This is a genomic window from Clostridium sp. LIBA-8841 (assembly GCF_034439435.1).
Lineage (GTDB): Bacteria > Bacillota > Clostridia > Clostridiales > Clostridiaceae > Sarcina.
In genome coordinates this window covers 346,029-461,371 of the sequence record NZ_JAPCKJ010000004.1, presented here as the reverse complement: position 1 = coordinate 461,371, position 115,343 = coordinate 346,029, and the positions used below count along the sequence as shown (strand labels likewise).

Genomic DNA, 115,343 nt, shown 5'->3' with positions numbered 1-115,343 from the left:
ATTTAAATTCTTTTAAAAGGGTTAAATATGGGATTTTTTATCCTATATCTAACTCTTTTTTTATTGTTTTTATGTGTAGTTAAATCTATAAAGGTTAATACTTAAGAGAGTATATTAAATAATAAGTAGATTTTACTACTTTGTAAGATAAATGTATAAATCTTTTTCAAGTATTTGTGGTATAATTAGGTTTAGTTATTTTACAAAAAAATAGATAATAAGCAGAGGTGAACAACTTGAAGGATTGGCTTGAGATTGAGAAAAGTATTTTTTCTCATTGGAGAATGATATTTAGCATATCCAAGAAAGAATTTAAAAAAGAGTTTGCTGGCTCTAAGTTAGGAATGGCTTGGGCTATAATAAGACCATTAGCTATGATAACTGTTTTCTGGATGATATTTTCAACTGGATTGAAGCAAAGAGTTCAGAATGTAGAAGTAAGCTACTTAGTTTGGCTAGTTTCAGCATACATACCATGGATATTTATTTCTGACGTAATTGTGGCAGGAGCGAGTTCAATAAGGGTTAACTCCTTTTTGGTTAAAAAGGTTAAATTCCCTGTAGAAATATTACCTACTATAAGAATAGCAATTAGTTTTTACACATTTTTAGTTTTATTAGTAATAAGCTTTATAATATTTGCAGCTAATGGTGATTTAGGATTAATAAATATACCTAAATTAATTTATGCTATTGTAATAACAATAATATTCTTAGCAGCGTTATCAAGATTATTATCTGCATGGGTAGTAATGTCAATTGATATACTACATGGAATATCTGTATTTATGCAATTTTTATTCTGGATGTGTCCAGTTATGTGGCAAGCAGGATCATTGCCTGTAGCTAGAAGTATGCCTTGGATTGAAACAATATTAAAATTAAACCCTTTATATTATTTAGCGGTTTTATTTAGAGACGCATATTTAGGAACACATACAGTTGGTATAAAATATGGAGTTTATTTCTGGATAGTAACAATAATATTATTCATATTTGGTTCTAAAGTATTCAATAAATTTAGACCAGAATTTGATGATGTTTTATAAAAAGAGAGGTACAGAATATGTCTGTTGCTATAAGAGTTAGAAACTTAACTAAAAAATATAAATTATATCAAAAGAGAGCTGAAAGATTAGCTAATGCTTTTGGTAAAGAAAAGAATATAAAAGAATTTTATGCTCTAAAAGGAGTTTCTTTTGAAATAGGCAAAGGCGAATGTGTTGGTATTATCGGTCATAATGGGGCCGGTAAATCAACACTTTTAAAATTGCTAACAGGTGTAGCATTTCCTACTTCAGGAGAAATTGAGATAAATGGAAGATTAGCATCCATGCTAGAATTAGGTTCTGGATTCAATCCAGAGCTTACAGGTATGGAAAACATTTATTTTAATGGTAGCTTAAATGGTTTAACAAAGGAAGAGATAGATTCAAGATTAAAGGATATATTAGAATTTGCTGATATAGGTAAATTTATAGATCAACCTGTAAAAAACTATTCAAGTGGTATGTTTGCAAGGTTAGCTTTTGCTGTAGCTATAAACGTAGATCCTGATATATTAATAGTTGACGAAATATTATCAGTTGGTGATGTTGGCTTTCAAGTTAAATGTATGGAAAAGTTTAATGAGTTTAAGAAAAAAGGTAAGACAATACTTTACGTTTCTCATGGACTTGGTACAGTTAAAAAATTCTGTGATAGAGCAATATGGCTTCAAAAAGGTGAAGTTGTGGATGATGGGAATTCCGTAATTGTAGTAGAGAGATACTACAATTTAAATTTCAATCCAGCTAATATAGAACAACTAAAAGAGCACAAAAGTGACATAATAAATAGTATATTAGTTAAATCTAATGTTAAGGAAGTTGAATATCACGAAACTATAAACTTAGAGGTTGAGTATGATCTTATTTCAAATGATTTAAAAGACCCTAATATAGTTTTAGAATTTAGAAAAACTGACTATGAGCCAGGTACGACTAGAGGAAATGATCAGTTTGTCTGTGGTATAAATAGTAAAGATAATATGAAGAGAATTCCTTTTAATTTAGGAGTTAATAAATTAAATGTATCTTTAAACAAAGTTAACTTAGTAGCAGGAGTTTATTATATTGACTTTGTCTTAAGAGATGGTGATGAGGAAGTATATAGAAAAATAAATGCATATAGTTTTACTTTGAATGATAAGTATAGAGGCGAAGGTTTCTTAATACTAGGACATTCTTGGGGTAATTAATCGGAGGAATAGTATGAGTATAGGTAGAATTGCTAAGAGAGCAACGGAAGTACTTAGAGAAGATGGTTTAATAGAAGTTATAAAGAGAATTTTAAGATATATAAAAAGACGTATTAAAGGTAAGATGGATAACAATGCCTTAGTTTATAGAAAAAACTACGAAGAAGCTAATGCTATATTTCATGAAATATTAAATAAAGAGAAGTTTAAAGCCGTTGTTGTTTTTGACTCAAGAGTAGGGTGGAATATTCCATTATTCCAGCGTTCACAGCATATGGCTAATGAACTTACTGATGATGGATATCTTTATTTTTATAGAACTTCTGAACAGTTTGATCCAGATATAAAGACTGTTGAAAAGCTAAAGGATAGACTTTACCTAGTTAATATGGCTAATTTTGCTTTACAAAATGCTATGTTTGATATCTTAAAGGAGTATAAAGGACATAAGTTCTTATCTCTTTACTCAACAGATGTTTATTTAGATGAACAATATATAAAAGAGAAATATACTGATAATGGATTTAAAATAATATATGAGTATATAGATGAACTTTCAGACGAGATATCAGGACATTTACCTGACTTTGTATATGATAGACATAAACATATTATAGAAGATAAGAGTAATATAGCTGTAGGTTCAGCTGATAAGCTTATAGAAGAGATAGAAGAGATAAGAGGCACAGAGAATGTTGCTATGATAACAAATGGAGTACAATATGATCATTGGCAATATAGAAGTGATGAGGTTCCAGAGAAGTTAAAAGATATAGTAAGCAAAGGAAATCCTATAATAGGATATTTTGGAGCTTTAGCAAAATGGTTTGATTATGATTTACTTAAAAAAGTAGCTAAAGAAAGACCTAACTACGAAATAGTATTAATAGGATTTTTATATGATAATAGCTTTAAAGATAGTAAAGTAGATGAATTTGACAATGTACATTATTTAGGTGTTGTTGATTATAAAGAACTAAATAAATATTCTCAATACTTTACAATATCAACTATACCATTCTTATTAAACGATATAACTGAATCAACAAGTCCAGTTAAGCTTTTCGAATACATGGCTATGGGTCATCCTATAGTTACTACTGATATGAGAGAATGTAGAAAATATAAATCAGTATTAATAGGAAAGAGCCATGAAGACTTTATAGAAAAATTAGATTTTGCTTTAACTCTTGATAAAAAAGATAAGTATTATGACTATCTAAAAGAGGAAGCTCTAGCAAATACATGGAGAGAAAAAGCTGCCATATTAGATAGATTAATTGAAAAAAATATTTAATAGTGAGAGGTTAATAGGATGAGTTTAAAAAGAAAAATTAAAAATGTATTAAGACCTATATTGAAACCAATGTTACTTAAGTATAGAGAAAAAGGACATGAAGACCAAAAACAAGTATTCTTTGATGAAATAACTGGAGCAATAAAGAACGGAAACTATGATGCTATAGTTATATTTGATGTTTACTTTGGATTTGAGGTTAAAATGTTCCAAAGACCTCAACATATAGCTTTAAACTTAGCTAAGGAAAATGTTTTATATTTCTATAAAGCATCACCATATGTTGATAAAGATATAGAAACATATAAAAAGATGGCTGATAATCTTTATTTAGTAAATACAGATTTATACTGGCTTCAAGAGTGCTTAATAGACATAGTATCTCAAAGTGGAGTACCTGCTTTTGGACAAATTTATTCAACTTCATTTGTTGAATATGATAGTTGGTTAAAGAAATTTACTGATAGAGATTTTAAAATCATATATGAATATGTTGATGATTTATCAGATGAGATTGCTGGACATAAAATATCAGATGAAGTAAAAGCAAGTCATAAGAGAATGCTTGAAGATACTGAAAAGGTATATGTTGTAACAACAGCTGATAAACTATATCAAGAGGCTAAGGAATTAAGAGGAGAAAATAAATTAGCTCTTGTAACTAATGGAGTTCAATATGAGCATTTTGCAGATATTGATTGCAAAAAAGTTCCTGAAAAGATGAAAAAGATTGTTAAGAGTAAGAAAAAGGTGATTGGTTATTTTGGAGCTTTAGCAAGTTGGTTTGATTATGATTTAATAAAAGAGCTTGCTGAAGAGTTTAAGGATGACTATGAAATAGTTCTTATAGGAATAGATTATGATCAATCATTAGGAAAGAGTGGAATACTAAAATTAGATAATGTTCATTATTTAGGTACTGTTAACTATAATGAACTTCCAACATACTCTAAATTCTTTAATGTTTCTATAATTCCTTTTGTTGTTAATGAGATAACAGAAGCTACTTCACCAGTAAAGTTATTTGAATATATGGCTTTAGGTAAACCAATAGTTACAACAGCTTTACCAGAGTGTAGAAAGTATGAATCACCACTAGTAAGTGATTCTCATGAAGATTTTATAAATAATATTAAAAAAGCTGCTGAATTAGAATATTCTACGGAGTATATAGATTTACTTAGAAAAGAAGGAAATCAAAATACTTGGAGACAAAAGGCAAAAGACATTAAGGAGCTTATATTAAACTCTTAATGGGGGAGAAATCATGGAAAAGGCAATAGAAGTAAAAAATCTTTGTAAAAATTACAGAGTTTACGATTCAAAATCAGGTAGAATAAAAAATATAATAAATCCTTTTGGAAAAAGAGAAGTTAAAGAATTTAAAGCCTTAACGGATGTTTCTTTTCATGTAAATAGAGGTGAAATAGTTGGTATTATTGGTAATAATGGTGCTGGAAAATCAACTTTATTAAAGATATTAACAGGAGTTTCATTTCCATCTTCAGGAGAAGTTAATGTTAATGGAAGAGTATCTTCTCTTTTAGAATTAGGAACTGGCTTTAATCCAGAACTTACTGGAGAAGAAAATATATATTTCAATGGAAGCTTAGTAGGATTGACTAAAGAAGAAATAGATAATGTAAAAGATAATATTATTGAATTTGCTGATATTGGAGAATTTATAAATCAACCAGTTAAAAGTTATTCAAGTGGTATGTATGCTAGATTAGCTTTTGCTGTTGCTATAAATATTAATCCAGATATACTTATTGTAGATGAAATTTTATCCGTCGGAGACGTTGGATTCCAAAAGAAATGTATGGATAAGTTTAATGAATTTAAAGAGGCTGGTAAAACAGTTCTTTATGTATCGCATGGACTTGAAACAGTTCAAACCTTCTGTGAAAGAGCTATATGGCTTGAAAAGGGAAAGGTTATGGATATAGGTCCATCTTTCGATATAGTTGAAAAATACTATGATAAGCTTATGAAAAGTGATTCTAAAGAAGAACTTGAGACAGGAAAATTTGTTGAACTTAATAATGTAGAAATAATAAATAAGAAAAAAGCTTATAGAAAAGGCGAAGATATAGAATTTTTAATTGAATATGATGTATTAAATCCATCAGTTAAAAATGCTGGTATTACTATTGAAATGAGAAGAGCTTATAAAGAGCCTTGCGAGTTCAAAAATGCAGATCAGTTTATATTCTCAGTAAATAGTAATGTTGATGAATTCACTATACCTTGGAAAAAAGGAAAAAATAAGATGACTTTTAAAATAGATTCCCTAGATGTTAAGGAAGGAATTTATTACTTAGATGTTATATTTTCAGAAAGTCAAAATCTTGTTGCTTTAGAAACACAAGAAAATGTTGTTTCATTTGAAGTGCAAAATGAAGCTGAAACTGAAGGTTTTGTATTTTTAGATTCTACATGGTCATAAAAGAGAGAGGATATAACCATAAATTATATGGTTAATATCCTCTTTTGTGTACTAATTATATGAAAAGATGTTAATAATGTAAAAGTATTAAAGTCTTTTAAATAAGGAGAATTTTTATGAAGAATATTTTTGAAGTTATGTTAGAAAAAAATATTGGGGATTTTACATATGAACAGAAGCTAGAATTAAATAGTTGGCTTATAAAAAATTTAAAGTTAAAGGAACTTATATACTCTGATTTAGAGGTTACTACAGATGTTAATGATGAGGGAAATAATGTTTCTCATTATGAAAATAAAATTACTGAAGATGATATATTATCAGGTAAATTAAATGAGGTGTGTTCAAAAACATCTAAATATATAGATGATGCAATAAGCTCTATATTATTTGAAGCGCAGTTTAATTGTTTTTATGAAAAAATAAAAAATATATTAGAAACTGAAGAGTTTGATGAAATTATTGTATTTCATGCTTCATTCGGATGGAACATAGAAATGAAACAAAGACCTCAACATTTAGCGGAGGCTTTAAGTAATAAAAAAATATTATATATATATAGAAGTGATATAAAAAATGATAATATATATTCTATTGAAAAGATAAAAGATAATTTATATGTTCTTAATTTAGATATGTATAGTTTAAATATAGCTTTTTTTGAAGCTATAAAAACAATAAATAAACCTAAATTTGTACATGTTTATGCAACTTGTTTAAATTCAGTTGACTATGAAAAAATAAAAACATATATGGATAAAGGTTTTAAAGTTATATATGATTTCGTAGATGAGCTATCAAGCGAGATAAGTGGATATGAGATAACTCCTAAAATGATAGAGGATCATGAAAGACTTTTAAGAGATAAGGATAATGTATTGGTTGTTTCAACAGCTAGAAAATTAAAAGAAATTGCAAATAGTTTTAGAGGTGAAAATGAAAATAATATTTTAGCTCCAAATGCAGTTAATTTAGAAGATTTTAAAAAGCATGGACGTGAGATAGGAAAAGAAATTCAGCCTATAGTTAAGAAAAGAAGACCTATAATAGGATATTATGGTGCTTTAGCAAAATGGTTTGATTATAAGCTAATTGAAAAATTAGCTAAGGAGAGAGAAGAATATGAGATTATTTTAATAGGAATGGATTATGATGGTTCTTATGGCCAAAGTAATTTAAAAAATTATTCTAATGTATCTTATCTAGGAATGATTGATTATAAGGACTTAATTAATTATTCAAAATGCTTTGATGTTTGTATAGTACCATTCATAAAAAATGACATAACAGATTCTACTTCTCCATTAAAAATCTTTGAATATATGGCTTTAGAAAAACCAATAGTAACTACGGATATAAATGAATGTAAAAATTATAATTCTTGTATGGTTTCAAAGGATTATGATGAATTCATAAGAAATATTGATAGGTCATTAAAATTAGGATTAAGAGATAGAAAATATTTTAAAATCTTAAAGAAGGAAGCGGAAGAAAATACTTGGGACAATAGAGCTGAATTAATAAAGAAGTCAATTAAGGGGCTAGAATAGAAGCAAAAGAGACTGTATCAAATATAACTTAAAAAACTTATAAATAGGTTCCTAGAGATATTCTTTTCATACTATTTATAAGTTTTATTATTAAGTTATGATATAGTCTTTTTTTTATTAATTAACATAATGTTATTTTACAAGTAAATCATTAAAAGATTCTATGTATTCATGTGCATGCTCTTTGATTTGAGCTCTTTCCTCATCAGAAACAGTATGGTCTTCCACAGCGAATACTTTCATTCCAGCACTAAGAGCACCTTTAACTGCAGGTAGGATATCTTCAAAAACTGCACAGTCTTTAGGATCTAAGCCTAATCTCTCAGCTGCTAATAAATAAACATCAGGAAAATTTTTTCCTCTAGAAACTTCTCCTGTTATTGTTATTGAATCAAATAAATCAAATATATCATTTGATTTTAGAGAAACTTCTAATAATGGATAAGAGTTACTAGTAGCTAATCCTATTTTTATATTAGATTGTTTTAACTGATTAAGGAACTCTTTCGCACCAGGTTTAAGTTTTATGTTTTCTTTATATTCTATATAGGCCATGTCATGCCATGTTTTCATTATTTCTTCTTCTGAATCTGCTATATTAAATCTTTCTTTAAAATATTTAGCAACTTCGTTGAAGCCTAAATGAGTGATTTCTTCTTTAAGGTTCTTAGGAACTTCATGGCCGAGACCATTTAGATAATCAACATCTATTTTAGCCCATACTCCCATTGAATCAACTAAAGTTCCATCTAAATCAAAGATTACACCTTTTATATTGTTAAGCATTGTTGCCTCACCCCCAATACAGTTTATCATATAAATTATATTGAAGGTAAGATTAAATATTTATACTTCTTTGAAAAGAAATTTAAGCTTATTGATTCTAAAAAATAAGTTTTAAAATTCTCTTTCGAAGATAGAAATTTTTTCTTTGTTTTCAAAACATTCAAGTGATGTGATTCCTAGTTTAGATAATACTTCATCCATAGTATGGCTATGGGTAGCAACTTTGATTGGAGCGCTATAGGCAACTTCATCAACATGTTTTTTTCCTATACTAGGGTCAACAATTCTTTTAGGACCACCAACGCATCCTCCAACACATCCCATACCTTCAACAAAGCTTGCTTTTAATTCGCCATCTTGCAATTTGTTTAGAAGTTCTTTACATTCCTTAACACCACTTGCTTGAACTGATTTGAAGATTTTAGCTTTATCTGGATATAATTCTTTAACAACATCATTTATAGCTTCAGAAACACCACCAGTTCTAGCGTATAGTCTTCCACCTCTAGATGTATATTCTATTGATGGAACTCCTTTCATATTAGATGGATCTATTTTTAAAGCCTCGAATATCCCTTTAAGTTCTTCAAAAGTTAAAACATAATCTATAGTACCAGCTAAATCTTTTTCTCTTGCTTCAGCTTTTTTAGCTATACATGGACCTACAAAAACAACTTTAGCATCTTTATTTAATTTTTTAATTACTCTTCCAGCTGCAATCATAGGAGAAACAGAAGGAGATACATCTTTTACTAAGTCGTTATAACATTTTCTTAACATACCAACCCACATAGGGCAACAACAAGAGGTTATTAATACATCTCCAGTTTTTTCTACATGGTGATTAAATTCAACAGCTTCCTTTATTGATAACATATCAGCTGCAAAGGCAACTTCAATCATATCAGTAAAGCCTATTTTTATAAAAGCTTCTCTTAGCATATCTAATGTTACATTTTCGCCAAATTGCCCAGCTATGGCAGGAGCAACAGTAGCTATTACTTTTTCATTATTTTTTATTAAATCAATAATTGGAAGAAGCTCTATTCTATCTAAGAAATGACCACTTTCACATACTTGAACACATATACCACAGTTTTCACAAAGGTTAGGATCTATATATTTACTGTTATCTAAAGGATTAGTTAATATTGCATCAAAAGGGCATAGACTTTGACATTTTCCTTTAGTATCTTTAGAACAGTTTTCAGTACATACAGATACCTTTTCAACTATATTTTTCTTTATTTTATGTGATGTGATAGCTTTTTTTATATCATAAGCAATATTATTAGAGTTTTTATCTATATCAACTCCACATAGGGAAGAAAGAACCTCTATTGCTTCTTCTTTACTATTAAAATTATCTTTTATCATATTATTTAATTTTTCATCGAAATTATCTTCTGAATAATATGATGAAATAAGATCTTTGAATAAAGAGTCATATTTTTTATTCATTATAAATCCTCCTAAAATCTATTTAATAAGATTATTATGTGCACAAATTTAAATCGTATTAGTAAAGTGTATAAATTTTTGCAAGTTGGAGAGTATTTTAAACAAACAATAAATCAATAATAGGAAAAGGTGATATGTAATGAAATATATTATTTTAACTGGAGTAGTAGTACTAATTTGGATGTTTTATATGGCTTTATTTAATGCAGCATCAAAAGCGGATAGATATCTAGAAGAGGAACTTGCAAAAAGTATTAAAGAGGAAGTTAATGATAATTTAGAATAAAAAATATGTTTAGGAATATAATTTATTGATAGCATTTTATAATAGGGGATATAAATGATTGATGTACTTCTAGATCCAGGACATGGTGGATATGATGTTGGTGCTACTGGTATAAGTGGAATAAAAGAAAAGGAATGCACTTTGTATGTATGTAAGGCTTGTGAGTCAATTTTAAAAAGTAATAACCTTAGTGTTAAATTAACAAGAAGAGATGATACGTATTTAACTGAGAATGAAAGAAATAAAATAGCCAAAAGTTTGAATCCTAAATGCTTTATTTCAGTTCATTTTAATAGTAGTAATAATTTAATAGAATCTGGGACAGAAGTATTTTATGATGGCAATTCCTTAAGTGGAAAAGAAATAGGTCAGCATATAATAGAATGTATAAATAAAGAAACTGAATTACCTATTAAAGGCATAGAAAGTGATAAATACAAAGAGTTAGAGGAAATTGAAAGTGTAGCTATTCTAATAAAAGTATGTTATTTAAGTAATCCAAAGGAAGAAAAATTACTTAAGGATTATAGTTTTAAAGAAAAAATAGCACAAGGATTAGCTAAAGGGATTTTAAAGTATTTAGAGGAAAATAATATTATAGAAGTTAAAAGTGATGTTATTAGTGGGGGATATAATATGACTGATGTTAAAAGCAATATAATAAATGAACCGTTAGAAGATAAAAATCAAGCTAAGCAATGGGCAAAAAACAAAGGTGCTACTTCAAAGTTTATAGGATTAGCTGATTTATATTGGAAGTTATATAAGGAGTGTGGAGGAGTTAATCCTACAGTGGCATATGCTCAAGCTGCTTTAGAAACAGAATACGGAAAATTCGGAGGAATTGTTAAAGAGGAGTTTAAAAATCCATGTGGTTTAAAAACCTCTATATCAACAGATAATTCACCAGATGCTCATGCAAAATTTGATACATGGATAAAAGGAGTACAAGCTCATTTAGATCACTTAGCTTTATATGCTGGGGCTAGTGGATATCCTAAACTAAATAGCGTAGATCCAAAGCATTTTCAATATTTAATGGGAATATGTAAATATGTTGAGGATTTAGGGGGAAAATGGGTCCCATCATTAGATTATGGCATGAAAATAATAGAACTTATAAATGATATATCATCCACAGAAATAATAGATGCTTTTAAAGAGAGTGATATAGATAAAGAAGATGAGAATAATATAACATCAGATAAAGCCATATTAGAGGTTGATAAAAAATTTGAGAATATAAATGATGTTTTAAAAGGATTGAAGGAAGAATTTATAACAATCAAAGGAAATAGCAATAATGATAAAGAATATATTGATAAGATCTCAAAAGAAAATGATTTATTAAAAGAAGAGAATTTAAATCTTAAAAATAAATTAGAGGAATATAAAAAGATAATAGAATCAATATATGATCTAGTAGATAGTAAATAAAATTTCACTTTGAATTTAAAGAATAATATAAGTTTATTTATTATATATAATTATGATTGTTTCAGAGGGATATTTTATACCCTCTGAATTTTATATTGCTATATTTTATACACTAACTATATCTTAAATATAAGATAGAGAATATTTTAGGTAGAGTATTATATATTTTATATAAAATAAAAAGGAATTGCTTTTGCAATTCCTTTTGGTCGGGGTGACAGGGATCGAACCTGCGACCTCATGGTCCCAAACCACGCGCGCTCCCATCTGCGCCACACCCCGGCGACATCTACTATTATATGAGAAAAAAATAAGGTTGTCAACAAAAAAATAAAAAAATATTATATTTTATTAATATATATGATATTTTCATAAGGATGTTATAATGTTAAGTAGTAATTTAATAATTAAAAAATGAGGTGGAACAAATGAAAATAAGTTCAATTGTTATGCTAGCAGCTAGTTTCTTATTAATAGTTGTTGGTATAGTATTGTTTGCAAACAAAAAAAGATTTGATGGGGAAAATCAAACAGGAAAATATAGTGCTAAATACATACAAATTAATGCTTTAGGAAATATTTTTATTGGATTTTTAGGAACTATTTTAGGAGCGGTAGATAATTTTGTTAGTGGAAATTCAATAAAAATAGCTTTCGTGGTAGTTATAATAGGTGGGTCAATAGTACAAAAAATAATTGCCAATAAAATTATAAAATAGGTAATAAATGTAAATTAAAGTTAATTTTTTGTAAATTAAGTGAAAAAAAACTGTTTATTTAACAAAGAAATGTCAATTTTATGTTGTTACAAAAAGGTTTCAAATGTTATAATGTTAGGTGTAAAACTTTTAACATAGGGGAGGGATGAGTTCCTATTTTCATTAAATGGGAGCAAGTAGATATGAAGAAGAAAATAATTTCAATAGTTCTTGCTGCTTCAATGACATTCGGAGTAGGACAAAGTGTATTCGCAACTCCACTTACGGATAGTCAAAAGCAACAAATGGAACAAAATCAAGATAAATATGCAGATATAAATAGTAAGATAAGAGAGTTAGAAAATAAAATAGATGGATTATCAGCTAAAATAGAGCCTTTATTTTTCCAAGTTGAAAAAAATAAGGATGAAATAGCTAAAACAGAAGAATCAATTTCAACGGTTAAAGTTCAAATTGAAGAATCAAAGAAAAAAATAGAAAAACAGCAAGAAGTTTTAGGACAAAGAATTAGAGCAACTTATAAAAGTGGTGGACAAGCAAACTACTTAGGTGCTTTATTAGAATCTAATGGTATAAGTGATTTCTTATCAAGAGCACAAGCTATTAGTAAAGTAATGGGTATGGATAAGCAAGTTATCGATGAATTAACTTCTGAAAAGGAGAAACTTGATAACCAAGTTAAAGAATTAGAAGATAAAACTGCTGAATTAAATAAGCTTAATACAGAAACTCAAACAAAAATAGATGATTTAAATAAAATGAAAGCTGAACAAGAAGGCATTATTCAAGAAATGAAGTCTGAACAAGAAAAGGTTGTTGGAGAATTAGCACCTTTAGAAAGACAATTAATTGAGCCTTGGGTAAATAAAATTAATTCAAATAGTTCTATAGATGAGTTAAATCAAGCCAAGACAGCTTTACAAGGTTTAAGAAACCAAATAAAAACTTCAGATGTAGATGCTGAAGCAGTCCAAGCTATAGAAAAAGCTAAAGACTTAATCGCTGAAAAGCAAGCGGAAGGAAACTCAGCAAACACTCCAAATAGAGGTGGAAATGTAAATAATGGTGGAAATACTGCTAGTGGAGGAAGCTCATCAGGTAGCGGAAGTTCATCAGGCGGTGGAAATGTAGTAGCACCTCCAAGTCAAGGGGCAGCATCATCATTAATATCATATGCTTATCAATTTATAGGTAGACCTTATGTATTTGGAGCAACAGGTCCAGATTCATTTGACTGTTCAGGATTTACTCAATATGTATATAAAAATGCTTTAGGTATTGGGTTATCAAGAACTACTTATACTCAAGTAAATGAAGGTAAGCAGGTTTCAAGAGATCAATTACAACCGGGTGATTTAGTATTTACTGAAGGACCAGCATCAGCTCCAGGCCATGTTGGAATATATGTAGGAAATGGAAATATGATTCATGCTGCAAGACCAGGTGTTGGTGTAGTAGTAGGACCAATATATAATTTTTCAACTGCAAGAAGAATATTATAATTGTAAGTTATTATGCCAAACAGATAATTTCTGTTTGGCATATTTTATTTTATAGAACTTTATCAAGGTTATAGTTGATTTTTAGTGTAAGAAAGAATTAAAAATTATTATAGAATATAATTTTTAAGAAATTAAATAATCAGTATTAAGAAATTATTTTCCCTGTTTAGAGATAATATTAATGTTATTATTAAAAAATACTTAATTAAAAGACTCATTTTAGTAAAGCATAATAGTAAACAAAATTATTAGTGACAACTACTATATGCTATAATATAAAAGATATAAATATGAGTTGAAATAAGTGTTTATTTATACTTTTAAATATAGTAAAGGTGAGTGTGAAGAATAATGAATGAAAATTTTAGAGAGTTGGATTTAACTTTAGTTAATAATGATGAAACTCTTGATGATTTACAGTTAAATGGATTACATATAATACAGAAAAAAGAAGGATTTAGATTTGGAATAGATGCTGTTTTGTTAGCTAATTTTGCTAATGTAAATAAAAAGCATTCAGTATTAGATTTATGTACAGGAACAGGAATCATTCCTTTTGTTATTTATGGTAAGAAAAATCCTAAAGAAGTAGTTGGTATAGAAATTCAAGAAGAATTTGCAGAAATGGCTAGGAGAAGTGCCACTATAAATAATATACAGGATAAGGTTTCTTTTGTCTGCGGAGATTTAAAAGATAAAAATTTAAGTAATTCATTACCTAAATTTGATGTGGTTACTGTCAATCCGCCATATAAATTAAGTAATGCTGGAATTGTTAATCCAGAAGATAAACTTGCTATAGCTAGGCATGAAATAATGTGTAATTTAGAGGATGTTATAGCGGCAAGTAGAAGATTCTTAAAAGATAATGGTAGACTTTATATGGTACATAGACCAGAAAGATTAGCAGATATATTCTGTTTAATGAGAAAATATAAAATAGAGCCTAAGAGAGTTAGAATGATTCATCCAAATACTAAAAAAGCGGCTAATATTGTATTAGTAGAAGGACAAAGAGATGGAGGAGCCTTCTTAAAATGGGAACCACCTTTATATGTTTATAAAGATGAAGGTGGATATAGTGAAGAGATAGACAGAATATATGGAAGGGAGAGCAAATAAAATGAGTAAGATTTATTTAGTACCAACTCCTATAGGGAATTTAGGAGATATAACTTTAAGAGCTTTAGAAGTTTTAAAAAATGTTGATTTAATAGCAGCTGAAGATACAAGACAAACACTTAAGCTTTTAAATCATTTTGAAATAAAAAAGCCTTTAATGAGCTATCATAAGCATAATGAACAAGGAAAAGGTGATGAGATACTTAGAAGAGTTAAAGAAGGTGTTTCTGTAGCTATAGTAAGTGATGCTGGAACTCCAGGAATATCAGATCCAGGAAGTGTAGTTGTTGAAAAGTGCATAGCTGAGGGGATAGAATTTGAGGTATTACCAGGAGCAACTGCCTTTACCACAGCTTTAATATACTCAGGATTAGACACAACTAAATTTATGTTCAAAGGATTTTTCCCTAGAGAGAATAAAGAGAAAAAGGCTTTCATTGAAGATATAAAGGATAGAACTGAAACAATAATAATATATGAATCACCATACAGAATTTTAGATACAATAGATACTTTAAAAGAAGGATTAGGAAATAGAAATATAGCAGTGTGTAGAGAGTTAACTAAACTTCACGAAGAAATATTTAGAGGAACTATGGAAGAAGCAAAATTTCACTTTGAAGAGAATTCCCCTAAGGGTGAATTTGTTTGTGTAATATCAGGAAAATCAGATGAAGAAATTGAAGAAGAGAATAATGCTAAGTGGAGTAATATGTCAATTGAGGAGCATATAATCCACTACATAGATAATGAGGGAATGAAGAAAAAGGATGCTATAAAGCAAGTAGCAAAAGATAGAGGAGTTGCAAAATCAGAAATCTATAAATTCTCGTTAAATATATAAGTATTATAAAATAAAAAAATAAAGCACTTCATAGGGGATTATGAAGTGCTTTAACACTATAAGGGGATATAGTGTTAAAAAATTATTATTGGTTAGGGTTAAAATGGTTAATTAATTATTTATATAAATAAGTTAATTACTATTTTTTTAATTCATCTAAACATTTTTGGCAGATGTTTTTACCTTTGTAGTTAACAACATCTCTAGCGTCTCCGCAGAATATACATGCTGGCTCATATTTCTTTAATATGATTTGCTCTCCATCTACATAGATTTCTAAAGCATCTTTTTCTGCTATATCTAATGTTCTTCTTAACTCTATAGGAATAACTATTCTTCCTAATTCGTCTACTCTTCTTACTACACCTGTTGATTTCATTATACTTCCTCCTTGCATTTTACAACTTTCGACAAAACGCATTATAATATTAACAAACTTGTCATATTAAGTCAATATGTTTTGTCAAAAAAAATGTTTGTTTACAATTTTTTTTATTCTCAATCAATTATATATTCAATATACTACCATTTTTTTGAAAAGTCAAGGTAAAGATTAATTTATTTTACATAAATAAACTAACTTTGATTTAACAAAAAGTTAAATAAAAGGATAAATTTTGATATATTAATATAAAATTCTATAAAAAAAGTAATAATTAATACAATCAAATTAGCCTATAAAATAAAATTGGAAAAAAATATTAAAAATGTCGTATGACAAATTATTCATTATATATAATATTCTATGATTAAGTGAATACTTTGTTTATTATTATTTAAGAAAATATAAAAAAAACTCACATAAAAAAGAAAAAGTAGAATTAAAATAAAAAAATAGAATATTATAAAAATGAGTTGGATTTGAAAAGTAAAATATATTTAAATTTTTATAAAAAAATTTGAATATATTTTACTTTTATAGGATTAAATATAAAAGTAAAATATGGTTAAAATAGATTATTATATAATTTTTTATGCTTTATCTATAAAATAAGTTAAGAAAGAATGAAATAGAAGGTATTAACTTGTAATGTGATTATAAATACTATATAATACATAATAAGGGTTTACAACGAAATTTGAGGTGTGCTATGGATATTAATAATTTTAATTCTGAACAAATAAAAATTTTAGCGGAAGAAATGTCAAAGAGCAGTATGGTTTCTTATGATGAATTGCCAAAATATGATTTGTTTCTTTCACAAGTTATAGACTATTTAAATGACAAGTTTACGGAAGATAAATTTACTAATAATATAGTTCAAAATTATATTAAAAGTGAGGTAATATCAAAGCCGGAAGATGGAAAAAAACGTGGATATACTAAGGTGCACTTAGCTCAATTGGTTTTATTAAGTTATATGAGACCCTTACTAAAAACCGATGAGATAAAAAAAGTATTTGCTCTAGCATTTAATGATATTAATGATAGAAGCGATGACATAATATCTTGGGAAACGGCTTATAAGATGTTTGGAGAAGTACAAGAAGAGAGTATAAAAAGATTCTTAGAAATGCCATTAGTAGACAATGACAAAATAGAAGAAATAATTAAAATTTCTGATATAAAAGAAGAAGATAGAGACTATATAGTAACTTTCTTAACAGTTATGACATTAATTGCACAAGCAAGCGTTGTAAAGAAAGTAGTACAAAAAATAGTTAATGAATATCATAAGGAAGAAAAGTAAAAAAGTTGAAGGCGAAGCTTCAACTTTTTTTGTTTATTCAAAGAAAGAAATATTATAATTACAAGTAAATTCTTTTCCAGGTAAAAGTGATTCAATTGCAGCCTTATCTTTAAATTCACCAGTGAATCCATCAAAATCTGCATGTCCAAACCAAGGTTCAATACAGATGAAAGGAGCACCAGTATCTTTTGTCCATAGACCTAAATAAGGGAATTGACCAAAGTCAAATTCTAAGTATTTATTATGCTTTTTAGATTTTAATGAAATCTTGTCTGAATTTAAGTTTTTAAAAACTAAAGCATCATTTTTAAATAAATCAAAAGAAAGTGGAATTATGTTTTCGTTTTGTAAGAAAGGTTTTTCTTCTTTAGAAAAATAGCCAGCTCCAACTAATTGCATAATATTAGCAGTTTCTTTTTTGTTAAATTCAAAATAGTAATCATCAAAGTTATCATTTTCAATAGGACACATGAATGCTGGATGAGCTCCAATTGAGAAATACATTTCCTTATCATCTAAATTTTTTACTATATAATCAATACTTAGATTTATGTCATTTAAAGTATATTTTATTATAAGTGAAAATTTAAAAGGATAAACCTTTAATGTATCTTCAGAATAATTTAATTCAAAAGAAATTGAATTATTAGTTTGTTCTATCATTTCAAAATCACGAACTCTAGCTAGTCCATGTTGAGGAAGCTCATAAGTTTTTCCATCCACGATATATTTCCCATTAAATACTTTACCAACTATAGGAAAAAGTATTGGGGCATGATATTTCCAATAAGCTTCATCTCCAGACCATAAAAATTCAGTGTTACCTTTTTTCCCTCTTATGCTATGTAATTCACCACCATGATTACTTAAAGAGATTTTTAAGTGTTCGTTTTCAAGAGTATAAATCATAATCTCATCCTTTCAGAGTAGTATATTTTAAAATAATTATATCACTAATTATGTATAGTAAAAAAGCTAGAAAACAATCATTTAAGATTATTTTCCAGCTAGTTAACATATTATTTTGGATTAACATCCTTGTAGATGTAGTTCTGTATTTGTTCTTTTGTTTTTGTTTCATCAAATGTTAGATACCAAACACCATCAATCATTTCACCTTTACAATATCCATCTAGAGGGAAACGCATATTTTCTACTGGAGGAATACCAGTTGAAGCCACTGATGTAGCTACGCTAAGTATTTTAGATGGAGTTAAGTTTGTTTCAACATAAGGTAAAAGCTTATTAATTGTTTCAGGATATTCAGTGACCTTTAAAGTTGAAAGTTTCTTTATAATTCCGTCAAGAACATTTCTTTGTCTTTCAGTTCTTTCATAATCTCCATCACCGACATAACGAACTCTTGCGTATCCAACAGCTTGAGTACCATTTAATACTTGTTCACCTTCATGAACAGGTTTATATTCTGTGCCAGTTATTTGTGCAACATTTTCAACGTATTTATTAACTTCGTTAACTTCATAAGGTTTTATATTGATTGAAACTCCGCCGATATCATCTATTATCTTAGCTAAGTTATCAAAGTTAACAGTTACATAATCTTTTACATTAAGTCCGAAGTTTTCATTTATTGTTTTTAATGCTAAAGTAGGACCGCCATAAGCATAAGCATGTGTTAATTTAGTTTTTCCATGACCATCAACCTCAACATAACTATCTCTCATAAGAGAAGTAAGTTTTATTTTATTATGTTTAGTATCTATTGTAGCTATCATTATTGCATCAGAACGTCCAACATCATTATGATCTCTACTATCTACTCCAAAAAGAGCGATATTTAATATACCATCTTGGAATAAGTCCTTATTATCTTTATCAATACCTAAAGAATCATCGTCTTGAGCTATTTTTTTTATGTCCATTTTATTTAATGTTGAATATACATATGTAGCACCTAATCCTATACTTACAAGTAATACGAAAAATAGAGTCAATATTATCACTTTAAGTTTATTTTTTTTCTTAGGTGTATTACTGTTATTAGGATTATTGTTTTTTGTATGTTTGCCTTGCGACATTAATTTCACCAACCTTCACCCTTTTTAAAATTTTACATATTTAACTATTTTAATTTTATTCCTATTCATTAACAAAAAAGTTACATTTTTATTAATTATACATATGTATTATAAATATGTATAATTAATATAGTTAGAGTTAATTATACTTATTATCATGAATTATAAGGAGTAGAGTATGAAAAAGAAATCAAAAAGTTTTTTGAGAAAAGCTATAATATTTCTTATTATGTTTATAAAGAAAATAGGAGATGATGATATTTTTGCCTTAGGGGCTCAATTAGCTTATTATATGGTATTATCATTTATTCCTTTTTTAATGTTTTTAATGACTTTGGTAGGATTCAGCCATTTAAATAGTGATTCTGTGCTTAATCTATTAAGTAATGTAATGCCTACAGAGGCTTTTACTTTAATACAAAATACTGTTATTGAAATAGTGGATGTAGAACAAACAGGATTATTATGGATAAGTATTGGATTAGCTATCTGGGTATCTTCTTCAGGATTTAAAGCTGTAATAAAAGGATTAAATAAAGCTTATGGAGTTAAAGAAACAAGGTCATATGTAAAGTTAAAGGCATTCTCAATTATATATACAATTTTATTAGCTTTAGTTATTATAGCTACCTTGTTTTTATTTGTATTTGGAGATGTAATAGGTGATTTTTTAATAAGAGAATTAGAACATCCAGAATTTATATATTCTTTATGGAATATCTTAAGGTATATAGTTGTTATTTTAATAATGATATTATTTTTTATGTTTTTATATAATGCCACTCCTTGTGTAAGACTAGGATGGTTAGAAGTAATTCCAGGAGCAGCTGCTACAACAATAGGGTGGATAGTAGTTTCATATATATTTGCATATTATGTTAATAACTTTAGTAATTATTCTAGGTTGTATGGAAGCTTAGGGGCTGTATTTATGTTTATGACATGGCTGTTTATAACTTCAATGATTTTAATACTAGGTGGAGAAATAAATGCTGTTTTAGCTGAGAAAGGTAAACTAGGTGATTTGTAATATAAAAGAGGCTTTGAACTATAATTCAAAGCCTCTTTTTATATTAATTAAATTTATTATTTTTCATAACCATTTGGATGATCTTTATGCCAGTTCCAAGCTGTTTCAATTATTGTTTCTAATGAATTGAATTTTGGTTTCCAGTTTAATTCTTCAATAGCTTTATCTGATGATGCTATTAATGTTGCTGGATCTCCAGCTCTTCTAGGTGCTACCTCAGCAGGAATTGGATGACCAGTTACTTTTCTAGCAACCTCCACAACCTCTTTTACAGTAAATCCTGTACCATTACCAAGATTATATATTCTACTTTCTCCGCCATTCATTAATCTCTCTAATGCTAGTGAGTGAGCTGATGCTAAATCTGATACATGTATATAGTCTCTTACACAAGTACCATCCTTAGTATTATAATCGTCTCCAAACATCATTATCTTGTCTCTTTTTCCTAAAGCAACTTGTAATATTAAAGGTATTAGGTGAGTTTCAGGTGAGTGATCTTCACCAATCTTTCCGTTTATATGAGCTCCAGCTGCATTAAAATATCTTAAGGCAGTATATTTTATTCCATAGCAAGTATCACACCATTTTAAAATCTTTTCAACAAGAAGCTTAGACTCTCCATAAGCATTTGTTGGAATATTTTTATCAGTTTCTAATATAGGAATATTTTCTGGTTCCCCATAAGTAGCTGCTGTTGAAGAGAATACTATATATTTTACATTATGATCTCTCATGGCTTCTAATAGACTTATAGTTCCTGAAACATTGTTATTAAAGTATTTTAAAGGTTCTGTCATGCTTTCACCAACAAGAGAGTAGGCAGCAAAGTCAATAACAGCTTCTATATTGTTTTCAGTAAAAATCTTATCTAATATTTTTCTATCTCTTAAATCACCTTTATAAAGTTTTCCACCAAGAATAGCATCTTCATGTCCTTTTTCAAAGTTGTCCAAGATAACAACTTCCTTATTATTTTCAAGTAGTTCTGCAACCATATGACTTCCTATATAACCTGCACCACCACAAACTAAAATTGCCATGTTAATACCTCCAATAAATATAATTCTAATATTATTATATACTATTATAAGTAAAAGTTTTACTAAAATAAATAGATTTTCCTATAAAATATGAATATATTTTACTTTTTTGGTTAAAATGGTAGATAACGATTTTTTAGGAGGTAATATTGCATGAATAAAATAGTATTATTAGGACGTTTAGTAAAGAATCCAGAATTAAGATATGTAGAGGGTGGAGAAAAAGTATATACGAAGTTCACAATTGCTGTATCAAGAAATTTTAAGTCTTCTACAGGAGAAAGAAAAAAGGATTTTATTCCAATAATAATGTGGGAGAAAAAGGCCGAAATAGCTTGCAAATATCTAAAAAAAGGTGATTTATTAAGTGTGAGTGGTAGACTTATAACGAGAAATTTTGAGGATAGTGAAGGGAAGAGAAGATATATAGTAGAGGTTTCAGTAGAAGATTTTAAGTGTGTTAATTTCAATCATGACAAAGTAGATAATAATTTTTAATATAAAATAAAAAGTAGTAAGTAAATTTTACTTACTACTTTTTTAGTTTATTGTGATTTAAGTATCATAATTTAAGAATTATTTTAAAGCATTTCCGATTTCAACACCAAAGTTGAAAGCTTCTTGTGACTCTGCTTCTGATGGCTTAAATTTAATTTTTAATCCTTCAACAGGCATTTTCATTTTTAATTCTTTTAATCTTGTTTCAATTCTAGGAACAGCTTCACCGCTCCATCCGTATGAACCAAATGCACCAGCTATTTTTCCACCGTGAACTACAGGGTTAAGTTTTGACATTAAGTCTCTTACTGGCTCAAGAAGTTCATTTACTATTGTTGGAGAACCAAATAATATAGCATCTGATGAACCAACTTCACCAACTAATTCTGCCATATCATGTTCTATTATATTATATAGGCTTATTTCTAAATTTCCAGTTGATTTCATACCTTCAATTATTTCTTCAGCTATTTGTTTAGTATATCCATATGCAGAAACATAGAATATTGAAACTTTTTTAATTTCATTAGCTGGAGCTGGAGTACTCCATTCTTTATAAAGGTTAACTATTTTAAATGGATTAGCTCTTAAAATTGGACCATGACCTGGACATATAATTTCTATGTCTAAATCTTTTATCTTATCAAGTGCTTTTAAAACATATGGTTTAAATGGTCCCATTATGCAATCAAAATAATATCTTAATGATTCCATATATTCTTCTTCATTTGGAATTAAATCGTCAAACATCTCTTCACAAGAGTAGTGACTTCCAAATGAATCACAAGTGATAAGAGTTTTATCTTCTTCTACATAAGTGTAGATTGTGTCAGGCCAATGTAAGAATGGTACTGACATGAATTTTAAAGTTTTATTTCCTAAAGAAATTGAATCACCATCTTTTACAGGCATTGATTCAAAATCCCTGTTTGCTATTTCTTTTAAATAATTAATAGCAACAGGTGATGCTACTACTTTAGCATTAGGAGCTAATTCTAATAATTTATCTATAGAACCAGCATGGTCAGGTTCAGTATGACTTACAACTATGTAGTCAATTTCTGAAGGCTCAACACCTAAGTCTTTTAATCTTGATATATATTGATCAAAGAATTCAGCTTTTACAGTTTCAAAAACTGCTGTTTTTTCACTACCTTTTACAACATATGAATTATAAGTTGTACCATAAGGTGTGTACATTATTATGTCAAATACTCTAAGGTTTGGATCTAATGCTCCTACCCAAAATAAATCGTCTTTAATATTTAAGTGCTTCACTACATACGCTACATATTTTTTGTAGAATAATATGCAGCTACCTCCCTTCAAAATGTAATATATTTTATAAATTAAAAATTATGCATAAACCTAAAAATATTAGTCCTATTAATTAAAAAAGTAAATTCTTATTATATATAGAATTACCAATAATTATTTTACTATGTCAAATAACAGAATATTTTTTTGATAAAATAATATAAAAAGTACATTTATTTTTCTAATTAATTAATAATATCAAGTAATAAATTTTATTACTTGATATTATTAATTATACACTTTTAGTATTAAAAGTAAATAGAAATTGAGCATTATTAACTCAATTTTAAACTAAAAGATAATTAGGAATTTTCAGAAAATTACAAAGAAGATTACATAAAAAATAGCAGACTTTTAATTGAAATTTAGTAAAAAAGAAATCACATCCTAAAATTCTAGGATATGATTTCTCTTTTTTTATTTTTACTAAAATCTTATTTAAAAAAATTATTTTTTCTTTTTCTTTAAAGTTAGATAAGCACCAGCAGCTGATATAGCAACACCAGCAGTAGCTAAAGCACCTGTACTGATTGGAGTACCAGTATTAGGAAGATTGCCGCTATCTTTTTTGTTTGTAGTAACTTCTAAGGTTATCTTATCTGATTCTTTTCCGTTTTTATCAATTGAAGATACTTCGAACTTATACTTAGTATTAGGATTTAAATCCTTAGCTAAGAATTCAAGTGGAGTCTTATCAGTAGGAACTCTGCCTATTTCCTTTCCATCTTGATAAACAACATACTCTTGAATTGGTTCTGCCTTTTCAGGAGCATTCCAGCTTAATAAAGCACTATTGTGAGTAACTTCTTTACTAGCTAAATCGGCTGGTGCAGCAGGCTTTTCTTCTGGATTTTCAGGTTTCTCTGAATCGCCAGGTTTTTCAGGATTTTCAGGTTTCTCTGAATCACCAGGTTGATCAGGATCAACTGGCTTTTCAGGATCAACAGGTTTTTCAGGGTCAACAGGTTGATCAGGATTTTCAGGTTTATCTGGGTTAGTAGGCTGATCTGGATCAACAGGTTTATTTGGTTCATCTGGGTTTAAAACAGGAGGTAATGCTACATCTCCATCTAATCCTTTAACTGCTACTTCGTATATTCTAGCTGCAGAGTCAGCTCCTTGAGTAGGTTGAATAATATTTAATCTAACATATCTAGCTTTAGTAACAGGGAAGGCATCATTACTTACAGCCTTTGTATTATCATTTACATTTAATACAGGAGTGAAGTTTTCACCGTCGTTACTAACTTCAAGAGAGTAAGCTCTAGTATTCATACCGCTACTTTCTCCACCAGCTTCAGCATGGCTTATTTCTAATTCACCTATAGTTTTAACATCCCCTAAATCTATAGTTAATGTATGTGGAGCAGAGCCAACAGCACACCACTTAGTTTTAACATCTCCGTCTAGAGCAAATTTAGGTGACTCGTTTTCATTAACAAAACTTGATGCTGTAGCAGGTTTGTTAAGTGATAGGTTTACTAAACCATCCTTTGCAGCATTTGTAACTGTTATAAGCTCAGTTTTAGTTTCAACATTTTCTCCAGAAGAGTTTTTAGCAGTAAGTATTACTGGATAAACTCCTTCTTCTTCATAAGTTACAGTTGGATTTTGCTCTGTACTAGTCTCAACTGTAGCGCCTGGGAATTTCCATTCAATTTCTTCAGTAACTTCAGAGCTAGTATTAGTAAATGTTACTGATTGACCTGGTGCTATTAGTGTGTTTGAAACTTTAAATGAAGCTGTTGGAGATGGATAAGCAGGCCATTCCATATTTATTGTTTGTCCATTTCCTCTATTATAGTTTTTGTTAACAGCAACAACTTCAAACGTAGTGTTTGCTTCTTTGTCATTTCTTCTTAAATCACTAACATAATAGCTTGTGTTAGGAGTTGCACCTAATAATACTTTAGTGCCATCTTTCATAACTCTATAAACTTCGTAATGATGTACAACGGAAGCATTTCCTTCTGGAGTCCATGAAAGTCTAGCACCTGCATATATTCCATCCTTAAAGTCTACATCGTTTAAATTAGTATTAGATACATTAACAATAGAACTTGAGTTAGGTGTTTCAATTGTTATGTTGCCTAAGTTAGCTGAGAAGTTTTCAACACATACAGGACTTGATACTTTATAAGAAATTGTTTTAATTGATTTTCCTACATATGGTGAAACATCGTAAGTAAGCTTAGTCCAGTCAGTACCAAGTTTTTTATCGGCAGCAATAGTAGCCTCTGTACCATCATGGAATGTAAGAACTAAGTTCATATCTACAGTATTTCCATTAGCCTTAGCGGTAGTTGTAAATTGAACGCCTTCAGGTAAAGCTAAATCAGCACTATAAAGTTTTATTGTAGAAGATTTACCCTCAGCTAGGTATCCAGAAAGCTTAATTGAGTTACCTCCATAGTAAGCAGTAGTATAATCTATATCAGCTTTTACATTGTTATTTTCTTCATTTGAAATAACCCATCTATAAGTTGGCATTATATCGTTTAAACTTCTATTATTCCAATCTTGAGTAGATACCTTAGCACCATCAACATAGAAGTCATATCCATTACCCATATTAAAGTTAGTTGTGAAAGGAAGAGTAGTTACAGCACTCTTTTCAACAGAGTATGTTGAGATTCCTCTCCAATCAAGGTTTTCAGCGTTAGTTCCTTTTGATGGGTCACCATGCTCATTAACCCATAATCTACTTTCATTATATTGGAACTCCTCTGGAGTCTTAGCATCAAAGTAAGTCCAGCTTGGGCAATATAATCCTAATGAAGTAAATGGAGCTTGATCTTCTCTTTGATAATGAGTCCATCTAAGTGGAGTTTTATAACCATTTGCTTGAACATCTATACCAGCATATAAATCATAAGGATTAATTCCTATGTCCTTAGCTTTTTCATTAGATACTCTTAATAAATCTTTATCTTTTAAACTGTTGTATGTCCACCAGAAATTCAAGAACATACTATCAGCAACTTTATTTTTATCTCCATCTAATAGGAAGTATTCATTTTTATCAGTTAAAGCATTTTGCCAATCCATTTCACCATCTTTTGTCATTGAATCATACCACATGATTTCAAGTTTTCCATTGGATTTTGCTTTAAATTGTTTTATTAATTCTTGCATAAGTTGTGCGTGTTCAGGAGTTAAAGGTTCTTGCTCAGTTCCTTCAGTCTCTTGATTTATGAACCATCCATCAAAGCCATATGTTTCAGCAACTTCGATTAATTTATCTACTATAGGGAAGTTACCATTTGCATCCTTTTGAAGGAATTGATCAAGCCATTCCATTTTTCCACCATGAGCAGTCATAGGGAAGAATACAGTACCTAAAACAGGAACTCCATTTCTATGAGCTGAATCAGTAACATCTGGACTTGGAGGAACTATTAATCCTTCACCAGCTGAGCCACCCCAGTAAACTAACTTATCTATGTATTGCCAATAAGAGAATGTGTTAGCACTAAATTTATTCGAACCTTGTGATGGGTTACCACTAGTGTTTGAATTCATTATAGAAATTGCTACAACTTTAACATCTTTGTTTTGAGTGTCATTAATAGTGTCAAGTTTCTCTTTTTCGACTCTTTTTGCTAATGGAACTGTGCTTTTATTGAAGTTTGTATCTTTATCAGTGCTAGCACTCCACTTTAATAAATCTTCTGGATACCAATAAGATGAGATCGGTTGATTCTGAATTGAGTTTGAAGTCTCTTCTTGAGTTTGTACGTAGTTTACAATATTTTTGTCTTGTTTAGGCGTTGCGTAAGTTACCTTTCCTAATGCGTTAAAAGAAAATGCAAATGCTGCAAAAACACAAAGTAAAGCCCTTCTACGCTTACGCATTTTTTGTTTGTTTGCCATAAAAAAATCCCCCTCATATTAACTTTTTATATAACGATTACAGATGAATTATTACATAGTTATAAATTTTCATAAATATAACTAATTATATAAAAAGTGGATAAATTTCAGTTATTACATCGTTTTCATAAAATTTATTAGGAATTTATGAAAAAACACAAAAATATAAATAAAAAAAATAAAATATTCTCAGAAAAATACAAAAAAAATGAATTTTGGGTTTTCATGAAGGGACTTATGTCGTTAAAGAACGATAAAAAATTCTGGAGAGTATGCATGATTTGACATGTTTTTTCAAATAAAGATGATAAGATAAAGGTGATTAATGTGTACATGCATATAACATAGGGAAATGAGGGGGAAATTCGATGAGAGTCATAAAAAATTTGTGTAAAGAAGTAAAATTAGAAGATAAGTGTTACAAATTTTGTTATAGATTAATAGAAACCTGTTTTAAGGGAAACATGGTATATGGCATAGAAGTTGAAAGAAAAGATTTTATGGATGAAGTTTTAACCAATATAGAGAGAGATTCTATTGAAAAAATATCTCCTAACAAGGATAAGGTTGAAAGTTTAATTGATAAGTTACATAAATATGAAGTTTCACCTATACATCTAATAGATGTTATAGGTGAAGATGTAGATAATTATGTGGCTGACTTTGGATGGTAGTAGTATCATAGGAGATAGTAGAATATTAATTAAACAAGGGAGAGGATCTCTATGATAATAGGTATTGGTGTTGACATCATTGAAATAGAAAGAGTTAAAGAAGCTATTCAAAAAAATAAGAATTTTATAAATAAGTTATTTACAGAAAAAGAAATAAATTATTTTAATGATAGAAATATGAATAGCGAGGTTATAGCTGGAAATTTTGCTGCGAAAGAAGCTGTTAGTAAAGCTTTAGGGACTGGTATAAGGGGATTCTCTTTTAAAGATATTGAAATTCTTAGAAATGAATTAGGAAAGCCAGAAGTTACTTTGCATAATGGAGCAATGGTGATAGGAAATGAGCTAGTTGGAAATAATAAATCACTAAAGGTACATTTAAGTATTTCTCATAATAATAGTAGTGCTATTGCGTATGCTGTATTGGAAGGTGAGTATTATGGAAATTTATAGCTCTAATAGTATAAGAAATATGGATAGAGAATATATTGAGGCATTTAATATGCCAAGTATAGTTTTAATGGAAAATGCCATAATTAAATTTTTAGAAAATATAGATTTAACTAAAGAAAGTTTTACTATTATTTCTGGAAGAGGTAATAATGGTGGTGATGCTTTAGGTATTGCAAGACATCTGTTAAATAAGAGTAAAAAAGTTTACGTACATATATTAGAAAAAGAAAAGCATGGATCTGAAGATTATAAAACAAATCTTACTATATTAGAAAAGTTAGGATGTCATATAAATGATATATCTGAATTAAAAAATATAGAAGAGTTAAGAAAGAACATAGTAAATAGTGATGTTGTTATTGATGGTATATTTGGAACTGGACTTAATAAGAACATTTCAGGAATATACCTTGAAACTATAAAATGCATAAATGAAAATAGTAATTTTATTGTTTCAATAGATGTGCCATCAGGTATTAATGCAGATACTGGAGAAGTTTTAGGAATAGCTATTAAGGCTAATGAGACAATAAGCTTTCAGGTTTATAAAAGGGGATTTTTAAATTACAAGAGTTTTGAGTATGTAGGAAATTTAAAAATTGTAGATATAGGAATTCCTAAAGTTATAATTGATAAAAATTCAGATAACATTAGATTTACAGATATAGAATATGTAAGGAGTAAGTTTCCTTATAGAGATAAATTTGGACATAAAGGTACATATGGTAAGTGTTTGATATTTGCTGGGCATAAAGGGTTTGTTGGAGCTGCTTATATGACAGGAAAAGCTACAATAAAAACTGGAGCTGGATTAGTTACAGTATTAACCCATGAAGATGTTCAATGTGAATTATCTATTAAGTTAAACGAAGGAATGACAGGTAAATATAATACTTTAGAAGATTATAATGATTTACTTATTGGCGCTAATGTGGTTGCTATTGGACCGGGTATGGGGAATAATGATACTACCTTCCATAAATTAAAAGAGATATCAGAATTTTATAATGGGAATCTTGTTATAGATGCTGATGGAATAAATGTATTAAGTAGAGAAAAATCACTTTTAAAAAAATATAAAGGAAACATAGTTATAACCCCACATCCAGGTGAAATGGCAAGATTACTAGGAATAGAAATTAAGGATGTCGAGAAAAACAGAATAGATATTGCTAAGAGATGTGCAAAAGAAAATGGAATTATAGTTTTATTAAAGGGATATAACACTGTAATAACAGATGGTGAAAGGGTATTTATAAATCCTACTGGAAATAGTGCTATGTCATCAGGTGGAATGGGGGATACCTTAACAGGAATTATTACTTCCTTAATATCTCAAGGATTGGATGTTTTTGATGCGGCTGTTTTAGGAGCATATATACATGGATACATAGGTGAAGAGTTATCAAAGGAAAATTTCACAGTAAGTGCTATGGAAATTATAAAGAATATTCCTAATAAAATAAAAGAATTAATTAGCTTTTAGAATAAATAAGATTACTAATTAATAGTATGTAAGGTATAAGGTTTCAATAGGAGGATTTTCATGAGAGGCAAATGGAATACCATACTCATAATACTATTAGTTATAATCTTAGGAGTTATAGGTGGACTAGCTATCTATCAAAAAACTTATAATTTAAAACCAGAAGATATACTAGAAGATATGTTTTCTATAGAGTCTTATGAGACAGAAGTAACATATGATGTTAAAAATTCTAGAGGACAGTTCCAAGAAAAAGGTAGAATTTATTATGATGAAGAAGTTGGGACAAAGATTGTTTTAGATGATAGAGAACAATTATTTAAAGAAGATAAAATAATAATAAACTACTTTAAAGATGAAAAGACTTATGAAGTTGGAAAGGATTATGACCAGTTTTATAGATTCATGTTTATAAATGAATTAAAAAATTTATGTAATGAAGAACATAATTTTACTTATAGATGGAATGATGAAAATGAGAAGTCTGAAGTAATATTAGAGCTTAAAGATTTAAATGGAAATGAGAATTTTGCAAGGGAAGTAATTATTATAGATGCTAATAAAAAGGTTCCCAAGGAGGCTATAATTTACGGAAGAGAGGATTCAGAAAGTGTTTCTATAAGGTTTAACAACTTTAGTAAGGTTAAAAATTAAATTTATTTTTGTGGTTGTTTTAAATTTGAACAACCACAGTATTTATTTAATTTATTTATAGAAAATTAGTATTAGGAATTGTTATTTTACATATTTAATATATTTAATGAGGATAAAATAGGAAAAAACAAATTAAAAAGTAAATATTATGTCAAAAAATATCATTTGCTTAGGACGAAATCTTTGACAAGGTGGCATATTTTGTAATATAATTTATACATAATTTTAGAACTCTTTTTATATTTAGGAGTGGTGTTCATGTCAGTATCAAAGATCAATAAACAAAATTTAAAAAAACAAAAAAAAATTGAGAATTTTAGTCAATTAAAAGGACAAAAGCTAATAACATATAGTGAGGACAAAAAAGAAGATGACTTTTATGAAGCAATGAAGGAAGGATATAAAGCTATGGCTTTAATAAATTCACAATATGCTGAGGAAGGAACTTCTGTAGAATACTTTGATCAAATAGAATATGAGACATGGCTTTGCGGAGTGTGATATAAATGGCTAGTTTAAATGTAAAAAGAGGGGATATATTTTATGCTGATCTTAGCCCAGTTGTTGGATCAGAGCAAGGTGGAATAAGACCGGTTATAATAATACAAAATGATATAGGAAATAGATATAGTCCAACTGTAATTGTTGCGGCTATAACTTCTCAAATAAATAAAGCAAAATTACCTACACATGTAGAGATTTCTTCTGAGGAATATGGATTAAATAGAGATTCAGTTGTTCTTTTAGAACAAATAAGAACTCTTGATAAGAAGAGATTAAAAGAAAAAATTGGACATATGACAGAAGATGATATGAAAAAAGTTAATAAATCTCTATTGATAAGTTTAAATTTACAGTAAAAGATAAGTCAGGCTATGATTAAATTTTTAATCATAGCCTTAATTTTTTTTGAAAAAGCTATTAAAAAGAAGATTTTTATTATTTTTTAATGCATAAGAAAAATAATTTAAAAAAATAAATAAATGTAATCGATATAACCTTTTGTATAGTATTAAAGCTATAAATGTGATACTCTATTTAAAACTTTTTCATAAAAAATTTTATCCAGGATATACTATTATGGACTTTAAACTAAGAAAAACAGCTTTAAGCTATTAAAATCAGAGAGTAATAGAGTAGTCTAATTAGGTATTAAGATATACTTAATGGATGTGATTTAGGGAAAAAGATTAGCATAAATAAAAAAATCCTATATGAAAAATTAATTTTTTGTGATAGAATGAACTTGGCAAAAAGGTAAAACAATATTTTAAAAAAAAGTTTACATAAATGTACAGGAGGTCATTATGAGCAACAAGATACAAGAGTTAAAAAGCATGTCTAAGGTTATAAGAAAAGACATAGTAACTATGCTTACTGAGTCAGCATCAGGACATCCAGGTGGATCTTTATCAATCGCAGATATAGTAACAGTTTTATACTTTGATGAAATGAATATTGATCCAAAAAATCCAAAAGACCCAAATAGAGATAGATTCGTTCTATCAAAAGGACATGCAGCACCAGTATTATATAGTGCTTTAGCAAGAAGAGGATATTTTGATCCAGCAGAATTAACAACATTAAGAAAATTTGGTTCAAACCTTCAAGGACATCCAAATATGAACGACTTACCAGGAATCGACATGTCAACTGGTTCTTTAGGTCAAGGTATATCAGCAGCTGTAGGTATGGCTTTAGCTGGTAAATTAGACAACAAAGATTACAGAGTATTCACTATTTTAGGAGATGGCGAGTTAGAAGAAGGTCAAGTTTGGGAAGCAGCTATGTCAGCAGCTCACTACAGACTAGATAATTTAACAGCTTTCGTTGACTTTAATGGATTACAAATAGATGGAGATATTAAAGAAGTAATGAGTCCTTGTCCAATAGACAAGAAATTCGAAGCTTTCGGATGGAATGTAATAGTTATAAATGGACATGACTATGAAGAAATAATAAATGCTATACAAAAAGCTAAGAGTACAAAAGGAGCACCAACTTGCATAGTTTGTAATACCGTAAAAGGTAAAGGTGTTTCATTCATGGAAAATGAGGCAGCTTGGCATGGAACAGCTCCTACTAAAGAGCAATGTGAGCAAGCTATAGAAGAGATCGGAGGGGACAACTAATGGCAAAGAAAATAGCAACTAGAGAAGCATACGGAAAAGCATTAGCTGCTTTAGCTAACGAGAATGAGAACATAGTAGTTTTAGATGCAGACCTTTCAAAATCAACTAAAACAGCTGATTTCAAAAAAGCATGCCCAGAAAGATTTATAAATATGGGTATTGCAGAAGGAAATATGATGTCAGTAGCAGCAGGTTTATCAACTTGTGGAAAAATTCCATTTGCTAGTACATTTGCTATGTTTGCTGCTGGAAGAGCATTTGAGCAAATAAGAAACTCAATATGTTACCCAAGATTAAATGTAAAAATATGTGCTACTCATGCTGGATTAACAGTTGGTGAAGATGGAGCATCACATCAAGCTATAGAAGACTTATCATTAATGAGAAGTATACCAAATATGACAGTAATATGCCCATCAGATGCTGTTGAAACAGAAGCTGTAATAAGAGCAATTGCAGAGTATAACGGACCTTGCTATGTAAGATTAGGAAGAGCTGGAGTTAACGTAATAAATGATAGACCTGATTACAAATTTGAAATTGGAAAAGGTATAGAATTAAAAGAAGGTAATGATGTAACATTATTTGCTACAGGTATAATGGTTGATGTAGCTATAGAAGCTGTTGAAGCTTTAGCTAAAGAAGGCATAAATGCTAGATTAATAAACATACATACTATTAAACCAATAGATTCAGAGCTTATATTAAAAGCTGCTAAGGAAACTGGAGCACTAGTTACATTAGAAGAGCATAATATAATTGGTGGATTAGGATCAGCTGTAGCTGAGGTTGTTGGAGGAGAATATCCAGTACCAGTAGTTAGAGTTGGTGTTAAAGATACATTCGGAGAAAGTGGTAAACCAGACGAATTATTAAAAGCTTACGGATTAACTTCAGAGGAAGCAGTTAAAGCTGCTAAAAAAGCAATAAGCTTAAAAAGATAATCTTAAATAGTAAGTATGCAGCATGAGTAATTTTTCTCATGCTGTTTTTTATTTTATATAAGAATATAAAATAGCATTGAATTGAAATTAATTGCCATAATATGAATATTAATGGTAATATTAGAGATTGAGAGTAATAAGTTAATGCTTAATTTAAAATGGGGAGAACAAATTAAATATAAATTTATTTAAAAAGGGGGTCTTTAAAATGAAGATTAGTATGAAGACATTAAAGGAGTATGGAATAATTACTGTAGGGGTAATTCTTTTAGCTGTATCATTAGAATACTTTTATTATCCTAATGATATTGCCGCTGGTGGAGTATCAGGATTAGCATTAGTTATAAATAAAGTGACTGGAATGTCACAAGGTATGTTCATGAATATTGCCAACGTAATACTTTTTGCATTAGCATTTTGGCTTATTGGTGGAAACTTTGGAGGACGTAGTATATATGCCGCTTTTGGATTATCAATAACAATAAGTTTAATAGAAAGTTTTTTACCAACTTTTGCGGTAACAGAGAATATGCTTTTAGCTACTATATTTGGTAGTGTGGTAGCAGCTTTTGGAATAGCATTAGTTTTTAGCCAAAACTCATCAACTGGTGGAACTGCTATTGTGGCTAAAATATTAAATAAGTATTTACACATTGATATTGGTAAATCACTTCTATGTGCTGACTGTGTTGTAGTTGTATGTGCTCTTTTAGTATTTGGAGTTGATAAAGCTTTATTTGGGTTAATTGGTGTTTTCATAATGGGAACATTAATCGACAAAATAATAGAAGGTTTTAATTCTTGCAAACAACTTTTAATAATAAGTGAAAAAAGTGAAGAAATTTCCCAGGTAATAATGAAGGAAATTGATAGAGGATGTACTAAAATAGAGGGAACAGGAGCATATTCAAAAAAAACTGTAACTATACTTTATGCAGTTGTAAATAGAAGACAATTTATAAGTTTAAAGAAAAAGATAAAAGAAATAGACCCAAAAGCATTTATAACAGTAAATGATGCTAAAGAGGTATTCGGGGAAGGTTTCCTTGAGTTAGTAGAAATATAGATGTTTGTTATGATATAATTAAGCTGTTTTACATTAACACATAAAATTTTAACAAAAATTAAGTAGATTAATGTAGAAAAATAGAGTAAAATAGTAAAATAGATTAGTGTTGATAGCAATCGGGTAAATTTATATATATATTTTGTCTAAACTTAAGTTTAGAAAATTGTTTTGTTGAGTTAGAAAAAGTTATTAAGGAGTGTTAACAATGATAGAATTTAAGAATGTTAGCAAGGTCTATAATAAGAATGTAAAAGCGTTGGCAAATGTTAATATAAACATAGACAAGGGTGATTTTGTATTCTTAGTAGGGCCTAGTGGTGCTGGTAAATCAACTTTTATTAAAATGTTGTTAAAGGAAGTTGAGCCGACAACAGGAAACATAGTTATGGGGGACGAGGATTTATCTCAAATAAAGAGAAGACAAATACCTTATCACAGAAGAAAAATAGGGATGGTATTCCAAGATTTCAGATTAATACCAACTCTTAACGTTTATGAAAATGTTGCTTTCGCAATGAGAGTAGTAGGGGCTACACCAAAAGAAATAAGAAAAAGAGTTCCAATGGTATTATCACTAGTTGGATTATCTAATAAATATAAAATGTTCCCAAATGAGTTATCAGGAGGAGAGCAACAAAGGGTTTCAATAGCAAGAGCTATAGTTAATAATCCTAAGGTTTTAATAGCTGACGAACCAACAGGAAACTTAGACCCAGATACAGCTAAAGAGATTATGGAATTAATAGATGACATAAACAAGGCCGGCACAACAGTAGTTATGGCTACTCATGCTAAAGAAATAGTTAACTCAATGAAAAAGAGGGTTATAGCTATAGATAAAGGTGAAGTAGTTAGTGATGTTCAGAAAGGAGGATATGAATATGAAGTTTAGTACTATAGGATATTTCATATCAGATGCTTTCAAAAGTTTAAAAAGAAATAGAACAATAAGTATAGCATCTATAGCAACTGTTCTTACTACATTATTTATATTTGGAGCATTTTTATTAACTGCTTTAAATGTTAAAAATGGTGTAACAAATGTTCAAGATAAGGTTGAGATTAATGTTTTCCTTAAAGATGATGTAACTCAAGACCAAAAGGCAGCTATAGAGGCAAAAATCAAAACTGTCCAAGGTGTTAAAGAAGTAGTATTTGAATCTAAAGATCAAGCATTTGCTAAGATGGAAGGTTCAAGTGATTACAATAAAGAAATATTAGCTGGATATAGCAAAGAAAACAACCCATTACCAGCTTCATACATAGTAAGATTAGAAAATACAGATGTAGCTAGTAGCGTTGAAAGCGCTATGAAAACTAATGATAAATATATGGATGGGGTTGAAGATGTAGGTAACGATGAAGAGCTTATAGGAACTATAAACTCATTTGTAAAAGTTATTAATACAGTTGGATTAGTTTTAGGTATAGTATTCGTAGGTGTATCACTATTCTTAATAGTAAATACAATAAAGATAACTGTTTACTCAAGAAGAAGAGAAGTTGGAATAATGAAGTTTGTTGGTGCAACTGACTGGTTCATAAGATGGCCTTTCGTAATTGAAGGGGTTATAATAGGACTTGTTGGTGGTATTTTATCAACGCTTTTATTATTTGCTGGATATAACTTATTGTACGGAAAAGTTGTCTCAGCATCATCATTATATATGCCTCAATTTGTACCACCAATGTATGTATTAACAACAATGTCATGGCAGTTCATACTAGCTGGTATTGTTATCGGTGCAGTAGGTAGTATAATAGCTTTAAGAAAATTCTTAGACGTTTAATATTTAATATAGAATATAAAAAGCTTAAAATACGTAAACTATTTAAATATAGTGTATTTTAAGCTTTTTTTTTGAAAGGGTGGGTTTTATGAGTCATAAAGACGATGAAAAAAAGGAAAATGAGAATAATAAAAATCATAAGATGAAAAAAAGATTGAGAGTTGTGGCCATGGGTGTAGCTTTAGCTCTTATAGTTGGAATTTCTGTTTATGCTGGTAATCGGCTTACTGCCTTTGGAGTTTTACCAATAACTAATGTTAATACTGTTCAGGCATCATTAGAAAATGTGAATGATACAGAAAATTTCAAAAAGGTATTAGAGATAAGAGAAATGCTTTATAGATGGTATGATGGTCAAATAGATGATAGCAAATTAGCCGAAGGTGCCATAAAAGGTATGGTTGCATCTTTAGGAGATCAATATACTTACTATATGAATGAAAAAGAGTTTTCAGATTTTAAAGAAAAAAGTCAAGGAAACTATATGGGAGTTGGAATTCAAGTAAGAGTTAAGGATAATAAAATAGTAGTTGCTTCACCTATTGAAGGCGGTCCAGCTGAAAAGGCAGGAGTAAAAACAGGAGATGTTATACTAAAGATTAATGGAGAAGCAGTCTCAGGAGAAGAATTAGATAAAGCTGTATCAATGATGAAAGGAACTACAAAAGAAAATATAAAATTAACATTATATAGAGAAGGTAAAGGCGAATTTGATGTTGATGTCATGAGAGATGTAGTCAAGACAGTTAACGTAAAAAGTGAAATGATTGATGGAGATATTGGGTATATTCAAGTATTAGCTTTTGATGAAGGAACAGCAAAAGATTTTGAGAATCATTTAAAAGCTTTAGAAGATAAAGGAATGAAGGGATTAATACTTGATTTAAGAGGAAATCCAGGAGGGTTTATGAAGGAATGTGTAGATCTAGTATCAAACTTTGTTCCAAAGGATAAGGTTATAGTGTCTACAATAGATAAGTATGGCAATAAAGAAGAAAGCGTATCTAAAGGTGGAATAGCACAAGGTATGCCATTAGTTGTTTTAATTGATGGAGGAACTGCCTCTGCATCAGAGATTGTTGCAGGAGCTATTAGAGATTATGATTTAGGTACTTTAGTTGGAACAACAACATTTGGAAAAGGAATAGTTCAAGTTGTTTTAGATAAGATTGGGCAAGAAAAGGATGGAACTGCTTTAAAGGTAACTATCTCAAAATATTATACTCCAAATGGAGAGAATATCCACAAAAAAGGTATAGCACCTGATGTTACAGTAGAGTATCCAGCAGAGCTTAAGGAAAGTCCATATTCAAGAAGTACCGATCCACAGTTTGAAAAGGCTTTAGAAATCATACAAGGAAAAGTAAAATAATAAAATTTTGGAGGACTTAAAATGAATTTACTTATAGAAAATATAAGGGCAATATCATACGCATTAATAAGTCCTACCTTATCTTTAATGTTAATAGTAATAGCTATCTTATTCTATTTTAAAAATAGGAAAATAGCATTTATGCAAAAGTTAATGCTTGGGAGGAGCGTACAGTCTCCTCTTGAGATGACTTTATTACAAAGCTTAATGGGAATACTAGGTGGTGTAATAGCAAGTTTATTACTAAGTTTTTTAGGAGTAACTTTTGAAGATAGATCTTTAATAGACATTATTTTAACAGTATCAGTATTTTCTATTGTGTATAAAAATAGATTTATTAAAATACCATATATAGCCCCGGTATTAGGAGTAATAGGTGTCTTACTGAATAGTAATGCTGAATATTTGGGGAATGGCTTTAGTTTCTCTATTAATTTAACATCAATAATTGCATTGATAGGAGTATTTTCAATTGTTGAAGGAATCCTAACAATGATTGATGGAGATAAAGGATACTTGCCTATATTTACTCAAAAGGATGGAGAGCTTGTTGGTGGATTTAGTTTTAGACGATTTTGGGCATTACCTGTATGTCTTTTAGTTGTATTAGGAACTAATAGTGGGCTTTCAATAATCAATGAAGTTAAAGATTTTCCACAATGGTTACCATTTTTTTATGGAGAAAAAGCTCTTACTATAATGAGTATAACAGCCTTAGGAACTATAGCAGCGTATGGAGTAACTTCATATGAGTCATCTACATTTACTCAAAGTAAGAGAAGAAAGACTTTGAGTTCTGGATTATTTAACATTGTATATGGTATATTAGTTATAATATTAGCTTATTTATTAAGAGAAAATCTTGTTTTTACCATTATATTAATTGTTTTAGTTCCTTTACTATATGAATTAAGACTTAATATAGAAAGAAAACTAGAAGTTATGAGAGAACCATTATATTTTTCAAATAGTGAAGAGATATGTATTTTAGATGTACTTCCAAATTCTATTGCATATACAAAAGGATTGAGAAGTGGAGATAAAATAATCAAGGTTAATGGTGAAACTCCTAAAAATGAAAAAGAAGTCTTTATGGCAATAAAAAAGAATTTTTATGGAGTTGATCTTGAGATAAGAAAAAATAATGGAACTATTGAGAAGCATATTATTACAGGCGAAGATAGAGGTAAGTTATTTGGAGTAGTATTAGTTCCAAAAGGAGTATCTTTTGATAGGGAAATTGATGAGTTGTTAGAAAAACTTAGAAAAGCTAATAATGATGAAGAGGCAAAAAAATAAATAATGGTTTAATGTGGCTGTATCAAATATTTACATAATTAATTAAAAGTAAATTTGATACAGCCCTTTTATAGCAAGGAGGGAAAGTTATGGGAGAATTTAAAATACAATCAAAGTTTAAGCCTACTGGTGATCAACCTAAGGCAATAGATACTTTAGTAAAATCTATAGAAAGTGATAATAGAGGACAGACTCTTTTAGGAGTCACAGGATCAGGAAAGACTTTTACTATGGCAAATATCATAGAAAGAACTCAAAAGCCAACACTTATATTGGCACACAATAAGACTTTAGCAGCTCAACTTTGTGCTGAGTTTAAAGAATTTTTTCCAGATAATATAGTTGAATATTTTGTTTCATATTATGATTATTATCAACCAGAAGCATATGTGCCTCAAACAGATACTTTTATAGAGAAAGATGCATCTATTAATGATGAAATTGATAAGTTGCGTCACTCAGCTACATCAGCACTTTTAGAGAGAAGAGATGTAATAATAGTTGCCTCAGTATCATGTATATATGGACTAGGTAACCCAGAAGAATATAAGAAACTTACTCTTTCATTAAGACCCGGAATGGTTAAGGATAGAGATGAAGTTATTAAAAAACTTATAGAAATACAATACGAAAGAAACGATATAGACTTTGCCAGAGGAACCTTTAGAGTAAGAGGAGATAATTTAGATGTAATTCCTTCCTCTTCATCATCAAAGGGGATTAGGGTTGAGTTCTTTGGAGATGAAATAGATAGAATAAGAGAGTTTGATGTTTTAACAGGAAATATAATTGGAGAAAGACAACATGTGCTTATAACTCCAGCATCTCACTTTGCTGCTTCTCATGAAACACTAGAAAAATCAATAAGTATAATAGAAGATGAACTTGAAGACAGATTAAAGGTTCTTACAGCTGAGGATAAAATACTAGAGGCACAAAGACTTAAACAGAGAACAAACTATGATATAGAAATGATTAGAGAGATGGGATATTGTCAAGGAATAGAGAATTACTCAAGAATTTTAGATGGTAGAGCACCTGGAACTCCACCTCAAACCTTACTTGATTATTTCCCTGAAGATTTCTTAATGTTTATAGATGAAAGCCATGTTACATTACCTCAAGTTAGAGCTATGTACGCAGGGGATAGGTCAAGAAAAACATCTTTAGTTGATTTTGGTTTTAGATTACCTTGTGCTTTTGATAATAGACCTCTTAAATTTACTGAGTTTGAGAGTAAGATAAACCAAGTAGTTTTCGTAAGTGCAACTCCAGGAGACTATGAAATAGATCATTCTAAGACTGTGGCAGAACAAATAATAAGACCTACAGGACTTTTAGATCCTGTAATAGAGATAAGACCTATTCAAGGACAGATTGATGATCTTTATGGAGAAATCCAAAGAACTGTACAAAGAGGTTTTAGAGTTCTTATAACAACTCTTACAAAGAGAATGGCTGAGGATTTAACTAAGTATTTAAAAGACTTAAATGTTAAGGCTACATATATGCATTCAGATATAGATACATTAGAAAGAATGAAGATAATAAGAGAACTTAGGCTTGGAGAAGTTGATGTATTAATAGGAATTAACCTTTTAAGAGAGGGGTTAGATATACCAGAGGTTGCTTTAGTTGCTATATTAGATGCTGATAAGGAAGGATTCTTAAGATCTGAAACATCTTTAATACAGACTATAGGAAGAGCGGCTAGAAACTCTGAAAGTAAAGTAATAATGTATGCTGATAACATTACTAAGTCTATGAATAAGTCTATTAAAGAAACAGAAAGAAGAAGAGTTATTCAAATGGAATATAATGAAGAACATGGAATTACTCCAACTACTGTAATTAAGGGAGTAAGGGATATAATAGAGGCTACTAAGGTTTCAGAAGAAAAAGAAAGCTATGAAACTGAGGTTAAAAAAGCCGGTAAGAAAGATATTCCGATAGAAAAACTTATAGAACAATATGAAGAAGAAATGAAAGAAGCAGCTAAAAATCTTCAATTTGAAAGAGCCGCTGAGCTTAGAGATATAATAAAGGACTTAAAGAAAAATACTAAGTAAAATAAATTTTACTGCATGTAAAGTAAATCATAGGTCTATTTAGGTGGTAATTTTGATATTAGATCTATAAAAGTGAGTATTGAAATTGCTAACAATTAGTTAATTAGTATATTTCACGAAGGAATTACGTTGAATTTATCTAATAAAATAATTAGTATAGTGAAAAACGTTTTACAAATTTAAATTAAATGTTAAAATGAATAATAGATTGTTAGAACCAAGAAGTTAGTTCCTATGACATTTTATAGGAACTAGCTTATGGACTAGTATAAGAGTTGATAATTAAGAGAGGTAAGATTCTTCTCTTGATTAAATTTATCTAAGTGATTTATATAAACTTATAAGCTATATAATTAATAAACTAAGATAAAATATAATATAAAGAAAAAGCATAAATATATAAGTAATAGCACTATGTATAGTGATTAGTAATAGGATTTAATTTTGATATTATGGTTAAATCTAAAGAACTAAAAGAATGTGTTTAAGTTTTAGGAGGAATATATGGCTGTTAAAGTAATTACAGATAGTACTAGCTGCATACCAAAAGATTTAGCAGAAAAGTACGGAGTAGAGATAGTATCTTTAAGCGTTATAATGAATGGAAAAAGTTATAAGGAGGTAGACATAGATAGTGAAGCTTTTTATGACGAGCTAGCGAAATGTGATAAACTTCCAACTTCATCTCAACCATCAATAGATGAATTCTATAATGCTTTTGAGAAATTTGCTAAGGATGGTCATGATATAGTTGCAGCGTTTATATCATCTAAATTAAGTGGAACATATACAACATCACATATAATAAAAGATATGATTTTAGAAAAATATCCTGATGTTAAGATTGATCTTATAGATTCTCAAACTTCAGTAATGGCACTTGGAATCGGTGTATTAGAAGGAGCAAAGGCTGCTCAAGAAGGAAAAGATTTTGATGAAGTTTCAAAAATAGTTAGAAATACTATAAAAGAATCAGAGATTATATTTATTCCAGGTACTTTAGATAATCTTAAAAAAGGTGGAAGAATAGGTGGAGCTGCCGCATTATTTGGAAAAGTTCTAAAAATAAATCCAATATTAACAGTTAAAGAAGGTGCTGTTGTAGTAATGGATAAAGTTAGAACGAAGAAGAGAGCTATAGATAAGATTATAGACGTAGCTAGACATGATTTAAAAGAAAAAGGAATAAAGAAAGCAGTTGTATGTCATATATTAGCTGAAGACGAGGCTAAGGATTTAGCTAAGAGACTTAAAGATGAATTAGATTTAGATTCAATGATAGGTGAAATTAGTGCAGTTATAGGTGTACATGTTGGTGTTAAAAGTGTAGGAATAGCTTACGCTAGAGAATCTTAATATATAAGTAAAAGTAACTTTAGAAGCATATAAAAAAAAGATTTAGTTTGATAATAGAAAAACTCTGGTTAAAAGTCCAGAGTTTTTCTATTTCTATTTTTATTAATTTATGTTATTTTAAATATTAAAACTTCTCTTTGTATGGGGAGTAAATTTATAAAATCTTCTCAAAATAAAGAAATATCTTATTAAAACGTAACTTTTTTATAAAATTTAACAGTGAAACTTTTGATATGATTTTGAGTAATAAATAAATTAAAATTTATAGATTAATAGGTATTGGGGGAATAAGATGAAAAAATTTTTAAAGGTGATAGGAGTATTGTTTTTAAGTTTAATAATAGTAGTTGGAGCCTTAGCTTATTATTTTAGAGGACAAATAGGATTTTATATAAACATAGGAAAAGAATATGTAGCTTTAAAAGAAAATCCACCAAGTATAGATGAGTTAAAAAATATGAAAATGAGTGAAGATATGGATTTTAAAGATGTGGTTTATAAAGATACTAATGGAAAACCACAGGCTTTAGATATTTATGGGCCAGAAAAGAAGTTAAAGCATGGTTCACCAGTAATTCTATATGTTCATGGTGGGAGCTGGGTTTATGGAGATAAGGTAATTCCTGATGTTATAGCACCTCTTTTAGATTCTTTTAGAAAAGAAGGATATACTATAATAAGCGTAGGATATGAACTTGCTAGTAATAAGGTTGATTTCGATAAACAGGCATCAGATGTTAAGGATGCTATAAGATGGGTTTATAAAAACAAGGATACTTATGGATTTAATACAAATGAAATAGGAGTCATAGGGGCTTCTGCTGGAGCTCATTTATCTCTATTAGCAACATATAGTGAGGAGGATGAATTTGTTGATGACAAAGAACTTGCTAATTATCCATCAAAGGTTAAATATGTAGTAGATTTCTTTGGCCCAACAGAACTAGATACTTTAGATATGGGGATGGCATCATGGGATTTAAATAATTCTATAGCAAAAACAGAAAGTCAATTAAGAGGAAATCAAAGTATAGAAGAATACATGAATAAATATAGTCCAATAAATTATATTAAACCTAATTTACCTAGGACATTAATAGTTCATGGACGCCAAGATAAGTTAGTTCCTTACAGCAATTCTATTGACTTATATAATAAGAGTAAAGCTGAAGGAAATAACGTTCAAATCTTAACTTTAGAAAATAGTGGACATGACTTTTCACAAGTAGATGTAAATGAAGTGTTTGAATTAGGCTTTAAAGTTTTGAATTTCATACTTTTTAATACGAAGTTCTAAGTTTCTAAAAAAATAATAGAGAATAAGGCTTAGGGTAAGCAACTCTAGGCTTTATTTAATTATGTCTATAATAAAAGCAAATTTTAAATTGCAAGTAATTTCCCTTTTATTAGAAAAAACTATATAATTAAGACAATAAATTTTTTATGTTAATGAGGAGCTTTAAGATGAGTTATGAAAATGATAAAACCTTACTAATGTCTTTAAAAGAGCAGATTTTTCCAAGAGAAAGAATGTTAAGGTTAATAAGATATGATTATGCAGAGCCAATGGATAAAAAAAGAAATTTTAAGAACATAAGAAAATTATATGATATGAGCGAAAAAGGAGAATATCATATAGATGAACAAACTTGGCATGATTTAGATTTGGATAAGGTTTATTCAAAGTTAGATAGAAACTACAGCAGTGTAGGAGAAGCTGCACTTTATTCAATGCTTAGACATCCTTTGAATGATGAAAAAAAGTTGAATGATAGAAATAATACCATAGAGTATTTTAAAGAAAATGAAAAAGTAAGAACTAAGATTTTAGGAATATTTTTTGATTTAGGAATGGATAAGAAAAATAGTCTACTAGATATGATAGATGAGAAATTAATAGAATCTAATCAATTTAAGTACTATGCATATACAATACTAGGTAAGGTGTTACCAGCAATACTAATACTTACTGCTATATTCGTAGATATAAGAGCAATGCTTATATTTATGTTTTTAAGTTTTTTTAATATGTATTTAAATAGTAAAGAAAGAGAACATATTAAATCTAATGGATTAATTTATTTAAGAAAAGTAATTAAATCAGCTAAAAAAATAATGGCCATTAAAGATAAAGGCTTAGATAGCTTTAAAGAAGAAATAAATGAAAATTTAAATAAGTTAAAATCCATAGATAGAAATACTCAAATAATAGGCTTCGCTAATATGTGGGGGGGAGTATTTGAATTTATATCTTTATTATTTTTATTAGAAGAGGCAGCTTATTATAAAACTGCTGATGCTATAGAGAATAATAAAGTTTCAATTTTAAATCTCTATAGAGATTTAGGCAATATTGAGGCTATAATATCTGTTGGAAGCTATGAAGTAGAAGAAAAAGATAGAATTAATAAACCTAAATTTATAAAAGAGACTACATTAAGAATTAAAAATGGAATACATCCAATTATAGAAAATCCAGTAGCTAACTCAATAGGTATGAATAAGAGAGGAATTGTTCTTACAGGAACTAATATGTCAGGTAAATCTACTTTCTTAAGAATGTTAGGAGTAAATATGATCTTGGCTCAAACCTTTGATTTTGTTTTGGCAGAAAAATATGAAGCACCTATATTAAATATAGTAACTTCAATAAGTCCAAATGATGATTTAAGTAGTGGTAAGAGTTTTTACATGGCAGAGGCAGAGTCAATTTTAAGAATAATAAAGGCATTAGATAATGACTTACCAGTATTCTGTCCAATTGACGAAATATTTAGAGGAACAAATCCTATAGAGAGAATATCAGCTTCAGCTGAAATACTTACTTATATAAATAAGAAAAATAGTATATCTATAGTGGCTACTCATGATAGAGAATTAGTTGATATATTAAAGAATAATTATGAATTTTATTATTTTAGTGAAAGTGTTAATAGTAAAGAAGGTTTAAGCTTTGATTATAAGCTTAAAAAAGGAGTTTCTAAAACTAGAAATGCTATAAAATTATTAGATTATATAGGATATCCAAAGGATATAATAAAGAAAGCATATGAAAGATCAGAAAAGTTAGAAGGTTTTATTTAGAAAGGATTGTTAGGATGTTTAAACCAGTTAAAAACACGAAAGTTTATGAACAGGTTGTTGATCAAATAAAAGAAATGGTAAGAGTAGGACAAATAAAAAAAGGGGATAAACTTCCTACAGAGAGAGTTATGGCAGAGGAACTACAAGTAAGTAGAACTTCTATAAGAGAAGCTATGAGAGCACTAGAGGTTGTTGGATTAATAGAAAGTAGACAGGGTGCAGGAAATTATATAAGAGAAGAATTTGATGATGTATTATTAGAGCCGCTTTCTATAGTATTTATGCTTCAAAATGGAACTAATAAAGATATATTTGAACTAAGAGAAGTTCTAGAGTTATCAACTATATTTTTATCTGTAATGAGAATATCAGAAGAAGATTTGAAAAAACTTGGTGAACTTGTTGAGAGATTTAAAACATCTACTAATGAAGAAGAGAATGTTAGAATTGATAGCGAATTTCATAGCATTATTGTTAAGGGAGCAAATAATGTGCTTATAACAAATCTATTAGAAGGCGTTTCTGAATTAGTAGACAAATTTATAAGTGAAGGAAGAAGAGCTATTTTAAGCAATGAAAATAATAAGGGAAAATTATTAGATTTTCATGAAAAGATATATTTAGCTATAAAAAATAGAGATGCCTATTCTGCATATAAACATATGCAGGAGCATTTTGAATTAATAAAGGAAAATATTTAGTTATACAAACTTCATTTAAAATTAAAGTATTTTTTAATCTATTATAAGCTTATATAATAACTTGATAAATTGACTAAAATATCTAAAAGGTATATGGTTAATTTAGGGTATAAAAGAGAGGTTTGGTATACAAATTTTAATATGGCATATTATTTTAATATGCTATATTTTATAAAATAAAATTGGTCATACCAAATTGCTTGAATGGTATAAAGGTTATATGAGAGGTGAAAAAATTGAATACGTATCTTATGTTTTTCCTTGCTCTTATACCTATAATAATTCTAATTATAGGTCTTGGAGCTCTTAAAATCCCAGCTCATAAAATATGTCCAATAGCATTAATAATTACCATAATACTTTCCATACTTTTTTGGAAAATGCCAATACAAGATTCTTTAACGGCGGCTTTAGAAGGCATTGCCTTGGGAACTTGGCCAATAATGATAGTTATTATAGCTGCAGTATTTACTTATAACTTAGTTGTCCATACAAAAGCTATGGATGTTATAAAGTCAATGCTAACAGATGTTAGTGATGATAAAAGGATACTGGTTCTTATATTAGCATGGGGATTTGGTGGATTTTTAGAAGCTGTAGCTGGCTTTGGAACAGCTGTTGCAATTCCAGTTGGAATAATGGCTGCCCTTGGATTTAATCCTTTTTTTGCATGTGTTATTTGCCTAGTAGCTAATACAACTCCTACTGCCTTTGGAGCGATTGGCCTTCCGGTGATAACGTTATCTAATGTATCAGGAATTCCTATAAAGCCACTAAGTTATTATGTAGTAATACAATTATTTCTCTTTGTGGTGTTAATTCCTTTTGTATTGGTTGCTTTAACTGAGAAAAGTTTGAAAGGCATAAAAGGGGTATTTGGAATAACCTTAGCTTCTGGTCTTTCTTTTGGTATTGTACAAGTTATTGTAGCAAAATTTTTAGGACCTGAATTGCCAGCAGTTTTGGGATCAATAGTTTCTTTATTAGTCACAATTTTCATAGCAAAAAAATTCTATAAAAAAAGTGAAAATTTGAAGAATGAAGAAAAAATTGAGTTAAAAAAAGTGCTAATAGCATTTTCACCATTTATATTAATATTGGTAATAATAATTGGAGTTAGCCCATTATTTCCAAGCTTATATGACAAATTAAATGAAATAAAGACCTCAGTCAATATTTATACAGGAGTAGGGGCTAAACCATATACCTTTGTATGGATAACAACACCAGGGGTATTAATATTGATAGCCGCATTTATTGGAGGGTTTATACAAAGAGCTCCTTTTAAAGAAATGATTGAAATCTTGGGAAAGACAATGAAACAGATGGGTAAGTCCACCATAACAATACTTTCAATAATAGCCTTAGCAAAAGTAATGGGATATAGTGGCATGGTTGCATCCATAGCAACTGTTCTCGTCATGGTAACTGGTTCATTTTATGCTTTCATAGCACCTTTTATTGGAGCTTTAGGAACCTTTGTTACAGGAAGTGATACTTCTGCCAATGTTTTATTTGGTGAACTTCAAGCACAGGCTGCAAATTCTTTAGGAATAAGTCCAGCATGGTTAACAGCTGCTAATACTTGTGGAGCCACCGCTGGTAAGATGATATCTCCTCAAAGCATAGCTGTAGCAACAGCTGCCACAGGATTAGCTGGAAAAGAAGGAAAGATATTAAACTCTACATTAAAGGTATGTATAGTATATGTGATTTTATTAGGTGTAATAAGTTATGTAGGAAGCTTAATTTTCACATAGTTTTTTGAAAACGTTTATTAGAAAATTATATAATTTAAAGTCTCTATTTTAAATTAATAAACAATTAAATAGAGTTAGAAAGGGAATGGAGTGATTTTTATGAAGATTATGGTTTGTATCAAACAAGTTCCTGGTACTTCAAAGGTTGAAGTTGATGAAAAAACAGGAGTTTTAAAGAGAGATGGAGTAGATTCTAAAATGAATCCATATGATTTATATGCCTTGGAGACTGCGCTAAGGATAAAGGAGAAAAAAGGTGGAGATATAAAAGTTATAAGTATGGGACCACCACAAGCTAAGGCTGTAATAAAAGAGGCCTATTCCATGGGGGCTGATGAAGGAACTTTAGTTTCAGATAGAAAATTTGCTGGTGCCGATGTATTAGCAACTTCATATACATTATCTCAAGGAGTTAAAAAATGTGGAGACTTCGATATTATTCTTTGTGGTAAGCAAACCACTGATGGGGATACAGCACAGGTTGGTCCTGAAATGGCTGAATATTTAGGGATTCCTCATGTAGCTAATGTTAGAAGGATTTTAGATGTTAATGATGATTTTATTAAAGTTGAAATGGATATGCCTAATACAATAGAAGTTTTAGAAGTTAAATATCCTTGTCTTTTAACTGTGGATAAAGATATTTTTCAACCTAGATTACCTTCCTATAAAAAGAAAGTTGAAACCAATGAAAGAGAAATAAATGTAATATCTTTAAGTGATTTTGAAGATAAAGATGAGAAAAAATATGGATTAAATGGATCACCAACTCAGGTTGAGAGAATATTTCCACCAAGCAATAATGATAAACATGAAATTTGGATAGGTGATTCATCAGAGCTTAGTGAAAAGATGGAAGATAAATTAAGAGAGCTTAAGTTTATTTAGGAGGTAAGAATCATGGGAAGATTAGTAGTTCATCAAGATAAAATAGATGATGTAAATAGTGTAATAAAAATATGTCCTTTTGGAGCTATGGAAATAGTAGATGGTAAAGTTGAAATAAATGCAAGTTGTAGAATGTGTAAAGTTTGTGTTAGAAAAGGACCTAAAGGAGCTTTTGAGTTCGTAGAAGATGAGGACAAGGTTTTAGTAAACAAAGATGAATGGAATGGTATAGCAGTTTATGTTGATCATGTTAATGGAGAAATTCATCCAGTAACTTTAGAACTTATAGGAAAAGCTAGAGAACTTGCAGATAAGGTTAATCAAAAAGTATATTGTTTATTCATGGGGAATGGAATAAAAGACAAGGCTGGAGAGCTTTTACATTATGGAGTAGATGAAGTTATTGTATATGATTATAAAGAACTTGAAAACTTTAGAATAGAGCCATATACAGCTGTTTTTTATGACTTTATAAACAAGATTAAACCATGTTCAATATTAGTTGGTGCAACAACATTAGGTAGATCACTAGCTCCAAGAGTTGCAGCAAGATGTAGAACAGGTCTTACAGCAGACTGTACTATATTAGATATAAAAGAGAATACAGATTTAGTTCAAATAAGACCTGCCTTTGGTGGTAATATTATGGCACAAATAGTAACTCCAAATTCAAGACCTCAAATGGCAACAGTTAGATATAAGGTTATGTCTGCTCCAGAAAGAAATGAAGAATGTACTGGAGAGATTAAATACTTTGAAATAGAAAAAGATAAGTTAGAATCAAATATAGAGGTTAAAGAAATCAAACAAAAGGCTAAAGAACATAGCATATCAGATGCTGAGGTAATAGTTGTGGCAGGTAGAGGAGTTAAATCAGAAAAAGATTTAGAAATGATAAAGGAACTTGCTGATTTAGTAGGAGGAGAGCTTGCAGTTACAAGACCACTTATAGAATCAGGATGGGCTGATGCAAATAAACAAGTTGGGTTAAGTGGAAGAACAGTAAGACCAAAACTTATAATAACTTGTGGCGTTTCTGGAGCTATTCAATTTGTAGCAGGAATGAATAACTCAGATCATATATTTGCAATAAATAAAGATGAAAAAGCACCTATATTTAAGGTTGCTCACTATGGAATAGTTGGAGACATTTATGAGGTTGTTCCTAAGCTTATTGAGAAGATAAAAGGGGAAGGAGTGCTTTAATATGAACTACAATAAAATAAATAACAAGGGTATTGAATTTATAAAAGCAATAATAAATGATGATGAGAGAGTTTTTCTTGGAGAAGAAATAAATGAAGATTATTCCCATGATGAATTAGGTTCTGAAAGACATATGCCGGATATTGTTGTTAAGGCAATGGATAGAGATGAGATTGTAGCTATAATGAAGTATGCCAATGAAAATAATATTCCTGTAACAGTAAGAGGATCAGGTACAGGCCTTGTTGGAGCTGCAGTACCAATATTCGGAGGAATCCTTTTAGATTTAAGTGGAATGAATAAGATATTAGAATTAGATGAAAATAACTTAACTCTTACAGTTGAACCAGGAGTTCTTCTTATGGAAATAGCTAAGTTTGTTGAGGAGCATGACTTCTTCTATCCACCTGATCCAGGAGAAAAAACAGCAACTATAGGTGGTAATGTTAGCACAAATGCAGGAGGAATGAGAGCCGTTAAATACGGAGTAACAAGAGACTATGTAAGAGGTATGGAAGTTGTCCTTCCAAACGGAGAGGTTTTAGAACTAGGTGGAAAGGTTGTTAAAAATAGCTCAGGATATAGTTTGAAAGATTTAATGGTTGGTTCAGAAGGAACTTTAGGAATAATAACTAAGATAATTTTAAAACTTTTACCACTACCTAAAAAAGTAATAAGTTTATTAGTTCCATTTAAGAACTTAGAAAGTGCAATAGAAACAGTTCCTAAAATAATAAAATCAAAGAATGTACCTACAGCTATAGAGTTTATGCAAAGAGAGGTAATAATATCAGCAGAGGAATTCTTAGGGAAGAAATTTCCTGATAGCTCAGCAGATGCTTATTTAATATTAAGCTTTGATGGAAACTCTAAAGAAGAGGTTGAGGGTTACTATGAAAAAGTGGCTGATATATGTTTAAAAGAAGGAGCCTTAGATGTATTTATATCAGATACAGAGGAAAGACAGGAATCAATATGGTCAGCTAGAGGAGCTTTCTTAGAGGCTATAAAAGCTTCAACAAGTGAAATGGATGAGGTAGACGTTGTTGTACCAAGAAATAAGGTAGCCGAGTTTGTAAAATTCACTCATGAAGTAGAAAAAGACCTTAATATAAGAATAAGAAGTTTTGGACATGCCGGAGATGGAAACTTACACATTTATATATTAAGAGATGAATTATCAGAAGAAGAATGGAAGAAAAAGCTTAGTGAAGCTATGGAAATACTTTATAGAAAACAAAGAGAACTTAATGGACAAGTTTCAGGAGAACATGGTATAGGATTAGCTAAAAAACTATATTTAGATGAATCATTAAATAAAGCTACAATTGATATTATGAGAGGAATAAAATTGGCCTTTGATCCTAATAACATTTTAAACCCAGGTAAGGTTTGTGAGTAATAAAGATTATAATTAGCAATAAAAGACTCTGTTTTAGGTGAATGTTGATTTTTAGCTAGCCCTTCAGACCTAGCTTAATTTAGCAAAGTATTACTATCAACTGCTTCAGAATAATAGCTAAAGCTTTTAAACTCGCTACGCTCAAACAGAAAAAGCTTCTTAACGCTATTATTCTTACGCATATAATGCAATACTAACTGCTCATTAAGATGGTCTTACAGTTCTATCTAAAAATCAACACTAGTTTAAAACGAAGCCTTATAAAAAAATAAAGAGCCATAAATAGGCTCTTATTTTTTATGATGTCATTCCGATATACATACCTACGAAGTATGGGATAAGCCATATGAACCAAACTACTAAACTGAATTTGTGGAATATAGCTTTTGCTTTTTCACTACCTTTGTTTAGAACAATTGTTGCCCAAACAGCATGTATAAGCATTAAAATAATAGCAAGCATACCTGTTGATTGATGTATTAAAAGGTCTGTTGTAGTAATGCTAGTGTCAGTTCCGGATGCAACGATTCTACTCATTGTATATGTACCAAGAGTATCACATACTAAACCACACCAGAAGATTATTACATGTTTTTTCTTTAAGATACCTGCTCTGTGTTCACTCCAAACACCGATTGTGTAAAATATTAATGCTAATGTTATAAATATAATAGCGGGAATTAATAATTTAGGCATAAAAAAACCTTCTTTCTTAAATTAGAATAAAATTTTATAGCCTGTCCTTAAATTGAAGTTTTCATATATTAAAAAAAATCTTATATTATTGGTTTGTTTTAATATATGAAAATTACTAACTTTGATTGTGGACTAGGTTCATATTAATAATAACATATTTACAGAAAATTAATAGATATAACGAGAAAAATTATTAACAATTTGTTTAAAAATATTATTTTTTATTGTTTTATAGTTAGTTTATAAAGTTTAATTTGACTTATATTTAAAGAAATTGTCTTTTTAAAGAAGTTTAAGAAGAAAATGTAATTTATCTTATTTCCAAAAGAGTCGGGTCAATATGAGTATTGTATTAAATTTAAAAAGAACGATTTTACAGGGGATGAAATAGTAGAACTAGCCAGAAAAACTAAATTTAATGTTAGTTATGTTAAATGTAATAAAAAAGAAAAAAAGCTTGAGAATAAGCTGTGGAAATTAGAATAAGAATAATCCTGTTAAGTAGACTTAATAAAGTATTTTTAATAATGTCTATTTAACAGGATGAGTTTTACATTTTTTATAATTCTTTTAGTTTATTCTCTTTTTAATGTTTCTTGTAATGAGATTTTATTGATTTTTCTCTTAGCACTAAATGTTCCTAAATAGAAGATTATTAGAACTATTACAAAACCTAAAATGGCTTGTAGTAGACTAAGTTTCACAGGAAGTATCATGCCAAATTCAGAGGCTAGATATTTCATTCCAAAGTTCATGCTTACTATGGTTAATGGTAGTCCTATTAGGTAAGCAATTATTGTATATATCTTATAACTATCTAGAATCATTGAGTTAACCTCTTTTTTATTATATCCCATAACTTTTAGTAGAGAGATACTATAAGTATTATCTTCAATAGTTAGTGAAGTTAGGACAAACATTATTATTACTGCTATAAATACAGCACTTGCTATCATTGAGTATATTGAAACTCTAACAAAGCCTTGCATTGATTTACTTTGTTCAAGTATTATGTTTTTATTTACAACACTTACATAATCATTACTATTTAACTTTTCTTTTGAGAAAACTCCATTATAAAGATCGGAATTTTTTTCATCACTTATTAATTCACTAAGTTCTTTTCTAGAAATATAAAGCTTATCTCCAATATATTCATCAGTTTCTCCAACTATTTTTAAAGAATCTTCTTTATTTCTGATTTGAACTTTTATTGTATCTCCAACCTTTATTCCATTTTTAAGAGCAAAGCTACTAGTCATTACAATACCATCATCTAAATCCTTAGTAATATCCTTATTATCTTTATCATAAAGCTTATGAAGTTTATTATCTTCAGATAATCCAATTAAGGTTATCATTTCATCTTTATACAAAGCACTTGGATACTGTAGGAATTTTTCTTCTCCAGCACTAAGTTTAGGAAGTTCCTTAGTATTATCTATAAAGCCTTCATAATTATAACCAACTCTTTCATAATACTTAGTTCCAAGATTATTAAATACGCTACTCATCATTAAAGCCATAACTATTAAGATAGTTGAGAATAGCACTCCAAAGAAGAATACTAAGAATTTAGCTGTATTCTTAAAGATAAAAGAGTATTTAAATTTAGTTTTACCTTTAGCATTCTTAAGTATTTTATTTGTAAGTTTATTTAAGAACGAAACCTTGTTTGTTTCAGAGTTTCTAAGTAAATCTAATGCCTTTTTAGAAAGCATTTTTATTATTAATATTGAAGAAAGTCCTATGAAGAAGATTAATGGAACAATAATAGCTGTAAGAGCTACTACAAAATTACCTCTTATAGGAACTGATGGTAATAGGTAAAACATTAGGTACATGTTTTTTAGTGGTTCAGCAGCTAGCCATCCCCCTATATATCCTAAGATAAGCATAGGTAAAGACATTAATAGAATAAGCACTATGTAGGGCTTAGCTATTTTTTTGTTTTTATATCCTAAGGCCTTAAGAACACCAATCTGTCCTTTTTCTTCTCTTAAAATCTTATAAATAAGAATCGCAACAATTAATATGGCTATGGAGGATATAACTATACTTAATCCCATACTCATAGCTTTACCACCTTTAAGTTCTAGATATATTCCACCGCTTCTCATTTGATTTTGAGTCGATACAATGCTAGTTATGAAATTTAGATTACTTTTATCTTTATAAGTATCAACTATGTCAGTTTTAAACTTACTTTCATTCCATTCTCCTTTAGAAACTCCAGAAAAATGAAAGTTTTCGTCACCTTTTAACTCATCAAAGGCTTTATCTGTCATAATAATAAAGCTTTGAGTTTTATTATCTATAATAAGATCTGTACCTAGTAAAGGTAAGTTATAATCAGGAAGCAGTGAGAAACCAACTATTTTATATTTCTTACCATTTAAGTCTAAATAATCACCTATATTAAGATTATTATTTTTTGCATAGGTCTTATCAATAGTTATTTCATCATCTTTTTCAGCTTTCCTTCCTTCTTCGATATAAGTAAGGTTCATAGTAATTCCATTTTTGAAAACTCTTCCTTTATTTCCTTTTCCATTAAGAGTATAGTCGATGTCTTTGTAATCTCTAAGCTCTAATTCATAGCCATTATAGTCAGAAAGAAATTCTTCTTTTCTATTTTCTATTATTTCATTAAATAGATTTTCATCTAATCTTTTTATATCACTTAAGTAAAAACTCCCACTTAGTTCGGATACAAGGGAAGGATTGTTTTTAAGAAGATATTCCATTTCATTTTGAGTTAGTCCAGTATACATATCAATGGAGAAGTCTTCTAGCTTGCTTTCTTTAAAAAATTCTTCTGTAGGCTTTTTTAATCCATCTATGGCATATGCCATAACTGTATAAATAAATGAACTTATAAAGATAACTAATCCAATAGCTAAGATTTGAGCCCATTTTTTCTTGAAGGTTTTAAACACACTTTTATATAACATAGTATCCTCCTATGACCATTTAAGCTCATTAGCAGTAAGTTTTTCTTTGTTTTTGTATATTTCTTCTATTTTTCCAGAATTCATTCTTATTACTGTGTCAGCCATATTAGCTATACTTGGATTATGAGTTATTATTACAGTAGTTGTTTTTAACTCTTTATTAAGTTTTTGAAGTAAATTTAATACTTGCTTAGCTGTTTCTTCATCTAAGGCACCTGTTGGTTCATCACAAAACATTATGCTAGGGTTCTTAACAACACTTCTTGCTATGGAAACCCTTTGTTGTTGTCCACCTGAAAGTTGAGATGGATATTTATCCTTTGAACTTTCTAAACCAACATGTTTTAGTGTTTCATTAATATCTAATGGATTTTTACTAAGATCAGCACCCATTTGAATATTTTCATAAACAGTTAAATTTTGAAGTAGATTATATTGTTGAAAAATAAAACCTAAATTATCTCTTCTGAATTCAGTAAGTTTATCTTCTTTATATTTACTTATTTCTTCACCATTAAATTTAATACTTCCAGATGTTATATTATCTAATCCACTTATAACATTTAATAAAGTACTTTTTCCACTTCCACTTGGACCGAGAATAACAATAAATTCGCCATCATTTATGGAAAGACTAACACCTCTTAAGGCATGGGTTTCCACATCACCAGTTTTATAGGTTTTAAATACATTTTCTAAAGTAATCATAATTTTTCTAGTGAAATTTAAAAGGATTATTCACTAAATCCTCCTTTCTATATTTGTTTCTATTATATACTTTTAATATGTTATTACTAATAGATGTGCCAAAAATCTTAGTTAAATAAAAGTAGAGAGTACTATATTTAGTCTCTCTACCTTTTCATATCAAATATTTTTATTTAACAATATCATTTAGCAATTTAATAGCATTAAGCTTCTCATTTTCAGAGGCAATAGGATTATTATATTCTATTTTCCACACATAAGCATCTATCAAATGATACATTAATCTATAAATATTCTTCCTAGTTGTTTTATTAGGAGAATCATCTGAAGTCATACCATAACCATTTAAAAAGTCTTCATTTATAATCCAAGGATTTGCGAAGTCAAAGTCTGCATCTCCAAATAAAGCTCTATCTATATCTATAATTGCTGCTACCTTAGGTTTAGAATTATAAGATTCAATCAATATATTGCCTGTCCAGAGATCACAGTGAACAAGGTGTGGTGTTTTAATTTCGTCTAATAAATTAAAGTTTTCCTTTATAATAACTTCAAAAGAGTTTAGTTCTTTCTCAGTGAAAATATTAAATTCTTTAAGTTTACTTTTTACCTTTTGGAACTCATCAAATATGAATTCGCTCCAAGAATCAAAGCCATTATTATTAAAAACATCATAAACTCTTCCAAATTTTTTTGAAGTTATTTGATGTAATTTACTAATATATTTACCAGTTTCATTGTATAAAAAGCTTTCAGTTTCTTTATCAAGTTTTAATTCAGAAAAGGGTTTACTATCTATATATTCTATAATCATGTAATCTCTAGGTATCAATTTTTTACTTACATCACATTTTAAAATTTTTGAACTAGGTATATTATTGGCTTCACAAAGAGAGTAAACATATTCTTCACCTTTCATTAAATTTACTTCAAATGGAAGAAGTAAATCTGTGTTTACTGGACCGACTCTAAGTATAAACTTTTCATTAGTATTTAACAATTTAATACAGTAGGTAGTGTTAAATAGTCCTCCTGTTATTAAATCTGCTTGGAATTTAGTATTAATTCCGAAGTAGTTATCAATTAATATACTTAACTCAGAATTATTTAGTTCCTTAAAAAGTTTTGAATCTTTGTTCATTTATAATCCCTCTCAATATTGAAAATTTAGTTATAGAGAATAACTTTTACTATTAAATTTTACTGGTAAGAAGAATTAAATTATATAGTAGTTAATTCATATTAAGTTGTAATATTTTAGAAAGTAAATAAATACATTAAGAATAGAGTCAAAATTAAAACTTAATAAAATTTAGTATGTATTAGATAAGCAGAGAGAACCATAGTTAAATTAAAAAAAGAATAGTTTTTCTTTATTACAAATTTTACCAAATTAGTTTATAATTAAAGTATATTAAATTTGTAAGTAAGATTAGCAAATTATTTAATTTCACAAGTATTATGTAAACGTTTGTTAAGGTCGATTAAATTAATCATATATAGCTATAGATTTGGTTTAGATAAGAATTATTTCTATTGATATTTATGTTTAAGTCTTTATTAACTTTTAATAGGCTTATTTTAAAAGATTAATTAAATAGGGGGAGATGAAAATGGACCTTATGCTTTTAGTGCCAATATGTTCAATCATAGCACTTCTATTTGCTGCTTACTTAGGAAGAAAAATAATGAAATGTGATGAAGGTGATAGTGATATAAGAGCTGTCGCAGAAAAAATCAAAAGAGGATCAAATGCTTTCTTAATAAGACAGTATAAAGGAGTTTCATTATTCTTTTTAGGAATGTTTGCACTTTTAATGATTTTAAGTTTTATGGGTTACTTATCAATGTTTGTTCCTTTTGCTTTTGTGACTGGTGGATTATTCTCTGGTTTAAGTGGTTATCTTGGAATGAAGACTGCAACCAATGCAAATTCAAGAACAACTACGGCGGCTAAAAAAAGCTTAAATGGAGCTCTTAAAATAGCTTTCTCTAGTGGGGCCATAATGGGTCTAGTAGTTGTTGGCTTAGCTCTTCTTCATTTAGGTGTTTGGTATTATATTTTAGATTGGTATTATGCTGCATTACCTGAGGTTGAAAAGGTTGGTCAAATAACATCTGCTATGCTTACCTTTGGTATGGGAGCTTCATCTATGGCTCTTTTTGCTAGAGTAGGTGGAGGAATATTTACAAAGGCTGCTGACGTAGGAGCTGACTTAGTTGGAAAGGTTGAGGCTGGTATTCCAGAGGATGATCATAGAAACCCAGCTGTTATAGCAGATAACGTTGGAGACAATGTTGGAGATGTAGCTGGTCTTGGAGCAGACCTTTATGAATCCTATGTAGGTTCATTAGTTTCAGCCTGTGCCTTAGCAGTGTCAGCAGGTTTAGGATTAGAGGGAGTAGTGCTTCCTTTAACTATTGCATCAGTGGGAGCAATTGCATGTATAATTGGAACTTTCTTTGTTAAAGCAAAAGAGGATGCAAGTCAAAAATCACTTCTTGGAGCTTTGAGAAGAGGAACATATATAGCAGCAATACTAGTTGCTATTTCAGCTTTCTTCATAGTTAAATTAATACTTGGAGAAAATAATTTAGGAATTTATTTTAGTATTTTATCTGGATTAATTGCTGGAATTTTAATTGGGTACTTTACTGAGTATTATACAAGTGATAATTATAAACCTACTAGAAAATTGGCTGATATGACTAAGACAGGTTCAGCCACAACTATAATAGGTGGATTATCATTAGGAATGATTTCAACAGCGTTTCCTGTAATAATAATTTCAATCTCTATAGTTATTAGTTTCTTAGTTTCTGGTGGATCAAAAGATTTTAGCTTAGGTCTTTATGGAATAGCTATTTCAGCCGTAGGTATGCTTTCTACATTGGGAATAACCTTAGCTACAGATGCTTATGGACCAGTGGCAGACAATGCTGGTGGGATAGCAGAAATGACTGAACAGGACCCAGAGGTTAGAAAGAGAACAGATGCTTTAGATGCATTAGGAAATACTACAGCGGCTACAGGAAAAGGCTTTGCTATAGGCTCAGCTGCTTTAACAGCATTAGCTTTCATAGCAGCATACAAAGATTCTGTAGAAAATATAGTTAAATCACAAGGATTAGATTTTACATTTAATCTTTCTATAATAAATCCACAGGTTTTAATAGGACTATTTTTAGGTGGAATGGTTACCTTTGTATTCTCAGCACTAACTATGGATGCTGTTGGAAGAGCAGCTTCTGAGATAGTTGTTGAGGTTAGAAGGCAGTTTAAAGAAATTAAAGGACTTATGGAAGGAAAGGAAGAAGCTGATTTTGAAAAATGTGTTGATATATGTACAAAATCATCTCAAAGAGAATTAATACCAATAGCTTTGGTAGCTATTTTAACTCCTATAATTACTGGATTATTATTAGGACCTAATGGAGTGGCAGGGCTTTTAGCAGGCTCAACTGTAACTGGATTTGTACTAGCTATAATGATGGCTAATTCAGGAGGAGCTTGGGATAATGCTAAGAAGTATATTGAAAGTGGAGTATTAGGCGGAAAAGGCTCAGACTGCCATAAAGCCGCGGTTGTAGGAGATACTGTAGGAGATCCATTTAAAGATACTACAGGACCATCTATTGATATATTAATAAAATTAATGTCTATGATTTCTATTGTATTTGCATCATTAATACTTGCAATAGGAATACTTTAATTAAGAAGTGAATATAAGATAATAATAGTTTAAAGTCTGCCGCTTTAAACTATTCATTATAAATTTTGGTTGCTATTGTAGATACCTCTATTTTGCCCTAAGGTTTTTTGCTACTCCTTAGGGCTTTTTTTATTGAGATTTTATTAGAGCAATGTTATCTATAAAACAGCCAATAAAAACACCTATGGTATAACATATTAAATCGCTCCAAAGAAAGCCGTGTCCAAGAATTAAGGCACCTAATGTTGTAGCCCTTAGATTATTAATCCACTGAGCTTGATATAGTTGACTAATTTCTATTCCAAAGGAGAAAATAATAGCAATAAGAAAACAAATTTTAGTTTTGGTTTTGGGAAATAAGAATCTAAAACCAAAGTAAACCATAGTTGCCCAAAGTATATCACCTAAATAAGGTGCTATTAAATCAGGTAGGTATGCCATGAATTTTCTAGATAATAGGCCTAAAAGCATGGTCAAAATTGTTAAAATAAAATATTTTAATCTCATAAATTTAATACCTTTCTTCAATAAAAATCAATATATTTATAATAAAAAATATTGTTGAGTAAATTATAACAGACTTTAGAATAATATTTATATATTAACAAATAATAGATAAAATATATAATATATTAACATATAGGTAATATATTGCATGTAATATTGTAATTATTACAAAACAAGATAAAGGAGGTCTTTCTATGGAAAGAGCTGAAAGTAAAATTAGAGCCAAAGAGCTTTTAAATGGAAGATGGGGAAATGCCGTAGGTGCAGTATTTATATTCTTAGTATTGGCAACTTTAGCTAGTGTAATATTATACATTATACCTATATTAGGGTGGATATTAGGAGCAATCTTAGGATATTATTTAAATCTATCATTTAATAAATATTGTATTATGCTTACTAAAACAGATGAAAAGGTTAAATATAATGATTGTTTTGTTAGTGGATCAGTATTAATTAAAGCTGCAGTGGCACAATTTATAGTAGGGTTAATTGTTGTAATAATTCCAATCATAATTTTTGCAATAGGTGGAGTTTCTAAAAGTTCAATAATTGCTATAATTGGAGTGATAATTGAGTTTATAATTTCTATATATTATACATTAACATTCTTTACACTACCATTTATCTTTATAGAAAATGAAGAGATAGGAATAATAGATGGAATAAGAAAGGCAATATATATTTCAAGAGGATTTAAGTGGAAATACTTTGTATTTTTATTAAGCTTCATAGGGTGGATTATATTAGCCTGTATAACTTTAGGGATAGGATGGTTATGGTTAACACCATACATGACTCTATCAACATATTTATTTTACAAGCATATGGTAGGAGAATATCAATAATTTTAAATTATTGATATTTTTGGACTATAAGATATAATCAAAAATAAAAGGTTGTATATAGAGCCGTACTTAACTAAAAATAAATGTTTTGGTTTTGTAAGTAGGTTCTAAGTATAACCTTTTATTTTTTGTATTAATTATTAGTTGATATGAATAGTATATAGAAGTAATTAGATTTATCTGATTAATCAATTTATAGGGGGCGCTATCTATTGACGGATAGAGTAGAATGTAAATTAAAAGCTAAAGAATTATTAAGGGGAAGATGGGGAAATGCAGCAGGTGCATGTTTAGTAGTTACTATTTCATCAATGCTAGTAAGTTTTTTCTTATCTCCAATACCTATATTTGGGTGGATTATAGTTGCAGTAGTATCTTCCTTTTTGAATGGAGCATTCATTAAGTATTGTATTAAGTTAACTGAAACAGATGAGAAAGTAAAATACTTAGATTGTTTTGTGAGTTTTAAAGCTGCAATTAAGATTTTTTTATGTAATATTTTAATTGGAGTGGTTTTAGGCATAGGATTGCTTGTATTAACTATGATTTTTACAACTGCATCTTTTATTAGTGAAAGTGTATTTTTAATGTTTATATTTTTTGTAATATTGCTTACTTTAGGGCTTTTTATAGAAGCCTGTATATTCACAATACCAATTATATTAACAGAAGATGATGAAATAGGAGTTATAGAGGCAATAAATATGAGTTGGGAAGTAACTAAAGATTATAAGTTAAAATACGTTATTATGATTTTAAGTTTTGTTGGATGGGGGATTTTAGCATTACTAACTTTGGGAATAGGTGCTTTTTGGCTACAGCCATATATAATGCTTACAGTATATATTTTTTATAAAGGAATAAGAAATGCTAACATAGCTATTGAATAAAAAAGTTTTCATAAGTTAGTAAAAAAGAGGTGTATAGTACTTTTTATAATATATTTAATTTAAAGACTCTGTTTTATGTGAATGTTTAAAACAGAGTCAATTCAAAAAAATGGGTTGTATCAAAACTTAAACAATAAACCTTATAAATATTATGAAGAGAAAAACTATCAATTCTCGGAATAGGTTTATAAGCTTTATTTTAAGTTGTTTTTGATACAACCCTTTAATATTTAATTTTGTTTAGAAGTAGATTTCTTCTTTTTAAAGAATTTAAGGTATATAACACTAATGATAACAATAGCTAATATTGCTAGTGTTATGAAAGTGTATTTTTCCATAATTGAATTTATAAGAGGTAAATTATCTCCTATAAAGTATCCTAAGCATACTAAGAAAATATTCCAAATACTTATACCTAAAGAAGAGTATAAAATAAAATGCTTTAAACTGAACTTTTCAGCGCCAGCTAATAAAGATACATATGTACGAGTAAGCGGAACAATTCTAGCTAGTAGTACTGCAGGCTTTCCATATTTTTTAAACCATTTATTTAGTGATACCATGCTTTTTTGACTACTTGGAAATTTATGACCTATCCATTCTTGAAGGGGAACACCTCCGTAATAACCAATGGCATAGCATATTAGTGAACCTAGTAAACCTCCTATAATACTGAATATTATGACTCCTATAAGAGAAAATTCTCCTTGAGATGCACTAAGTCCGAAAAAGGTTAAAACAACTTCACTTGGAAGTGGAAAACAAGCATATTCCAATCCTACTATTAATAAGATTCCAAGGTATCCAAAAGAACCAACTATATCAATTAAAAATGTTAATAGAGATCCTAAAAATTCCATGCAAAATCCTCCTGTATATTCTTAATTGGTATTAGTATTATATAAATATAGACCATGCTAATATACCATTAACATGGTCTACAGAAAAAATATAATTATTAAGCTGCTTTGTCTTCAGTGTTTGATTCTTCAGAAGCAGTATTTGTTTTATTTTTATTAAGTTTTTCTCTTATAAATTTAACAGCTTGAATAACTATGAATGTACATAGAGATAAGCCATATATAGTTAATAAGTTGTTAAGTGTAAGTGGAGCAACTTGGAATAATCCTTCAAATGCAGGTACTAAAAGAACTAAGTTTAATAGTACGAATCCTATACCAAAAGCAGCCCATAAATATTTATTAGAGAATAATTCTTTTGATAAAACATGTTTCTTAGACTTACTATTAAATCCATGAACAAGTCTTGATAAACATAAAGTAGCAAATGCCATTGTACTTGCTAATGCAGCTCCACCTTGTTTTAATCCAATATGGAAAGCTGTCATAGTAACAATAGTTATAATTATGCCTTCAAATAAAACATCAGTAACAAAGTCTTTTGTTAAAATAGAAGCATTAGCTTTTCTAGGTTTTTCTTTCATAACATCTTTTTTATGAGGTTCAAGACCTAAAGCGATTGCAGGTAAACTATCAGTTAAAAGGTTTATGAATAGTAAGTGTACAGCTGCAAATGGTACAGGTAATGCTAATAAGGAAGCATATAATACTGATAATATACCAGCAGTATTACCAGATAATAAGAATTTAATCGCATTCTTAATATTTGAATAAATATTTCTACCATTTTCAATAGCTTTTACTATTGTAGCAAAGTTATCATCAGTTAAGACCATTGAAGCAGCATCCTTTGCAACTTCTGAACCTGTAATACCCATGGCAACACCGATATCAGCTTGTTTTAAAGCAGGTGCGTCATTAACACCATCACCAGTCATAGCAACAACATTACCTTTTTCTTGCCATGCTCTAACTATTCTTATTTTATGCTCAGGTGAAACCCTAGCATATACTGAAATGTGTTCTACCATGTTCTTAAGTTCTTCATCACTAACTTTATCTAAAGCAGAACCGTCAATAGCTTCACTTCCGTCAGTTAATATGCCTATTTGTCTAGCTATAGCAGAAGCAGTTATTTTATGGTCACCAGTTATCATTACAGGCTTAATTCCAGCGGATATACAAGCCCTAACAGCCTCAGCAGATTCTTCTCTAGGTGGATCCATCATTGAAATAAGACCTATAAATGTTAAGTCATTTTCATCATCAAGTTTTATATCAGTTCTACTTTCAATATTTCTATAAGCAAAAGATAATACTCTAAGACCAGTTTTTGAGAAGTTTTGGTTAACTTCTTCTATCTTAGCTATATCTTCTTTAGTGATAGGTCTAATTCCTTTTGAAGTTTCAATTTTAGTAGCTCTCTTAAGAAGTACATCAACAGCACCTTTAGTAGCTATAATATTTTCACCATGAATGTTATAAACAACACTCATAAGTTTTCTATCTGAATCAAATGGAATTTCTCCAAGTCTCTTAAATTTATCTCTTTGAACAAGCTCATCCATTCCATATAAGTCACCTAAGTTTACAAGAGCAACCTCTGTAGGATCACCAAGCTCTTTTTCACCATCGGTAATTGCATCATTACAAAGTAAACTCATAAGAAGTAAATCATTATCTATTTTATTTTTTAAATTTAATTCATTTGAATCTACAATTTCGCCATCAACAAAGATTTTTTTAACAGTCATTTTATTTTGAGTTAATGTACCAGTTTTATCTGAACATATAATAGATACACTACCCAATCCTTCAACAGCTTGAAGTTTTCTTATAATAGCATGTTCTTTAGCCATTTTTTGAGTTCCTAAAGAAAGAACTATTGTTACTATAGAACTTAAAGCTTCTGGGATAGCAGCAACTGCTAAAGCAACAGCAAACATGAAGGCATCTATAAGAGCTTCACCTCTGTACATGCTAAGTGCGAATACAATAGCACAGATAACAAGTATTCCCATTGCAAGTTTCTTACCGAAGTTATCTAAGTTGATTTGTAGAGGAGTTTTCTTTTCTTTAGTATCATTTAATAATTGAGCTATTTTACCTATTTCAGTATCCATACCAACAGCAGTAGCTAATACAGTAGCTCTACCATAAGTTACTAAGCTTCCAGAGAAGACCATATTTTTTCTATCACCAATAGGAATGTCTTCACCTCTTATTATTTCAGACATTTTAACAATACTTTCAGATTCACCTGTTAATGAACTTTCGTTAACTTGTAAACTATAGTTTTCAAGAATTCTACCATCAGCTGGAACATAATCTCCAGCTTCAAGGAAGATAATATCTCCAACAACAACGTCTTTAGAATCTATTTCGATTCTTTCACCATTTCTAAGAACCTTAGTAGATGGTGATGATAAAGCTTTTAAACTACTTAAAGATTGTTCAGCTTTAACATGTTGAACTGTTCCAAGAGTAGCGTTTACTATTAACACGAATATGATAACAGCGGCACTTTCAATATCTCCTAGGAACATTGAGATAGCAGCAGCACATAGAAGAATTATTATAAGCATGTCCTTAAATTGATCAAGAAATACTTGGAAAGTAGATTTTTTCTTACCTTCAACTAATTCGTTTTTACCATATTTTTCTCGCATGCTTTGAACTTGAGCGTCATTTAAACCGTCCTTGTTTACGCCAAGATCTTTAAAAAGTTCTTCTTTAGACTTTGAATAGACTTTTTTCATATTATTATCTCCTTCCTTATTTAAAAATTATTGTTTAGGGATAATTACTAACAAATAATATCTATGTATAGAAGTCTAAAAAAAATAAGACTCCTAATATAATCTAAGGAAAAGTATATAAAATACCTTAAATCCCTTAGATTATATTAAAAGTCTTGTAACCAAAATTGGTGTATAATACCAGGTAACTTTTCGTTAACCGCGATGTTGATATTATAACTTGTAACTACTCCCTCTTAACACAATAGATACTAAATATTAGATTTAATATCATATTATATCTCTTTGAGTTGTCTGTCAATAACTTTTTTCTAAATATAAATTTTTTCTGTTAAGTCCAACAAAAATACTTACTAAATATTATGAATATATTTAAATAAATGTGAGTAAAAAATATTATTTTTTTATATAAGTGAAAAATGATGTTTTTTATTAACTAAATATAAAAAATATATTATTTTTTTGAAGGGTTAGAATATAATTTTTTTGACAATTATATAATTTATGATAATATGAAAAATAAAATTAGACTGAAATACGAGGAAGATGTCTATAGGAGGACGAAGTAAATGATGAATTCACATGAAATTGATTTTAAGCTTTATGGAGATGATATGCAGTTTGTTGAAATTGAATTAGATCCAAGAGAGACTGTTGTTGCTGAAGCTGGAGCAATGATGATGATGGATAATAGTATAGAAATGGAAACTATTTTTGGAGATGGAAGTAATAAAGGATCAAGCGGATTTTTTGGTAAATTAGGTGGTGCGGCTAAGAGGGTATTAACGGGTGAAAGTTTGTTTATGACTGCATTTACTAACGTTGGAGTAGGAAAAGAAAAAGTAGCTTTTGCATCCCCGTATCCTGGGAAAATAATTCCTGTAGACTTAAGAAGATATAATGGAAAACTTATATGTCAAAAAGATGCTTTTTTATGTGCTGCTAAAGGTGTAAGTATAGGAATAGATTTTAGAAAGAAATTAGGAACAGGCTTCTTCGGAGGAGAAGGGTTTATACTTCAAAAACTTGAAGGGGATGGAATGGCATTTATTCATGCAGGTGGTACTATTGTTAGAAAACAACTTTTACCAGGACAAAAATTGAAGGTTGATACTGGATGTTTAGTTGCTATGACAAGAGATGTAAATTATGATATTGAATATGTAAAAGGAATCAAAAATGCTGTTTTTGGTGGCGAAGGGATTTTCTTTGCAAGTTTAGTAGGACCAGGTGAAGTTTGGATTCAAAGTTTACCATTTAGTAGACTTGCATCTAAAGTTATTGCATCAGCTCCTCAAGTTCCAGGTTCTCGTGACGTAGGGGAAGGTAGTGTATTAGGAGAGTTTGGTAAATTATTTCAAGACTAAATATTAAATTTCTACAGTATTAAGATGCTTTTAAGATGAAGTTTAATTTATGAATATAAAGCTATTAAAACTTTTTAAGCGATGTTAAAAATAATTTAACGATAAAACTTTACATCGTGAGAATAAGTAGTTATAATACTACTTAATAACTTAATATGTAATTATATAAGTATATCGTATATGCTCGACAATATGGGTTGAGTGTTTCTACTAGGAGGCCGTAAACATCCTAACTACGAATATATAGGTGATTTCTATATTTTTGTGAGATTATTATATATTCCTAGGCTTTTAAGGCTTAGGAATTTTTGTTTTTTAATAGTATTTAAATCGAAGTTAATTCAGCCAATTTTAATTGAATTCATTGCTTTAAATTTTTAAACAAGCTTATAGGAATTGTTTTCTAGTAGAAAAGTATCGGCTATATGGAACTTTTTTAAGGTTAAGTAAGAATTTTAAGAGTAATTATTAAGTGAGTTACTTATCAGGATGAAATAATTTTTATAACAGGGGGAAAAGAAAGATGGAAGCATTAAAAGAAAAGATATTAAGAGAAGGAAAAGTTAGAGATGGAAATATTCTAAAGGTAGATTGTTTCTTAAATCACCAAATGGATATAAGATTTCTTAATGAAGTTGGTAAGGAATTTAAAAAAAGATTTAAAGACGAAAAAATAGATAAAATACTTACAATAGAAGCATCAGGAATAGCTATTGCAGGTATAACATCTCAATATTTTGATTATGTGCCTGTAGTTTTTGCTAAAAAAACTGAAAGTTTAAACTTAGACAAAGATGTTTATGAATCAAATGTACACTCATTCACTAAGAAAAAAGATTATAAAGTTAGAGTTGGAAAACAATTCTTAAATAAAGGTGAAAGAGTTTTAATTATTGATGACTTTTTAGCTCAAGGATGCGCAACTAAAGGAATGATAGATTTAGTTGAGCAAGCTGGTGCAGAATTAGTTGGAATAGGTATAGTTATAGAAAAAGGATTCCAAGAAGGAAGAAAAGTTTTAGAAGACTTAGGTGTAAGAGTTGAATCTCTTGCTATCATAGAAAAATTAGAGGACAATAAGGTTTCTTTTAAATAATTATAATGTATTAAATGAGAATTCATTTAGTAAGAGTTTAAGGATATAAATATTATATTATTTTAAGGTGCAAGTAAAAACTTGCACCTTTTTGACGTATCAAATTAAAAATGAGAGTAGTATTATTACTCCCATTTTTGCTTTTAGAAATTCATTTTTGCATAGTTTTGAAATGAATTATTCAAAAATATTTTTAAACTGACAACTTTTAAAATTTGAATAAGTTTTTAAATGCAGCATAAATTAGTATATAAGCTAATTAGAGGAATTATAAGAAATAGCAACTAAATTAATATAATAGTGCAGAAAATGAAAGTTAATAATGTTAAAATGTCATTTTTGGAACTTTTAAAATTTGTTAATAAGTATATAATATAAATTGTGCTGAAAACTTAGAAAAAGAGGAATTATTATGAATAGTAAGAAGAAAGGAATAAGTTTAGTCTTAATAGCAACATTTTTTTGGGGCATAATGGGTATAAGTAGTAGAACTTTATATGAATCTGGACTAGAAACAATGTTTATAGCCTTTAGTAGAAGTTTTTTGTCAGCTATTTGTTTTTTCATTTGGGTAATGGTGACAAACAGAGAAGTATTAAAAATAGATATTAAAGGATTATGTGTTTCAGCTTTATATGGTATAGGAACCTTTGCATTATGTTTTATTGGATACAATTTATCAGTGGAGTATATACCTATATCAGTGGCGACTGTATTGATGTTTACAAACTCAATATGGGTAACAATATTCGGAGTATTATTCTTTAATGAAAAATTTAATCTGAAAAAAGGTTTTGTTATAGTATTAACTTTAGTAGGATGCATAATGGTATCAAATATGTCTTTAGGACATTCTAATATGAGTGTAATAGGATTATCTGCTGGATTAGGTACAGGATTCTTGTTTGCTTTTCAGATAATATTTCCTAAGTTTTTTAGTTCCTACAAAAAAGATACAATGCTCGTTTATGGCTATATATTTGCAAGTATATTTATAGGTTTATTTACAGATTTCAAGGAGTCAGTTAGTATAATTGCAAATTCGCCTAACATAGGTATAGTCATATTAAATATATTATCTATAGGTATTTTAAGTACATTTATTTCTAATACCTTTTATATAAAATCAACAGAATATATAGAGGCTAGTGTTACCAGTATATTAGCTTCTATGGAGCCAGTATTATCAAGTATATTTGCTTTCTTTATATTTGGAGAAGTTTTAAATAATAAACAAATATTAGGTGCTATATTAATAATAATAGCTGCAATAATATTAGAGTTAAATTTAGATAGAGAAAGACTGAATAATATACTAAGATTTAAATTTAAAAAGTCTAAAGTAATAAGCTGATAAGTTATAATATAAATTTTAAAAATCCCTGACTTAAAATGAATATTATAAATTATTAATTAGGTTGTATCTGATTTGGATACAACCTTTTTTTAGGTAATTAAAATTGTTTGATAATAATGAATAAAGTGTTAACATATATCGTGTAGGAAATAATTTAATAAACTTATTAAAAATATTAGAGTTTCACAATAAGTAATATCATTTAAAATTAATAATTTAAAAGGGTGATTAATCTATGGAGATTTTTAGAAAGCAAAGTTTAAAAAAAATACTTAGCGAAGCAAATGAAAATAAAGAAAGAACTCTTAGCACCTTAGATTTAACTTTAATGAGTGTTGGATCTGTAATTGGTACAGGAGTCATGGTTTTAACAGGGATTGTTGCTGCAAAGCAATCTGGGCCAGCTACATCAATAGCATTTATAGGAGGGGGAATAGCTGCTGCCATAATAGTTTTATGCTATGCAGAATTTAGCTCTAGCATACCTAGTGCAGGAGGATCTTATTCATTCACTTATGTTTCTTTGGGAGAAATTATTGCTTACATATCGGGATTATGTATTGTTATAGGATATACTTTATCTACGGCTACAGTTGCATCGGGATGGGGAGCATATCTTTTAAGTATTCTAAATACCTTAGGAATAAAATTACCAAAATCGATTACAGCAATTCCTAGTGAAGGTGGAATAGTAAATTTACCAGCAATGATATCAATTTTATTTATAGTTTTTGTAATATCATTAGGAACTAAGGAAAGTAAAAAGGTAAATGATTTTATGGTATTTATAAAGATTGCTGTTATAGCTTTATTTATTGGAGTGGGAGCATTCCACGTAGACCTTAGTAATTGGCATCCATTTGCACCTTTTGGAGTTAAGGGAGTAGTTACAGGAACTGCATCATTATTTTTTGCTTATTGTGGATTTGATGCTACAGCATCAGCAGCTGAAGATGTAAAGAATCCTGAAAAATCTTTACCTTTAGGGCTTATAACTTCTTTATTAATATGTACAGTTATATATATAGCAGTGTCATTAGTTTTAACAGGAATAACATCATATACTAATTTAAATGTTGGGGATGCATTATCTTATGCTTTGAAATTAGCAGGAGAAAATGGAATTGCTTTTATAGTATCCTTAGGAACTGTTATAGGGATTCTTGCTGTAATATTTGCAGGAAATTTCACAACATCACATATACTTTTAGCTATGAGTAGAGATGGATTATTACCAAAATTCTTTAGTAAAGTTGATAAAAAAGAGGTTCCTTATACTGCTTTATGGACAGTTGGTATAATAGGTGCATTTTTAGCAGGATTTTTTAACCTAGGACAATTAGCAGACTTCGCCAATATAGCTTTCTTATTAACATATACTTTAGTTTGTATATCTTTAATAACCTTTAGAAAGAAATATCCAAACGTAAAAAGAGGATTCAAAACACCATTAGTACCTTTTATACCAATATTGGGAGCTATTAGTTGTTTATTTTTAATGACTAATTTATCAAAGAGTACATGGCAAATATTCATAGTTGTTTTATTTTTATTGATTATAAGTTATTTAATTTATGGAAGAAAACATTCTTTAGTTAAATCAAACAATATTAATTAAATAGAAAACTGTATCAAAATACTTACTAATTTTTTTATAATTGATTAGAGTTTTGATACAGTTTTTTACTTTGTAAAAAGAATGACTTTATATTTAGCTTTTAATTAATATATTTTAAAAGTGATTTTTGATAAATACCAATTTATAATGCTAAGTCATAGCTTGAATTATTGAACTTTTTTATTAGCTCTTATTTTAAATATAGTTATCAATAAAGAAATTAGAATTATTATTATTAGTGGAAGTATTTTAAGTAACTCTAAATTATCTGTTAAACTCATTGTTTCAAATGCCCAGGTAGCAGGAAAGAGATTGCCGACATTTTTCAAAAAGGATGGCAGCATATTAGTAGGAAACATTATACCTGAAAGCATTATGGAAGGAAGAAAGATAAATTGAGATATCATTGTTAATTTTGATGTGCTTTTTATGAAAATTCCAAGTAGAGTTCCTAGACTTAATGAGGAAATAATAAATAGTGAGAGAGTAAAAAAGTACACTGGAATATTACTTGGAAGATTTGCACTAAAAGCAATAGATGAAATAAATAAGATAATAAGTGAAACAATAAAAAGGTGTATAAAAGCTGATAAGAAATTATTCATTATAGGAGTCCAAATAGGGATTTTACTAACAATATAAGATTTCTTTATATCACTATTGAAAAAGTCTACTAAAGGGCTAGGATAACCTATAATTGATCCCATGGTTACAGCAAATATTGTCATAGAAGGAATTAATGTTTTATAAGATTCAGGATCAATTGAAGTGAAAATTCCACCCATAAAGAAGAAAAAAACAATAGGAACAACATAATAAGTTAATAATATGCCTCTATTTCTTAAATCTAGTTTCCATTGGAGCGTGATACCATATAAAAATTTATTCATTAATTTCACCTCTTGCTATATTTATAAAACATTCCTCTAAGGTTGTTTGTTCTATTTTTACATCATATACCTCTATATTTTGACTTTTAGCACAAGTTAATAATTCTAGAAGTTCTTCATCAATCTTATTAATTTCAAAGGTATAATATCCTTGATCAATAGATTTAAATAAAATCTTAGAATTATTTTCTAGTAGTAATTGAGAGGAAAGCTTTAGTTTTATTTTATAAAGTTTTGAGGTTGTAGAAGTAAGTTCATGAGGGGTACCCATAAATACAATTTTTCCATCTTTTAATATTGCCAATCTATCACAAAGAGAGGCTATTTCAGCCATATCATGACTTGTGATTATTATAGTTTTACTTTTAGATTTCAAGTTTTTTATTTCATCATGTAAGGCAAATCTTCCTTCAACATCTAATCCAGCTGTAGGTTCATCAAGAAAGATAATATCTGGATTTCCAATTAGTGATAATGCTAAATGAAGTCGTCGTTTCTGTCCAATTGATAATTCTTTGTATTGTTTCTTTAAAAGAGGAGTTAAATTTAATTTTTCTATAAGGTTATTATCAACTGTAGAGTTATTCCACTTAGAAAATAAGCTTAATGCTTCTAAAATTCTTATATTTTCAGGAAGAGATGATGATTGAAGTTGAACACCCATTTTACCGTAAAGAGAGATTTCTCCACTATTATAAATTTTCAATCCTTCTATGCATTCTAAAGTAGTTGTTTTACCAGCTCCATTTGTTCCAAGAAGTGCGAATATCTCTCCTTTAGAAACTTCAAAAGATATTCCTTTTAAGACTTGATTATTACCATAGTTTTTGTAAAGGTTAGATACTTTTAATGCAGTACTCATTTAATTATCCTCCATTCCTAAGATATTTATATTTTTCGATTGAAAATAGTAGTTTAATGATTCATCTAAGAAACTATCAATAATACTTTGTTTTATTGCCAGTTCTTCATTCCAATTTTCTTTATTATTATTAAATTCCATAAGATTAGGAAGGAGACTCATATCACCACCAGTAAAATCACTTATCATATTCCACCATTCTTCAGCTAGAGAAAGACTTGCTTTACTACTAGGTGATTTATCTTGATTTTTCAGTTCTAAAGTTTTATCGAGTAGTTCGGAGTATTTATTAAAGATTTTTATGCCATCACTAGGATTAGCATTAAATTTTTCACGTATATGAGAAGATAGTTTGTCATCAAAAAGCTTTATTAACCAGTAATTTTCATTTTGCTGTTTTAGAATAGTAACTATATCAGCATATTTTGAAAAATTAACAGTTTTGATTTTTAAAACTTCTTTGTGAAGAGATTCTGTAGTATCAAGAGCTACTTTTAGTTGATTAATTTGTTTCCTTAAGATATCAGCTTGTTTAGCTAATATTTCAGAAACTTCAAATGGATCATCTAAAGAAAATAATTTGTCTTTAATTTCATCTAGAGAAAAGCCTAAATATTTTAAAGAAAGTATTTGGTGGAGTTTAACCATATCTTTTTTTGAATAAAGTCTTCTTCCACCTTCACTTTTAGCTGAAGGTTTCAATAGACCTTCTTTATCATAATACTGAAGTGTTCTAACAGTAACATCCATTTCTTTTGCCAATTCACCAACAGTAAAAAAATCAGAATTTTTCATATTTATTGCCCCCTTTTAATCTTATGCTAACATATTACCTTACGTCATAAACAAGCATAAATTAGAAAAAATTACAAAAAACTTTTTGACAATAAATTTAAAAAATAATAAGAAGAGCTATATAAACGATTTTTAAATAGCTCTTCTTATTATTTAAGTGTTATATTTTAAAAGTATTTCTGCTATTCTTTATCAGGAGTTACTTTTTCAAAGTAAATTTTAGCATTTTTTAAATTAGGATTGGATAATATGTATGCATTAATAGCATCTTTATCAATACTATCCTCAGAGTAATTTATAATAAATACAGGCAATTCATTATCTAAAACTCCGCTATAAACTTTAATTATATCATTGAATTTGCTAGGCAAAGATGAAGTAACTGAATTTAAATTGGCTGTAACACTGTTAGTATTATTAGAATTATTTTTTCCTTTATTTATTTCTAAGTCACCTATAAATCCTGAATCCTGTTCTTTTATCTTATTTAAATACATTTTTAATTCAGGAAAATTATCAGTTGATTGTTGAATTATAAGCTTATACCCATTAAAATTATAATATTTTAATTTCTCTTGAAGCTCAGCTTCTTCGGTATTATCTAGGGTATTACCTATTGTAACTAATTCTATTGTTTTAGTTTTAGTGTTTATTTCTTTACTAAGTATGTACTCAGAGGGAAGTTCCTTTTGAATAAAGTTACTAAGATTAGTATTATTCATAAAACTATTAACCATTGTTGCTGCTGAAATTAAACTTGGTATAGTAACTAAAATTGTAGAAACTATTATTATTTTCTTTAATTTTTTTTGTTTAATCTCAGAGAGCGTGTTTCTAGTTGGTATTCTCATAAATTTTACAACCAATAGAGTTGAAAGTGCTATAAAAAATGAGTTTATAAAAAATAAATATCCTGCGCCTAAGAATATATGAATATTTTTAGTAGCTAATCCATATCCACTAGTACAAAGTGGAGGCATTAGAGCCGTAGCTATAGCAACTCCAGGCAGTATATTTCCAGATTTTTTACGAGTCATACCTATTATACCTGCAATTCCACCGGCAAAGGCTATTATTACATCCCAAATATTTGGAGATGTTCTTGATAAAATTTCACTTCCAGCACTAGATATAGGACTTAAGTAAAAATAAATTGTGGCAGTAGTAACACTTATAAGTATTTCTATAACTAAAATAACAATAGATTTTTTTAAAAGTTTTAAATTATAGATTCCTACAGAGTATCCTATGGCTATGATTGGGCCCATAAGTGGGGAAATAAGCATTGCACCTATAATTACAGCTGTAGCATTCATATTTAATCCAACAGAAGCTATTATTATGGCACACATTAAGATGATAAAATTAGCACCATGTATATTAACACCGTCTAATATATTGTCGTGAATTTCATCATATGTAGCTTGGTCTTTTTTAAAGTCATTAAAAAAGCTGTCTTTAGTAATCTTCACAGTAATTCCTCTTTTCATATAATTTTAATAAGTTCAATAATCTATATTTTAAGTTAATTAGAATAATATGTCACTTTTGAAATATTCTCTTAAAATAACATGATTTTTAATGCAAAATAAAAAATCTAATGAATAGTAAATTTTTTATAATAATAATATTTATTTTAGTTATAGGAAAATATTACTTATGCAATTACAATAGAATTAAATATTTAGAATTAAGTAGGATTGTAGAAAATATAATTATTTATATTAAGTTGGGGAGTGATTCTATGTTAAGTAAAGAAAAGATTAAAAAAGTTCTTTCTGTAGCACTTAGTACAGGAGGAGACTTTGCAGAAGTTTTTGTTGAAGAAAAGTTAAATAATAAGATTGTTTTGACATCGGGGTCTGTTAAAGATATTATTTCTGGAAAAGACTATGGTATTGGAATAAGAATTTTTAAAGGATTGAAGTGTATATATGCATATACAAATGATGATTCTATTACAAGCCTAATTAATACTGCTAATAGGGCTGCATTAGCTTTAGGTGATGTTAGAGATGGACATACAGTTAATTTAAATTTAGTTGAGAGAATAAATACTAATATTCATCCTGTTTTATATGTGCCTTCATCCATAAGTGCAACTAAGAAAATTGAAAAGATGAAAGAAGCTTATAATGGAGCAAAAGGTTATAGTGAAGAGATAGCTCAGGCTACAGTTTCAATGGTAGATGAGGATCAAAAAGTTTTAATAGCTAATAGTGAGGGATTATTCACTGAAGATAGAAGAATAAGATCAAGGATATCTGTTAATGCAATAGCTTCAAATGGAGTGGATAATCAGTCAGGAATGAGAGCTCCTGGAGCATCTATGGGATTTGAATTTTTCGATACAATAGATTTAGGAAATGTAGGAAATGAGGCTGCTAGAACTGCTGTTACAATGCTTCATGCAGATTATTGTCCAGCAGGAAAAATGACTGTTGCTATTGAAAGTGGATTTGGAGGAGTTATATTCCACGAAGCTTGTGGACATTCACTTGAGGCTACTTCAGTGGCTAAAGGAAATTCTGTTTTCTGTAATAAACTTGGTTCTCAAATTGCTTCATCAAAGGTTACTGCAATTGATGATGGAACAATAGCTAATGCATGGGGTTCATTAAATATAGATGATGAGGGTAATCCAACTCAAAGAAAAATTCTAATAGAGAATGGAATACTTAAGTCATATATGATTGATAAATTTAATAGCAGAAGAATGGGTATGCCTTCTACAGGAAGTGGAAGAAGAGAGTCTTATAAATATGCTCCTACTTCAAGGATGACAAATACATTCATAGCAAATGGAGAAGATGATAATGAGGAAATTATAAAATCTATAGAAAATGGATTGTATGCAAAACAGATGGGTGGAGGATCAGTAAACCCTATAACTGGTGATTTTAATTTCAATGTTCTTGAAGGATATCTAGTTAAAAATGGTGTTATTGATAGAGCCGTAAGAGGTGCTAGCTTAATAGGTAACGGTGCTAAAATATTAATGGATATAGATATGGTTGGAAAAAATTTAGACCATGGGCAAGGTGTTTGTGGATCCTTAAGTGGATCAGTTCCAACTAATGTAGGACAGCCATTACTAAGAGTTAAAGAAATCACAGTTGGTGGAAGATAGGAGGGGTTGAGTGTTATGGAATTTAAAGAGTTTAAAGAAAAATTGTTTAGCAAGGCAAAAGAAGTTGGTTTTGAAAAATATGAATTATATTATGGTAAAAGTGATTCTCTTAGCATAAGTTCAGCTGAGGGAGAAGTTGAAAGATATGGATTAAGTACTACTATAGGAGTTTCGTTTAGAGGGATTTATAATGGGAAAATGGGATATTCCTATACTGAAAAATTAGATGAAGAATCAATTGAAATGTTAGTGTTTAAAGCAAAAGAGTGTGCTGAATTAGTTGAAAGTAATGATGAAGAATTTATTTTTGAAGGAGGATTAGAATACACTGAAGTCAATTCGTATGATGAAAGTATTACTAAAATGACTCCAACAGAGCAGATAGAAAATGCGATTAAATTGAATGTTGAGCCATCAAAAAGGAATTCAGAAATAATAAAAAGTGAATACACAAGCTTCAATACTTCTAAGGTGGAAAGAATAATCGTAAATTCAGAAGGAATAGATTTAAGAGAAGAAGGTACAATTGTTCAGGCATCTGTTTATCCAATAGCTAAGGATGGAGAGAATATGATTGTTGATGGCGCTTCAAGTGTTTCAACTAAATTAAGTGATGTAAATATAAATAAATTAATAGATGATGGAATAAAGAAAACTTTAAGAAAAAAAGGTGCAACTTCTATTAAATCTGGCAAATATAAAGTTATTATAGATGGAGAGGTTATGGCAGCTTTGGTTAGAACTATGCAGGATAACTTCTTAGGAGATATAGCTCAAGAAAATAAGACACTTTTGAAAGATAAAATAGGAGAAAAAATTGCTTCTGACAAGGTTACTATTGTTGATGATCCTTTCTTAAAGGGAGGAATCTCAACCTGTTCTTTTGATGATGAGGGAGTACCAACAAAACTTAAAAATATAATTGAAAATGGTGTGTTTAAAGGATTTTTACACAGTTTAAAAACAGCAAACAAGGCTAAAGTTGAACCAACAGGTAATGGATTTAAAGCAGGATTTAAGGCAACTGTTAAAGCTAGTCCAACGAATTTTTATATAAAAGAAGGAGATAAATCTTTCAATGAACTTTTAAAATTTGTGGGAGATGGAATATATATAATAGATTTAGAGGGCCTTCATTCAGGAGCTAATGCAGTAACTGGAGATTTTTCATTGGCAGCACAAGGAATAAAGATAGAAAATGGAGTTTTATCTAATGCTATAAAACAAATAACAATAGCAGGAAACTTCTTTACTTTATTAAAAGATATTGAGGAAGTTGGAAATGATTTAAGAGAAAGTGGTGTAACATCAGGCTATGGTAGTCCGAGCCTTGTGATCAAAGAAATATCTGTAGCTGGTGAATAGTGTTATTTTAGTTCTTAATTTAAGTAAAGGCTTTATTTTAAAAGTAGTGTTGATTCTTAGGTCTGAAGATATAGCTAAAAATCAACATTTACTTAGAACAGAGCCTAAATAAAAAATAAATTAGAAATGATGTATCAAATTTGATACATCATTTTTTTATAGAATATTTTAAATGTAAAATTATTTAAAAGTAAACAAAGTATTAACATACTAAAAATATAAAAATTTAGATTATAATACAAAAAAATGCTTGTTTATTTTAATATAACTAAAAAAAATGCTTAACGTTTAAAATGTTTTCACGGTTTTTTGAAGAAATTGTATACTGTGAGCCTTTAAAAATGTTAAAAAAGTGTTAATGTATACATGAGCTGAGATGTTTAATATATGTATTCGGAGAAAAATGAATATAACTATTAGATATTTCGGGATAATTTATTATAAGGAGTGATTAGTCATGATAACAAAGGAATTTGAAAAAGAATTAGAAGGATTAGGAGCTTTTGAAGTTAGCCGTAAAATGTTACAACTTGCTAAAAATAATGAAAAGCATAATCCTTTCCTAAATGCAGGAAGAGGAAATCCTAATTGGATAAATACTCAAGGAAGATTGGGATTAAGTAGAATAATAGAATTCGGTGTAATTGAATCAAGAAAAACTATGAACGATAGAAATTTAGCAGGATATACAACTCTAGATGGTATACATGATAGATTCGTGGCTTTCTTAGATGATAGTCATGAAGCTGATAAGTTCTTAAGAGAGGCTATAGCTTATAGTATTAGAAATTTAAATGTTGATAAAGATGTATTAGTTAAGGAATTTGTAGATGGAGCAATTGCTAATAACTATCCAATTCCAAGTAGATGCTTAGTAAATACAGAAAAGATTTTAAATATGTATTTGCAAAAAGAACTTTATAATGGCGTAAACCTTGATAAAGAAACTAGTTTATTCCCAACAGAAGGGGGAACAGCAGCAATATGCTACATATTTAACTCATTAAAGGAAAATGGTTTAATAAAACCAGGAGATAAAATAGCTCTAAATACTCCAATTTTCACACCATACTTACAAATTCCAGAATTACAAGATTATGAATTGATAGAAGTTGACTTAAGATCTAAAGAAGAAAATAACTGGATTATAGATCCAGCTGAATTAGATAAGTTAAATGATAAAGAGATTAAAGCTTTATTCTTTGTAAATCCTTCAAACCCAGGATCAAAAGCCTTACCTGAAGAAGTTTTAAATCATATAGCTAATTTAGTGAAAGAACGTAAAGATTTAATAATACTAACTGATGATGTTTATGGAACTTTTGTTGACGGCTTTCAAACTATATATGCAGTAGCACCTTATAATACATTATTAGTTTATTCATTCTCTAAATTATATGGAGCAACTGGTTGGAGATTAGGATTAATAGGTGCTAATGAAAATAATGTTTTTGATGATTTAATAAGTAAGTTACCAGAAGAAAAATTAAAAGAATTAGATGCTAGATATGGTCTTGTAACATTAGAACCAAGAAAATTAAAATTCATTGATAGACTTGTTGCTGATAGTCGTTCAGTAGGACTTTATCATACTTCAGGATTATCAACTCCTCAACAAATTCAAATGGCTTTATTTGCTTTAAGTGCATTACTTACTGAAGGAAAAGATCCATATATTGAAAGCTCTAAAAAATTAGTAGGATCAAGATATAATGATTTATTCACTACTTTAGGAATTAAAGAAGATAATAGTAGAGAAAATGCCAAATATTATTCATTAATAGATATTTATAAAATAGCAACTAATTTATATAGCGAAGAATTTACAGCATACTTAAAAGATAATTTTGAACCAATTGACTTCTTATTACGTTTAGCAGAAATGAATGGAGTAGTATTAATGGAAGGGGTAGGCTTTGGCGCAACTCCTGGAACATTACGTGTATCCCAAGCTAACTTACCAGATAATGCTTATAAGAAAATAGCTAAACAAATTTTAGAGTTACTTTCTGAATATCATGATAAATTTAAATCACAAAAATAGTATAGAAGGTGATTTAAATGAAATTCATAATAGATTTTTTAGAAAAGAATCCTAGTGTAGCTATATTTCTATGTTTAGCTTTAGGATATTTGATAGGTAAGTTAAGATATAAGTCATTTAGTTTAGGATCAACAGTAGGGACATTGCTTGTTGGACTTATTTTAGGACAGTTTGCAATATTCCACATTTCTCCAGTAGTAAAAAATATATTCTTTAGTTTCTTCATATTCACAATAGGATATGAAGTCGGACCTGCTTTTATAAATAGTTTAAAGAAATCAGGAGTTAAGCTTGTAATACACGCAGTATTCTTCAGTGTAGTTGCATTCGCTGCTGCTATGATATGCTTTAAAATATTTAAAGTTGGTCCAGGGGAAGGTGCAGGTATAATCGCCGGCTCACTTACTCAATCAGCGGTTATAGGTACTTCGGCATCTGCAATTAATGCACTAGATATTTCATCCGCTCAAAAAACTGCTATGCAATCTAGTGTAGCAATAGCATATGCTATAACTTATATATTTGGTACTGTTGGAATACTTATTTTCTTAAAGAATATAGCTCCAATGCTTTTACATGTAAATTTAAAACAAGAAACTAAAAGAATGATTGAAAAAATAAACTTTAAAGGTGATTCATCAAATAGCTCAGCTATTTTAAAGAATGTAAAAATGCGTTCTTTTCTTGTAAATAATAATTGTACATTTATAGGAAAATCAGTAGGAGATATTGAAAAACAATTTAAGCATAAAGTAACTTTCGAAAAGATTTTTCAAAATGACAATGATGTTAAGTTTAATCAAGATATTAAAATAGAAGCAAGAAACTATATTACTTTAATAGGTGACCTTACAAACATGTTACAAGTTGCTAGTTCTGGATTAACAGAAACTTCAGATGAAAAATATCTAAATATATCATTGAAGAAGTCAGAAATAGTCCTTACAAAAGAATTTAATTTAAAAAATCTACAAGATTTATATAATAACAATATAATGTTATTAGGAGTTAGTAGAAACGGTAAGGCTTTGGAAGATGAAACTCAAATGAAAAATGGTGATTTCTTACAAATAATAGGACCACAACATGCTATTGGAAATATAATCAAAGAATTTGGTTATATAAAAGATACAGGCTCACAAACAGATGTTAGTTATTTAACATTTGGTATTATAGTTGGTGTAATAATAGGAACATTCGCATTAACTATACATAACGTTCCATTAACTCTTGGTAGTGGTGGAGGTGCTTTATTCTCAGGTTTATTATTTGGATGGTATCAAAATAAACATCCTCGTTTCGGAGAAATACCAGCATCAACACGTTGGTTCTTAAAGAGTGTAGGTTTAAACTTATTTATCTCAGTTGTTGGATTAGAAGCAGGAAGTGCCTTTATTCCTGCATTAAAATCTATGGGTTGGGTAGTTCTTTTAATAGGTATAGTAGTGTCTTTAGTACCACATGTTTTATCACTATACTTTGGTAAGTACGCTTTAAAATTAGAACCAGTAGATATAATCGGATCACTTTGTGGTGCAGGTACAATAACAGCTGCCTTAAATGCAATTGTTGAAGATACTGGAAGTAGTATATTTGCTTTAAGTTATACACCTTCTTATGCTGTGGGTAACATATTAATAACAATTATGGGCCCACTTGCTATAGGATTATTGTTTAAATAGATTGAAAAAAGACAAGCTTATGATAAGCTTGTCTTTTTTATAGGCTCTATTTTATTAAGCTAATAAAGTTTTTAAGCTATTTATACTATTTGAAATTTCTATTACGTTACTTAATAATAGTTTTTCTTCAAGACTATGTGAGTCATGAATATAGTCTTTTAATTTAAGTTCGCATTTTTTATTAGATTTCTCTTCTTTTAAATTATTAAATACATTTTTTAAATGTTGATTTTCACAACTATAGTTAGATAATTGAATATATAACTCATAAATACTACAAATAAGCATTCTTTCGTTAGTTATAAGTTGATTTAAATTATCATCTTCTTGAATATTATTTGCTTTAAGTCTTTCTTCGATAAAAGATGTTACTATGAATAAGTTATTCATTTTTGTACTAGATTTATGTATATATACTTCTTCAAGTGTAGTTAGCATTTCTTGAACTACATCAACATACATCTTCTTTAAGATTGATATATCTTTATTTAAGTTATAAGGTAAAATAAATTTATTTATTGATATAGCTAGTACAGCTCCTAGTGCGACGAATAATAGTCTGTTTATTACCATTGTACTAGTAAAGCCCATATTTCCTAAAAGTGAAGCAGCACCTATTGCGGATACTGTTACGCAAATCATGTTATACTTATAATCTTTAATAAATCCACTTATATATCCAGCTAACATAAGTATTAAAGTCCTTGCTAAAACACCTTTAAATGCAAAGAAAAGAATTTCTACTATTATTGCACCAATTATTGTAGCAAAAATTCTGTCTTTAGTTTTAGTTTTTGATACTTCATATATAGGATTCACTAAAGATAAAATTGTGAATACAAGCCATCTTCCTTCAGCTAAGTGGAAATAATCCATTATAAATGCGGCTAATGATATACCAATAGATATACGTATAGCATATGAAAATTTAGCTGATCTTGTCTTGAAGTTAGATTGCATAATGTATATTGTTTTAAAATTATGTGGAATTTCATCAAGTTTATTTATTAAGTTATATTTTTTAGTACCTAATTCTTTTAGCTTAACTAATGATTCATAAATAAAGGCAAGATTGCTTAAAATCTTAAGTACAGTTAAGTTTTCTATAGACTCACCTTTGTAATGCTTAATTTTACTAAGAACATCATCATTTATTGTGCTTTCATTACTTAAAAAAACTTTTATTTCAGTTAAAGAGTTTTCTAAAACAGAAACTAAATCCTTATGCTGAGAGCAATCTAATTCATTTAGTAATAAATAAGTTTTTTCTAATGCAACTGAAATATTTAATTTAATCTTGCTTTCCTCAGTTAAATAGAATCTCTCCTCACGCTTATTATAAATAATTGTTCTAAAATTATTTAGGCTATTTCTTATATTGTTATCTAATGAAGTTGTATCTTCATTTATATTTAGATTTTTAATTTTTTCTATTATATCATTACAAGTTTTAATTAATAGTTTGTTACCTTTTTTCTGAACATTATTTCTATTAGCGATTAATTGAACTATCATTATTATTACTGCGCCAGAAATTAAAGATATAAACCTCATTGGAAGTTTATCAGGAGTTACTGGGGTTACTAATATAAATAAATATTGAAGTGAAAATGGTAAGTACATAGGATTTTTTAGGTTATAGCATAAAGAATAACTTAAAATAAACATTGCTATGAAGTTTATAGGTATTCCTAACCACATGTTCATGCCTGCTAAAGTTGCAGCAGCACCTATAAATAAATTTAATACAATTAATAATAATGTATTTTTTAATGGAGACAGGGTTAAATCTTTTTGTAACATCATAAGCATAGCAGTTGCTGTCGTTACTCCAATAAGTGTATTATCATCTCCAAAAATACTTTTAAAAGCAATTATAAAAGCAACTATAAATACAAATATAACTGTGTTTGATATTATGGCTTTTTTGCTCATATTTAATCAATCCTTTCATCAAAAGAGGCTTTTTATTTAAGTAAACAAGCCTTGTAAATAAAAATAATACTCTCATATTACAAGATTTTCAATTGCTTTATAAGTTTGATATATTATAATGTCTAGTAATTTTTGAAGATATATTAAATTTTTGAAGATTTCTTACATGAAAACTTATATAAGAAATATATAGTATAATAAATTTATATATTTATTCCATGAAACATTAATAATTTTAAGAATTGCTATGTTAAAAGCGAATTTTAATAGAAGATATGTAAATAATTTAAAAGGATATGATGTTTATGAAAGAGAATTCAATTAATAAAGGATATTATAATTCTTCTATAGGAGTTCTAGAAATAATAGAATCAGAGGGATTTATAGTAGAAATTAACTTTGTTCAAAAAGAAGAGTGTGTAGAAGAAGCTATTAGTGAAGAAATAAAAAAATGTAAAAAAGAATTGGAAGAATATTTTGAGGGCAAAAGAACAGATTTTACAGTAAAAATTAATTTCACTAAAGGAACGGAATTTCAGAAATTGGTATGGAATGAATTAAGAAAAATTCCTTATGGTGAGACAGTTTCATATAAAGATATAGCGGAGAAAATAGGAAATCCTAAGGGGAGTAGAGCTGTAGGAGGAGCAAATAATAAAAATCCTATTGCTATAATAGTTCCTTGTCATAGAGTAATAGGGAAAAATGGCTCCTTAACAGGATATGCTGATGGATTAAGTAAAAAAGAGTATTTGCTTGATATAGAAAGAAAAAAGGAGAGAGATTTTGAATAAAGCAAAAGAGATTTTAAAGAGTTTTTATGGATATAGTGAATTTAGAAAAGGACAAGAAGAAATAATAAATGAGATTATAAGTGGAAATGATGTTGTTGCTATAATGCCAACTGGTGGTGGTAAATCAATTTGTTATCAAATTCCAGCTTTGATTTTAGAAGGAGTTACGGTTGTAATTTCTCCACTTATTTCTCTTATGAAGGACCAGGTTGATGCTATAAATAGTATGGGAATAGAGTCAGCATATATAAACTCAACTCTTAGCAATCAAGAGATAAATGATATATTTGAAAATGTTAAAAATGGACACATAAAAATATTATATGTAGCGCCAGAAAGACTTGAGTCTATGGATTTCTTAAATTTAGTTTCTAATATAGATATTTCACAGGTAGCTGTAGATGAGGCACACTGTGTTTCTCAATGGGGACATGATTTTAGAAGTAGTTATAAATTTATTGGTAGATTTATAAATCTTTTAAAGAGAAGACCCGTGGTTTCAGCTTTTACAGCAACTGCAACAGAGGAAGTTAGAGAAGATATAGTAAAATTACTTGAGCTTAATAATCCGAAGGTTTTTATTTCTGGTTTTGATAGAGACAATCTTAAAATAATCATAGAAAAAGGAGTTAATAAGGCTCATTACATTTTAGATTATTTAAAAGAAAATAAGGATGTTTCAGGAATTATTTACTGTGCAACTAGAAAAGAAGTAGATTCTTTATGTGAGCTTATAAATTCAAGGGGAATAGAATGTACAAAATACCATGCTGGACTTTCAGATGTTGAAAGAAAAGAAAATCAAGAGAATTTTGTTTTTGATAAAGCTAATGTAATGGTTGCTACAAATGCCTTTGGGATGGGGATAGATAAGCCAAATATAAGATATGTAATTCACAATAATATGCCTAAAAATATAGAGGGGTATTATCAAGAGATAGGAAGAGCAGGAAGAGATGGTGAGAAATCAGAGTGTATTCTTATTTTTTCACCAGGAGATGTTCAAACACAGAAATATATAATAGAAACTGGAACCTTAAACCCTGAAAGAAAGATAAATGAGTTAAGTAAACTACAAACTATGATGGATTTGGTTTATTCTAATGGATGTTATAGAAGATTTATACTTAACTACTTTGGAGAAGAGTTAGAAGAAGATTGTAATAACTGTAGTAACTGTGAAATGGAAGGTGAACTAGTTGATAAAACAATAGATGCTCAAAAAGTTATTTCATGTGTTTATAGAATGAAAAGACCTTTTGGAATTGGGGTAATAATAGATGTTTTAAGAGCCTCAAAGAATAAAAAGATAATTGATTTAGGATTAGATAAATTAAGTACTTATGGAATAATGAAAGATTATTCTAAAGATGGGCTTAAGGATTTTATAAATACTCTTATTTCACATAGATATATAGATTATGTTGGAGAATATCCTGTAGTTAGGTTAAATCAAGTTTCTATAGATATTCTTAAGGGCAATGAAAAAGTTATGTTTAAGGAGAAAAGAAAAATTGAAAGAGTTTCTGTTGATAATGAACTATTTGATTTATTAAGAAGTCTTAGAAGAGAAATTGCTTCTGAAGAGGGAGTTCCTCCATACATAGTATTTGGGGATAATACTCTTAAAGAGATGAGTATGAGAATACCTATAAGTGAAAATCAACTTTCAGAAATAAGTGGAGTTGGTGAAAAGAAAATACTTAAATATGGAGATAAGTTCTTAAGCGTAATAAAAGAATATGTTAAAGTAAATAATATTGAAGTTCAATGGGAATCAGGACTAAAACTTAATAAGGAAGACGTAGAAGAAAAGTTTAAAAAAAGCAGTGGAAAAAATGGAAAGAAAAAGTCTTTTGAAATAACAATAGATATGTTACAAGAGGGAGATAAATTCCATACTATTGCTAAGGAAAGAGATATTTCAGTTACTACGATATTATCGCATATTCAGCAATATTTAGAAGAAGGAAATAAAATAGACTTTGAGATAGACTTTGATTCTTTATTTTCAAAAAGAGAAGAAGAGTTAGTTTTAGATGCTATAGATAAAGTAGGATATAGTAAGTTAAAGCCAATTAAAGAAAATTTAGCTGAAGATGTTTCTTATGAAAAGATAAGATTTATTGTGACTAAATTAACCATAAATAATTTAAATAAAGAATTAAATTAAAATAAGTAGTATATAAAAAAATATAAAAGGGACTATATCAAAATTTCAAATAATAAAACTTATAAATAGTATGAAGAGAATATCTATTAATTTTCTAAATATATTTATAAGTTTTATTTTAAGTTACTTTTGATGTAGTCCTTTTTTAAAGTATTTCGAAGTTGTTTTCATATAGCTTTTCATTTACTTGATATAAGGATAAATTATTTTTTATTGCATAAATAATTATGAAATCTCTAGGATTTTTAGCATAAAGCTCACCTGAATTACCAATTTTTAAAGCTCTTTGTGTTTCTTTGAAGTTAAGTTTGGCACCAAAACAAAGACGAAGTATTTTATCTTTAGTTGGCTTTTTTGAGCCATCTAATATTTGATAGCCGTAGTTTCTATCTAAATCGGCAGCTTTTATTAATTTGCCTTTTGTAAGTCCTTTTTCTTCACAAATTTTTTTAAAGTAATTTGCTAAGTTTAAATCCTCAAACTTTTTAAGTTCATTATTAACAACAGAATCCAATTCTCTATCATCACCGATATTGTCTAATAAATTTAAGAGACTAGATGTTTCTTGTTCAAACATATTTGTAACTCCTTGTGATTAATCTTCAAATTAATTATATCAAAAAATTATATATTGGTTAATGTTGAGTTAATAGTATTTTATAGGGAATAAAGTATGTGATATAATTCAAAATTGAGGTAGTAATTATAGCGGGGGATGTAAGGATGGATGATTGTAATATTGAAAATATACCTTCAAATTATGTTGAATTAACAACTTTGTGTTCAAATAAAAAAAGTGAAATTTTGTTAGCTAAAAGTAGTTTAGATAACAAGATTTATGTAAAAAAAATTCTTAAGGTTTATAATAGAGAGGTTTATGAAAAGCTTAAAGAGTTAAAGAGCGTAAATTTACCTAAGATATATGAAATTTTCGAAGAAGATGGAAGATTGACTATTGTTGAAGAGTTTATAAATGGTTCTACTATAGAAGACATATTAAAGAGTGGAAAAGTACTTGATGAAGAAACAGCTTTAGGGTTTATGATAAACCTATGTGATGTATTGGAACTACTACATAGTCTTAAACCTGCAATAATTCATAGAGACATAAAGCCTTCTAATGTAATCATAAATAATGATGGAATATTGAAATTAATAGACTATGATGTATCTAGAATATATAAGGAAGATAAGAGAAAAGATACAGTTATTCTAGGAACAGTGGGATATGCATCACCAGAGCAACTGGGTTTTGATCAGACTGATGGAAGAACTGATATTTATGCCATGGGAGTACTTTTAAATGTAATGATTATTGGAAAACACCCTATAGAAGAGGCTGTTCAAGGAGAACTAAAAAAGATTGTAGCTAAGTGTACTATGCTTATAGCAGAGGATAGATATCAAAGTGTTGGTGAGCTTAAGAGAGTTTTAGAAGATGAGATTGAAAGAGTAAGAAATCTAGAGAAACAAAGTATCAAAGTAGAGGAACTGGAAAAAGAAAATGGTGAAATACAAAATAAAATATCTAAGAAATCACTTGATCTTTCTAAAAAAGAGTTTAAAACAACAGTTGATTTACTTTTAAATAATAAAGATAAAGCTGAAAAAGATTCTAGCTTTAATAAAACTGGATTTTTAAATTTGGATAAAGACGATAGAGATTCAAGTTTAGAAACTATTCATATAGAAGATAAGAGAAGTTGGTTTAGAAAAAATATTCCGGGTTTTAGAACTGATAAGGGATGGAAAATGACTTTAGCAATATTGGGTTATGCCTTTATTGCTTTTGGTATGACTATGAATTTAAGCAGCGGAGATAATAAGCTTATAATAGGTGATTTGGCTGTAGGAATTATATTACTTTTATATATAGCTCTTTTTTCTAACTTCTTAGGAATAGCTAATAAGTTACCTTTATTAAAAAGAGAGGGCTTATCAAATAAAATCTGTGGATATTTACTTTATTCCCTTTTAATAATGATTGCCTTTGGTGGCTTAATAGGCACTACAACACCTATAAAATAAAAAAGGAATCATTATATTATAGTAAAAAGGAATTAAAAATGAACATAAAACATTTTAACTCATAACAACACAGAAAACAAACTTATAAAACTATAACAATCAATGATTCCTTGAGAAAATTATATAAAAAAATAAATTTAAAAGTGTATGCTGGTAGGCGTACACTTTTTATTTTTATAAGTTTTAAAATAAAAGCATAACAACAAGAAAGAAGGATTATAAACTTTATGTTTTTAATCAGTGTTTAAAGGAGGAATTAAATTGGTTAGTAAAAAGTTTTATAAAAAATGGTGGGTTTGGGCCATTGCTATAGTTGTTGTATTAGGGGTTGCAGGTAGCGCTGGAGAAGCTGGAAAAAAGGCAACTAGTAATAGTGAAGTTGTTAAGAATGAAACAAGTTCAGCAAAGCCTTCAGAAGATAAGAATATAAAAAAAGAAGAACCAGTAAAAGAAGGTGAAACAAGAGATAATTCATCAGCTAAGGAGACAACTTTATCAACAGGAAAGTTTATAGTTGGAGAAGATATACAGTCAGGTAGATATGTTTGTACAAGTGATTCATCAGGTAATTTTATTGTTACAGATAAAAACGGTCTTCCAATAATAAATGAAATATTAGGAAATGATGATTTAGGAGTTTTAAAAGTTACAGCAGATTTTAAGGATGGAGAAAAAATTGAAATAAGTGGAATAAAAAATGTTCATTTTACTCCAGCAGAAACTAAGGTTTCAAATGAATTAAGTGCAGGTAGCTGGATTGTTGGATTAGATATAGAGCCAGGAAAATATGTGGCAGAAGTTAATAATGGACAAGGAAATTTTGTAGTATATAAAAATGGATTTCCAACGGTAAATGAAATTTTAGATGCATCAGGCAATATGGGAGTACCTAATGTTACTTTAAAGTTAGAAAAAGGTGAAGTTATTAGTATAAGTGGGTTAAATCAAGTTATATTCAATAAGAATTAACAGGAATTTGATTTATTAAAAATAAAAAAGTATTGAGATAGTTTTAAAATGAGGTTTTTTAAATACAATTATTTTAAGGAAGGATGATAATTTTGAAAAAAAGTAAATGTCTTATAATATCAGCAATTTTAGGTATAATATATTCAATATATTTATTAAGTTACTTTGGTAGCGTTTTAACAAATGGACAAGGTGCTGAGGCCGTTGGTGGTGCTATAGCTACTGCCATGGTTACTCCACATATGATTTGTGTGGTCTTAGCAGCAATTTTTAACTTAGTAGGAGCTTTGATGAATAAAGCAGGATTTGCCCTTACGGCGGGAATTCTTTATTCTGTTGGGGGAGTACTATTCTTACCATATATATTCTTTGTAATACCTATGATAGTTTTAAGCTTTGTAGGATTTTCTAGTGTAAAGAAAATTAAAAATAAATAATTAATTATAGAATAAAAGGCGTGCCACAATTAACTTTGTGTCATGCCTTTTTTATTTTAAGTGATTAATTAAATTGGTATTAGAAATTTTAACTATGTTTAAGTTTTTAAGAAGAATAATATTAAATGAAAAAAGTATTAACTAAAGAGATTATAAGAATACTATATTTAAATTAAAATTAAATTTGTTGAGGTATTAGTATGAAAATTAGTCATAAAAATAGATATGAAAAACTTAGATCATTAATAATGTGTTACCCTTGTAATTTTAAGGTTAGTGGTAATGTTCAAATAAATTATTCTCTTATGTATGAACAATATAATAAGTTTATAAATTTAATGAGTAGTGAGGGAGTAATAATTCAATTTTTAGATCCTATATATGGGGCCAATCAAGTTTTTACGAGAGATATAGGTTTTGTTATAGAAGATAGGATGTTTATTGCAAAAATGAGTACTCAAGATAGAATTGAAGAAACTAAAGCCTTAGAAAAGTATATAAAAGATCATCATTCTAAAATATATAATATGAAAAATAATATAGAGGGTGGAGATGTAATAATTCATGATTGTTATATTTTCGTTGGGTTAAGTAAAAGAACTAATATTGAAGCCGTTTATGAACTTCAAAATTATATAAATGAACAGAATATGAGATATAAAGTTATACCTATAAATTTTAATAAGGAAAAAATGCTTCATTTAGATTGTGTTTTTAATATTCTAGATAAGGATGATTGTATAATTAGCAATTACGTGTATGATAAAGAAGAAATAGAAAAAATAATGAAAAATTGTTATTATATTGATGAAAAAACTACTGAAGAACTTGGAACTAATATTATATCATTAGGAGACAAGAAGATAGTAACTTCAAATAAAACTGTATTTAACATGCTAAAATACAATGGATTTAAAGTATTTTACTTAGAGTATTCAGAAATATTGAAAGCTGGAGGAGGATTTGCCTGTAGCATTTTACCTATTTATACTGAATGATTTTTATATTTCTAATAAGACTTATGTCTTATTAGAAATGATGTTATTATGATATAGTGTCTTTATCTGATGATTTTTTGGTCAGCAGATAATTTATTTTTAAGGGAAAATAGCTTGTGCTATTTAAATAAAATATACGAATTAGGGGGAGATTTTTTGTTTGGACTTTCACCAATTTATTTTGGCGTCTATTTTTTTGTTACAGCTTTAATTATATTAGGAGTAACTTTATTTCTAAAAAAGAAGTTAGTAGGTAAAGATAAGGAATTTTATAAGGTATTATTAGTTTTATGTATTCCAATAATAGTTCAAAACTTTATATCAACTTCTGTAAATGTAGTTGATACAGTTATGATAAGTAGTTTAGGAGAGGAATCAATAGCAGCTGTTGGGGTAGCTAATCAGGTATTCTTTTTATTTAATATGGGATTAATAGGATTAACAGGAGCTACTGGATTATTTATATCTCAATTTTATGGAAGTAATGATAGAAAAAGCATAAAAAAAGTTATGGGATTAAGTACTATTTTATGTGTAGGATTTAGTTTAGTATTCTTTGTTTTAGCACTTTTCTTTCCAGATCTTATAATAGGAATTTTTTCTACTGACCCTAAAGTGGTTGAACTTTGTAAAAGTTATTTAGTGGTTATAGCTCTTTCATATCCTTTAACAGCTTTAAGTATGGTAATAAGTGCAGGAGCAAGGGCTGTAAGAAACCCTAAGTTAGGTATGTTTTGTAGTGGAGCTTCGCTTATCATAAATATTATATTTAACTATTGCTTAATATTTGGAATAGGTATATTTCCAGAGTTAGGTGTTAGGGGAGCAGCTATATCTACTGTATTTGCTAGAATAATAGAATGCCTATTATTAGTTGGATATGTTATATTAAAAGATAAAGATTATATAATCAAGTTTGATATCAATGATATTAAAGGAATAAATAAAGACTTCTTTAAAGTATATATGTCTAAGGGGATGCCTATATTTATAAATGATTTTGCTTGGGCCATTGGGTCAGTTTCATATTCTGTAGCTTATGCAATGGTTGGAACATCTGCAATAGCAGCAAGTCAGATTGCAACTAGTACAGCTAATCTATTTATAATGTTAGCTATGTGTATAGCTACTGGAGCAGCCATTATGCTTGGAAACGAGCTTGGAGCAGATAATACTGAGAGAGCTGTAGATTATGCTAAGAAATTCTCAAAAATAGTTTTTATTGTTGGAAGTATTTTAGGCGGAATGTTGATATTAAGTATTCCAGTATTACTTAAAGTTTATAGTACATCTTCAACTATGGCGAGTGATTTAAGCAAAATCTTTGTAATAATGGGACTTCTAATGGGATTAAAGGCCTTTAATATACTGGTTATTGTAGGAATATTAAGAAGTGGAGGAGATACAAAGTATGCCTTTGCATTAGAGTTTGGATGTATGTGGCTTGTATCAATACCGTTAACATTCTTTGGAGCAGTGAATGGCTTTCCAATATATATGTTAGTATTATTTACTTATTCAGAAGAGATAGTTAAATGCATATTTGGATTACCTAGAGTTTTATCAAAAGTTTGGGTAGTTAATTTAACTAAAGATATAGAGATAAGTGGATAACAATACTTTAATTTCTAACATTTCATTTTTAGAAGATTTATAAAAATAGTAAAATTATAGGAGCGTTAGAAAGTATATTAGTTGAATTAAGAGGTTACAGTCATGTTAAGGTGAATGTAGCCTTTTTCTTTTGGGATATATTTCGTGGGAATATTAATCTTTTTTATACTTGACTCTAACATCGTGTTAGGGAGTAATATAAGGTCTAGGAGGTGGTTATATGTATAAGGTTAAGGAAGTCTCAGAGATAACAGGAGTATCTATTAGAATGTTGCATCATTATGATAAGATAGGGCTTTTAAGACCTACAGCTATAAGTAACGCAGGATATAGATTGTATGATGATAAAGATCTAGAATTAATTCAACAAATTCTTATATATAGGGAGTTAGATTTTTCTTTAAAAGAAATAAAAGATATTTTAAATAATAATAATCTAGATTTGAGGAAGCTTCTGAAGTTACAAAAACAGTTAATAATAGACAAGCGAGATAAGCTAAACAAGATTGTTGATACTATAGAAAATACAATTAAGAATATGGAGGGAGAAATTATTATGGAGAAAAAGGGAATGTTTGAAGGTTTTGATATAGAAAAGCACAATAAACTTTATGAGGATGAAGTAGAAAAAAAGTATGGAGAAAGTGATGCTTATAATGAGTCAAAGAAAAAAACAAGCAAATATTCAAAAGAAGACTGGAATAATATAATGGAAGAAATAGATGGAGTGTATAGAGAATTAGCTGAATTAAAAGATAGAGATGTTTCTGATGAAAAAGTTCAAGAATTAGTTCATAACTGGAGAATGCTTATAACTAAGAATTTCTATAATTGTAGTATTGAGATATTTAGTGGCCTTGCAGATATGTATATCTATGATGAAAGATTCACAAAAAACATAGATAAATATGGAGAGGGATTTGCTAATTTTTTAAGTGAGGCTATGAAATATTACTGTAATAGAAATTAAAACTCACTTAAATAATATTAAGTCGAAAATTAAAATAATTAATATAGTTATTAAATAAATCAATATATAAATTAATAAAATTAATTTATATATTGATTTTTATTAATTTATGGGAGTATAATGTATACAAAAGGAGGTGCTTTCTTGAGATACGTAAGACCAAGCAAATGTCCTGTATGTAATAGTGAATTAAAAATAGTTAAATTAGAATGTGAAAAATGCAGAACTAAAATTGAAGGTGAATTTAAAGGCTGTGATTTTTGTAATTTAACTTCAGAAGAACAATATTTTTTAAAGATATTTGTTAAGTGTAAAGGAAGTATAAAAGAAATAGAAAAAGAACTAGATATATCCTATCCAACTGTGAAAAGTAGATTAAATCAACTTATAACAGCATTAGGATTTGAAGATAAAGAGTTAGAAGATGAAAAAAAAGATAAGAAGAGAAATAGAGAAATTATACTTGGGAAGCTAGATAAGGGAGAAATAACATCTAGTGAAGCTTTAAAGGAATTAGAAAAATTAAAATAAAAGGGGAGAATTTTTATGGATGAAAAGAAAAAAATATTAGAGATGATAAGTGAAGGTAAAATAAGTCCAGAAGAAGGAATGAAATTACTTGATGCTTTAGGAGAAAGTAAAGAAGAGGTTGCTATAAAGAAAAAGATATATAAGACATTAAAAGTTAGAGTAGAGGTTGAAAATGAGCAAGTAAAAGTTAATTTAAGTATCCCTTTAAGCTTAATAAAGGTTGCAAGTGAATTTACTAAGTTTATACCTGAAGATGCTATGAATAATATTGAAAAGGGTGGAGTTAATATAAAAGATATTGATTTCAAAAAAATAATAGAAGAAATTGAAAATGGTGAATTGGATGATCCGACTATCTGTGATGTAGATATAAATAATAAAGATGAAGGAAAAGTTATAGTAAAAATTTATGTTGACTAAGAAAAACTTTGTTTATATAAAAATAACATTACCCAAAATTAATTGGTTAAGAATCAGCATTCCTATCCCTTTAGTTAATCTTATATTAAATGATACCATAGATTTATTAGGTTTCCTAAGATGGATGTTTAGATTAAGAAAGATGGAGAATTATATTAAATACATGTACACAGCTTTAGAAGCCTTAAAGGAATTTAGAGAATGTGGCGAAAGTGAAATTCTTGATTTAAATTTAGGAAAAGAAAATATAAATATAATGATAAAACTAATATAGGAGGAAAAATGAAGAGAATAATTAGTAATTTTTTTATAAATCTTATTGTTGTATGGATATTAATTAAATTTTTTAATCTTGGGGAAGCTAAAAGTTTCTTAAATATAGTTTTATTTTCAGGAATTTTTACTATACTAAGTTTTACTTTAAGGCCAGTTCTTCAGATTATATCTTTGCCAATTACAGCAATTACTTTTGGAATATTTCTTTTTATGGTTAACGCCTTTATAGTTTACATGACTGATGTATTTTCATTTGGATTTAATATACCTGGATTTTTAAATACTTTAATAGTATCAATAATATTATTTATAGCAAGCTCTGTACTTAATAAATATAGATTAAAAACTAAAATTAAGAAGATTAATAAAACAATATAGAAAAAACCTATATATTTAGATAAATTAATTAGTATCTAAATATAATAGGTTTTTTTATTTTACAATTAGTGCTTTTTAGAATATAGTTGATTTCTTTATTTTAAAAATATAAAACAAAAAATATTTGGGGAAGTAATAGCAATTCAAAATAGGATAGTTATTATTAATATAAATCTCCAGAAATATTCTTTAATTCTTTTTTATTAATTATTTTTATTTCATTTTTATCTTTTAAAATAATCTCCTTTTCAACTAGTTTATTTAAAACACGGCTTAAATGACGGTAGCTTGTGCCTAATAAATCAGCTAAATTTGAATAATTATCTACCAAGACAATATTTCGATGGTTTACACTTAGGAGATAATTAGCAAGTTTGTTTTCTAATGGATAAACAATAGTTATTGAACTTGTTAATGATTGACTAGCAAGTTTGTTAGAAAGACTTTTAGTTATGTACATAAGAAAGTTAGGATCTTTAAGAGATAATGAATTTACTTTGTTTATAGGAATACCTATGCAAAGACTTGATTTCAATGATTTAACACTACAATTTGCTTTGATTTTTGATATTACTTCTAAATCACCTATTAGCTGTATAGGCTCATAGAATTTCAGAAGTAAAGATTTTCCATTGGGTAGGGTTTTATAGACCTTGGCCTTACCATCAACAAAAAAGTAAAAGTACTTAAGTTCTTCATCCATAAAGCATATATGCTCATTTTTTTTAAACATATGCAGTTCTAAAAAAGGCATAACTTCCTGTGAAAATATGGAGTTAAGTTCGTATTTATTTATTAATTCAAGCAATTTATCTTCATTTTTTACTACTATCAATGGCTTACCTCCCATGAAAACAAATGTTATAAGACATATGTCATAACTATACATATAGTATACATGATAAAATAAATTTGTTTAATAAACATAATTAAAATGTTTTCTAAATTCACTGTAAAATTGCCTTAATACTTTAAATTCTATATAAAAGAGTGATCAGTATATATGTTTACTGATCACTCTTTATGTTTTAAATACTACTTAGTTCAAAAAATAAATTATCTTCTTCAGTGAAGTTATATGAGTAAAATGGATTATGCCAATTATTTATATCATTGATATTTTTACAACTTATTGAAGAAGAATAATCCTCTAATAAATCACAGCAAATATTTTTAGGTGTTTTAATTTCATTGTTTTTGAGTAGTTCAATTATATCTTTAAAGTAGTTTTCAACATAAGGAGTAATAAAAGGATAAGTATCACACTGAGTATTCATGTAATCATAAAGAGGTTCTTTTTTATAATCCCAATCTATATAAAGTTCAATTAATTTTTCATTTATGTTAAAAGGTATATTAGATTTTATAATATTACAATTTACCAAGTTATCATCTATTGTAAGAACTTTAACCATACATTTACCGAATCCTTTCATAATAGTCCTCCCATAAATTTATATAAATCAAGTTTTATATTGATTTAGGCATTAATAGGTTTTATTTTGGAGAAGTACTTTATTAAAATAAAATTGAAAGTATCTACTAATGCCTAAATGAGATGGCTTTTTAAATATTTGATTAGTATAATAATATGAAAAAAATCTAGTATTATTCTGAATTATCTGAAAATTTAGAAAATATTAAAAAGATAATAATTATTATTAAAAAGAGTTTGACATCTAAAAGAGAGAGAATTAAAATATTAATATGCGAACTTATGTTTGGTTTTAGAAGAGACCAATCTGGTAATAATATAATGAAATGACTTAAATAAATTTAATATACAACAAATTATATATGGAATGATATTAACTAAAAAACAGGGGTTATTAGTGAGATTAGAAACTTACTAAAGTTTATATATTTATTAAGGAGATTTTTATGAAGGATAAGATAATAGTAAAAGGAGCAAAAGTACATAATTTAAAAAATGTAAATTTAGAAATTCCTAGAGATAAGCTTATTGTTTTTACTGGGCTTTCAGGTTCAGGTAAAAGTTCTTTAGCTTTCGATACAATCTATGCAGAGGGACAAAGAAGATACGTAGAGTCTTTATCAGCTTATGCAAGACAATTCTTAGGACAAATGGATAAGCCAGATGTTGAATCAATAGAAGGACTTTCACCTGCAATATCAATTGATCAGAAGACAACTTCTAGGAATCCAAGATCTACAGTAGGTACAGTAACAGAAATATATGATTACTTAAGATTATTATATGCTAGGGTTGGAGTTCCTCATTGTCCTAAGTGCGGAAAAGAAATAACTCAACAATCTGTGGATCAAATAGTGGATCAAATTATGGAGTTACCAGAGAGAAGTAAGACAATGATTTTAGCTCCAATAATAAGAGGAAGAAAAGGAACTCATGAAAAGGTTCTTGAGAATATAAAGAAACAAGGTTTTGTTAGAGCTAGAATAGACGGAGAAATTTATGACTTAACAGAGGATGAAGTAAAACTTGAGAAGAATATAAAACATAATATAGAAGCTGTTGTTGACAGAATAATTGTTAAGGACGGAATTGAAGGAAGATTAACAGATTCTATAGAAACTTCTCTTAAAATGGCTGAAGGCTTAGTATTAGTTAATGTAATTGGTGAAGAAGATAGACTTTATAGTGAACATTTTGCCTGTGCTGATTGTGGTATAAGTATAGATGAACTTGCACCAAGAATGTTCTCATTTAACTCACCTTTTGGAAAATGTGAGAGATGTGATGGATTAGGAACTTTAATGGAGATTGATGAGGATTTAGTTGTTCCTAATAAGGATTTAAGCATAAGAGGTGGAGCTATTTCTACTTGGGGAGATTCAAGAATGAAAGAAGATTCTTGGACTTTTTGTGTTCTAAAAGCTTTAATGGAAAAGTATAAATTTGATTTAGATACTCCTTACAAAGATTTACCTAATAAGGTTAGGGAAGTCTTAATGTATGGAGATTCAGAAAAACTAAAGGTTACATACAGAAAAGAAAATGTAGAAGCTGTTTATAATCATTCCTTTGAAGGGGAGATAAATAATTTAAGAAGAAGATATATGGAAACTGGATCAGATGCCATGAAAGCTGAAATAGAAAAGTATATGAGTGATAATCCATGTCCTAAGTGTAAGGGGGCAAGACTTAAGCCTGAGGCTCTTGCCGTTACAGTAGGTGGAAAAAATATATTTGAGTTTACAAGCATGGCAATAAGAGAAGAGTTAGACTTTATAAACTCAGTAGAGTTTTCAGAGAAAGACAAGATAATAAGTAGCCAAATTATAAAAGAGATTCAAGCTAGATTAAGTTTCTTAATAAATGTTGGGTTAGATTACTTAGACTTAGCTAGAACTGCAGGGACATTATCTGGTGGAGAAGCTCAGAGAATAAGACTTGCGACTCAAATAGGTTCTCAGCTTATGGGGGTTCTATACATCCTAGATGAACCTTCAATAGGACTTCATCAAAGAGATAATGATAGACTTATAGCTACTTTAAAACAACTTAGAGATGTTGGAAACACTCTTATAGTAGTTGAACATGATGAAGATACTATGAGAGAAGCAGACTATATAGTTGATATAGGACCAAGAGCCGGAGAACATGGTGGACAGATAGTTGCTGCAGGAACATTAGATGAAATCATAGAAAATGAAAATTCTTTAACTGGTCAATATTTAACTGGAGCTAAGAAAGTTGAACTTCCAGAGGAAAGAAGAAAAGGAAATGGAAACTTTATAACAGTTAAAGGTGCAAAGGAAAATAACCTTAAAAACGTTAATGCTAAATTCCCACTAGGAACTTTAACTATGGTTACAGGAGTTTCAGGATCAGGAAAGAGTACCTTAGTTAATGAAATTCTTTATAAAGGATTAAATAAAATAGTAAATAGAGCTAAGGATTTACCAGGTAAGTTTAAGGAAATAACAGGATACGAAAATATTGATAAGATTATTGATATAGATCAAAGTCCTATAGGAAGAACTCCAAGGAGTAACCCAGCAACATATACTGGAACTTTTGATATAATAAGAGAACTTTTCTCACAAACTCAAGAAGCTAAAATGAGAGGATATAAACCAGGAAGATTTTCTTTCAATGTAAAAGGTGGAAGATGTGAAGCTTGTAGTGGAGATGGAATAATAAAGATAGAAATGCAATTTTTATCTGATGTTTATGTTCCTTGTGAGGTTTGTAAAGGAAAGAGATATAATAGAGAGACTTTAGAAGTTAAATATAAAGGAAAGAATATAGCTGATGTACTAAATATGACTGTTGAAGAAGCTTTAGAATTCTTTGAAAATATTCCAAGAATAAAGAATAAACTTCAAACCTTAATGGATGTTGGATTAGGTTATATAAGACTAGGTCAACCTTCAACTCAGCTATCAGGTGGAGAAGCACAAAGAATTAAGTTAGCTTATGAACTATCTAAGAGAAGTACAGGAAAAACATTATATATTTTAGATGAGCCTACAACAGGACTGCACATACATGATGTAAACAGACTTGTTAAAATACTTCAAAGATTAGTTGATGGAGGAAATACAGTTATTGTAATAGAGCATAATTTAGATATGATTAAATGTGCAGATTATATTGTTGATTTAGGACCAGAAGGTGGAGATAAAGGTGGAATGATTGTAGCTACAGGAACTCCTGAAAAGATAACTGAGGTTGAAGAATCATATACAGGTAAATATCTAAAAAAATACCTTTAATATAGGAATATAATTTAAAAAAATAAATATATTATTTAAGAATAGAGTATTTAATTAGCTATCAGAATTTATGGCTAGAAGTTCTGATAGCTATATTTATTGTTAAGGAAATTTAGGAAAGTTAAAAAAGTACTAAAATTAAAAGATAAATATCATAAAATTGTCTTTTTTAGATGATATAATAATTAAGAGTTTCTAATTATTGATTATGAAATTGTAATCTTTTATTGTATAATCAAGTTATTAAATAAAGTAAAATATAAAAGAAATATAAAATATGTAGAGGTGAAGTGATGTTTTCGAAACTAATGACATGGGTTTTTGGAATAATATTTATTATAATTCTATATTCCATAATTTATTATGCGTTAAAGATAATGTATAAAGATGTTAAAGGCGGGAAAAAGAAAAAAGCCCCTGGAAAGAAAGCACATGGATTAGAAGTCTTAAAAACAATATCAAATGGGACGCTAGGTGTTGGCTCGGTTATACCAGTGACTAGTACCATATCCATTGGTAGAAGAGAAGATAATTCAATAGTGCTAAATGATCAGTTTGTATCCTCATATCATGCTAAAATTTATGTTAAAAACAATGATTTTTATTTAGAAGATTTAGCAAGTACAAATGGTACATTCATAAATGAATCAAAGATAGAGGGAAGAGTAAGATTAAAAGTAAATGATAAAATAAGAATGGGAAGCACTGTGTTTAAGGTTATAGGATAGAAGAGGTGATAATATGAATACTACTTTAAAGTATGAGAAAAGGATGTTGCTATTAGTCTATCTTTTATGCTTAGCCTTATTTACGAATATAGCTGTAAAGCAGACACCTATAGATAAGATGGCTTTTATAATAGCAGGTATATTAATAGTTATTATTGGATTTTCACATTTCATTATAAGGAAATTCTATCCCGATGGAGATAAGTACATATTTATCTTTGCATCGGTTTTAGCTGTGGTTGGAATAGCAATTCTTTATAGAGTAGATCCTAAATCAGCAATGAAACAATTAGTTTGGTTCAGTTTAGGAATAGCTGTTTATATGGGGATTGTAATAGTTATGCCGGATTTAAAGAGTTTTGCAAAATATAAATATGTTTATATGGGAGGAACTTTAATATTCATGGCTATGTCTATGATTATAGGTACTACAATAAATGGTTCTAAGAACTGGGTTAGAATAGGTGGTTTCACTTTTCAACCTTCGGAAATAGGTAAGATATTCCTAATACTTTACTTAGCGTCAGCACTTATGAACTATGAGAAAAAGAATAGCTTGAAAGATGAATTTAAACAACTTTTACAACCAGCTTTAGTGGTTATGTATTCTTTAGGATTCATGGTTTTACAAAAAGACTTAGGTTCAGCTCTTATGTTTTTCTTTGTATCTGTGACTATGCTTTATATAGCTACTTGTAATTGGAAGTATGTTGCTACTGGATTAGGATTATTTGCAGTAGGTGGAACAGCAAGTTATTTCTTATTTGGCCATGTTAGAAGCAGAGTAATGGTTTGGCGAGATGTTTGGAAATATGCTAGTCATGAAAGTTTTCAAATAGTTCAAGGTTTTTATGCTATGTCCTTAGGAGGAATGTTTGGAACAGGACTTTATAATGGTTATCCTAGTTTAGTACCATTTATACAAACAGACTTTATATTTACCTTAATAGCACAAGAATTAGGTCTTGTATTTGGTATAGGTTTATTATTAATATATTTCCTATTGTTTTATAGAGGGATAAGAGCAGCATTAAACACTGATGATCCATTTTCTCAGTTAAATGCTGTTGGATTTAGTACACTTATAGTTGCTCAAGTTTTAGTAATTATAGGTGGTGTCTTTGCAGTTATTCCTTTAACAGGTATAACATTACCTTTAGTTAGTTATGGAGGAACATCTATGCTTACAATCTTCATTGCCTTAGGAATACTTCAGAAAATTTCAGAGGAGGGACTAAGATAGATGGCTAAGAAAAAAGATTTATCAGGTAGCATAAGAAAAGTTATGGTTGTTTATCTATTGCTATTAGTTGGGCTTATATCGTATATCGCGTATTTTCAATTAATAAAAGTACCAAAAATAGCTCAGATGGATAGTAATACTGCTGTTATGGCAGCTCAGAATGAGGTAATAAGAGGAGATATAAAGGATAAGAATGGCAATGTTCTCGCTAAAAGTACTAAGAGCGGTGATTTAACTCAAAAGAGAGAATATCCTTATGGAGAAATATATTCACATCCAATTGGGTATGCTAGTGGAATATATGGAAACTCAGGATTAGAGGGAGCATATTCAAAAGAGCTAACTACTTCTGAGAACATATCATTAAAAGCTTTCTTAAAATCATTTAACTTCAAAAAAGATTTTAAAGAAAGAAATGAGAGTGACACTAAGATTGGAAATAGTGTTGTAACAACTTTAGATACTGATTTACAAAAGGCAGCATATGCAGCTTTAGGAGCTAATAGAGGGGCTGTAGTTGCTATGAATCCTAAAACAGGTGAGGTTTTAGCAAGTGTATCAAAACCAGGATTTAATCCTAATGATATGAAAGCAACATATGAAATAGCTAACAATCCTAATGGAAATCCAAAGGACGCTATATTAGTTGACAGAGCTATTAATGGTCAATATCCTCCAGGATCTACATTTAAGGTTGTAACTTTAACATCTGCTTTAGAAAATATTCCAGGGATAACACAAAGAACATTTAGTGATACAGGTACAATAAATGTTGGAACAAAGGATTTACCAAATGAAAATGGAACTGCTTATGGAGATATAAGTTTAAGAAAAGCACTTTCAGTTTCAAGTAACGTAGTATTTGGAGGAATTCTTGGAGAAGAGCTTGGAAATAAAAAGTTAAGAGAAACTGCTGAAAAATATGGATTTAATCAAGATTTATCTTTAGGTAATCTTAAGGCTTTTTCAGGAAAATTCCCTGATAGAAAAACTGTAGATAAAGGCCTTATAGCCTATGATGCTATAGGTCAAGGAGATGTTTTATCAAGTCCACTTGAAATGGCAATGGTTGCATCAACAGTAGCTAATAACGGGGTTCTTATGCAACCATATATGGTTAGTAAGATTGTTGATAAAGATGGAGATTCAGTAAAAGAATTTAAACCTGAAAAGAAAAGTACTGTAATGTCTAAAGAGGATGCTCAAATAATAAATGAATATATGCAAGGTGTAACAAATGATAGAATAAATGATAACTGGGGATATTTTAGAGGTATGAATGTTGCAGCTAAAACTGGTACAGCCCAGGTTCCAGATGGAAATTCTCATGCATGGTTAATAGCCTTTGCACCAGCTAATGACCCTCAAATAGCCGTTGCAACTATAGTTGAAAATGGTGGTTCAGGATCAAGAGTAGCAGCTCCGGTTACAGCTAAGGTAATGCAAGCATATTTTAATAAATAAGAGCAAAATTAAAAGAAATGTAAAAAAATATTTCTTGATTTTATCTTAGAAAATAGATAACTTATAAATTATAAAACTTAATATAATAGAATTGATTTGAAAATTTAATCGCCCTAATATTACTGTATTTCAATGGTATGTTAGGGCGTATTGCTTATGTAGACATAGTAATAATTCTGTTGCTTTAATTAAGAATTTATATGTTATTTTTAATTTGATAATATATTTAGATAAATAGGCAATATAAGAATAATAGGATTTGGCAAGTTTAAGATAAATGTAATATGAACATTGAGATGAGAGATTAGAGGTGGTAAGATGTTTGATTTTCAGCATCAATTAAAAATATTACCTGATAAACCAGGGGTTTATATAATGAAAAATTCCCTTGGAGAGGTAATTTATGTTGGAAAAGCAAAAATATTAAAAAATAGAGTAAGACAATATTTCCAAAATTCTAAAAATCATACTGAAAAAGTAAGGGCTATGGTTAAAAATATAGCTGAATTTGAGTACATAGTTACTGATTCTGAAATGGAGGCATTAATTTTAGAATGTAACCTTATTAAGAAATATAGTCCAAGATATAATATAGCTTTAAAAGATGATAAGTTTTATCCTTTTATAAAAATAACTACTAATGAGGATTTCCCAAGAGTATATGTTACAAGGAATTTTGCAAAGGACGGAAATAAATATTTTGGACCATATACAAATGGGACTGCTGTTTATGAAGTTATGGGGCTTATTAAGAAGCTATTTCCTTTAAGAACGTGTAAAAAGGCTATTGTAGAAGGGGAAAAACCAACTAGAGCATGTTTAAATTATCACATTAACCTTTGTAAAGCTCCTTGTGCTGGATATATTTCTAAAAATGATTATGGAAAGATGATAGATGAAATAATTAGTATTTTAAATGGAACAGATACATCAATTATAAAAGAATTAAAAGTTGAAATGGAAAAGGCTGCTGAGGAGTTAGAATTTGAGAAGGCAGCTAAAGTTAGAGATAGAATTTTGGCTATAGAGTTGATTAGTGAAAAACAAAAGATGTTTACTGTAAAAGAAGGCGATGAGGACTTTATAGATTTATATACTGATGAAAAGGATGGATGTGCTCAAGTTTTCTTTGTTAGAGAAGGAAAAGTTACAGGAAGAGAACATTTTATGTTAGAGAATGTAAGTGAAGAACCTGTAAAAGAAATTATTAGTTCTTTCATAGCATCATTTTATGGTGGAACAGCACAAATACCTAAAACTATATATGTTCCTGAGGAGATAGAGGATCAAGAATTAATAGAGAAGTTTCTTACAGACAAGAGAGGATCTAAGGTTTGGATAAAAACCCCTAAAAAGGGTGATAAAAAGAATCTTTTAGATATGGTTAGAAATAATGCGAAAATAATGCTAGAGCAATTTAAAGAAAAAATGGTAGAAGAAAAAGAATTAAATAAATCAGCCTTAACTGAGTTAGCAGATGTTTTAGCATTAGATTCTTTACCAGTTAGAATAGAAGCCTATGATATATCGAATATTCAAGGTGTAGACTCAGTTGGAACAATGGTGGTCTTCGAGAATGGAAAAGCTAAAAATTCTGATTATAGAAGATTTAAAATAAAAACTGTCCAAGGACCTAATGATTATGAAAGCATGAGAGAAATTTTAAGCAGAAGATTTGCTCATGGATTGGACGAGGTAAACAAAATAAAAGAGAGAAATTTAGAGTATTCAAAGGGAAAGTTCTGTATTTTCCCAGATTTAATAATGATGGATGGTGGAAAAGGACAGGTTAACATAGCCTTAGAAGTACTAAATGAGTTTGGTGTTGAAATTCCGGTCTGTGGGCTTGTTAAAGACGATAAGCATAGAACTAGGGGTATCATATTCAATAATGAAGAAATACTCGTTAAAAGAGGTTCTGGGCTTATGAATTTAATAACTAGAATACAAGATGAAGTTCATAGGTATGCTATAACCTATCATAGAAGTTTAAGAGATAAAAGAACACTACATTCAATTTTAGAAGATATACCTAGAATTGGAGAAAAAAGAAGAAGGAATCTTCTTATTAAGTTTGGAAGTGTAGAAAATATTAAGAAGGCAACAATAGAAGACTTATTAGAAACCCCTGGCATAGATAAAAAAGCAGCTGAAAGTATAAAAAAATATTTTTCAAGTTAATTTTTAATAACAAAAATTGACTTGAGATAATATATATAATATTATAGCATAGGAAAATAAAAAAATTTGTACTAAATATTGAAAATATGTCAAGAATTAATTTATACTATTAAATTAGGATATTAAATTTAAAATTGAGGAGTTTGGGTATGAATCAATACATGGAGTTTTATAAATTATTAGGTGAATTTTATAATGAAGAAGATATTACTGTAGATTCTCCAATGAGTGAACATATTTATTTCAGAGTAGGAGGACCAGCAGATATACTAGTAACTCCTGTTAATGAGGAACAAGTAGTTAATACTTTAAAACTTTGTAGGGAATATAATGTACCTTATTTTATATTAGGTAACGGTTCTAATATTTTAGTTAAAGATGGTGGAATTTCTGGAGTTGTAATTAAGCTTAATAAATTAAATAAAGTTACTTCAGAAGGAAATTGTGTAACAGCTCAAAGTGGAGCACTATTAAAAGATGTATCAAAAGCCGCTTTGGAAAATAACTTAAGAGGTTTTGAATTTGCATGTGGAATACCAGGAAGTATAGGTGGAGCGGTATTTATGAACGCTGGAGCTTATGATGGAGAAATGGCACATGTAATAAAGTCAGCTAGAGTAATTGATGAAAATTGCAATATTAAGAATTTAACTAAAGAAGAATTAGAACTTGGTTATAGAAGTTCATTAGTTATGAAAAAAGGATATGTAGTTATAGATGCTACAGTTGAACTAGAAAGCGGAGAGTATACTAGTATAAAAGATAAGATCGATGATCTTACGAATAAAAGAGAGAGTAAACAACCTTTAGAGTATCCATCAGCAGGTAGTACTTTTAAAAGACCAGAAGGATATTTTGCAGGTAAGCTTATTCAGGATTCAGGATTAAAAGGTTTCTCAATAGGAGGAGCAGCTGTATCAGAAAAGCATTCAGGATTTGTAATCAATAAAGGTGGAGCAACAGCTAAAGATGTTTTAGATGTTATAGCGCATGTTCAAAAAACAGTTAAAGAAAATTTTGGTGTTGATCTTCACACTGAAGTTAGAATAATAGGTAGAGATTAATAGAATAAACAAAAATAGAGTCTGCATTTAAATTAAATGTAGGCTCTATTTTTATGCATATATTTGAGGCATACTCCATGTATATTAAAACAATATTAATAGCTTAAAATATTAACGATATGACCCTAAAAATATATTTATCAATACATATATAAATGTTACTCCAAAGAAAATATTAGAAATCCAAAATAAAATTTTACCATAAGGAAATTTTGTTTTTCTGTGGTTTTCTACTTTTAAAGATTTCAAAACTTCTAAAAAGTTATTTAAATCATCATCATTGTGTTCTATGGAGCCTATCAACATATAGCTTTTAGGAATACTTAAATCATTCTCTCCAAGTTTATTAAATTCTATGAAAAGAGTATTTCTGCTAAACTCCATGAAGTCTCTTATACTTTTATTTGATATAAAGGATGTTTTTATATAGTTAAGAGGAATTGTTGTTGTATCTATAACTCTAAAGTAATTGTCTAAATTATAAAATAAAAGCTTATCTTCGGTAACATAAACTCTATAGGCAACTGCCTGTTTTGAGAAACCTATTGATAAAACTTTAAAAGTATAATCATTAAAAGAATATAATAAAGTCTTATAAATAAGTTTATCTTTAGGAATAGGACAGTCTTTATCTAAAGCTTCTATGACAATATCTCTCAAGACTTTACCATTCCTAACATAATTAAGAGTATCATCAGCTTCATCACCAAGGTTATTTACTACTCTTATAATATTTTTTAGAGAAAAGTCTGCATTAACATTATCAAAGTTATTCTTTAAATATGGATTGATAGCAAATTTTATAACTGTTTTGATTCTTCTTTTTTGTTCTTCAGTGAGATTAATATCTGGTAATTCTTTATCATTTATTTCAACTAGATTAAAAGTGTTCATCATATAAAAGTCCTCCTTAATTTAATGAATATATAAGTATAAGTATTCATTAAGTAATTTTTTCATCAGAATAATTTTCTTTATTAGTAATGGATAACTTTTTACGCCCTCGCAAAATCCTGAGACTCACAGCTTTGGGTGTCATATTAAGATCCTTAGCTATATCTTTAATACTTTTATTTAAGAAAAAGCGTTGAATAAATATTTTTCTATCTAATTCTTTAAAATTATTAATCTCTTTTTTTATAGTTTCTAACTCAGCTCTCGACATAACTTGTTCTTCAATAGAATCAGTATTTTTGCTTTCCTCTTTAAGTTCTATATTTTCAAAATGTTTTTTTTCTTTTCTAAGAATATCAATAGCACTATATTTAGTTATAGCAGCTAGCCAGTTCTTGAATTTACTTTTATCATAATCATACCCGTGTATGTTTTCCCAAACTTTTAAAAGTACATCATTTACACATTCTTCACTAAGTTCTTTTGAATTAAGTTGCATATAAGCTAATTTATATATTAAGTTTCCAAAGGCATCTAAAACATACTCAAGTGCATTTGGATTTCCTTTTTTTAATTCTTCTATAAATGTATTTTCCATAGTATCCTCTCCAAACTAATTTTTTATTGAAAGCTTAAGTTGGTAAGTTTAAGACTATTTGAGAAATAAACAAGAGGATAAAAAAAATAATTGCTAGTACAGTGATTATCAGATTTCTAGTTTTTTCTTTAGAAGTAACTTCTAAAGGATTAGTATCAACACCTAAAGAATTAAGTGTGTTCAAGAGTTCATAAAGTTCTGAAACATTTTCTCCTTTTTCACCAACTAAGTAATAAGTACTAGGAAGTGAAAGGTTATTTTCAGTTGATTTATCTAAATTAATAATTAAAGTATTACAGCTAAAAGGGATATAATTTTTTTTATCATATTTGCTTATAAAAGCAGACTTGATATATGTTAAAGGCAATTTAGTTGTATTTATAACTCTAAAGTAATTATCCAAGTTATAAATAAAGACTTCATTCTTTGTAACGTATATTCTGTGTGAAAAAACTGAATTTGAATATAAAACACCAACTGTTTTAAATGAATAATCTACTGGAATATATAATAATGTTTTATATAAAATATCATTTTCTTCAATAGGACAATCTTTATCTAAGGCGTCTATTACTAAATCTCTAAGAATCTCACCACCTTTAACATGGTTAAGAACTTCCTCAGATGATTTACTAAGTGTATTGCTAATCTTAGATAAGTTAGAATTTGATAGGTCAATATCAATAGGATTTTTATCTAAAGATAAATATGATTTGATTAAGTTATTAAAAAGTTTTTTAATCTTTTTCTTTTGATCTTCTGAAAGTTCAACGTCAGGTAGAATATCTTCATTTATATCAATTAAATCAAATTTTCTCATAACTGCTCTTAGAAAGTTAAGGTAAACTTTCTAAACTTCACCCCCTTATGGATTTAATAATAATTATATAGTTAATTTCATAATAATTGGTTAATTGTAATAAAAAGTATTTATATAGATGAAATTAAAATATTTATATTTAATAATCTTTCTACTAATTAATTCGTAATAAAAAAGAAAATGCTTCAAGAATAAATAAGTTTTTTATTTATAATTCATTGTTGATTTATATTTAGGAATCTGTTTTAAACTAATACTGATTTTTAGATAGAACTGCTCATCAAGTTAAGCTTGAAAGGCTAGCTAAAAATCAACATTAACATAAAGCATAGTCATATTTAAACTTAGTATGAGAATAGCTATTGTGAAATGTAGAGTAACATTTTTAAATTTCATACTTTATTTTAGTTAATAATTATTAAAAAGCTTAAATTAAAATTAGAGATAATTTTTATATTGTCATTAAAATAATTTTAAAACTAGAGTAGTGTGAGTTTGATTTGTATAATGATATAAAACTTTATGAATTTTAATTAAAGGTTCTGGTTTAAATGTTTATCTAAAACAAAACTCAATTAAAAAGGTTTTGTTGGTAATTTTATTAGTTAGTTTTGGGGAAATTAAACTAACTTTTAGCAATAATTTTAAGGAGGCTATTTAAAATGAAATTTAATGTTAGAGATGAGGTCTTAAGAATTGAGGCCTATGTGGCAGGAAAACCGATATCAGAGGTGAAAAGAGAATTAGGTCTTGAAAAGGTGGTTAAGTTAGCATCTAATGAAAATCCTCTTGGGTGTTCACCTAAGGTTAAAGAAGCACTTAGAAATGTAGTTGAAGAAACTTTTTTGTATCCAGATGCTAATAATTTTGATTTAAAAAGAACACTATCAAAATATTTAGGTGTAAATGAAAGAAAAATTTTTTGTGGAGCTGGATCTGATTCCCTAATAAGAGTTATTTGTAATACATTGATAAATCCTGAAGATGAAAATATAGTAGGAGAGATAACATTCCCAAGATATGAAACTAATATAGAGCTTATGGGAGGTAAGGTTATTAAAGTTCCTATGAAAGAAATGAAGTTAGATTTAGAAGGTATGGTAAATGAGATTACACCAAAAACAAAAACAATTTGGTTTTGTAATCCCAATAATCCTACAGGGAGTACCTTTGGGGTTAATGATATAAAAGATCTTTTAAATAAAATACCAAGTAGTGTATATATAATAATGGATGAGGCTTACGTAGAGTATGTTTCAAGAGATGATTATCCAAATTCAATTGAGCTTTTAAAAGAATATAAAAATATTATTATTCTTAGAACTTTTTCTAAGGCGTATGGATTAGCTTCATTGAGAGTTGGATATGGAATAGCACATGAAAAACTTGTAGAGTATTTTAATAGGGTTGTTAATTCATTTGACGTTAATCTCTATGCGCAAGTAGCAGCAGTAGAAGCTTTAAATGATAGAGAGTTCTTAAATAATGTTAAAATATTCAATAAAAACCAAAGAGATTATTTAGAGAAAGAGTTTGAAAACATGGGATTAAAATACGTAAAATCTGATGCAAACTTTATACTGGTAAATGTTAAATGTGATGACAAAAAGTTTTTTTACTATTTACTTCAAAATGGATATATAATTAGACCAGGCTATTTATTAGGATGTCCCCAGTGGATGAGAATAAGTATAGGGAAAGAAGCTGAAAATAAAGAATTAATTAGACTTATGAAGAGCTATTTAGAGAAAAACTTATAAAAAAAGACAGCTTAATAAAATGAGTAATAATTACCTTGTTTTATGTTATAATTTATTTGTAAAATTATTAGATTTGCTTTAATTACTAAGTGATTAAAGCATTTCTTATGTTTTGAAAATTAATTAAATTTTTTTAAGTTTATAAATTTATATTTTAATTTGTTTTATTAGATTCTATTATTGTAAGATAAAATTAGATTTAATGTTAAGGGGGAAGCGATTCCCAGTAAGATATTATTGAAATTCATGGTGTAGTTAGGTATTTTTAATTTTTGAAATTCAAAATTATAAGCTATCGAATAAAATGAATTATATGTTTAGGAGATGATAATATGAGATTTGTAATAGTTACTGGTCTTTCAGGTGCAGGAAAGACAGAAGCAACAAGAAGTTTAGAAGATTTAGGATACTTTTGTGTGGACAACTTACCACCAAAATTAATACCGAAGTTTGCAGAGGCATGCATACAAAGTGAAGGTAAAATAGATAAAATAGCTTTAGTAATAGATATAAGAGGAGGAATATTCTTCGATGATTTATTTGAAAGCTTAGAGTACTTAAAAACAAATGATTTTAATTATGAAATTTTATTCTTAGAAGCTTCAGATGAAGTTTTAGTTAAGAGATTTAAAGAAACGAGAAGAAGTCATCCACTTTCACCAGATGGAAGAATAATAACTGGTATAAGTGAAGAGAGAATGAGACTTAGAGAGCTTAAGGATAGAGCTGACAATATAATTGATACTTCAAATTATCCTATAAGAAATTTAAGAGAAAAAATAAACCTTTTATATGGAGATGGTAAACCAGTAGAGCAAAATCTTTCAATAACTATCTTATCTTTTGGATTTAAGTATGGAATTCCTTCAGATTCAGATTTAGTTTTTGATGTTAGATTTATACCAAATCCATTTTATATTCCAGAATTAAAGCCATTTTCAGGAGAAGATGAACCAGTTAAAAATTATGTGCTTGCTCAAGAAGAAACTAAAGGTTTCTTATCAAGACTTACAGATATGGCAGAGTTCTTAATTCCTAATTATATTAAAGAGGGAAAAAGACAGCTTATTATATCTATAGGATGTACAGGGGGAAGACATAGATCAGTAGCAATAGCAAATGCTTTATATAAAGAATTACTATCTAAAAACCTTAGTGTTAGTTTAGAGCATAGAGATATTAATGAGGATATAAATAGAGGGGATAGAAAACTATGATGACAAAAAAAATGCTTAAGCCTGGTATCAAAGTTAAAAGATACATATTTTTGGCTTTAGCATCTATAATCACTATGTCGATTGCTATGGCAAAGTTAATTGGTGAGAGACATGTAACTAATGTTCAAGATAAGGCTATATTTATAATTCTTATATTTTTTTCGGGGTTAGTTGGTTATAAATCCATAGTTTGGTGTGTTAAATCTTTAGTTTCACTAGTAAACAAAGGATATATAAATTTATCTATTGAAGAAGATGAATTAGAAGATTTAATAGAAGATGACAGACTTCTAATAAAAGGTCCTAAAATAGTTGTTATAGGCGGCGGGACAGGCCTTTCAACAATGCTTAGAGGACTTAAACACTATACATCAAATATAACTGCGGTAGTAACAGTTGGAGATGACGGTGGTGGATCTGGTATTCTTAGAGAAGATTTAGGTATGCTTCCTCCAGGCGATATAAGAAACTGTATATTAGCATTAGCTAATACAGAACCTTTAATGAATGAATTATTGCAATATAGATTTAATGATGGTAGACTAAAGGGCCAGAGCTTTGGTAATTTATTCTTAGCTGCTATGGACGGAATCTCTGAAAATTTTGAGGATGCTGTCCAGAAAATGAGTTCTGTCCTTGCGGTTAAGGGTGAAGTTTTACCTGTAACTTTAGAAAATATGATTTTAGAAGCTGAACTTATGAATGGACATAAGGTAAGAGGGGAATCTTTAATAGGAGAGGAAGTTATAGACCAAAGTAGTCCAATAAAAAAATTAAAAATAATACCAGAGGATGCTAAAGCTTTAGATAGAGCATTAGAAGCAATAGAGGATGCTGATGCTATAGTTTTAGGACCAGGAAGTTTATATACTAGTGTATTACCTAATCTTTTGGTAAAAGATATAACTAAGGCTATAAAGAAGAGTAAAGCATTTAAAATATATAATTGTAATATAATGACTCAACCAGGTGAAACTGATGGATTTAAGGTTTCTGATCATGTTAAAGTTATACTAGATCATTGTGGGAAAGATATGGTAGATTGTATAATTGCAAACTCTAAAGATATTTCAGAAGAGCTAAAACAAAAATATTTAGAAAAGAATTCTGAATTTGTAGAACTTGATATAAATAAGCTTAAGAAAATGGGATTGTGTGTTATCGAAGGTGATTTAATGAAAGTAAATGGGGATTATATAAGACATAATTCAGAGTACTTAGCACAACTTCTCATTGAAACAGTAATGGAAAAGCATTTATTATATGATAGAAAGAAAATTTTAGAGTATATATATTTATCACAAAGAATTAAGAAAAGAGAGCGTTTAAATAGGAAGGAGCAATCATGTCATTTTCAGCAAAAGTAAAGGGAGAAATATGTAGATATATTGATATATCAAAGGAAGAAGCTCTTGCTCAAATATCAGCTATCATGAAGGTATGCGGAACACTTGCTTTTAGTGGTAGACAAATAAGCTTCAAAATGACAACAGAAAATCCTGCATCTGCAAGATTGATGTTTACTATATTAAAGGATTACTTTGATATACACGCAAAACTTATGGTTAAAAAAAGTAATTCCTTAAAGAAAAATAATATTTATATGGTTGTTGTAACTGAAGACATGGGAGTAAAAAAGTTACTTGAAATAACAGGAATTCTAAGAGAAATAGAAGGAATAATGTCATTAGACTATCATATAGATGAAGATTTAGTTGATACAGAAGCTAAGAAAAAGGCATATATTAGAGGAGCTTTTATCGGTGGTGGAAGTATAAGTAATCCTGAAAAAACTTATCATCTAGAGTTTGTTACTCACTCACAAGAATATGCAGAGGATTTAGGAAAACTTATCAATACATTTGGTTTAAAATCAAAGGTAATACAAAGAAAAAATAGTTACATAGTCTATATAAAAGAAGGAGAGCAGATAGTTGACTTATTAAATATAATAGGAGCTCATACAGCACTTCTAGAACTTGAAAATATTAGAATCATGAAGGAAATGAGAAATAATGTAAATAGACTTGTAAACTGTGAGACTGCAAACCTTAGCAAAACTGTAAATGCAGCAGTTAGACAGGTTGAGAGTATAAAACTTATAGAGAGAGAAATTGGTCTTGCAAGACTTCCAAAAAATTTAAGGGAAGTTGCAGAGTTAAGATTAACTTATCCTGAGGAATCATTAAAGGAACTTGGGGAAATGCTTGAACCTCCAGTTGGTAAATCGGGAGTAAATCATAGATTAAGAAAAATCGAAAAAATAGCTGAAGAACTTAGAACAGGTAACTTCTAGCAGAATTTTTAAAATCTTTTAAGTGATTATTTTAACAGCAAATGCTATGTTTGCTGTTAGAAAAGCTTAAAAGTTTTTTTTGGTTAAGGCTATATTTTTAGGAGGTGTTGATTTTTAGATAGTCCTTCAGATCTAGCTTAATTTCGCAAAGAGTTTCTATTATCTATTCCAGAATAATAGCTAAGGCTTCTAAACTAGCTTGGCGTCGAACAAAAGAAGCCTTTTAACGCTATTATTCTTTCATAGATAATGAAACTCTAATTGCTCATTAAGATGGTCTTACGGCTCTATCTAAAAATTAACATTCACCTAAAATAGAGTCTTATTAAAAAATATACCTAATGTTGAGATAATATTAATTTTACTAATGGAGAAACTAGTTTTGAAAATAATATTATTTCATATGGAGGTATTGATATGGTAAAGAAATTTAAAAAAATGATTTGGCTTCTAGTAGGTGTCATGGTTTTTGGCCTTATAGGTATGATTGGATGTACAAAAAAAGCTACTGAGATGCCAGGAGGATCTGGAGTGACAGCAACTACTCCGGAAGAGTATATGACAATGTTGGAAGAAAAAATTAAAACTTATATGGGCGACATAAAGATGGCAGCAGAATATGATTTCTCAGGTGTAACAGAGGAAAATAAGCAGGCAACTTATGAGGCCTATAAGAAATATTATACAAACTTAGATACTGAACTTACTAATTTAAGAAATGAACTTAATAGCAAAGTTACTCAAGGAGATTCAAAAGTTAGTGAAGTGAACAAAAAAGTAGTAGAAAATATAGATAATTTAAAAATGTCTATAAGTAATGTTGAAAAAGAGTTAAAGGCTAATAAGGATAAGTTAATGGCAATGCCTGCAGATCAATTTGTTAATGCAATGAAAGATATTGAAAAGCCAGCATATGATGCTAGAGTAAAACTTCAACAATCTATAGATGATGTCAAAAATATCTTTAAGTAATTTTAGGGGTATATCAAAATAATGCAATAAAACTTATAAATAGCATGGAGAGAATATCTAGATAAACTCTTAGTGAAATCCAGATATTCTCTCCAAATATATTTATAAGTTTTATTATTGAGTTTTGATACAGCCCTTTAATTTATTTCTATTATTTGGTCATATAATATTTCAGTATCATCATTTGAAATATATTCATATTCTAAAAGATAATCAATG

The 115,343-nt window shown here is 28.7% G+C and carries 98 protein-coding genes, 1 tRNA gene and 1 riboswitch (1 of these 100 only partly in view); of the genes, 71 read left to right on the top strand and 28 right to left on the bottom strand.

Features of this window, described 5'->3' with window-relative positions; all coding sequences use genetic code 11:
• The first annotated feature begins 227 nt into the window (after positions 1-227).
• The 6 genes from OIF33_RS13040 to OIF33_RS13015 all read left to right on the top strand — a co-directional run bounded on the left by OIF33_RS13040 (position 228) and on the right by OIF33_RS13015 (position 7,535).
• Positions 228-1,049 (top strand): ABC transporter permease, encoded by an 822-nt coding sequence (locus OIF33_RS13040; protein WP_322504693.1) that lies wholly within the window; start codon positions 228-230, stop codon positions 1,047-1,049.
• Positions 1,050-1,066: 17 nt separating this feature from the next.
• Entirely contained in the window at positions 1,067-2,239 is a 1,173-nt protein-coding gene (locus OIF33_RS13035; RefSeq protein WP_322504692.1) for an ABC transporter ATP-binding protein, read from the top strand.
• A gap of 13 nt (positions 2,240-2,252) precedes the next feature.
• Positions 2,253-3,536 (top strand): glycosyltransferase, encoded by a 1,284-nt coding sequence (locus tag OIF33_RS13030; protein ID WP_322504691.1) that lies wholly within the window; start codon positions 2,253-2,255, stop codon positions 3,534-3,536.
• 18 nt (positions 3,537-3,554) lie between these two features.
• The gene (locus OIF33_RS13025; RefSeq protein WP_322504690.1) at positions 3,555-4,790 is read left to right on the top strand and encodes a glycosyltransferase; all 1,236 of its coding nucleotides are present in this window, start codon (positions 3,555-3,557) and stop codon (positions 4,788-4,790) included.
• Between the two features lie 13 nt (positions 4,791-4,803).
• The gene (locus OIF33_RS13020; protein ID WP_322504689.1) at positions 4,804-5,985 is read left to right on the top strand and encodes an ABC transporter ATP-binding protein; all 1,182 of its coding nucleotides are present in this window, start codon (positions 4,804-4,806) and stop codon (positions 5,983-5,985) included.
• Positions 5,986-6,101: 116 nt separating this feature from the next.
• The gene (locus OIF33_RS13015) at positions 6,102-7,535 is read left to right on the top strand and encodes a glycosyltransferase (protein ID WP_322504688.1); all 1,434 of its coding nucleotides are present in this window, start codon (positions 6,102-6,104) and stop codon (positions 7,533-7,535) included.
• A gap of 132 nt (positions 7,536-7,667) precedes the next feature.
• On the opposite strand, the gene OIF33_RS13010 is transcribed toward OIF33_RS13015, so the two are convergent.
• Together OIF33_RS13010 and OIF33_RS13005 are read right to left on the bottom strand one after the other, a co-directional pair.
• Complete coding sequence (locus tag OIF33_RS13010; RefSeq protein WP_322504687.1) at positions 7,668-8,321, bottom strand: HAD family phosphatase; 654 nt, start codon at positions 8,319-8,321, stop codon at positions 7,668-7,670.
• A 111-nt stretch (positions 8,322-8,432) separates the two neighbouring features.
• Positions 8,433-9,782, bottom strand: coding sequence for a [Fe-Fe] hydrogenase large subunit C-terminal domain-containing protein (locus OIF33_RS13005; RefSeq protein WP_322504686.1), 1,350 nt, complete (start codon positions 9,780-9,782; stop codon positions 8,433-8,435).
• 139 nt (positions 9,783-9,921) lie between these two features.
• Between OIF33_RS13005 and OIF33_RS13000 the strand changes: the two genes are divergently transcribed.
• A complete protein-coding gene (locus OIF33_RS13000) occupies positions 9,922-10,068 on the top strand; it encodes a hypothetical protein (RefSeq protein ID WP_322504685.1) in 147 nt (48 codons plus the stop codon).
• A gap of 54 nt (positions 10,069-10,122) precedes the next feature.
• Entirely contained in the window at positions 10,123-11,505 is a 1,383-nt protein-coding gene (locus tag OIF33_RS12995; RefSeq protein WP_322504684.1) for an N-acetylmuramoyl-L-alanine amidase, read from the top strand.
• Positions 11,506-11,711: 206 nt separating this feature from the next.
• On the opposite strand, the gene OIF33_RS12990 is transcribed toward OIF33_RS12995, so the two are convergent.
• A tRNA-Pro gene (locus OIF33_RS12990) sits at positions 11,712-11,787 on the bottom strand.
• A 146-nt stretch (positions 11,788-11,933) separates the two neighbouring features.
• Here OIF33_RS12990 and OIF33_RS12985 point away from each other — a divergent pair.
• The 4 genes from OIF33_RS12985 (at position 11,934) to rsmI (ending at position 15,692) form a co-directional block, all read left to right on the top strand.
• Positions 11,934-12,224 (top strand): hypothetical protein, encoded by a 291-nt coding sequence (locus tag OIF33_RS12985; RefSeq protein WP_322504683.1) that lies wholly within the window; start codon positions 11,934-11,936, stop codon positions 12,222-12,224.
• 182 nt (positions 12,225-12,406) lie between these two features.
• Positions 12,407-13,726 carry an NlpC/P60 family protein gene (locus tag OIF33_RS12980; RefSeq protein ID WP_322504682.1) on the top strand — a complete coding sequence of 440 codons (1,320 nt, stop codon included), beginning with the start codon at positions 12,407-12,409 and terminating at the stop codon, positions 13,724-13,726.
• 351 nt (positions 13,727-14,077) lie between these two features.
• Entirely contained in the window at positions 14,078-14,848 is a 771-nt protein-coding gene (locus OIF33_RS12975; protein ID WP_322504681.1) for a tRNA1(Val) (adenine(37)-N6)-methyltransferase, read from the top strand.
• Between the two features lies 1 nt (position 14,849).
• Complete coding sequence (gene rsmI, locus OIF33_RS12970) at positions 14,850-15,692, top strand: 16S rRNA (cytidine(1402)-2'-O)-methyltransferase (RefSeq protein ID WP_322504680.1); 843 nt, start codon at positions 14,850-14,852, stop codon at positions 15,690-15,692.
• Between the two features lie 139 nt (positions 15,693-15,831).
• Here rsmI and OIF33_RS12965 read toward each other — a convergent pair whose 3' ends face one another.
• Complete coding sequence (locus tag OIF33_RS12965; RefSeq protein WP_003476163.1) at positions 15,832-16,071, bottom strand: AbrB/MazE/SpoVT family DNA-binding domain-containing protein; 240 nt, start codon at positions 16,069-16,071, stop codon at positions 15,832-15,834.
• Between the two features lie 712 nt (positions 16,072-16,783).
• Between OIF33_RS12965 and OIF33_RS12960 the strand changes: the two genes are divergently transcribed.
• Positions 16,784-17,383, top strand: a complete 600-nt coding sequence (locus OIF33_RS12960) for a DUF1836 domain-containing protein (RefSeq protein WP_322504679.1) — start codon at positions 16,784-16,786, stop codon at positions 17,381-17,383.
• Positions 17,384-17,416: 33 nt separating this feature from the next.
• Here OIF33_RS12960 and OIF33_RS12955 read toward each other — a convergent pair whose 3' ends face one another.
• The gene (locus OIF33_RS12955; protein ID WP_322504678.1) at positions 17,417-18,292 is read right to left on the bottom strand and encodes an aldose 1-epimerase family protein; all 876 of its coding nucleotides are present in this window, start codon (positions 18,290-18,292) and stop codon (positions 17,417-17,419) included.
• Between the two features lie 110 nt (positions 18,293-18,402).
• The gene (locus OIF33_RS12950) at positions 18,403-19,422 is read right to left on the bottom strand and encodes an LCP family protein (RefSeq protein ID WP_322504706.1); all 1,020 of its coding nucleotides are present in this window, start codon (positions 19,420-19,422) and stop codon (positions 18,403-18,405) included.
• Between the two features lie 178 nt (positions 19,423-19,600).
• On the opposite strand from OIF33_RS12950, the gene OIF33_RS12945 reads away from it, so the two are divergent.
• Positions 19,601-20,452: a YihY/virulence factor BrkB family protein gene (locus OIF33_RS12945; RefSeq protein WP_322504677.1), complete on the top strand. Its 852-nt coding sequence runs from the start codon at positions 19,601-19,603 to the stop codon at positions 20,450-20,452.
• Positions 20,453-20,508: 56 nt separating this feature from the next.
• On the opposite strand, the gene galE is transcribed toward OIF33_RS12945, so the two are convergent.
• Positions 20,509-21,495, bottom strand: coding sequence for a UDP-glucose 4-epimerase GalE (gene galE, locus OIF33_RS12940; protein WP_322504676.1), 987 nt, complete (start codon positions 21,493-21,495; stop codon positions 20,509-20,511).
• Between the two features lie 153 nt (positions 21,496-21,648).
• On the opposite strand from galE, the gene OIF33_RS12935 reads away from it, so the two are divergent.
• Positions 21,649-21,993: a single-stranded DNA-binding protein gene (locus OIF33_RS12935; protein ID WP_322504675.1), complete on the top strand. Its 345-nt coding sequence runs from the start codon at positions 21,649-21,651 to the stop codon at positions 21,991-21,993.
• A gap of 78 nt (positions 21,994-22,071) precedes the next feature.
• Here OIF33_RS12935 and OIF33_RS12930 read toward each other — a convergent pair whose 3' ends face one another.
• Together OIF33_RS12930 and OIF33_RS12925 are read right to left on the bottom strand one after the other, a co-directional pair.
• Positions 22,072-23,271, bottom strand: a complete 1,200-nt coding sequence (locus OIF33_RS12930; RefSeq protein ID WP_322504674.1) for an FprA family A-type flavoprotein — start codon at positions 23,269-23,271, stop codon at positions 22,072-22,074.
• Positions 23,272-23,757: 486 nt separating this feature from the next.
• Entirely contained in the window at positions 23,758-27,183 is a 3,426-nt protein-coding gene (locus tag OIF33_RS12925) for an endo-beta-N-acetylglucosaminidase (RefSeq protein ID WP_322504673.1), read from the bottom strand.
• A gap of 368 nt (positions 27,184-27,551) precedes the next feature.
• Here OIF33_RS12925 and OIF33_RS12920 point away from each other — a divergent pair, with 368 nt between their 5' ends.
• The 22 genes from OIF33_RS12920 to OIF33_RS12815 all read left to right on the top strand — a co-directional run bounded on the left by OIF33_RS12920 (position 27,552) and on the right by OIF33_RS12815 (position 51,522).
• The gene (locus OIF33_RS12920) at positions 27,552-27,857 is read left to right on the top strand and encodes a DUF6514 family protein (protein WP_322504672.1); all 306 of its coding nucleotides are present in this window, start codon (positions 27,552-27,554) and stop codon (positions 27,855-27,857) included.
• 51 nt (positions 27,858-27,908) lie between these two features.
• Entirely contained in the window at positions 27,909-28,310 is a 402-nt protein-coding gene (acpS, locus tag OIF33_RS12915) for a holo-ACP synthase (protein ID WP_322504671.1), read from the top strand.
• Positions 28,297-29,796 (top strand): NAD(P)H-hydrate dehydratase, encoded by a 1,500-nt coding sequence (locus OIF33_RS12910; RefSeq protein WP_322504670.1) that lies wholly within the window; start codon positions 28,297-28,299, stop codon positions 29,794-29,796. The genes acpS and OIF33_RS12910 overlap by 14 nt, the downstream gene beginning before the upstream one ends.
• 60 nt (positions 29,797-29,856) lie before the next feature.
• Positions 29,857-30,450 carry a germination lipoprotein GerS-related protein gene (locus OIF33_RS12905; RefSeq protein WP_322504669.1) on the top strand — a complete coding sequence of 198 codons (594 nt, stop codon included), beginning with the start codon at positions 29,857-29,859 and terminating at the stop codon, positions 30,448-30,450.
• 258 nt (positions 30,451-30,708) lie between these two features.
• Positions 30,709-30,951: a hypothetical protein gene (locus tag OIF33_RS12900; protein WP_322504668.1), complete on the top strand. Its 243-nt coding sequence runs from the start codon at positions 30,709-30,711 to the stop codon at positions 30,949-30,951.
• Between the two features lie 5 nt (positions 30,952-30,956).
• Positions 30,957-31,310 (top strand): type II toxin-antitoxin system PemK/MazF family toxin, encoded by a 354-nt coding sequence (locus tag OIF33_RS12895; protein WP_003458025.1) that lies wholly within the window; start codon positions 30,957-30,959, stop codon positions 31,308-31,310.
• A gap of 447 nt (positions 31,311-31,757) precedes the next feature.
• Complete coding sequence (locus tag OIF33_RS12890; protein ID WP_416173361.1) at positions 31,758-32,582, top strand: transketolase; 825 nt, start codon at positions 31,758-31,760, stop codon at positions 32,580-32,582.
• Entirely contained in the window at positions 32,582-33,526 is a 945-nt protein-coding gene (locus tag OIF33_RS12885; protein ID WP_322504667.1) for a transketolase family protein, read from the top strand. Before OIF33_RS12890 ends, OIF33_RS12885 begins: the two co-directional genes overlap by 1 nt.
• Before the next feature lie 208 nt (positions 33,527-33,734).
• The gene (locus OIF33_RS12880; RefSeq protein WP_322504666.1) at positions 33,735-34,592 is read left to right on the top strand and encodes a YitT family protein; all 858 of its coding nucleotides are present in this window, start codon (positions 33,735-33,737) and stop codon (positions 34,590-34,592) included.
• Positions 34,593-34,800: 208 nt separating this feature from the next.
• Positions 34,801-35,487 (top strand): cell division ATP-binding protein FtsE, encoded by a 687-nt coding sequence (gene ftsE, locus OIF33_RS12875; protein ID WP_322504665.1) that lies wholly within the window; start codon positions 34,801-34,803, stop codon positions 35,485-35,487.
• A complete protein-coding gene (gene ftsX, locus OIF33_RS12870) occupies positions 35,477-36,385 on the top strand; it encodes a permease-like cell division protein FtsX (RefSeq protein ID WP_322504664.1) in 909 nt (302 codons plus the stop codon). Before ftsE ends, ftsX begins: the two co-directional genes overlap by 11 nt.
• An 88-nt stretch (positions 36,386-36,473) precedes the next feature.
• Positions 36,474-37,757 (top strand): S41 family peptidase, encoded by a 1,284-nt coding sequence (locus OIF33_RS12865; RefSeq protein ID WP_322504663.1) that lies wholly within the window; start codon positions 36,474-36,476, stop codon positions 37,755-37,757.
• A 21-nt stretch (positions 37,758-37,778) separates the two neighbouring features.
• Positions 37,779-39,056 carry a PDZ domain-containing protein gene (locus OIF33_RS12860; protein WP_322504662.1) on the top strand — a complete coding sequence of 426 codons (1,278 nt, stop codon included), beginning with the start codon at positions 37,779-37,781 and terminating at the stop codon, positions 39,054-39,056.
• 89 nt (positions 39,057-39,145) lie between these two features.
• Positions 39,146-41,125: an excinuclease ABC subunit UvrB gene (gene uvrB / locus OIF33_RS12855; protein WP_322504661.1), complete on the top strand. Its 1,980-nt coding sequence runs from the start codon at positions 39,146-39,148 to the stop codon at positions 41,123-41,125.
• Between the two features lie 504 nt (positions 41,126-41,629).
• Complete coding sequence (locus OIF33_RS12850) at positions 41,630-42,481, top strand: DegV family protein (protein WP_322504660.1); 852 nt, start codon at positions 41,630-41,632, stop codon at positions 42,479-42,481.
• Positions 42,482-42,773: 292 nt separating this feature from the next.
• Entirely contained in the window at positions 42,774-43,778 is a 1,005-nt protein-coding gene (locus OIF33_RS12845) for an alpha/beta hydrolase (protein ID WP_322504659.1), read from the top strand.
• Positions 43,779-44,011: 233 nt separating this feature from the next.
• Positions 44,012-45,565, top strand: coding sequence for a MutS-related protein (locus OIF33_RS12840; protein ID WP_322504704.1), 1,554 nt, complete (start codon positions 44,012-44,014; stop codon positions 45,563-45,565).
• Between the two features lie 14 nt (positions 45,566-45,579).
• Positions 45,580-46,266 (top strand): FadR/GntR family transcriptional regulator, encoded by a 687-nt coding sequence (locus OIF33_RS12835; protein WP_322504658.1) that lies wholly within the window; start codon positions 45,580-45,582, stop codon positions 46,264-46,266.
• A gap of 236 nt (positions 46,267-46,502) precedes the next feature.
• Entirely contained in the window at positions 46,503-48,026 is a 1,524-nt protein-coding gene (locus tag OIF33_RS12830; protein ID WP_322504657.1) for an L-lactate permease, read from the top strand.
• 99 nt (positions 48,027-48,125) lie between these two features.
• Entirely contained in the window at positions 48,126-48,914 is a 789-nt protein-coding gene (locus OIF33_RS12825) for an electron transfer flavoprotein subunit beta/FixA family protein (protein WP_322504656.1), read from the top strand.
• Between the two features lie 12 nt (positions 48,915-48,926).
• On the top strand, positions 48,927-50,120 hold the full coding sequence (locus OIF33_RS12820; protein WP_322504655.1) for an electron transfer flavoprotein subunit alpha/FixB family protein: 1,194 nt from the start codon (positions 48,927-48,929) through the stop codon (positions 50,118-50,120).
• 1 nt (position 50,121) lies between these two features.
• Positions 50,122-51,522 (top strand): FAD-binding oxidoreductase, encoded by a 1,401-nt coding sequence (locus OIF33_RS12815; RefSeq protein ID WP_322504654.1) that lies wholly within the window; start codon positions 50,122-50,124, stop codon positions 51,520-51,522.
• A 297-nt stretch (positions 51,523-51,819) separates the two neighbouring features.
• Here the strand turns inward: OIF33_RS12815 and OIF33_RS12810 are convergent, their stop codons facing one another.
• From OIF33_RS12810 to OIF33_RS12795, 4 genes are all read right to left on the bottom strand, one after another.
• Entirely contained in the window at positions 51,820-52,218 is a 399-nt protein-coding gene (locus OIF33_RS12810) for an HsmA family protein (protein ID WP_322504653.1), read from the bottom strand.
• A 575-nt stretch (positions 52,219-52,793) separates the two neighbouring features.
• The gene (locus OIF33_RS12805) at positions 52,794-55,172 is read right to left on the bottom strand and encodes an ABC transporter permease (protein WP_322504652.1); all 2,379 of its coding nucleotides are present in this window, start codon (positions 55,170-55,172) and stop codon (positions 52,794-52,796) included.
• A 9-nt stretch (positions 55,173-55,181) separates the two neighbouring features.
• Positions 55,182-55,880, bottom strand: a complete 699-nt coding sequence (locus OIF33_RS12800) for an ABC transporter ATP-binding protein (RefSeq protein ID WP_322504651.1) — start codon at positions 55,878-55,880, stop codon at positions 55,182-55,184.
• A gap of 169 nt (positions 55,881-56,049) precedes the next feature.
• Entirely contained in the window at positions 56,050-57,021 is a 972-nt protein-coding gene (locus tag OIF33_RS12795; protein WP_322504650.1) for a fructosamine kinase family protein, read from the bottom strand.
• Positions 57,022-57,493: 472 nt separating this feature from the next.
• Here OIF33_RS12795 and OIF33_RS12790 point away from each other — a divergent pair, with 472 nt between their 5' ends.
• On the top strand, positions 57,494-59,593 hold the full coding sequence (locus OIF33_RS12790) for a sodium-translocating pyrophosphatase (RefSeq protein WP_322504649.1): 2,100 nt from the start codon (positions 57,494-57,496) through the stop codon (positions 59,591-59,593).
• Positions 59,594-59,722: 129 nt separating this feature from the next.
• On the opposite strand, the gene OIF33_RS12785 is transcribed toward OIF33_RS12790, so the two are convergent.
• Positions 59,723-60,100 (bottom strand): DUF2809 domain-containing protein, encoded by a 378-nt coding sequence (locus OIF33_RS12785; RefSeq protein ID WP_322504648.1) that lies wholly within the window; start codon positions 60,098-60,100, stop codon positions 59,723-59,725.
• A 194-nt stretch (positions 60,101-60,294) separates the two neighbouring features.
• Here OIF33_RS12785 and OIF33_RS12780 point away from each other — a divergent pair, with 194 nt between their 5' ends.
• Both OIF33_RS12780 and OIF33_RS12775 read left to right on the top strand, forming a co-directional pair.
• The gene (locus OIF33_RS12780) at positions 60,295-60,948 is read left to right on the top strand and encodes a DUF975 family protein (RefSeq protein ID WP_322504647.1); all 654 of its coding nucleotides are present in this window, start codon (positions 60,295-60,297) and stop codon (positions 60,946-60,948) included.
• Positions 60,949-61,160: 212 nt separating this feature from the next.
• Positions 61,161-61,838, top strand: a complete 678-nt coding sequence (locus OIF33_RS12775; protein ID WP_322504646.1) for a DUF975 family protein — start codon at positions 61,161-61,163, stop codon at positions 61,836-61,838.
• Positions 61,839-62,068: 230 nt separating this feature from the next.
• On the opposite strand, the gene OIF33_RS12770 is transcribed toward OIF33_RS12775, so the two are convergent.
• Together OIF33_RS12770 and OIF33_RS12765 are read right to left on the bottom strand one after the other, a co-directional pair.
• Entirely contained in the window at positions 62,069-62,698 is a 630-nt protein-coding gene (locus OIF33_RS12770; RefSeq protein WP_322504645.1) for a DedA family protein, read from the bottom strand.
• Positions 62,699-62,796: 98 nt separating this feature from the next.
• Positions 62,797-65,457, bottom strand: a complete 2,661-nt coding sequence (locus tag OIF33_RS12765) for a calcium-translocating P-type ATPase, PMCA-type (RefSeq protein WP_322504644.1) — start codon at positions 65,455-65,457, stop codon at positions 62,797-62,799.
• A 569-nt stretch (positions 65,458-66,026) separates the two neighbouring features.
• On the opposite strand from OIF33_RS12765, the gene OIF33_RS12760 reads away from it, so the two are divergent.
• From OIF33_RS12760 to OIF33_RS12745, 4 genes are all read left to right on the top strand, one after another.
• A complete protein-coding gene (locus tag OIF33_RS12760) occupies positions 66,027-66,824 on the top strand; it encodes a TIGR00266 family protein (RefSeq protein ID WP_322504643.1) in 798 nt (265 codons plus the stop codon).
• Between the two features lie 153 nt (positions 66,825-66,977).
• Positions 66,978-67,080, top strand: a riboswitch (purine riboswitch).
• Between the two features lie 267 nt (positions 67,081-67,347).
• Entirely contained in the window at positions 67,348-67,920 is a 573-nt protein-coding gene (locus OIF33_RS12755) for a xanthine phosphoribosyltransferase (protein ID WP_322504642.1), read from the top strand.
• Positions 67,921-68,332: 412 nt separating this feature from the next.
• Positions 68,333-69,274 carry a DMT family transporter gene (locus OIF33_RS12750; RefSeq protein WP_322504641.1) on the top strand — a complete coding sequence of 314 codons (942 nt, stop codon included), beginning with the start codon at positions 68,333-68,335 and terminating at the stop codon, positions 69,272-69,274.
• A gap of 238 nt (positions 69,275-69,512) precedes the next feature.
• The gene (locus OIF33_RS12745; RefSeq protein WP_322504640.1) at positions 69,513-70,895 is read left to right on the top strand and encodes an APC family permease; all 1,383 of its coding nucleotides are present in this window, start codon (positions 69,513-69,515) and stop codon (positions 70,893-70,895) included.
• Positions 70,896-71,062: 167 nt separating this feature from the next.
• On the opposite strand, the gene OIF33_RS12740 is transcribed toward OIF33_RS12745, so the two are convergent.
• The 4 genes from OIF33_RS12740 to OIF33_RS12725 all read right to left on the bottom strand — a co-directional run bounded on the left by OIF33_RS12740 (position 71,063) and on the right by OIF33_RS12725 (position 74,914).
• Entirely contained in the window at positions 71,063-71,785 is a 723-nt protein-coding gene (locus OIF33_RS12740) for an ABC transporter permease (RefSeq protein WP_322504639.1), read from the bottom strand.
• Entirely contained in the window at positions 71,778-72,647 is an 870-nt protein-coding gene (locus tag OIF33_RS12735) for an ABC transporter ATP-binding protein (protein ID WP_322504638.1), read from the bottom strand. Before OIF33_RS12735 ends, OIF33_RS12740 begins: the two co-directional genes overlap by 8 nt.
• A complete protein-coding gene (locus OIF33_RS12730) occupies positions 72,648-73,442 on the bottom strand; it encodes a MerR family transcriptional regulator (protein WP_322504637.1) in 795 nt (264 codons plus the stop codon).
• A 182-nt stretch (positions 73,443-73,624) separates the two neighbouring features.
• Complete coding sequence (locus OIF33_RS12725; protein WP_322504636.1) at positions 73,625-74,914, bottom strand: DUF389 domain-containing protein; 1,290 nt, start codon at positions 74,912-74,914, stop codon at positions 73,625-73,627.
• 272 nt (positions 74,915-75,186) lie between these two features.
• On the opposite strand from OIF33_RS12725, the gene OIF33_RS12720 reads away from it, so the two are divergent.
• The 4 genes from OIF33_RS12720 to aspT all read left to right on the top strand — a co-directional run bounded on the left by OIF33_RS12720 (position 75,187) and on the right by aspT (position 81,663).
• Positions 75,187-76,572 (top strand): TldD/PmbA family protein, encoded by a 1,386-nt coding sequence (locus tag OIF33_RS12720; protein ID WP_322504635.1) that lies wholly within the window; start codon positions 75,187-75,189, stop codon positions 76,570-76,572.
• A 15-nt stretch (positions 76,573-76,587) separates the two neighbouring features.
• Complete coding sequence (locus tag OIF33_RS12715; RefSeq protein WP_322504634.1) at positions 76,588-77,937, top strand: TldD/PmbA family protein; 1,350 nt, start codon at positions 76,588-76,590, stop codon at positions 77,935-77,937.
• Positions 77,938-78,394: 457 nt separating this feature from the next.
• Complete coding sequence (locus OIF33_RS12710) at positions 78,395-79,981, top strand: bifunctional aspartate transaminase/aspartate 4-decarboxylase (RefSeq protein WP_322504633.1); 1,587 nt, start codon at positions 78,395-78,397, stop codon at positions 79,979-79,981.
• A gap of 17 nt (positions 79,982-79,998) precedes the next feature.
• Positions 79,999-81,663: an aspartate-alanine antiporter gene (gene aspT, locus OIF33_RS12705; protein WP_322504632.1), complete on the top strand. Its 1,665-nt coding sequence runs from the start codon at positions 79,999-80,001 to the stop codon at positions 81,661-81,663.
• Positions 81,664-81,717: 54 nt separating this feature from the next.
• Here the strand turns inward: aspT and OIF33_RS12700 are convergent, their stop codons facing one another.
• Positions 81,718-83,598 carry an FUSC family protein gene (locus OIF33_RS12700; protein WP_322504631.1) on the bottom strand — a complete coding sequence of 627 codons (1,881 nt, stop codon included), beginning with the start codon at positions 83,596-83,598 and terminating at the stop codon, positions 81,718-81,720.
• A 305-nt stretch (positions 83,599-83,903) separates the two neighbouring features.
• Between OIF33_RS12700 and OIF33_RS12695 the strand changes: the two genes are divergently transcribed.
• Both OIF33_RS12695 and recQ read left to right on the top strand, forming a co-directional pair.
• Complete coding sequence (locus OIF33_RS12695) at positions 83,904-84,392, top strand: methylated-DNA--[protein]-cysteine S-methyltransferase (RefSeq protein WP_322504630.1); 489 nt, start codon at positions 83,904-83,906, stop codon at positions 84,390-84,392.
• Positions 84,385-86,565: a DNA helicase RecQ gene (recQ, locus tag OIF33_RS12690; RefSeq protein WP_322504629.1), complete on the top strand. Its 2,181-nt coding sequence runs from the start codon at positions 84,385-84,387 to the stop codon at positions 86,563-86,565. The genes OIF33_RS12695 and recQ overlap by 8 nt, the downstream gene beginning before the upstream one ends.
• 145 nt (positions 86,566-86,710) lie before the next feature.
• Here the strand turns inward: recQ and OIF33_RS12685 are convergent, their stop codons facing one another.
• A complete protein-coding gene (locus OIF33_RS12685; protein ID WP_322504628.1) occupies positions 86,711-87,142 on the bottom strand; it encodes a hypothetical protein in 432 nt (143 codons plus the stop codon).
• A gap of 146 nt (positions 87,143-87,288) precedes the next feature.
• On the opposite strand from OIF33_RS12685, the gene OIF33_RS12680 reads away from it, so the two are divergent.
• From OIF33_RS12680 to OIF33_RS12635, 10 genes are all read left to right on the top strand, one after another.
• Positions 87,289-88,593: a serine/threonine-protein kinase gene (locus OIF33_RS12680; RefSeq protein WP_322504627.1), complete on the top strand. Its 1,305-nt coding sequence runs from the start codon at positions 87,289-87,291 to the stop codon at positions 88,591-88,593.
• Positions 88,594-88,854: 261 nt separating this feature from the next.
• Positions 88,855-89,562 (top strand): hypothetical protein, encoded by a 708-nt coding sequence (locus OIF33_RS12675; RefSeq protein WP_322504626.1) that lies wholly within the window; start codon positions 88,855-88,857, stop codon positions 89,560-89,562.
• Positions 89,563-89,645: 83 nt separating this feature from the next.
• Positions 89,646-89,999, top strand: a complete 354-nt coding sequence (locus OIF33_RS12670; RefSeq protein WP_322504625.1) for a hypothetical protein — start codon at positions 89,646-89,648, stop codon at positions 89,997-89,999.
• Positions 90,000-90,199: 200 nt separating this feature from the next.
• Positions 90,200-90,997, top strand: a complete 798-nt coding sequence (locus tag OIF33_RS12665) for a dimethylarginine dimethylaminohydrolase family protein (protein ID WP_322504624.1) — start codon at positions 90,200-90,202, stop codon at positions 90,995-90,997.
• 156 nt (positions 90,998-91,153) lie between these two features.
• A complete protein-coding gene (locus tag OIF33_RS12660; RefSeq protein WP_322504623.1) occupies positions 91,154-92,611 on the top strand; it encodes an MATE family efflux transporter in 1,458 nt (485 codons plus the stop codon).
• Positions 92,612-92,831: 220 nt separating this feature from the next.
• Positions 92,832-93,581 carry a MerR family transcriptional regulator gene (locus OIF33_RS12655; protein ID WP_322504622.1) on the top strand — a complete coding sequence of 250 codons (750 nt, stop codon included), beginning with the start codon at positions 92,832-92,834 and terminating at the stop codon, positions 93,579-93,581.
• A gap of 144 nt (positions 93,582-93,725) precedes the next feature.
• Positions 93,726-94,112: a DUF2089 domain-containing protein gene (locus tag OIF33_RS12650; protein ID WP_322504621.1), complete on the top strand. Its 387-nt coding sequence runs from the start codon at positions 93,726-93,728 to the stop codon at positions 94,110-94,112.
• A gap of 15 nt (positions 94,113-94,127) precedes the next feature.
• Positions 94,128-94,532: an SHOCT-like domain-containing protein gene (locus tag OIF33_RS12645; protein WP_322504620.1), complete on the top strand. Its 405-nt coding sequence runs from the start codon at positions 94,128-94,130 to the stop codon at positions 94,530-94,532.
• A gap of 124 nt (positions 94,533-94,656) precedes the next feature.
• Positions 94,657-94,806, top strand: a complete 150-nt coding sequence (locus OIF33_RS12640) for a hypothetical protein (RefSeq protein WP_322504619.1) — start codon at positions 94,657-94,659, stop codon at positions 94,804-94,806.
• Between the two features lie 8 nt (positions 94,807-94,814).
• Positions 94,815-95,186: a phage holin family protein gene (locus OIF33_RS12635; RefSeq protein ID WP_322504618.1), complete on the top strand. Its 372-nt coding sequence runs from the start codon at positions 94,815-94,817 to the stop codon at positions 95,184-95,186.
• Positions 95,187-95,349: 163 nt separating this feature from the next.
• Here OIF33_RS12635 and OIF33_RS12630 read toward each other — a convergent pair whose 3' ends face one another.
• On the bottom strand, positions 95,350-96,021 hold the full coding sequence (locus OIF33_RS12630) for a cyclic nucleotide-binding domain-containing protein (protein WP_322504617.1): 672 nt from the start codon (positions 96,019-96,021) through the stop codon (positions 95,350-95,352).
• A gap of 193 nt (positions 96,022-96,214) precedes the next feature.
• On the bottom strand, positions 96,215-96,622 hold the full coding sequence (locus OIF33_RS12625) for a hypothetical protein (protein WP_322504616.1): 408 nt from the start codon (positions 96,620-96,622) through the stop codon (positions 96,215-96,217).
• Between the two features lie 445 nt (positions 96,623-97,067).
• Here OIF33_RS12625 and uvrA point away from each other — a divergent pair, with 445 nt between their 5' ends.
• From uvrA to murB, 6 genes are all read left to right on the top strand, one after another.
• On the top strand, positions 97,068-99,887 hold the full coding sequence (uvrA, locus tag OIF33_RS12620; RefSeq protein WP_322504615.1) for an excinuclease ABC subunit UvrA: 2,820 nt from the start codon (positions 97,068-97,070) through the stop codon (positions 99,885-99,887).
• A 293-nt stretch (positions 99,888-100,180) separates the two neighbouring features.
• The gene (locus tag OIF33_RS12615; protein WP_322504614.1) at positions 100,181-100,615 is read left to right on the top strand and encodes an FHA domain-containing protein; all 435 of its coding nucleotides are present in this window, start codon (positions 100,181-100,183) and stop codon (positions 100,613-100,615) included.
• Between the two features lie 13 nt (positions 100,616-100,628).
• Positions 100,629-101,858 (top strand): FtsW/RodA/SpoVE family cell cycle protein, encoded by a 1,230-nt coding sequence (locus OIF33_RS12610; RefSeq protein WP_322504613.1) that lies wholly within the window; start codon positions 100,629-100,631, stop codon positions 101,856-101,858.
• The gene (locus OIF33_RS12605; protein ID WP_322504612.1) at positions 101,859-103,322 is read left to right on the top strand and encodes a peptidoglycan D,D-transpeptidase FtsI family protein; all 1,464 of its coding nucleotides are present in this window, start codon (positions 101,859-101,861) and stop codon (positions 103,320-103,322) included. It begins immediately after the preceding gene.
• A 318-nt stretch (positions 103,323-103,640) separates the two neighbouring features.
• Positions 103,641-105,503 (top strand): excinuclease ABC subunit UvrC, encoded by a 1,863-nt coding sequence (gene uvrC / locus OIF33_RS12600; protein WP_322504611.1) that lies wholly within the window; start codon positions 103,641-103,643, stop codon positions 105,501-105,503.
• A gap of 149 nt (positions 105,504-105,652) precedes the next feature.
• On the top strand, positions 105,653-106,567 hold the full coding sequence (murB, locus tag OIF33_RS12595; protein WP_322504610.1) for a UDP-N-acetylmuramate dehydrogenase: 915 nt from the start codon (positions 105,653-105,655) through the stop codon (positions 106,565-106,567).
• A gap of 111 nt (positions 106,568-106,678) precedes the next feature.
• Here the strand turns inward: murB and OIF33_RS12590 are convergent, their stop codons facing one another.
• Genes OIF33_RS12590 through OIF33_RS12580 form a run of 3 tightly spaced genes read right to left on the bottom strand, consistent with a single transcriptional unit; the run spans position 106,679 to position 108,879 of the window.
• Positions 106,679-107,464 carry a hypothetical protein gene (locus OIF33_RS12590; protein WP_322504609.1) on the bottom strand — a complete coding sequence of 262 codons (786 nt, stop codon included), beginning with the start codon at positions 107,462-107,464 and terminating at the stop codon, positions 106,679-106,681.
• A gap of 46 nt (positions 107,465-107,510) precedes the next feature.
• Positions 107,511-108,059 (bottom strand): sigma-70 family RNA polymerase sigma factor, encoded by a 549-nt coding sequence (locus OIF33_RS12585; protein ID WP_322504608.1) that lies wholly within the window; start codon positions 108,057-108,059, stop codon positions 107,511-107,513.
• A gap of 34 nt (positions 108,060-108,093) precedes the next feature.
• A complete protein-coding gene (locus OIF33_RS12580) occupies positions 108,094-108,879 on the bottom strand; it encodes a hypothetical protein (protein WP_322504607.1) in 786 nt (261 codons plus the stop codon).
• A 662-nt stretch (positions 108,880-109,541) separates the two neighbouring features.
• Between OIF33_RS12580 and hisC the strand changes: the two genes are divergently transcribed.
• The 5 genes from hisC to OIF33_RS12555 all read left to right on the top strand — a co-directional run bounded on the left by hisC (position 109,542) and on the right by OIF33_RS12555 (position 115,124).
• Positions 109,542-110,639 carry a histidinol-phosphate transaminase gene (gene hisC / locus OIF33_RS12575; protein ID WP_322504606.1) on the top strand — a complete coding sequence of 366 codons (1,098 nt, stop codon included), beginning with the start codon at positions 109,542-109,544 and terminating at the stop codon, positions 110,637-110,639.
• A 332-nt stretch (positions 110,640-110,971) separates the two neighbouring features.
• Positions 110,972-111,856, top strand: coding sequence for an RNase adapter RapZ (gene rapZ, locus OIF33_RS12570; protein ID WP_322504605.1), 885 nt, complete (start codon positions 110,972-110,974; stop codon positions 111,854-111,856).
• Entirely contained in the window at positions 111,853-113,223 is a 1,371-nt protein-coding gene (locus tag OIF33_RS12565) for a gluconeogenesis factor YvcK family protein (protein ID WP_322504604.1), read from the top strand. Before rapZ ends, OIF33_RS12565 begins: the two co-directional genes overlap by 4 nt.
• The gene (whiA, locus tag OIF33_RS12560; RefSeq protein ID WP_322504603.1) at positions 113,202-114,152 is read left to right on the top strand and encodes a DNA-binding protein WhiA; all 951 of its coding nucleotides are present in this window, start codon (positions 113,202-113,204) and stop codon (positions 114,150-114,152) included. The genes OIF33_RS12565 and whiA overlap by 22 nt, the downstream gene beginning before the upstream one ends.
• A 417-nt stretch (positions 114,153-114,569) precedes the next feature.
• On the top strand, positions 114,570-115,124 hold the full coding sequence (locus OIF33_RS12555; RefSeq protein WP_322504602.1) for a hypothetical protein: 555 nt from the start codon (positions 114,570-114,572) through the stop codon (positions 115,122-115,124).
• 202 nt (positions 115,125-115,326) lie between these two features.
• Here the strand turns inward: OIF33_RS12555 and OIF33_RS12550 are convergent, their stop codons facing one another.
• A protein-coding gene (locus OIF33_RS12550; RefSeq protein WP_322504601.1) for a sigma-70 family RNA polymerase sigma factor crosses the window boundary here: on the bottom strand, positions 115,327-115,343 show its end. It continues 394 nt past the right edge of the window; only the last 17 of its 411 coding nucleotides appear in the window; its start codon lies beyond the right edge, outside the window; its stop codon occupies positions 115,327-115,329.

Coding starts and splice junctions, on each gene's coding strand:
- OIF33_RS12985 (WP_322504683.1), top strand. CDS start 11,934: ATGAAAATAAGTTCAATTGTTATGCTAGCAGCTAGTTTCTTATTAATA.
- OIF33_RS12825 (WP_322504656.1), top strand. CDS start 48,126: ATGAAGATTATGGTTTGTATCAAACAAGTTCCTGGTACTTCAAAGGTT.
- OIF33_RS12715 (WP_322504634.1), top strand. CDS start 76,588: ATGGAATTTAAAGAGTTTAAAGAAAAATTGTTTAGCAAGGCAAAAGAA.
- OIF33_RS12960 (WP_322504679.1), top strand. CDS start 16,784: ATGGATATTAATAATTTTAATTCTGAACAAATAAAAATTTTAGCGGAA.
- OIF33_RS12945 (WP_322504677.1), top strand. CDS start 19,601: ATGAAAAAGAAATCAAAAAGTTTTTTGAGAAAAGCTATAATATTTCTT.
- OIF33_RS13035 (WP_322504692.1), top strand. CDS start 1,067: ATGTCTGTTGCTATAAGAGTTAGAAACTTAACTAAAAAATATAAATTA.
- OIF33_RS12850 (WP_322504660.1), top strand. CDS start 41,630: ATGGCTGTTAAAGTAATTACAGATAGTACTAGCTGCATACCAAAAGAT.
- OIF33_RS12925 (WP_322504673.1), bottom strand. CDS start 27,183: ATGGCAAACAAACAAAAAATGCGTAAGCGTAGAAGGGCTTTACTTTGT.
- OIF33_RS12980 (WP_322504682.1), top strand. CDS start 12,407: ATGAAGAAGAAAATAATTTCAATAGTTCTTGCTGCTTCAATGACATTC.
- ftsE (WP_322504665.1), top strand. CDS start 34,801: ATGATAGAATTTAAGAATGTTAGCAAGGTCTATAATAAGAATGTAAAA.
- ftsX (WP_322504664.1), top strand. CDS start 35,477: ATGAAGTTTAGTACTATAGGATATTTCATATCAGATGCTTTCAAAAGT.
- OIF33_RS12770 (WP_322504645.1), bottom strand. CDS start 62,698: ATGGAATTTTTAGGATCTCTATTAACATTTTTAATTGATATAGTTGGT.
- OIF33_RS12895 (WP_003458025.1), top strand. CDS start 30,957: ATGGCTAGTTTAAATGTAAAAAGAGGGGATATATTTTATGCTGATCTT.
- OIF33_RS12880 (WP_322504666.1), top strand. CDS start 33,735: ATGAAGATTAGTATGAAGACATTAAAGGAGTATGGAATAATTACTGTA.
- acpS (WP_322504671.1), top strand. CDS start 27,909: ATGATAATAGGTATTGGTGTTGACATCATTGAAATAGAAAGAGTTAAA.
- OIF33_RS12935 (WP_322504675.1), top strand. CDS start 21,649: ATGAATAAAATAGTATTATTAGGACGTTTAGTAAAGAATCCAGAATTA.
- OIF33_RS12785 (WP_322504648.1), bottom strand. CDS start 60,100: ATGAGATTAAAATATTTTATTTTAACAATTTTGACCATGCTTTTAGGC.
- uvrA (WP_322504615.1), top strand. CDS start 97,068: ATGAAGGATAAGATAATAGTAAAAGGAGCAAAAGTACATAATTTAAAA.
- OIF33_RS12580 (WP_322504607.1), bottom strand. CDS start 108,879: ATGAGAAAATTTGATTTAATTGATATAAATGAAGATATTCTACCTGAC.
- OIF33_RS13030 (WP_322504691.1), top strand. CDS start 2,253: ATGAGTATAGGTAGAATTGCTAAGAGAGCAACGGAAGTACTTAGAGAA.
- OIF33_RS12865 (WP_322504663.1), top strand. CDS start 36,474: ATGAGTCATAAAGACGATGAAAAAAAGGAAAATGAGAATAATAAAAAT.
- OIF33_RS12695 (WP_322504630.1), top strand. CDS start 83,904: ATGAAAGAGAATTCAATTAATAAAGGATATTATAATTCTTCTATAGGA.
- OIF33_RS12755 (WP_322504642.1), top strand. CDS start 67,348: ATGGAAGCATTAAAAGAAAAGATATTAAGAGAAGGAAAAGTTAGAGAT.
- OIF33_RS12805 (WP_322504652.1), bottom strand. CDS start 55,172: ATGTTATATAAAAGTGTGTTTAAAACCTTCAAGAAAAAATGGGCTCAA.
- OIF33_RS12590 (WP_322504609.1), bottom strand. CDS start 107,464: ATGATGAACACTTTTAATCTAGTTGAAATAAATGATAAAGAATTACCA.
- OIF33_RS12840 (WP_322504704.1), top strand. CDS start 44,012: ATGTTAAGGTTAATAAGATATGATTATGCAGAGCCAATGGATAAAAAA.
- OIF33_RS12735 (WP_322504638.1), bottom strand. CDS start 72,647: ATGAGTACTGCATTAAAAGTATCTAACCTTTACAAAAACTATGGTAAT.
- OIF33_RS12950 (WP_322504706.1), bottom strand. CDS start 19,422: ATGTCGCAAGGCAAACATACAAAAAACAATAATCCTAATAACAGTAAT.
- OIF33_RS13000 (WP_322504685.1), top strand. CDS start 9,922: ATGAAATATATTATTTTAACTGGAGTAGTAGTACTAATTTGGATGTTT.
- OIF33_RS12765 (WP_322504644.1), bottom strand. CDS start 65,457: ATGAAAAAAGTCTATTCAAAGTCTAAAGAAGAACTTTTTAAAGATCTT.
- OIF33_RS12965 (WP_003476163.1), bottom strand. CDS start 16,071: ATGAAATCAACAGGTGTAGTAAGAAGAGTAGACGAATTAGGAAGAATA.
- OIF33_RS12720 (WP_322504635.1), top strand. CDS start 75,187: ATGTTAAGTAAAGAAAAGATTAAAAAAGTTCTTTCTGTAGCACTTAGT.
- uvrB (WP_322504661.1), top strand. CDS start 39,146: ATGGGAGAATTTAAAATACAATCAAAGTTTAAGCCTACTGGTGATCAA.
- OIF33_RS13010 (WP_322504687.1), bottom strand. CDS start 8,321: ATGCTTAACAATATAAAAGGTGTAATCTTTGATTTAGATGGAACTTTA.
- OIF33_RS12845 (WP_322504659.1), top strand. CDS start 42,774: ATGAAAAAATTTTTAAAGGTGATAGGAGTATTGTTTTTAAGTTTAATA.
- aspT (WP_322504632.1), top strand. CDS start 79,999: ATGAAATTCATAATAGATTTTTTAGAAAAGAATCCTAGTGTAGCTATA.
- OIF33_RS12995 (WP_322504684.1), top strand. CDS start 10,123: ATGATTGATGTACTTCTAGATCCAGGACATGGTGGATATGATGTTGGT.
- OIF33_RS12780 (WP_322504647.1), top strand. CDS start 60,295: ATGGAAAGAGCTGAAAGTAAAATTAGAGCCAAAGAGCTTTTAAATGGA.
- OIF33_RS12860 (WP_322504662.1), top strand. CDS start 37,779: ATGAATTTACTTATAGAAAATATAAGGGCAATATCATACGCATTAATA.
- OIF33_RS12745 (WP_322504640.1), top strand. CDS start 69,513: ATGGAGATTTTTAGAAAGCAAAGTTTAAAAAAAATACTTAGCGAAGCA.
- OIF33_RS12750 (WP_322504641.1), top strand. CDS start 68,333: ATGAATAGTAAGAAGAAAGGAATAAGTTTAGTCTTAATAGCAACATTT.
- OIF33_RS12670 (WP_322504625.1), top strand. CDS start 89,646: ATGATAATTTTGAAAAAAAGTAAATGTCTTATAATATCAGCAATTTTA.
- OIF33_RS12565 (WP_322504604.1), top strand. CDS start 111,853: ATGATGACAAAAAAAATGCTTAAGCCTGGTATCAAAGTTAAAAGATAC.
- OIF33_RS12975 (WP_322504681.1), top strand. CDS start 14,078: ATGAATGAAAATTTTAGAGAGTTGGATTTAACTTTAGTTAATAATGAT.
- rsmI (WP_322504680.1), top strand. CDS start 14,850: ATGAGTAAGATTTATTTAGTACCAACTCCTATAGGGAATTTAGGAGAT.
- OIF33_RS12680 (WP_322504627.1), top strand. CDS start 87,289: ATGGATGATTGTAATATTGAAAATATACCTTCAAATTATGTTGAATTA.
- OIF33_RS12800 (WP_322504651.1), bottom strand. CDS start 55,880: ATGATTACTTTAGAAAATGTATTTAAAACCTATAAAACTGGTGATGTG.
- OIF33_RS12585 (WP_322504608.1), bottom strand. CDS start 108,059: ATGGAAAATACATTTATAGAAGAATTAAAAAAAGGAAATCCAAATGCA.
- galE (WP_322504676.1), bottom strand. CDS start 21,495: ATGGCAATTTTAGTTTGTGGTGGTGCAGGTTATATAGGAAGTCATATG.
- uvrC (WP_322504611.1), top strand. CDS start 103,641: ATGTTTGATTTTCAGCATCAATTAAAAATATTACCTGATAAACCAGGG.
- OIF33_RS12710 (WP_322504633.1), top strand. CDS start 78,395: ATGATAACAAAGGAATTTGAAAAAGAATTAGAAGGATTAGGAGCTTTT.
- OIF33_RS12795 (WP_322504650.1), bottom strand. CDS start 57,021: ATGAACAAAGATTCAAAACTTTTTAAGGAACTAAATAATTCTGAGTTA.
- OIF33_RS12920 (WP_322504672.1), top strand. CDS start 27,552: ATGAGAGTCATAAAAAATTTGTGTAAAGAAGTAAAATTAGAAGATAAG.
- OIF33_RS12635 (WP_322504618.1), top strand. CDS start 94,815: ATGAAGAGAATAATTAGTAATTTTTTTATAAATCTTATTGTTGTATGG.
- OIF33_RS12905 (WP_322504669.1), top strand. CDS start 29,857: ATGAGAGGCAAATGGAATACCATACTCATAATACTATTAGTTATAATC.
- rapZ (WP_322504605.1), top strand. CDS start 110,972: ATGAGATTTGTAATAGTTACTGGTCTTTCAGGTGCAGGAAAGACAGAA.
- OIF33_RS12815 (WP_322504654.1), top strand. CDS start 50,122: ATGAACTACAATAAAATAAATAACAAGGGTATTGAATTTATAAAAGCA.
- OIF33_RS12640 (WP_322504619.1), top strand. CDS start 94,657: ATGTTTAGATTAAGAAAGATGGAGAATTATATTAAATACATGTACACA.
- OIF33_RS12835 (WP_322504658.1), top strand. CDS start 45,580: ATGTTTAAACCAGTTAAAAACACGAAAGTTTATGAACAGGTTGTTGAT.
- OIF33_RS13020 (WP_322504689.1), top strand. CDS start 4,804: ATGGAAAAGGCAATAGAAGTAAAAAATCTTTGTAAAAATTACAGAGTT.
- OIF33_RS12625 (WP_322504616.1), bottom strand. CDS start 96,622: ATGAAAGGATTCGGTAAATGTATGGTTAAAGTTCTTACAATAGATGAT.
- OIF33_RS12790 (WP_322504649.1), top strand. CDS start 57,494: ATGGACCTTATGCTTTTAGTGCCAATATGTTCAATCATAGCACTTCTA.
- OIF33_RS12900 (WP_322504668.1), top strand. CDS start 30,709: ATGTCAGTATCAAAGATCAATAAACAAAATTTAAAAAAACAAAAAAAA.
- whiA (WP_322504603.1), top strand. CDS start 113,202: ATGTCATTTTCAGCAAAAGTAAAGGGAGAAATATGTAGATATATTGAT.
- OIF33_RS12700 (WP_322504631.1), bottom strand. CDS start 83,598: ATGAGCAAAAAAGCCATAATATCAAACACAGTTATATTTGTATTTATA.
- OIF33_RS13015 (WP_322504688.1), top strand. CDS start 6,102: ATGAAGAATATTTTTGAAGTTATGTTAGAAAAAAATATTGGGGATTTT.
- hisC (WP_322504606.1), top strand. CDS start 109,542: ATGAAATTTAATGTTAGAGATGAGGTCTTAAGAATTGAGGCCTATGTG.
- OIF33_RS12615 (WP_322504614.1), top strand. CDS start 100,181: ATGTTTTCGAAACTAATGACATGGGTTTTTGGAATAATATTTATTATA.
- OIF33_RS12610 (WP_322504613.1), top strand. CDS start 100,629: ATGAATACTACTTTAAAGTATGAGAAAAGGATGTTGCTATTAGTCTAT.
- OIF33_RS12810 (WP_322504653.1), bottom strand. CDS start 52,218: ATGCCTAAATTATTAATTCCCGCTATTATATTTATAACATTAGCATTA.
- OIF33_RS12760 (WP_322504643.1), top strand. CDS start 66,027: ATGATGAATTCACATGAAATTGATTTTAAGCTTTATGGAGATGATATG.
- OIF33_RS12555 (WP_322504602.1), top strand. CDS start 114,570: ATGGTAAAGAAATTTAAAAAAATGATTTGGCTTCTAGTAGGTGTCATG.
- OIF33_RS12605 (WP_322504612.1), top strand. CDS start 101,859: ATGGCTAAGAAAAAAGATTTATCAGGTAGCATAAGAAAAGTTATGGTT.
- OIF33_RS12955 (WP_322504678.1), bottom strand. CDS start 18,292: ATGATTTATACTCTTGAAAACGAACACTTAAAAATCTCTTTAAGTAAT.
- OIF33_RS12820 (WP_322504655.1), top strand. CDS start 48,927: ATGGGAAGATTAGTAGTTCATCAAGATAAAATAGATGATGTAAATAGT.
- OIF33_RS12730 (WP_322504637.1), bottom strand. CDS start 73,442: ATGAAAAATTCTGATTTTTTTACTGTTGGTGAATTGGCAAAAGAAATG.
- OIF33_RS12885 (WP_322504667.1), top strand. CDS start 32,582: ATGGCAAAGAAAATAGCAACTAGAGAAGCATACGGAAAAGCATTAGCT.
- OIF33_RS12685 (WP_322504628.1), bottom strand. CDS start 87,142: ATGTTTGAACAAGAAACATCTAGTCTCTTAAATTTATTAGACAATATC.
- OIF33_RS12740 (WP_322504639.1), bottom strand. CDS start 71,785: ATGAATAAATTTTTATATGGTATCACGCTCCAATGGAAACTAGATTTA.
- murB (WP_322504610.1), top strand. CDS start 105,653: ATGAATCAATACATGGAGTTTTATAAATTATTAGGTGAATTTTATAAT.
- OIF33_RS13005 (WP_322504686.1), bottom strand. CDS start 9,782: ATGAATAAAAAATATGACTCTTTATTCAAAGATCTTATTTCATCATAT.
- OIF33_RS12655 (WP_322504622.1), top strand. CDS start 92,832: ATGTATAAGGTTAAGGAAGTCTCAGAGATAACAGGAGTATCTATTAGA.
- OIF33_RS12645 (WP_322504620.1), top strand. CDS start 94,128: ATGGATGAAAAGAAAAAAATATTAGAGATGATAAGTGAAGGTAAAATA.
- OIF33_RS12910 (WP_322504670.1), top strand. CDS start 28,297: ATGGAAATTTATAGCTCTAATAGTATAAGAAATATGGATAGAGAATAT.
- OIF33_RS12890 (WP_416173361.1), top strand. CDS start 31,758: ATGAGCAACAAGATACAAGAGTTAAAAAGCATGTCTAAGGTTATAAGA.
- OIF33_RS13025 (WP_322504690.1), top strand. CDS start 3,555: ATGAGTTTAAAAAGAAAAATTAAAAATGTATTAAGACCTATATTGAAA.
- OIF33_RS12665 (WP_322504624.1), top strand. CDS start 90,200: ATGAAAATTAGTCATAAAAATAGATATGAAAAACTTAGATCATTAATA.